This window comes from Psychrosphaera haliotis (assembly GCF_039523615.1).
GTDB classification, from domain to species: domain Bacteria; phylum Pseudomonadota; class Gammaproteobacteria; order Enterobacterales; family Alteromonadaceae; genus Psychrosphaera; species Psychrosphaera haliotis.
The window spans coordinates 1-115,343 of sequence record NZ_BAAAFQ010000006.1 but is presented as its reverse complement, the minus strand read 5'-3'; the positions used below and the strand labels follow the sequence as shown (position 1 = coordinate 115,343).

Annotated in this window: 97 protein-coding genes, 4 tRNA genes and 1 pseudogene (1 of these 102 running past the window's edge); 71 read left to right on the top strand and 31 right to left on the bottom strand. The window is 39.7% G+C overall.

Annotated features, from left to right (window positions below; all coding sequences use genetic code 11):
• The 12 genes from ABD009_RS08790 to ABD009_RS08735 all read left to right on the top strand — a co-directional run.
• Positions 1–106, top strand: the end of a protein-coding gene (locus ABD009_RS08790) for an HvfA family oxazolone/thioamide-modified RiPP metallophore (RefSeq protein WP_343824580.1). It extends 380 nt beyond the left edge of the window; the window shows 106 of its 486 coding nt (coding positions 381–486); the start codon falls outside the window, past its left edge; the stop codon is at positions 104–106.
• 98 nt (positions 107–204) lie between these two features.
• Positions 205–1,032, top strand: coding sequence for an HvfB family MNIO-type RiPP peptide maturase (locus ABD009_RS08785; protein WP_343824578.1), 828 nt, complete (start codon positions 205–207; stop codon positions 1,030–1,032).
• Positions 1,033–1,038: 6 nt separating this feature from the next.
• Positions 1,039–1,959, top strand: coding sequence for an HvfC/BufC N-terminal domain-containing protein (locus ABD009_RS08780; RefSeq protein ID WP_343824576.1), 921 nt, complete (start codon positions 1,039–1,041; stop codon positions 1,957–1,959).
• Positions 1,960–2,038: 79 nt separating this feature from the next.
• Positions 2,039–2,572 (top strand): adenine phosphoribosyltransferase, encoded by a 534-nt coding sequence (gene apt / locus ABD009_RS08775; RefSeq protein ID WP_343824574.1) that lies wholly within the window; start codon positions 2,039–2,041, stop codon positions 2,570–2,572.
• Positions 2,573–2,597: 25 nt separating this feature from the next.
• A complete protein-coding gene (gene dnaX, locus ABD009_RS08770; protein WP_343824572.1) occupies positions 2,598–4,919 on the top strand; it encodes a DNA polymerase III subunit gamma/tau in 2,322 nt (773 codons plus the stop codon).
• Positions 4,920–4,989: 70 nt separating this feature from the next.
• Positions 4,990–5,316 carry a YbaB/EbfC family nucleoid-associated protein gene (locus tag ABD009_RS08765; protein WP_155694319.1) on the top strand — a complete coding sequence of 109 codons (327 nt, stop codon included), beginning with the start codon at positions 4,990–4,992 and terminating at the stop codon, positions 5,314–5,316.
• Positions 5,317–5,574: 258 nt separating this feature from the next.
• Positions 5,575–6,831, top strand: a complete 1,257-nt coding sequence (locus tag ABD009_RS08760) for an exonuclease SbcCD subunit D (RefSeq protein WP_343824569.1) — start codon at positions 5,575–5,577, stop codon at positions 6,829–6,831.
• A gap of 2 nt (positions 6,832–6,833) precedes the next feature.
• A complete protein-coding gene (locus tag ABD009_RS08755; RefSeq protein WP_343824567.1) occupies positions 6,834–10,007 on the top strand; it encodes an AAA family ATPase in 3,174 nt (1,057 codons plus the stop codon).
• Between the two features lie 82 nt (positions 10,008–10,089).
• Positions 10,090–10,707: a recombination mediator RecR gene (gene recR / locus ABD009_RS08750; protein WP_330997675.1), complete on the top strand. Its 618-nt coding sequence runs from the start codon at positions 10,090–10,092 to the stop codon at positions 10,705–10,707.
• Positions 10,708–10,846: 139 nt separating this feature from the next.
• A complete protein-coding gene (gene htpG, locus ABD009_RS08745; protein ID WP_343824564.1) occupies positions 10,847–12,775 on the top strand; it encodes a molecular chaperone HtpG in 1,929 nt (642 codons plus the stop codon).
• Between the two features lie 232 nt (positions 12,776–13,007).
• On the top strand, positions 13,008–13,652 hold the full coding sequence (gene adk, locus ABD009_RS08740) for an adenylate kinase (RefSeq protein ID WP_155694312.1): 645 nt from the start codon (positions 13,008–13,010) through the stop codon (positions 13,650–13,652).
• Positions 13,653–13,833: 181 nt separating this feature from the next.
• Positions 13,834–14,220 (top strand): MAPEG family protein, encoded by a 387-nt coding sequence (locus ABD009_RS08735; protein ID WP_343824562.1) that lies wholly within the window; start codon positions 13,834–13,836, stop codon positions 14,218–14,220.
• Between the two features lie 96 nt (positions 14,221–14,316).
• On the opposite strand, the gene rpsT is transcribed toward ABD009_RS08735, so the two are convergent.
• Entirely contained in the window at positions 14,317–14,577 is a 261-nt protein-coding gene (gene rpsT / locus ABD009_RS08730; RefSeq protein ID WP_155694308.1) for a 30S ribosomal protein S20, read from the bottom strand.
• Positions 14,578–14,746: 169 nt separating this feature from the next.
• On the opposite strand from rpsT, the gene murJ reads away from it, so the two are divergent.
• The 12 genes from murJ (at position 14,747) to ABD009_RS08670 (ending at position 29,168) form a co-directional block, all read left to right on the top strand.
• Positions 14,747–16,297 (top strand): murein biosynthesis integral membrane protein MurJ, encoded by a 1,551-nt coding sequence (gene murJ, locus ABD009_RS08725; RefSeq protein WP_343824559.1) that lies wholly within the window; start codon positions 14,747–14,749, stop codon positions 16,295–16,297.
• A gap of 114 nt (positions 16,298–16,411) precedes the next feature.
• Positions 16,412–17,347, top strand: coding sequence for a bifunctional riboflavin kinase/FAD synthetase (gene ribF / locus ABD009_RS08720; protein ID WP_343824557.1), 936 nt, complete (start codon positions 16,412–16,414; stop codon positions 17,345–17,347).
• A gap of 2 nt (positions 17,348–17,349) precedes the next feature.
• Entirely contained in the window at positions 17,350–20,187 is a 2,838-nt protein-coding gene (gene ileS / locus ABD009_RS08715; protein WP_343824556.1) for an isoleucine--tRNA ligase, read from the top strand.
• Positions 20,187–20,699, top strand: coding sequence for a signal peptidase II (gene lspA / locus ABD009_RS08710; protein WP_343824555.1), 513 nt, complete (start codon positions 20,187–20,189; stop codon positions 20,697–20,699). Before ileS ends, lspA begins: the two co-directional genes overlap by 1 nt.
• The gene (gene fkpB, locus ABD009_RS08705; RefSeq protein ID WP_343824554.1) at positions 20,699–21,139 is read left to right on the top strand and encodes an FKBP-type peptidyl-prolyl cis-trans isomerase; all 441 of its coding nucleotides are present in this window, start codon (positions 20,699–20,701) and stop codon (positions 21,137–21,139) included. The genes lspA and fkpB overlap by 1 nt, the downstream gene beginning before the upstream one ends.
• 24 nt (positions 21,140–21,163) lie before the next feature.
• Positions 21,164–22,093 (top strand): 4-hydroxy-3-methylbut-2-enyl diphosphate reductase, encoded by a 930-nt coding sequence (gene ispH / locus ABD009_RS08700; RefSeq protein ID WP_343824553.1) that lies wholly within the window; start codon positions 21,164–21,166, stop codon positions 22,091–22,093.
• Positions 22,094–22,266: 173 nt separating this feature from the next.
• Positions 22,267–23,007 (top strand): type IV pilus modification protein PilV, encoded by a 741-nt coding sequence (gene pilV, locus ABD009_RS08695; RefSeq protein ID WP_343824552.1) that lies wholly within the window; start codon positions 22,267–22,269, stop codon positions 23,005–23,007.
• Positions 23,004–23,894, top strand: a complete 891-nt coding sequence (locus ABD009_RS08690) for a PilW family protein (protein WP_343824551.1) — start codon at positions 23,004–23,006, stop codon at positions 23,892–23,894. The genes pilV and ABD009_RS08690 overlap by 4 nt, the downstream gene beginning before the upstream one ends.
• A gap of 3 nt (positions 23,895–23,897) precedes the next feature.
• Positions 23,898–24,551 (top strand): pilus assembly PilX family protein, encoded by a 654-nt coding sequence (locus ABD009_RS08685; protein WP_155694294.1) that lies wholly within the window; start codon positions 23,898–23,900, stop codon positions 24,549–24,551.
• A 1-nt stretch (position 24,552) separates the two neighbouring features.
• A complete protein-coding gene (locus ABD009_RS08680; RefSeq protein WP_343824549.1) occupies positions 24,553–28,158 on the top strand; it encodes a PilC/PilY family type IV pilus protein in 3,606 nt (1,201 codons plus the stop codon).
• Positions 28,159–28,160: 2 nt separating this feature from the next.
• Positions 28,161–28,643, top strand: a complete 483-nt coding sequence (locus ABD009_RS08675; RefSeq protein ID WP_155694290.1) for a type IV pilin protein — start codon at positions 28,161–28,163, stop codon at positions 28,641–28,643.
• Between the two features lie 3 nt (positions 28,644–28,646).
• On the top strand, positions 28,647–29,168 hold the full coding sequence (locus ABD009_RS08670) for a GspH/FimT family pseudopilin (protein ID WP_155694288.1): 522 nt from the start codon (positions 28,647–28,649) through the stop codon (positions 29,166–29,168).
• Positions 29,169–29,199: 31 nt separating this feature from the next.
• On the opposite strand, the gene nadE is transcribed toward ABD009_RS08670, so the two are convergent.
• The gene (gene nadE, locus ABD009_RS08665; RefSeq protein ID WP_343824839.1) at positions 29,200–30,030 is read right to left on the bottom strand and encodes an ammonia-dependent NAD(+) synthetase; all 831 of its coding nucleotides are present in this window, start codon (positions 30,028–30,030) and stop codon (positions 29,200–29,202) included.
• Between the two features lie 92 nt (positions 30,031–30,122).
• On the opposite strand from nadE, the gene ABD009_RS08660 reads away from it, so the two are divergent.
• Positions 30,123–30,461, top strand: coding sequence for a P-II family nitrogen regulator (locus ABD009_RS08660; RefSeq protein WP_155694286.1), 339 nt, complete (start codon positions 30,123–30,125; stop codon positions 30,459–30,461).
• A 220-nt stretch (positions 30,462–30,681) separates the two neighbouring features.
• Here ABD009_RS08660 and ABD009_RS08655 read toward each other — a convergent pair whose 3' ends face one another.
• Positions 30,682–31,119: an Hsp20 family protein gene (locus tag ABD009_RS08655; protein ID WP_155694284.1), complete on the bottom strand. Its 438-nt coding sequence runs from the start codon at positions 31,117–31,119 to the stop codon at positions 30,682–30,684.
• A 204-nt stretch (positions 31,120–31,323) separates the two neighbouring features.
• Positions 31,324–31,986, bottom strand: coding sequence for a thiol peroxidase (gene tpx, locus ABD009_RS08650; protein ID WP_155694282.1), 663 nt, complete (start codon positions 31,984–31,986; stop codon positions 31,324–31,326).
• 137 nt (positions 31,987–32,123) lie between these two features.
• On the opposite strand from tpx, the gene ABD009_RS08645 reads away from it, so the two are divergent.
• On the top strand, positions 32,124–33,128 hold the full coding sequence (locus tag ABD009_RS08645; protein WP_343824542.1) for a response regulator: 1,005 nt from the start codon (positions 32,124–32,126) through the stop codon (positions 33,126–33,128).
• A 2-nt stretch (positions 33,129–33,130) separates the two neighbouring features.
• Positions 33,131–34,108, top strand: coding sequence for a sensor domain-containing diguanylate cyclase (locus ABD009_RS08640; RefSeq protein ID WP_343824540.1), 978 nt, complete (start codon positions 33,131–33,133; stop codon positions 34,106–34,108).
• Positions 34,109–34,222: 114 nt separating this feature from the next.
• Here the strand turns inward: ABD009_RS08640 and hisIE are convergent, their stop codons facing one another.
• Complete coding sequence (gene hisIE / locus ABD009_RS08635; RefSeq protein ID WP_343824538.1) at positions 34,223–34,846, bottom strand: bifunctional phosphoribosyl-AMP cyclohydrolase/phosphoribosyl-ATP diphosphatase HisIE; 624 nt, start codon at positions 34,844–34,846, stop codon at positions 34,223–34,225.
• A gap of 16 nt (positions 34,847–34,862) precedes the next feature.
• Entirely contained in the window at positions 34,863–36,581 is a 1,719-nt protein-coding gene (locus tag ABD009_RS08630; protein WP_343824536.1) for a proline--tRNA ligase, read from the bottom strand.
• Positions 36,582–36,704: 123 nt separating this feature from the next.
• On the opposite strand from ABD009_RS08630, the gene ABD009_RS08625 reads away from it, so the two are divergent.
• On the top strand, positions 36,705–37,526 hold the full coding sequence (locus ABD009_RS08625; protein ID WP_343824534.1) for a DUF2310 family Zn-ribbon-containing protein: 822 nt from the start codon (positions 36,705–36,707) through the stop codon (positions 37,524–37,526).
• Between the two features lie 37 nt (positions 37,527–37,563).
• Here ABD009_RS08625 and ABD009_RS08620 read toward each other — a convergent pair whose 3' ends face one another.
• Positions 37,564–38,916, bottom strand: a complete 1,353-nt coding sequence (locus ABD009_RS08620; RefSeq protein WP_343824532.1) for a Kelch repeat-containing protein — start codon at positions 38,914–38,916, stop codon at positions 37,564–37,566.
• A complete protein-coding gene (gene tsaA, locus ABD009_RS08615; protein WP_343824531.1) occupies positions 38,900–39,604 on the bottom strand; it encodes a tRNA (N6-threonylcarbamoyladenosine(37)-N6)-methyltransferase TrmO in 705 nt (234 codons plus the stop codon). The genes ABD009_RS08620 and tsaA overlap by 17 nt, the downstream gene beginning before the upstream one ends.
• A 184-nt stretch (positions 39,605–39,788) precedes the next feature.
• Here tsaA and ABD009_RS08610 point away from each other — a divergent pair, with 184 nt between their 5' ends.
• Entirely contained in the window at positions 39,789–41,825 is a 2,037-nt protein-coding gene (locus tag ABD009_RS08610; protein ID WP_343824530.1) for a methyl-accepting chemotaxis protein, read from the top strand.
• 60 nt (positions 41,826–41,885) lie between these two features.
• Here ABD009_RS08610 and ABD009_RS08605 read toward each other — a convergent pair whose 3' ends face one another.
• From ABD009_RS08605 to ABD009_RS08595, 3 genes are all read right to left on the bottom strand, one after another.
• The gene (locus tag ABD009_RS08605) at positions 41,886–42,608 is read right to left on the bottom strand and encodes a UDP-2,3-diacylglucosamine diphosphatase (RefSeq protein WP_343824528.1); all 723 of its coding nucleotides are present in this window, start codon (positions 42,606–42,608) and stop codon (positions 41,886–41,888) included.
• 35 nt (positions 42,609–42,643) lie between these two features.
• The gene (locus ABD009_RS08600; protein WP_343824526.1) at positions 42,644–43,135 is read right to left on the bottom strand and encodes a peptidylprolyl isomerase; all 492 of its coding nucleotides are present in this window, start codon (positions 43,133–43,135) and stop codon (positions 42,644–42,646) included.
• Between the two features lie 121 nt (positions 43,136–43,256).
• The gene (locus ABD009_RS08595; protein WP_343824524.1) at positions 43,257–43,919 is read right to left on the bottom strand and encodes an SDR family oxidoreductase; all 663 of its coding nucleotides are present in this window, start codon (positions 43,917–43,919) and stop codon (positions 43,257–43,259) included.
• Between the two features lie 191 nt (positions 43,920–44,110).
• Here ABD009_RS08595 and ylqF point away from each other — a divergent pair, with 191 nt between their 5' ends.
• Genes ylqF through ABD009_RS08580 form a run of 3 tightly spaced genes read left to right on the top strand, consistent with a single transcriptional unit; the run spans position 44,111 to position 45,816 of the window.
• The gene (ylqF, locus tag ABD009_RS08590; protein ID WP_343824522.1) at positions 44,111–45,040 is read left to right on the top strand and encodes a ribosome biogenesis GTPase YlqF; all 930 of its coding nucleotides are present in this window, start codon (positions 44,111–44,113) and stop codon (positions 45,038–45,040) included.
• 31 nt (positions 45,041–45,071) lie between these two features.
• Positions 45,072–45,479 carry an acyl-CoA thioesterase gene (locus ABD009_RS08585; RefSeq protein ID WP_155694256.1) on the top strand — a complete coding sequence of 136 codons (408 nt, stop codon included), beginning with the start codon at positions 45,072–45,074 and terminating at the stop codon, positions 45,477–45,479.
• A 31-nt stretch (positions 45,480–45,510) separates the two neighbouring features.
• Positions 45,511–45,816, top strand: a complete 306-nt coding sequence (locus tag ABD009_RS08580) for a 4a-hydroxytetrahydrobiopterin dehydratase (protein WP_155694254.1) — start codon at positions 45,511–45,513, stop codon at positions 45,814–45,816.
• Between the two features lie 90 nt (positions 45,817–45,906).
• Here ABD009_RS08580 and ABD009_RS08575 read toward each other — a convergent pair whose 3' ends face one another.
• From ABD009_RS08575 to cmoA, 11 genes are all read right to left on the bottom strand, one after another.
• Positions 45,907–46,614, bottom strand: a complete 708-nt coding sequence (locus tag ABD009_RS08575; RefSeq protein ID WP_155694252.1) for a DUF445 domain-containing protein — start codon at positions 46,612–46,614, stop codon at positions 45,907–45,909.
• 70 nt (positions 46,615–46,684) lie between these two features.
• Positions 46,685–47,107, bottom strand: a complete 423-nt coding sequence (locus ABD009_RS08570; RefSeq protein WP_155694250.1) for a YebG family protein — start codon at positions 47,105–47,107, stop codon at positions 46,685–46,687.
• 147 nt (positions 47,108–47,254) lie between these two features.
• A complete protein-coding gene (gene serA / locus ABD009_RS08565; RefSeq protein ID WP_343824518.1) occupies positions 47,255–48,484 on the bottom strand; it encodes a phosphoglycerate dehydrogenase in 1,230 nt (409 codons plus the stop codon).
• Between the two features lie 70 nt (positions 48,485–48,554).
• Positions 48,555–49,208 (bottom strand): ribose-5-phosphate isomerase RpiA, encoded by a 654-nt coding sequence (rpiA, locus tag ABD009_RS08560; protein WP_343824516.1) that lies wholly within the window; start codon positions 49,206–49,208, stop codon positions 48,555–48,557.
• A gap of 18 nt (positions 49,209–49,226) precedes the next feature.
• Positions 49,227–49,802, bottom strand: coding sequence for a 5-formyltetrahydrofolate cyclo-ligase (locus ABD009_RS08555; RefSeq protein ID WP_343824514.1), 576 nt, complete (start codon positions 49,800–49,802; stop codon positions 49,227–49,229).
• An 8-nt stretch (positions 49,803–49,810) separates the two neighbouring features.
• Positions 49,811–50,560 (bottom strand): DUF3108 domain-containing protein, encoded by a 750-nt coding sequence (locus ABD009_RS08550; RefSeq protein WP_196492394.1) that lies wholly within the window; start codon positions 50,558–50,560, stop codon positions 49,811–49,813.
• On the bottom strand, positions 50,550–51,203 hold the full coding sequence (gene purN, locus ABD009_RS08545) for a phosphoribosylglycinamide formyltransferase (protein WP_330997672.1): 654 nt from the start codon (positions 51,201–51,203) through the stop codon (positions 50,550–50,552). Before purN ends, ABD009_RS08550 begins: the two co-directional genes overlap by 11 nt.
• 3 nt (positions 51,204–51,206) lie before the next feature.
• On the bottom strand, positions 51,207–52,250 hold the full coding sequence (purM, locus tag ABD009_RS08540; RefSeq protein WP_230961265.1) for a phosphoribosylformylglycinamidine cyclo-ligase: 1,044 nt from the start codon (positions 52,248–52,250) through the stop codon (positions 51,207–51,209).
• A gap of 78 nt (positions 52,251–52,328) precedes the next feature.
• Positions 52,329–53,219 carry a LysR family transcriptional regulator gene (locus ABD009_RS08535; RefSeq protein ID WP_343824510.1) on the bottom strand — a complete coding sequence of 297 codons (891 nt, stop codon included), beginning with the start codon at positions 53,217–53,219 and terminating at the stop codon, positions 52,329–52,331.
• A gap of 9 nt (positions 53,220–53,228) precedes the next feature.
• Entirely contained in the window at positions 53,229–54,197 is a 969-nt protein-coding gene (gene cmoB, locus ABD009_RS08530; protein ID WP_343824508.1) for a tRNA 5-methoxyuridine(34)/uridine 5-oxyacetic acid(34) synthase CmoB, read from the bottom strand.
• Positions 54,198–54,226: 29 nt separating this feature from the next.
• The gene (cmoA, locus tag ABD009_RS08525) at positions 54,227–54,952 is read right to left on the bottom strand and encodes a carboxy-S-adenosyl-L-methionine synthase CmoA (protein WP_343824506.1); all 726 of its coding nucleotides are present in this window, start codon (positions 54,950–54,952) and stop codon (positions 54,227–54,229) included.
• A gap of 157 nt (positions 54,953–55,109) precedes the next feature.
• Here cmoA and ABD009_RS08520 point away from each other — a divergent pair, with 157 nt between their 5' ends.
• The 24 genes from ABD009_RS08520 (at position 55,110) to ABD009_RS08405 (ending at position 76,592) form a co-directional block, all read left to right on the top strand.
• A complete protein-coding gene (locus ABD009_RS08520) occupies positions 55,110–58,019 on the top strand; it encodes a diguanylate cyclase domain-containing protein (RefSeq protein WP_343824504.1) in 2,910 nt (969 codons plus the stop codon).
• 131 nt (positions 58,020–58,150) lie between these two features.
• Positions 58,151–59,926: an aspartate--tRNA ligase gene (gene aspS / locus ABD009_RS08515; RefSeq protein WP_343824502.1), complete on the top strand. Its 1,776-nt coding sequence runs from the start codon at positions 58,151–58,153 to the stop codon at positions 59,924–59,926.
• A 124-nt stretch (positions 59,927–60,050) separates the two neighbouring features.
• On the top strand, positions 60,051–60,575 hold the full coding sequence (gene ruvC, locus ABD009_RS08510) for a crossover junction endodeoxyribonuclease RuvC (RefSeq protein ID WP_343824500.1): 525 nt from the start codon (positions 60,051–60,053) through the stop codon (positions 60,573–60,575).
• A 47-nt stretch (positions 60,576–60,622) separates the two neighbouring features.
• Positions 60,623–61,231 carry a Holliday junction branch migration protein RuvA gene (ruvA, locus tag ABD009_RS08505; protein ID WP_155694228.1) on the top strand — a complete coding sequence of 203 codons (609 nt, stop codon included), beginning with the start codon at positions 60,623–60,625 and terminating at the stop codon, positions 61,229–61,231.
• 15 nt (positions 61,232–61,246) lie between these two features.
• A complete protein-coding gene (ruvB, locus tag ABD009_RS08500) occupies positions 61,247–62,254 on the top strand; it encodes a Holliday junction branch migration DNA helicase RuvB (protein WP_343824496.1) in 1,008 nt (335 codons plus the stop codon).
• A gap of 525 nt (positions 62,255–62,779) precedes the next feature.
• The gene (gene ybgC / locus ABD009_RS08495; protein ID WP_330997671.1) at positions 62,780–63,178 is read left to right on the top strand and encodes a tol-pal system-associated acyl-CoA thioesterase; all 399 of its coding nucleotides are present in this window, start codon (positions 62,780–62,782) and stop codon (positions 63,176–63,178) included.
• Entirely contained in the window at positions 63,168–63,857 is a 690-nt protein-coding gene (gene tolQ, locus ABD009_RS08490; RefSeq protein WP_330997670.1) for a protein TolQ, read from the top strand. Before ybgC ends, tolQ begins: the two co-directional genes overlap by 11 nt.
• Positions 63,858–63,861: 4 nt before the next feature.
• A complete protein-coding gene (gene tolR, locus ABD009_RS08485; protein ID WP_155694224.1) occupies positions 63,862–64,296 on the top strand; it encodes a protein TolR in 435 nt (144 codons plus the stop codon).
• Positions 64,293–65,309, top strand: coding sequence for a cell envelope integrity protein TolA (tolA, locus tag ABD009_RS08480; RefSeq protein WP_343824490.1), 1,017 nt, complete (start codon positions 64,293–64,295; stop codon positions 65,307–65,309). Before tolR ends, tolA begins: the two co-directional genes overlap by 4 nt.
• Positions 65,309–66,661, top strand: a complete 1,353-nt coding sequence (gene tolB, locus ABD009_RS08475) for a Tol-Pal system beta propeller repeat protein TolB (RefSeq protein WP_425543068.1) — start codon at positions 65,309–65,311, stop codon at positions 66,659–66,661. The genes tolA and tolB overlap by 1 nt, the downstream gene beginning before the upstream one ends.
• 61 nt (positions 66,662–66,722) lie before the next feature.
• The gene (gene pal, locus ABD009_RS08470; protein WP_155694216.1) at positions 66,723–67,280 is read left to right on the top strand and encodes a peptidoglycan-associated lipoprotein Pal; all 558 of its coding nucleotides are present in this window, start codon (positions 66,723–66,725) and stop codon (positions 67,278–67,280) included.
• 21 nt (positions 67,281–67,301) lie between these two features.
• On the top strand, positions 67,302–68,039 hold the full coding sequence (gene ybgF, locus ABD009_RS08465) for a tol-pal system protein YbgF (RefSeq protein ID WP_343824487.1): 738 nt from the start codon (positions 67,302–67,304) through the stop codon (positions 68,037–68,039).
• 156 nt (positions 68,040–68,195) lie between these two features.
• Positions 68,196–68,271: transfer RNA gene (locus ABD009_RS08460), tRNA-Lys, on the top strand.
• A gap of 20 nt (positions 68,272–68,291) precedes the next feature.
• A tRNA-Lys gene (locus ABD009_RS08455) sits at positions 68,292–68,367 on the top strand.
• Between the two features lie 41 nt (positions 68,368–68,408).
• A tRNA-Lys gene (locus tag ABD009_RS08450) sits at positions 68,409–68,484 on the top strand.
• Between the two features lie 252 nt (positions 68,485–68,736).
• Entirely contained in the window at positions 68,737–69,816 is a 1,080-nt protein-coding gene (gene nadA / locus ABD009_RS08445; protein WP_155694215.1) for a quinolinate synthase NadA, read from the top strand.
• A 209-nt stretch (positions 69,817–70,025) separates the two neighbouring features.
• The gene (locus tag ABD009_RS08440) at positions 70,026–70,496 is read left to right on the top strand and encodes a hotdog fold domain-containing protein (RefSeq protein WP_343824483.1); all 471 of its coding nucleotides are present in this window, start codon (positions 70,026–70,028) and stop codon (positions 70,494–70,496) included.
• A 129-nt stretch (positions 70,497–70,625) separates the two neighbouring features.
• Positions 70,626–70,715: transfer RNA gene (locus ABD009_RS08435), tRNA-Ser, on the top strand.
• Positions 70,716–71,048: 333 nt separating this feature from the next.
• On the top strand, positions 71,049–72,332 hold the full coding sequence (locus tag ABD009_RS08430; protein ID WP_343824481.1) for a hypothetical protein: 1,284 nt from the start codon (positions 71,049–71,051) through the stop codon (positions 72,330–72,332).
• 121 nt (positions 72,333–72,453) lie between these two features.
• Entirely contained in the window at positions 72,454–73,149 is a 696-nt protein-coding gene (locus ABD009_RS08425; protein ID WP_343824479.1) for a 3'-5' exonuclease, read from the top strand.
• A 30-nt stretch (positions 73,150–73,179) separates the two neighbouring features.
• Positions 73,180–74,643 carry a DUF2779 domain-containing protein gene (locus ABD009_RS08420; protein ID WP_343824477.1) on the top strand — a complete coding sequence of 488 codons (1,464 nt, stop codon included), beginning with the start codon at positions 73,180–73,182 and terminating at the stop codon, positions 74,641–74,643.
• A gap of 316 nt (positions 74,644–74,959) precedes the next feature.
• Positions 74,960–75,604 (top strand): hypothetical protein, encoded by a 645-nt coding sequence (locus ABD009_RS08415; protein ID WP_343824475.1) that lies wholly within the window; start codon positions 74,960–74,962, stop codon positions 75,602–75,604.
• Positions 75,597–76,073 carry a hypothetical protein gene (locus tag ABD009_RS08410; RefSeq protein ID WP_343824473.1) on the top strand — a complete coding sequence of 159 codons (477 nt, stop codon included), beginning with the start codon at positions 75,597–75,599 and terminating at the stop codon, positions 76,071–76,073. Before ABD009_RS08415 ends, ABD009_RS08410 begins: the two co-directional genes overlap by 8 nt.
• Before the next feature lie 276 nt (positions 76,074–76,349).
• Complete coding sequence (locus tag ABD009_RS08405; protein ID WP_343824471.1) at positions 76,350–76,592, top strand: hypothetical protein; 243 nt, start codon at positions 76,350–76,352, stop codon at positions 76,590–76,592.
• A 117-nt stretch (positions 76,593–76,709) separates the two neighbouring features.
• Here ABD009_RS08405 and ABD009_RS08400 read toward each other — a convergent pair whose 3' ends face one another.
• On the bottom strand, positions 76,710–77,693 hold the full coding sequence (locus ABD009_RS08400) for a helix-turn-helix transcriptional regulator (RefSeq protein ID WP_343824468.1): 984 nt from the start codon (positions 77,691–77,693) through the stop codon (positions 76,710–76,712).
• 10 nt (positions 77,694–77,703) lie between these two features.
• Positions 77,704–78,072, bottom strand: coding sequence for a hypothetical protein (locus tag ABD009_RS08395; RefSeq protein ID WP_343824466.1), 369 nt, complete (start codon positions 78,070–78,072; stop codon positions 77,704–77,706).
• A gap of 104 nt (positions 78,073–78,176) precedes the next feature.
• Between ABD009_RS08395 and ABD009_RS08390 the strand changes: the two genes are divergently transcribed.
• Both ABD009_RS08390 and ABD009_RS08385 read left to right on the top strand, forming a co-directional pair.
• Positions 78,177–78,530, top strand: a complete 354-nt coding sequence (locus ABD009_RS08390) for a hypothetical protein (RefSeq protein WP_343824464.1) — start codon at positions 78,177–78,179, stop codon at positions 78,528–78,530.
• 88 nt (positions 78,531–78,618) lie between these two features.
• Complete coding sequence (locus ABD009_RS08385; protein ID WP_343824462.1) at positions 78,619–79,050, top strand: hypothetical protein; 432 nt, start codon at positions 78,619–78,621, stop codon at positions 79,048–79,050.
• Between the two features lie 37 nt (positions 79,051–79,087).
• Here ABD009_RS08385 and ABD009_RS08380 read toward each other — a convergent pair whose 3' ends face one another.
• Complete coding sequence (locus ABD009_RS08380; protein ID WP_343824460.1) at positions 79,088–79,507, bottom strand: VF530 family protein; 420 nt, start codon at positions 79,505–79,507, stop codon at positions 79,088–79,090.
• A gap of 131 nt (positions 79,508–79,638) precedes the next feature.
• Between ABD009_RS08380 and ABD009_RS08375 the strand changes: the two genes are divergently transcribed.
• Positions 79,639–79,926: a MazG nucleotide pyrophosphohydrolase domain-containing protein gene (locus ABD009_RS08375; protein WP_343824458.1), complete on the top strand. Its 288-nt coding sequence runs from the start codon at positions 79,639–79,641 to the stop codon at positions 79,924–79,926.
• A 99-nt stretch (positions 79,927–80,025) separates the two neighbouring features.
• On the opposite strand, the gene ABD009_RS08370 is transcribed toward ABD009_RS08375, so the two are convergent.
• On the bottom strand, positions 80,026–81,978 hold the full coding sequence (locus ABD009_RS08370) for a BCCT family transporter (protein WP_343824835.1): 1,953 nt from the start codon (positions 81,976–81,978) through the stop codon (positions 80,026–80,028).
• 212 nt (positions 81,979–82,190) lie between these two features.
• Between ABD009_RS08370 and ABD009_RS08365 the strand changes: the two genes are divergently transcribed.
• Positions 82,191–84,845, top strand: a complete 2,655-nt coding sequence (locus ABD009_RS08365; RefSeq protein WP_343824455.1) for a TonB-dependent receptor — start codon at positions 82,191–82,193, stop codon at positions 84,843–84,845.
• A gap of 115 nt (positions 84,846–84,960) precedes the next feature.
• Positions 84,961–87,006, top strand: coding sequence for a sulfotransferase (locus ABD009_RS08360; RefSeq protein WP_343824453.1), 2,046 nt, complete (start codon positions 84,961–84,963; stop codon positions 87,004–87,006).
• 108 nt (positions 87,007–87,114) lie between these two features.
• On the opposite strand, the gene katG is transcribed toward ABD009_RS08360, so the two are convergent.
• Positions 87,115–89,346 carry a catalase/peroxidase HPI gene (gene katG / locus ABD009_RS08355; RefSeq protein ID WP_343824451.1) on the bottom strand — a complete coding sequence of 744 codons (2,232 nt, stop codon included), beginning with the start codon at positions 89,344–89,346 and terminating at the stop codon, positions 87,115–87,117.
• A gap of 174 nt (positions 89,347–89,520) precedes the next feature.
• On the opposite strand from katG, the gene ABD009_RS08350 reads away from it, so the two are divergent.
• From ABD009_RS08350 to ABD009_RS08330, 5 genes are all read left to right on the top strand, one after another.
• Entirely contained in the window at positions 89,521–89,931 is a 411-nt protein-coding gene (locus ABD009_RS08350) for a CBS domain-containing protein (protein WP_343824449.1), read from the top strand.
• A 74-nt stretch (positions 89,932–90,005) separates the two neighbouring features.
• Positions 90,006–90,185 (top strand): DUF6435 family protein, encoded by a 180-nt coding sequence (locus tag ABD009_RS08345; RefSeq protein WP_343824447.1) that lies wholly within the window; start codon positions 90,006–90,008, stop codon positions 90,183–90,185.
• A gap of 213 nt (positions 90,186–90,398) precedes the next feature.
• Positions 90,399–94,181: a hypothetical protein gene (locus ABD009_RS08340; RefSeq protein ID WP_343824445.1), complete on the top strand. Its 3,783-nt coding sequence runs from the start codon at positions 90,399–90,401 to the stop codon at positions 94,179–94,181.
• 235 nt (positions 94,182–94,416) lie between these two features.
• Positions 94,417–95,442, top strand: coding sequence for a hypothetical protein (locus ABD009_RS08335; RefSeq protein WP_343824443.1), 1,026 nt, complete (start codon positions 94,417–94,419; stop codon positions 95,440–95,442).
• Positions 95,443–95,551: 109 nt separating this feature from the next.
• On the top strand, positions 95,552–97,159 hold the full coding sequence (locus tag ABD009_RS08330; protein WP_343824441.1) for a long-chain fatty acid--CoA ligase: 1,608 nt from the start codon (positions 95,552–95,554) through the stop codon (positions 97,157–97,159).
• Positions 97,160–97,376: 217 nt separating this feature from the next.
• Here ABD009_RS08330 and ABD009_RS08325 read toward each other — a convergent pair whose 3' ends face one another.
• On the bottom strand, positions 97,377–98,762 hold the full coding sequence (locus ABD009_RS08325; RefSeq protein WP_343824439.1) for a M24 family metallopeptidase: 1,386 nt from the start codon (positions 98,760–98,762) through the stop codon (positions 97,377–97,379).
• Positions 98,763–98,900: 138 nt separating this feature from the next.
• On the opposite strand from ABD009_RS08325, the gene prsT reads away from it, so the two are divergent.
• Both prsT and ABD009_RS08315 read left to right on the top strand, forming a co-directional pair.
• Positions 98,901–101,699, top strand: coding sequence for an XrtA/PEP-CTERM system TPR-repeat protein PrsT (prsT, locus tag ABD009_RS08320; RefSeq protein ID WP_343824436.1), 2,799 nt, complete (start codon positions 98,901–98,903; stop codon positions 101,697–101,699).
• On the top strand, positions 101,696–102,625 hold the full coding sequence (locus tag ABD009_RS08315) for a glutaminase (protein ID WP_343824434.1): 930 nt from the start codon (positions 101,696–101,698) through the stop codon (positions 102,623–102,625). The genes prsT and ABD009_RS08315 overlap by 4 nt, the downstream gene beginning before the upstream one ends.
• A 281-nt stretch (positions 102,626–102,906) precedes the next feature.
• On the opposite strand, the pseudogene ssb reads toward ABD009_RS08315, so the two are convergent.
• Positions 102,907–103,290: pseudogene (gene ssb, locus ABD009_RS08310) on the bottom strand (single-stranded DNA-binding protein); the annotation flags it as partial.
• Positions 103,291–103,405: 115 nt separating this feature from the next.
• Positions 103,406–103,807 carry a rhodanese-like domain-containing protein gene (locus ABD009_RS08305; protein ID WP_343824431.1) on the bottom strand — a complete coding sequence of 134 codons (402 nt, stop codon included), beginning with the start codon at positions 103,805–103,807 and terminating at the stop codon, positions 103,406–103,408.
• 282 nt (positions 103,808–104,089) lie between these two features.
• Between ABD009_RS08305 and ABD009_RS08300 the strand changes: the two genes are divergently transcribed.
• Positions 104,090–106,405 carry a TonB-dependent receptor gene (locus tag ABD009_RS08300; RefSeq protein WP_343824429.1) on the top strand — a complete coding sequence of 772 codons (2,316 nt, stop codon included), beginning with the start codon at positions 104,090–104,092 and terminating at the stop codon, positions 106,403–106,405.
• A gap of 114 nt (positions 106,406–106,519) precedes the next feature.
• On the top strand, positions 106,520–107,200 hold the full coding sequence (locus ABD009_RS08295) for a Fe2+-dependent dioxygenase (protein WP_343824427.1): 681 nt from the start codon (positions 106,520–106,522) through the stop codon (positions 107,198–107,200).
• A gap of 90 nt (positions 107,201–107,290) precedes the next feature.
• Here the strand turns inward: ABD009_RS08295 and ABD009_RS08290 are convergent, their stop codons facing one another.
• Positions 107,291–111,397 (bottom strand): ExeM/NucH family extracellular endonuclease, encoded by a 4,107-nt coding sequence (locus ABD009_RS08290; protein WP_343824425.1) that lies wholly within the window; start codon positions 111,395–111,397, stop codon positions 107,291–107,293.
• A 450-nt stretch (positions 111,398–111,847) separates the two neighbouring features.
• Between ABD009_RS08290 and ABD009_RS08285 the strand changes: the two genes are divergently transcribed.
• On the top strand, positions 111,848–115,343 hold a 3,496-nt coding region (locus ABD009_RS08285), incomplete at its 3' end, for a VCBS domain-containing protein (protein ID WP_343824423.1).

Below are 115,343 nucleotides of genomic sequence, written 5' to 3'. Positions count from 1 at the left end.
TGAAGGTAAGTGCGGCGCCGACAAAATGAAAAATAAAATGAAAGACAAGGCAAATAAAGCTAAAGAAGGCAAATGTGGCGAAGGCAAGTGCGGTGGCACTAGGTAACCTCTTTGTGTCTTCCTTTTTGAGGTAGTCTTAGTAGACTAGAGTCATATTAATCAGCCAGCGTGTCTGGCTGTTTTTGTTTAAGTTAAGAGGTATTAATGATAAGTGGAGTAGGGCTTGGTTATCGTCGCGAGATGGTAGACTTGAAAGATGAGATATTAGCATCAAACGTTGATTATATTGAAGTCGCGCCCGAGAACTGGATGCGCATGAATGAGCGTTATCAAGCACCATTAAAGGAGCTGGTTCAACACACCCCACTTTCAACTCATGGTTTATCGCTATCTTTGGGTAGTCCAGATAAGCTCGACGTTGAGTTTGTTAAACAGGTTAAACGGTTTCTGAAGGACTTTAATGTAAGTTGTTATTCAGAACACTTAAGTTATTGTTCGTCAGGAGGCCATGTATACGACTTAATGCCGATCCCTTTCACACAGGAAGCTGTGCTTCATGTCGCTAACCGTATTAAAAAGGTACAGGATATTCTAGAGCAACGCATTGCTATAGAGAATGTATCTTACTACTTACAAACCATGAACGATTTAACAGAAGTTGAATTCACAAAAGCGGTTTTGGAAGAAGCTCAATGTGACCTGTTACTCGATGTAAATAATGTTTACGTCAACAGTATAAACCAAGGTTACAACGCCAAAGAATTTATCAGTGCTATGCCGACTGAGCGCATTGCTTATGGTCATATAGCTGGACATTACGATGAAGCAAAAGACTTAAAAGTTGATACACACGGCAGTCCTGTAATTGATGATGTTTGGGAACTGCTAGACTTTGCATATCAAGAACATGGGGTTTTCCCGACGTTATTGGAACGAGATTTTAACATTCCAGATATGTCTGAACTAAACGTGGAAATTGACAAAATTCATTCTTTCCAAAAAAGCTACACTAAAAAAAAGCAAGAAGGGTAGGTGTATATGGAAGACTTTAAAGCCTCCCAGCAAGCTCTAACTAACGCCATCGTTGATCCTTCAGTAACTAACGATATTGGCGTTGAGCAACGAAGATTAAATATTTATCAAGAGCTAATCTTTAACAACATTGAAGGTTTCTGTAGTAACGCATTCCCCGTTCTAAAAAGTATATTAGAACAATCAATATGGAAGAGTTACGTTAGACAGTTTTTAATATCTGGTGAAAAGTCGTCGCCTTATTTTGTTGATATTGCCGAGCAGTTTTTAGACTTTATTACTCAAACTCAAACTCAAACTCAAACTCAAACTCAAACTCAAACTCAAACTCAAACTCAAACTCAAACTCAAACTCAAACTCAAACTCAAACTCAAACTCAAACTCAAACTCAAACTCAAACTCAAACTCAGTTAGCGTTGTTGCCACAATATTTACTTGAACTAGCCCACTATGAGTGGGTAGAGCTTAATGTTTCAATACAAGAAAATGAAATTACTGACAACGACTGGCAAGTCGACTCTAACTTAATAGTCCCAAACTCTACGTGGGCTCTTGGATATCAATATCCTGTTCATACAATATCTAAGCAAATGTTGAAGAGTGTAGGGCATATAAACAACACATTACAAGCGACAGAAGTAGAGCCGTTAGATACCTTTCTGATTGTTTATCAAGATGTAGACGGAGACGTGGCTTTTATGACGACTAACGCAATTACCGCCCACCTAGTGAATTATATCGATGAATGCTCAGTCAATGCACAACAAAATGGAGCAGAGGGCAGCGCTGAGTCTTTAACTACTCTTAGTGCGTTAGAAAGGTACTTTCAGCAAGTACAACCCGACACCGACAGTAAAGTGATTACGAATTTCTTAACAACAGCCATCGGTGATTTTGTTCAAAGAGGCGTATTAGTAGTCGATTAGAAAAATAAATCAGTAAAGGTATTTTTCATATCAATGGGTTCTGGCATACTTAGTTTAAGTTAAGTCAAAGAGAGCCGAAATGTCGGATTTGATTAAAAATAGTATCAAAACTATTCCAGATTATCCTAAAGCTGGAATTCAATTTAGAGATGTCACATCTTTAATGCAAAACCCTGAAGCTTTTGCAGCAACTATCAATGCTTTCTACGAACAATACAAAGACGCGGCCATAACAGCCATCGTAGGAACAGAAGCTCGTGGTTTCATTTTTGGAGCACCTTTAGCTTATAAAATGAATGTTGCATTCATTCCGGTTCGTAAGCCTGGTAAGTTGCCAAGGGAAGTTATATCGCAGGATTATCAGTTAGAATACGGTGAAGATATCTTAGAGCTTCATACTGATGCCTTGTCAGCGAGCGACAAAGTTTTAATGGTTGATGATTTATTAGCAACTGGCGGTACAATTGAAGCGACAACAAAGTTAATTCGTAAATTGGGCGCAACAGTAAATGACGCTTGTTTTGTGGTAAATCTGCCGGATATTGGCGGTGAAAAACGTTTATCTGCATTAGATATAAACAGTTTCAGTCTTACTGAATTTGAAGGCGAATAATTTTGAACAAGGACGGTAAGTAAGCATGAGTTATCAGGTACTCGCACGAAAATGGCGTCCTACTAAGTTTTCTGAGCTTGTTGGTCAAGATCATGTTAAGTCAGCAATTATTAACGGCCTTACTCAGCAACGAACTCATCATGCTTATCTATTTACCGGTACTCGTGGAGTGGGAAAAACCACTATCGCGCGTATATTTGCAAAAAGCCTGAATTGTGAAACAGGGATCTCCGCAGAGCCTTGTGGTACTTGCCCTGTATGTCTTGATGTTGATGCAGGCCGATTTGTCGACTTAATAGAGATCGATGCTGCCTCTCGAACAAAAGTCGGTGATACACGAGAAATTCTTGATAACGTTCAATATGCCCCAACTCGTGGTCGTTATAAAATATACCTAATTGATGAAGTTCATATGCTGTCGCGTCACAGCTTTAATGCGTTGTTAAAAACATTGGAAGAGCCGCCAGAGCATGTGAAGTTTTTATTGGCAACAACGGATCCTCAGAAGTTACCTGTTACTATTTTGTCCCGTTGTTTACAGTTTAACTTGCAAGCTTTGTCAGTTCCTCAAATTAGCGCGCAGCTTAAACACATCCTCGATGCTGAAAGCATTCCATATCAAATTGAAGCGTTAGACTTACTCGCTAAATTTGCCAGAGGCAGCATGCGAGATGGTTTGAGTCTCACGGACCAAGCAATTGCTCAGTCAGGACAAAACGTCACCTTAGATATTGTTCAACACATGTTAGGAACAGTTGATCAATCCTGGAGCCAACAAATACTTCTGTCTATAGCGAAAAAGGATTCAGCTAAATTAGTTGAGCTTTTTGCAAAGTTGAGACAACAACAGCCTGACTTTTCTAAAATATTTGATGATCTTATTACCTTAACTCATCAAATCGCCATGTGTCAGTTATTGCCAGCGGCGGCACAATTAAGTGAATCAAACGAAACACTTATTAAAGCGTTAGCGTCGTCTACATCAGCGGAACAAACGCAAGTTAACTATCAGCTTCTAATTCAAAGTAAAAAAGAGCTGCCATATAGCACAGACCCAGGCTCCGCTCTTGAAATGGCGTGTCTACGCTTATTAGCTTTTACACCAACAACTGAACTAAATATCGAAAAAAAAAACGCTGAAGTCGAACTAAATGATATTGAAATTGTGGAATCTGCTTCTCATACTGTTGAAGCAGTTGAAGCAGTTGAAGCAGTTGAAGCAGTTGAAGCAGTTGAAGCAGTTGAAGCAGTTGAAGCAGTTGAAGCAGTTGAAGCAGTTGAAGCAGTTGAAGCAGTTGAAGCAGTTGAAGCAGTTGAAGCAGTTGAGCCCCTTCCTGATTATGGGAATGTCCTTTATGACGAAAGCGACGTCTCTGACCATTACCAAGGTTACGCTGAATCCACCGCAAACGACTTAGGCTCTTCACTGGAATCACAGTCACCGGAACAGCAATCAACAAATGAAACGTTAGCGAGTGAGTTTGGTGCTACTGAATATACTTCGAACGAGTCTGCATTAAACGGCACTGCATCCGGCGAGCCTGCATCAAATGACTCAGCAACGGCATTTACGCCAAATATAGACTTTCCAGATGATGCCGAACAAAATCCTGTTATGGCGATATTAGCCAGTCGTGGAATAAATTACTCAAGCAAAAGCTCAGCGTCATCGGATAACAACAATTCGCAGTCTGAATCAAAAGACGGGCAATTAGAAACTAGCCAATTAGGAAATAGCTCAGCGCAAGCAGCTAAGCCATCACCTAAGCCAGACATAAAGCTAGCGCCTAAAGCGCAGCTGGAGTCGAGGGCAGAATCGCAGTATAAACATCAAATTGAACCTCAAACTGAATCTCAATATGAGCCTCAAGCACAAGCAAATTTAGGTGGAGGGCATGCAAAACCCGTTGATACGCCTAATGTTGTTGAAGTTGAACTGCAAGATGTGGATAGTGAAGAAGTCCGTTATGCCCACGAAGTTGACCGCTGGGCTGCCATGATTGAGCAGTCTCATTTAATGGGACTTGGCCGACAGTTAGCGTTAAACAGTGAAGTTAAAATTGACGGTAGTCGTATTGAGCTTATTGTTCGACAAGAGTTTGCGCACCTCTTAAATGAAAATTCAGAGCAAGAACTCACAGCCGTGGTTGCACAACTGGCACCTGCTTCAGAGTTTATTATTAATAAGAGTGCAATTACCACAACAGCACCTGCGGATATTCAGCAAAATATAAATTTAAATAGACAACAACGAGCGGAAGATAGCATTCATCAAGACCCAGTTATAAATACACTGGTGAATGAGTTTGGCGCAAAATTAATCGAGAATTCAATTAAACCTTTATAACAAGACAGAAAGCCTTGTTTTAACCAAATTAGACCGCATAATTAGCGGATAGAATTGAGAGGAAAATATTATGTTTAAAGGCGGAATGGGCAACATCATGAAACAAGCCCAGCAAATGCAAGAAAAAATGCAGAAGATGCAGGAAGACTTAGCAAAAATGGAAGTTGTTGGTGAAGCAGGCGCAGGCCTTGTTAAAGTAACAATGCTAGGCAGTCATAACGTAAAACGCGTTGAGCTTGACGAATCTTTGATGGAAGACGACAAAGACATGATTGAAGACCTTCTAGCAGCTGCAGTTAATGACGCAGTTCGTCGTGTTGAAGAAATGAACAAAGAACAAATGGGCAAAGTAACTGGTGGTATGGGAATGCCTCCAGGCATGAAGATGCCGTTCTAAGTTTTAGCGTTACTCCAAGGTTAAGCATACAGATAATATGTGTTTTAAAATCTTGGGTAGAATCAAGAGCCGATTTTAGTATCGGCTTTTTTGTATCCAAATATGTATTTTTAAATGACGTGTTTTTTTATACAGTCATTGAATGCTGGCAAGCTTTATATATCCTATTGTTCTAAACAGCTAACTCATCTATAAAACTCATTTGCCTATCAAAATTAATATTCAAGGCATCTGCACCTGAGAACCCAAAAGGCGCTTATGAAATTTCTACATACATCTGACTGGCACATTGGTCGTCAATTTCACAATGTATCTTTGCTCGAAGATCAGCAACATGTGCTTAATCAGATTATTGATTACATAAAAGATGAAGCGGTTGATGCCGTTGTTATTGCCGGTGATATTTATGATCGCTCGTTGCCGCCAGCTTCTGCAGTAGAAGTATTAGATAACGTATTGTCTGTGATTTGTAGCGAGCTAAATGTGCCGGTGATTATGATCCCTGGGAATCATGACAGTGCAGAACGAGTTCGTTTTGGTGCAAAACAAATGAAGTCGTCTGGGTTGCACATTTTAGGCAGCTTAGAGGGTGTGGCTGAACCTGTTGTTATTAAAACCAGTGATGCCGAAGTGGCGTTTTACGGGATACCCTATTGTGAACCTCTTATGGTAAGAGATGTATTTAAATCGGACGTAAAAACTTATGACGAGGCCCACACTTTTTTAGTCAACGAGATCAAGCAAGTCACTCAACAAACAAACAACCAACACCAAGTGAATGTGCTGTTAAGTCATTGTTTTATAGATGGCGCTGAGGAGTCTGACTCGGAAAGACCATTGCAAATAGGCGGGGCAGACAGAGTAAGTTATCAGCCATGTGTCGACTTTGATTACGTTGCATTAGGACATTTGCATAGCCCACAATATAAAGGCGAACCGCATATACGCTATTCGGGTTCGATTATGAAATATAGCTTCTCAGAGCAGAACCAAAAAAAGGGCGTGACGTTAGTAGAGGTGAATGAAGGCGGACTGGTATCGCAAAAGCACTTACCACTGATCCCATTAAGAGACATGCGTATTATTGAGGGTGAGTTAGCGACCATTTTAGAAAACGGCAAAGTTGATCCAAACAGCGATGACTATTTACTTGTGCGCTTAACGGACAAACACGCCATTTTAGATCCAATGGGCAAGCTGCGAAGTGTGTACCCCAATGTCCTTCATCTTGAAAAAATAGGCATTCAAGAGTCAAGCAATACAAAACTAAAAAAAGAGTCACTTAAACGAGGCGAGCTTGAAATGTTTAAAGACTTTTATTCTCAAGTGGCCGGCGAGCCGATGTCTGACGAGCAACATGAACTTGTTGCAGACTTAGTGTCAGGTTTGGTTTCAGGTTCAGAGCCAGGTTTGGTTTCAGGTTCAGAGCCAGGTTTGGTTTCAGGGGCAGAGCCAGGTTTGGTTTCAGGAACAAAGCAACAGCCAACAGCTAAAAGCCAATCAGGGAAGGAATAAGCATGAAGCCACTTAAATTAACCGTTCAAGCATTTGGGCCATTTTCTGGTACTGAATTTGTCGATTTTGAAAAGCTAGGGTCAAACCCTTTGTTTTTGATTAATGGCGCCACTGGCGCAGGTAAAAGCTCAATACTAGATGCGATTTGTTTTGCTTTATACGGGCACACAACTGGCGCTGAGCGCTCTGCATCACAAATGCGTTGCGACTTTGCCGATATGAAATTGCTTACGGAAGTGACGTTAGATTTTAGCTTAAACGACAAACGCTACCGTATTACTCGAATTCCTATGCAGGAACGCGCAAAAAGCGTAGGTGCAGGCACAACTACTCAGCAATCAAAAGCCTCAATGTGGGAGCTAGATGGTTCTGCCGAAAATAGGCTGATGGTATCGACTAGCGTTAAAGACGCCGATAAAGAAGTGCAAAATTTAATTGGTCTTAATGTTGATCAATTTAGGCAAGTAATGGTTTTGCCTCAGGGTAAATTTAGAGAATTGTTATTAGCGGACTCAAAAGATAGAGAAAAAATATTTAGTCAGCTGTTTCAGACATCTGTATACAAAAAAATAGAAGAAGCACTAAAAGTGAAGGCTTCGGATATAACTAAAAAAGTAGACGAGCACAAAAACCAAATCAAAGGTATTTTGCAAAGTGCGGACTTAAATAGCGAAGATGAAATTACGAGTGAATTAAAACAATTAGCTCCGTCTTTGGAACAAGCTTTAAATTTAAAGCAAACTGCAGAAAGCCAAGTTAAAAATGCAGAAAAGTCATTAGAAAAGGCAAAGCAATTAGACGCTAAATTTATAGCGCAAGCTGCTAAAGAAAAAGAGTTATTGGCGCATAAAGCAAACGAATCGCTAAACGAGCAAACAAAAAAGACCATACAGCTAGCAAATGTGGCCCAAAAGTTAACACCTAAATTCGAAGCGCAACAAAATACAGAAATTAAACTGAAAACAATCAAAGCCTCATTAGACATTAGCTCTAAACAAAGAGATGAGGCAAAGACAAAACTAACAAATGCAGTGGCGCAGTTAACGGTTGCTGAACGTGATCACCAAAACGTTGCCTTGCTACAAAAACAAAACAATGATTTACAGCAGTATTTAAAACTAGCCAACGATTTAGTTGCGGCTAAAAATAACCTGAATGCCTCTGCGCTTAAAGCGAAAAAAAGTAAACAAAGCTTAACGTCTGCCTTAGCGAATATAACCACTGCAAAATCAAATATAGATAAAAAAGATTCACAGGTAATTTTACTATCCAGTGAAGTTGAGTCATTGCCACAGGAACAAGTTAAACTAGAAAAGCTTTTAAAGTCTGTTAAGGATAGGGAAACGTTAAAGAAACTGGTTACTGATTTAAACCAGTTAACGTCGAATACCTTAGTGCTTGAAGGCAAATTAAATGACAGCAACGTAAACCTGACCGCTTTAACTAAAAAAGCAAAAGAAGTTGAATATTCTTGGCATGCAAATCAAGCGGCTATATTGGCACAAGAGCTTAATGACGGCTCACCATGTCCAGTTTGTGGCAGTTTAGTGCATCCACAGCCTGCTAAAGCTGCAACCGAAGCGAGCGTAGAGGGTGAAGACGTTGCGATGGTTAGCAAAGAGGATGTTGATGCAGCAAGAGAGCAGGTTGTTTTGCAAACTCAGGCTCGAGACAAGATAAAAGCAGAGTTTGACGACGCTTTAAACAAACAAAAAGTGAAAGGCAGTCTAGTTGAAGAGCTTACGAAAGCGCTTACGACAGAGCAAAACATGGCTCACAGCTCAGTCATTGGTTCAGGCCAAAACTCAGCCAATGATTCAGACCAAAACTCAAACCTGGTATCAGCCAACTCAGATGTCCTGAGCGTAGAAACCGCTCAAGTTAAATATCAAGCTCAACTGAAGTACGTAAATACGCTGCTAGCCACTAAACAAAGCTTGGAAATGCTTAAGTTAGAATTACTTAACGACAAAGACTCATTAACTCAGCTAGAAACATCTATTGTTGAGCTTGAAACTCAAGCTAACCAAGACAATGAACAGCTTGTCATAGCAACGTCAACGGTACGCCAATTAGAAGAACAGTTGCCTGAAGAGCACCGCGACGCTCATAAAATTCAAGCTGAGATGGTAAACAGAGTTCAGACTATTTCTGCATTAGAGTCTGGATTAGCCGCTGCGCGAACAAACAAAGAAAGTGCACAAAGTCATTTTGATCAACTTGAAGCAAGTACTCAGGCCTTAATAAATCAGTTAACTGTACAACAACAAGAGTATGAAGTTGCTGTTAACGCGTGGCAAAACGCGATTCAGGCGAGTACTTTTGATGATGAAATTAGCTTTAAAAATGCTTGGCTTAGTGACACAGACTTATCGACATTGAGTCAGCAAGTAGAGCAATACAAAAGTCACTTAGACACATTAATGGGCGCAATGGCCCAATTAAATACAGAGCTTAAAGATGCAACAAAACCTGAACTTCAAAACTTAACTGAAGCCGTGACTGAGCTTAAGCAAGCTTTTCAGCAAAAAGATAATGAATGGCGAGCGCTAGAAGAACGTAACAATCAGTTATTGTCAGTACAGAAAAAGCTAAAGATTGCTCATCAAACCAATGAAGCGTTAGAAAAACAATATCGAGTTGTAGGTACACTTTATCGAATATCAAATGGATTAGACGGCGATAAAATCAGTTTGCAACGTTTTGTCTTGAGTGTATTGCTTGATGATGTACTTATTCAGGCATCGCAGCGGTTGTCATTAATGAGTAAAGGTCGTTATCAATTAATTCGTAAAGAAGAAAAAGCCAAGGGAAATAAAGCGTCAGGGTTAGAACTAGAAGTTGATGATGCCTACACAGGAAAGTCGCGTCCTGTGGCAACGCTTTCTGGTGGTGAATCATTTTTAGCTGCACTATCTTTAGCGCTAGGTTTGTCTGATGTGGTTCAATCCTATTCGGGTGGCATAAAGCTGGATACATTATTTATCGATGAAGGTTTTGGCAGCTTAGATCCAGAGTCTTTAGAGCTTGCTGTTCGAACGCTAATAGATCTTCAATCTTCGGGCCGAATGATAGGTATTATTTCCCATGTTTCTGAATTAAAAAGCCAAATGGGCCTTCGAGTAGATGTTAAATCTGGTCCAGCGGGCAGTGAAATATCGACAGTCGCGGTGTAAATAATTAAAACAGATTAGATTACTTTTATCTGTGCTTTTGGTATCGTACCGGAAATTACGTAATGCGTTAAAAGGTTAGTTTGTGCAAACATCTCTGCTTCAAAAAATGATAGAACAATTACAGTGTTTACCAGGTGTTGGTCCAAAGACCGCGCAGCGTATGGCTTATCATTTGTTGCAGCATAAACGACAGGCTGGTACTGAATTAGCAAATACGTTAGCAACGGGCTTAGCGGAAATCGGTCAATGTAAACAGTGCCGAAATTACACAGAGCTTGAGCTTTGCGATATTTGTACAAACTCACGCCGTACGCAAAATACATTACTGTGCATTGTTGAGTCGGTTTCTGACTTAGCCGCTGTTGAACAAAGTGGTCATTTTTCAGGACGTTATTTTGTTTTACACGGTTGCCTATCTCCAATCGATGGCGTTGGTCCACAAGAGCTTGGTTTATCACAACTTGAAGAAGTGCTTGCAAGTGACGGCTCTGATCCTTCTAAACCGCTGGTGGAAGAAGTTATTCTAGCTTTAAATCCAAGTGTAGAAGGTGAAGCAACGTCTCATTATATTGCTGACATCTGTAAATCCAACAATGTTGCAATTACTCGTATTGCGCATGGTATTCCGGTTGGTGGCGAACTTGAAATGGTTGATACTTCAACAATGAGCCATGCATTAATGGGCCGTAAACAGTTTTAGTTGTGACTCTTTCTTAAGCAATCACACATTTTTTTTACGGAATTAAAATTCTCCCCTTGAAAAGCGTTAAAAGCACACTTATTTACTTGTCATTAAACGATTAAATAATTAACGTAAATCATTAAAGGAGACCCTGACAATGGCAGAAGCAGCCACTCAAGGTAAACAAACTCACGGCTTTCAAACCGAAGTAAAACAACTACTACAACTTATGATCCATTCTTTGTACTCAAACAAAGAGATCTTTTTACGTGAATTAATTTCAAACGCAGCGGATGCCGCAGACAAATTGCGCTTTGAAGGACTATCAAATAATGACTTATATGAAAACGACGCAAACTTACGTGTTCGTGTAAGCTTTGACGCCGACAAAAATACCGTCACAATTGACGATAACGGTGTTGGTATGGACGCGGAAGACGCGGCTAATCATTTAGGTACAATTGCGAAGTCAGGCACAGCCGATTTCTTTAAAAACCTAACGGGCGACAAAGCTCAAGATTCTCAACTAATTGGTCAGTTTGGTGTTGGTTTCTACTCGGCATTTATCGTTGCAGATAAAGTCATTGTTCGTTCTCGTAAAGCGGGTGATAGCAAAGACAACGGCGTTGAGTGGACAAGTGAAGGCGAAGGCGAATACACAATTGAGACAATTGAAAAGTCGACTCGTGGTACAGAAATCACTTTATTCCTAAAAGAAGATGAAAAAGAATTTGCTGATGACTACAAGCTTCGTCAAGTAATCAAAAAATATTCTGACCATATCTCTACACCAGTAGAAATGTGGAAAGATGGCACTCCAGAGTCAGAAGGCGAAGACGGCGAAAAAATTGCTGCCACTGACGGTGAGTGGGAAGTTATCAACAAAGCCGATGCGCTTTGGACTTTAGACAAGTCTGAACTTGAAGACAAAGATTACCAAGAATTTTACAAGCACATTAGCCATGACTTTGAAGATCCATTAACGTGGGCGCACAATAAAGTTGAAGGTAGCAGTGAATATACGTCGTTATTATATATTCCTAAAAAAGCACCATTCGACATGTGGAATCGCGATAAGCAACGTGGTTTAAAACTATATGTACAGCGTGTTTTCATTATGGACGACGCTGAACAGTTTATGCCAACGTACCTTCGTTTTGTAAAAGGCTTAATTGACTCAAACGACTTACCTTTAAACGTATCTCGTGAAATTTTACAAGACAACAAAGTGACTCAAGCGTTACGTAAAGCATGTACATCACGTGTTATTAAAATGCTTGACCGTATGGGTAAAAACAAGAAAGAAGACTATCAAGTATTCTGGAACGAGTTTGGCCAAGTTCTAAAAGAAGGTCCAGCAGAAGACTTCGCTAACAAAGAAGCGATTGCTAAGTTATTAAGATTCACATCAACACATAATGATGACGCGACTCAATCTGTGTCTTTCCCTGACTATGTTGAGCGTATGAAAGAAGGTCAAGATAAGATTTATTACTTGGTAGCAGATTCATATGAAGCAGCGGCAAACAACCCAGCATTAGAGATCTTCCGTAAGAAAGGTATTGAAGTTGTGCTAATGGTTGACCGTATTGATGAGTGGTTGATGTCACACTTAACTGAATTCGACGGCAAGCAGCTTGTATCTGTTACTCGTGGTGATTTAGACCTAGGTGACTTAGAAGACGAAGAGTCTAAAAAAGCACAAGAAGAAGCGGACAAAGAGTTTGCATCGAGCATCGAACGTTTCCAAACAGCGCTTGACGGAAAAGTTAAAGAAGTGAAAGTATCTCACCGTTTAACTGATTCGCCAGCATGTATTGTTACAGGCAACAGCGACATGAGTCCGCAAATGATTGACCTAATGAAACAAATGGGTCAAGAAGTGCCAGACGTTAAGCCGGTATTTGAATTGAACATGGAACACGAGTTAGTTAAGCACGTAGATCAAGTTCAAGACGAAGCGCAATATAAGCAATGGGTAGAAGTATTGTTAGACCAAGCTACTCTAGCTGAGCGTGGCACCATTAAAGATCCTGGTGCGTTTGTGAAACGTTTAAACACACTAATGATGTCATTAACTAAGTAAAATAATAGTTAATGGTCAGCAATAGCTAGATTATTGTTTTAATTAAAATAGCTAAAATGAAAGGGTAAGCAATAGCTTGCCCTTTTTTATGTCTAAAATTTAGTCATGCAAAGTTAAATTAACAATTCTGTTAATGAATCCTTACCCTAGCGGCTTGTTATCACTGGGTTATTGTGCCAAGATTCTGAGTATAATTTTTTTACTTTCACTTGGATTTGCAGAGGATCATTTCATGCGGATTATTTTACTTGGCGCACCAGGTGCCGGAAAAGGTACACAAGCCCAATTTTTAATGAACAAATTTGGCATTCCACAAATCTCTACTGGTGACATGTTGCGTGCTGCTATTAAAGAAGGCACGCCATTAGGTTTAGAAGCTAAAAAAGTAATGGACGCAGGACAGCTAGTATCTGACGATCTTATTATTGGTTTAGTTAAAGAGCGTATCAAAAAGGCTGATTGCGAAAATGGCTTTTTGTTAGACGGCTTCCCTCGTACCATTCCTCAAGCTGATGCTATGAAAGAAAACGGTATTTCAGTGGATTATTGTTTAGAGTTTGATGTTCCTGATGAAGTTATCGTAGACAGAATGTCTGGACGACGAGTCCACCCAGCATCAGGTCGTGTATATCACGTTGTTTACAACCCACCTAAGGTTGAAGGCAAAGACAATGAGACTGGCGATGATTTAATGGTTCGTGATGATGACCAGCCTGAAACAGTTCGTAAACGTTTAGGTGTTTATCATGAGCAAACTCAGCCACTTGTTGCTTACTACAAAGCAGAAGCAGATGCAGGTAATACTAAGTTTGCTACTATTGATGGCACACAAGCTGTTGAAAGTGTAAGCGCTAAGCTTGCTGAAGTATTAGCGTAAAACTTAACGCTAATGACTAAGAAAAACGCCGCATATGTGGCGTTTTTTTGTTTTAGAAGAAAAACTGCTAAGTTGACTATCAATAGCAGTTCTATTTTTTGATATGTTTGATACTCATTAGTATTAAAATATCGGCTATAAATATCCTAATAAATATAAATAATAAAAAAAGGGAACAATAATGATAATTAAATACACAGCATTTTATGCCGGCATGTTAGCCGTTTTTTATGTTGCACTGTCGTTTCGCATTATAAAGTTACGACTGGTACACAAAGTTGGTATTGGTCATGGTGAATCTAATACATTACATCGCGCCATTAGAGTACACGCTAACTTTGCTGAGTACGTGCCATTGGCTTTATTGTTATTGGCCTTTTTAGAGCTTAACAAGGCGGAGATTTGGGTACTCAATATTTTAGGAACGGCATTACTGATTGGGCGCTTGTTTCATGCAATGGGTTTAGGTAAAAGCGCTGGTACATCAATTGCTCGTACTATTGGTGGGATATTGACTTACTTGATGATGTTAGCGGCTGCGTTGTTAAATATTCTAGCGGTTTATTAAGTTAGTGATATTTGCTAAAGCCTAAAGCAAAGCCAAATTTTAGATATAAAAAAACCGGAACAAGTTCCGGTTTTTTAAAAAGTATAATTACAAAAATTATAGCGCGTTAATTTGAGCGTTTAAACGACTCTTATGACGTGCTGCTTTGTTTTTGTGAATTAGACCTTTAGTTGCATAACGGTCAAGAACTGGTACAAGTGCAGTAAATGCTTCTTGTGCAGTTTCTTTTTGACCAGCTTCGATAGCTGTTACAACTTTTTTCATGAAAGTACGCATCATAGAACGACGGCTTGCATTGTGACGACGAGCCTTCTCAGAAGTTATAACGCGTTTCTTAGCAGACTTAATGTTAGCCAAGGCTGACTCCTAAACTTTTTAATTCAAATAACCGGTTTTTTAAGGCCGAGGAGTTTGCCTTTTTATACTGCTTTTGTCAAATCATTTTAAATGGAAAAGCTAATTTATAAATGATTAAAAGTCTGGCAAGCTATGCATGTTTTATTCTGCGGCGGTTAAAGGAAATATTTTGGCGTTATTAAAGTCGAGTCTGATCGTTTCGTTCATGACTCTTATATCAAGGGTATTGGGTTTAGTCAGGGATGTTGTCATTGCTACCTTTGTAGGTGCAGGGGTCAACGCTGATGTTTATTTATTTGCTAATCGCATTCCTAACTTTTTAAGGCGCTTGTTTGCCGAAGGCGCATTTGCGCAGGCTTTTGTCCCCGTTTTATCAGAAGTAAAAGAAAAACATGGAGACGATGCGGTTCGTGAGTTGGTCGCCAAAGTTTCTGGTACTTTAGGTGTCATTGTTCTGGGTTTGACTGCTTTTGCTATTGTTGCGTCTCCGCTTATTGTCATGGTTTTTGGTACTGGTTGGTTTATTGATTGGTGGCAAGGCGGCGAAGATGCCGCTAAGTTTGATATGGCCTCTGCATTATTAAAAATCACATTTCCTTATTTATTCTTTATTACCTTTGTTGCCTTATCGGGCGCGGTTTTAAATGTTTATAACAAATTTGCAGTTGCAGCATTTACACCAGTATTCCTAAATATTTCTATTATTGCGTGTGCCATTCTGTTTAAAGACACTTTTAGTGATACCGCTTATGCACTTGCTATCGGTGTTTTTGTTGGCGGGTTAGTTCAGTTTTTTTTCCAGTGGCCGTTTTTAGCTAAGGCCGGTTTACTAGTCAAACCCAAATGGGGCTGGAACGATGAACATGTAAAGCGCATTCGTCTGCTTATGTTACCGGCGATACTAGGTGTGTCGGTTCATCAATTAAATGCATTAGTTGATACGGTAATCGCTTCTTTTCTAATGACGGGCTCTATTAGTTGGTTGTATTACGCGGATCGATTAATTGAGTTTCCTTTAGGGCTTTTTGGAATCGGTATCGCCACGGTAATTTTGCCAAGCCTGTCAAAGCTTCATAGCACTAATAACCCAGCGAAGTTTCAAGAAACCATGGATTGGGCGTTAAAAATGGTGTTGTTAATGGCATTTCCAGCTTTAGCAGGCCTAATTGTTTTAGGCCCTTTAATTATTAAGATTTTGTATACACATGGTGAATTTACCGCAACGGATGGTCAGCAAGTTTATTTTGCGCTTATTGGTTATGCATCAGGATTAGTTAGTTATATGACCGTTAAAGTATTAGCCCCTGGTTACTTTGCAAGACAGGACACCAAAACACCGGTGCGGTTAGGTATTATCGCGATGTTATCCAATATAGTGTTCAACTTTATGTTAGCGCCATTTTATGGTTTTGTAGGCTTAGCGATTGCTACGGCTATGTCAGCGACGTTAAATGCCGGCATGTTATATTGGGGATTACATCAGCAAGGCGTCTACAGGCTTTCTAAGGCCACCATTGGTTGGATTGTGCGCCTAGTTGCCGCGACAACTGCTATGGTATTTATACTTGAATACATTAAACGCTCAGGTTGGTTTGCAACGGAGTCATTTTGGCAAGAATCAGTGATGTTATTTTTATTAATTGGCGTTGCTGTAGTGGTTTATTTTGTGTGTTTAATTTTATTTGGCACACGCAAACGGCATTTTAGACAAGGCGCTTAATTTAATCTCAATTTATATTACATAATTGTTGCTTTATCGAACGCTCTGGGTAGTAATTAGCCTAGCTTTGCCGTTATAATTCTTGGGTTTTTTTTAACAGTTTATGAAGGTCCGATGGAGTTAGTTCGAGGTTTAGTCAATTTATCCGAAAAACACAAAGATTGTGTTCTGACGATAGGTAATTTTGACGGTGTACACATGGGCCATCAACATGTGTTAAACAAGCTGAAAACTGAGTCTAAAAAGCATGGTGTTCCATCTGCCGTGATGATTTTTGAACCTCAACCGCAGGAAGTATTTTTAGGCGATAAAGCCGCTGCGCGAGTGTTGACCTTCAGAGACAAATTTAAAAAATTAGAGAAACTCGGTATTGACCGACTGATATGTGTTCGTTTTAACAAAGAGTTTGCAGGAATGGCAGCAGACGAATTTATTGAATCTTTGTTAGTAGACAAATTAGGTGTAAAGCATTTAATTGTTGGTGATGATTTTAAGTTTGGTGTGAAACGTAGTGGCGACTTTGCATTATTGCAAAAAGAGTCAGAAATTTGTGGCTTCAGTGTTGAAGATACAAAAACGTTTAATTACTCGGACCAAAGAGCGAGCAGCACGGCAATTCGAAAATATCTACAAGACGCTGACTTCAAAGCAGCCGAAGATTTATTAGGTGAACCATTTGTTATGCAGGGCCGAGTTATTCACGGTCAAAAAAACGGTCGTAAATTTGGTTTTCCTACAGCGAATATAGCTGTGAAAAGGAAAGTATTACCTATCAAAGGTGTGTTTGTTGTTGAAGTTGAATTGAACAATCAGACCTTTTATGGCGTTGCAAATATTGGCAATAAGCCAACGTTAAATGGCGTAAAGCCTGTGTTAGAAGTAAATATATTTAACTTTGACCAACAAGTGTATGGGCAAAGGTTATCGATCAAACCTCTGAGTAAAATCAGAGATGAACAAAAATTCGAGTCGATAGAACAACTCATTTCTCAAATTAAACTGGATGTAGCAACGGCTAAATCCAAACTAAGTCAATATGGAATCAAATAACCATGAGTGATTATAAACATACTCTTAATTTACCTGAAACTGCGTTCCCTATGCGCGGTAACTTGGCACAACGCGAGCCAAAAATGTTAGACGAATGGACCAACAAAGATTTGTACGGTCAAATTCGTGCAGCAAAAAAAGGTAAAAAGAGCTTCATTTTGCATGACGGCCCTCCTTATGCAAACGGTGATATTCACCTAGGTCACTCGGTTAACAAAATTTTAAAAGACATTATTGTAAAGTCTAAAACGTTATCTGATTTTAATTCGCCATACGTACCTGGTTGGGACTGTCACGGTCTTCCAATTGAGCTAATGGTTGAGAAAAAAGTTGGCAAGCCTGGTAAGAAGGTTGACGCTGCAACATTCCGTCAGAAGTGCCGTGAATATGCACAAAAGCAAATTGACGGTCAGCTAGCTAGCTTTGTTCGTTTAGGTGTTTTAGGCGATTGGAACAATCCATACAAAACAATGGATTTCAGTTCTGAAGCTAATATCATTCGTGCGTTAAGCAAAATCATTGATAATGATCATTTACAAAAAGGTGCTAAGCCTGTTCATTGGTGTACAGATTGTGGTTCAGCACTTGCTGAAGCAGAAGTTGAATACCAAGACAAAGTATCTCCTGCTATCGATGTTATGTTTACTGCGGTAGACAGTGACGGTGTTGCTGGCAAATTTTCAGAACTAGACGCTGGAAAAGGCAAGGGTGATGTTTCTTTTGTAATCTGGACAACAACTCCTTGGACTCTTCCTGCTAACCGTGCCATCTCTTTAGGCGCAGACGTTGAGTATTCTCTAATTCAAGTTAAGTCTGCTGAAGGTTTTGATAAGCCATTTAGATTAGTACTAGCAACTGATTTAGTTGCTGATTGTATGGCACGTTTTGATATTACTGAATTTGATGTTCTAGGACACTGTAAAGGTGCTGACTTAGAATTAATTCAAGCTAATCACCCGTTCTATGATTTCTCTATCCCAATGATCTTAGGTGATCACGTAACAACTGACGCTGGTACAGGTTGTGTACATACAGCTCCAGGACACGGTCAGGAAGATTTCACGGTTGGTTTACAGTACAACATTGAAGTAGCAAACCCAGTTGGACCAAACGGGGTTTACGTACCAGGTACTGAATTCTTTGAAGGTCAACACGTATTCAAAGCAAACGATAACGTTGTTGCGTTACTTCAAGAAAAAGGCAAGTTACTTAAACACGTTGCGTTTGAACACAGCTACCCTCATTGCTGGAGACACAAAACTCCAATCATTTTCCGTGCAACACCTCAGTGGTTTATCAGCATGGACAAAGCCGGTCTTCGTCAGCAATCTATTGAACAGATTAAAGACGTAGAATGGCTGCCTGAATGGGGTGAAGGCCGTATTAAAGGTATGGTTGAAGGTCGCCCAGACTGGTGTATTTCACGTCAACGTACTTGGGGCGTGCCAATTACTCTATTCATTCATAATGAAACAGATGAGTTACACCCAAATAGCATAGAGCTAATGGAACAAGTCGCTCAACGTGTTGAAAAAGAAGGTATTCAAGCTTGGTGGGATCTTGATTCGGCTGGGTTGCTTGGTGAAGAAGCAAGTCAATATCGCAAAGTAGAAGATACGCTAGACGTTTGGTTTGATTCAGGTGTGACGCATCACTTTGTTGTAGATGCTCGTGAAGAGTTTGATAAAGCCCCTGATTTATACCTAGAAGGCTCAGATCAACACCGTGGTTGGTTTATGTCGTCGTTAATGACAGGTACAGCGATGAATGGCAAAGCGCCATACAATCAAGTACTAACACATGGTTTTACCGTTGATAAAAACGGCCACAAAATGTCTAAATCATTGGGTAACATCATTGCACCTAAAGAAATTACAGGTGTATACGGTGCCGACATTCTTCGTTTATGGGTAGCCTCAACTGATTACACTGGCGAAATGACCGTTGATAAAGAAATCTTCAAACGTTCTGCCGATACTTATCGTCGTATTCGTAACACCTCTCGTTTCTTATTAGCTAACTTAAATGGCTTTAATCCAGAAACAGACTTAGTTGCTGAACAAGATATGGTGGCACTTGATCGCTGGATTGTAAGCAAGGCTGCTCGTTTACAAAACGAAATCGTAACGGCTTATGACAAGTACCAATTCCATAACGTAATGCAAAAGCTAATGAACTTCTGTTCAGTAGACTTAGGTAGCTTCTACTTAGATGTAATTAAAGACCGTCAATACACAGCTAAAGCAGACTCTACGGCTCGTCGTTCTTGTCAAACTGCGCTTTACTATATTGCCGAAGCAATGACGCGTTGGATGGCTCCGGTATTGTCATTTACTGCACAGGAAATTTGGCAAGAGCTTCCTGGTGAACGTGAAGAATTTGTATTCACAGGCGTTTGGTATGAAGGAATTGAGAAATTTGCTTCTGATGGCGAATTAGGTGACGACTACTGGTCTCAAGTATTAGCAGTTAAAGAGCAAGTAAACCGTGCTTTAGAAATTGCTAAAAAAGACAAACTAGTGGGCGCCTCTTTAGCGGCTGACGTTACACTTTATATAAGTGATGAGATTAAAGATGTACTGCTAACGTTAGAAGACGAACTTAGATTTGTTCTAATTACTTCAACAGTATCTATCGCACCGCTGGCAGAAAAAACAGACGATGCTTTTGATTCAGAAGTAGATGGTTTGTTTGTTAGCGTTGCTGCCAGTTCAGCTGAAAAGTGTGAGCGTTGTTGGCACCACGTTGAGTCAGTAGGCCAAAATGAAGAACATAAAGATTTATGTGGTCGCTGTATTGAAAACGTAGAAGGCGCTGGTGAAGCAAGGAAGTTTGCGTAATGTCGTTTAAGGATTTAAAAGCCAACGGATTGTGGTTTATCGCACTAGGTGTGCTGGTGGTGATCTTAGATCAAGCCAGCAAACTTTGGATTTTAGCCAACGTGCCACTTTATTACGACATTAATATCTTACCTGTATTCGATATTACTTATGTTAGAAATTATGGTGCCGCGTTCAGTTTCTTGAGCAATCAAGACGGTTGGCAGCGATGGTTTTTTACGGCGATAGCCTTTGGCATTAGTGCGTTACTTATTTATTGGATGGCAAAAACGCCATGGCGTGAACAGCGCCAATTATGGTCATACGGACTTATTTTAGGCGGCGCTATTGGTAATGTTACTGATCGTTTAGCCTATGGTTACGTAGTAGATTTCTTACATTTCTATTATGAAAATTGGCATTTCCCTGCATTTAACGTAGCGGATATGGCGATTAGTTGTGGTGCAGCGCTATTAATTTTAGACGCCATCTTAGAAGCCAAAAACGAAAAATTATCTAAAGGTATTAATTAGTGAGTACAAAAAGTATCCAAGCTGGAAGTGAAGTTGTTTTTCACTTTACTATTAAGTTATCAGACGACTCTGTTGCGGATAGTACAAAAGTAAGTAACAAACCAGCTAAACTTGTAATTGGCGACGGTAGTTTAACAAAAGGTTTTGAAGACTGTTTATTAGGTCTTGAAGCAGGAGCAGAAGCTTCTTTTACGTTACCGCCAGAACAAGCATTTGGACAGCCAAATCCAGATAATATTTATTATGTAGACCGAACTAAGTTTAGTGAAGTAACACCTGAAGTAGGCACTATTGTTGCCTTTACACAACCAGATGGTAATGACTTGCCTGGGTTAATTAGGGAAGTTGCTGGACAGTCTGTAACGGTAGATTTTAATCATCCGTTAGCAGGACAAACATTGACTTTTGAAGTTGAAATTCAAGAAGTAAATCACGCTTAAGTGAATAGATAGAGAGAAAATCTGATGGATATTTTATTAGCAAACCCACGAGGTTTTTGTGCCGGAGTTGACAGAGCTATCTCTATTGTAGAGCGTGCACTAGAAATCTTTCAGCCACCTATCTATGTTCGCCATGAAGTAGTTCATAACAAGTTTGTTGTTAATGGTCTTAAAGATCGCGGCGCAGTTTTTGTTGATGAACTAAATGAAGTGCCAGATGACAGCATTGTCATTTTCTCTGCTCACGGTGTTTCTCAAGCAGTACGTCAAGAAGCTAAAAACAGAGGCCTGAAGGTATTTGATGCTACTTGTCCGTTAGTGACTAAAGTGCATATGGAAGTAACACGAGCGTCAAGAAAAGGCATTGAATGCATTCTTATTGGACACCAAGGTCACCCTGAAGTCGAAGGTACTATGGGCCAATATAGTAGTGATGAGGGCGGGATTTACTTAGTTGAGTCGCCAGATGATGTTGCTACGCTTGATGTTAAAAATCCAGACGCACTTTATTACTGCAGCCAAACTACCTTGTCTGTTGATGACACGGCTGATGTTATTGATGCTTTGAGAGCTAAATTTCCTAAAATTGAAGGACCTCGTAAAGACGATATTTGTTATGCAACACAAAATCGCCAAGATGCAGTTCGTCAATTAGCCAGAAAAGTAGATTTAATGCTGGTGGTTGGTGCCGCTAATAGTTCTAACTCAAATAGACTTCGTGAACTTGCAGAAAAAGTAGGTACTAAAGCTTACCTTATAGATGATGCCAGTGACATTGAGCTAGACTGGTTAGCTGAGCAACCTGCAATTGGTGTGACAGCTGGCGCGTCAGCACCAGATGTATTAGTACAAGGCGTTATTAACCGACTTAAAGAGTTAGGTGCGAATAACGTCCACGAGAATCCTGGTAAAGAAGAAGATATTGTTTTTGCTGTGCCAGCTGAATTGAGATAGTAAAACTCTTAATTAAAAAGTACAGAATCTTCATTACAAGGACAGTAAATTTCGCTAAGTATGATTTTTCATTAATAATTTTATATAGTACGATGAAAAATCATACAGCTGGACACTTAAAAGGAACTAACTTAATCTGATAGAATGCGGTCGATTAAGCGGTAGGGCGGAAGATGAGCAAAATCAACGGATATAGCCAACAAAAATACCAGAAACCTGGTAACTCAATACATATAACACCAAAACCTTCCAAACAAACGGGTGTTGGGTTGATAGAAATATTGATCTCTCTATTTGTAATCTCTATTGGCCTATTAGGCTTAGTTGGCCTTCAATTCACCGTTTCTACGTCTAACCAAGACGCTTATGTTAAGTCTCAAGCAACTATTATCAATGAAAGCTTAGCGGATAGAATCCGCATAAACAGGCAGTACCAAAACCGAGGTGATAACACCTTGCCTCCAATTGATGGTACAGATAACGCGTATACAACATTAAACAATTATAATTTTAGAAACAATGGCGACTGCAGTAAAACCCAGTTTGAATGTTTTTGTGAAAATGTCCCACAAAATATCGTAAATTGCCGCGATGAGGGAGGAGCCGATGCGCAACTTTGTACACCAGTTCAAAGCGCTGTATTTGACGCATATGAAGTGAGTTGCATGGCTGCCGCTGTGATGGATGATATGGAAGTTGGCACAGTAGCATTAAATGCGATACCTGCAGCAAACGGAGATGTTGTCCCACCTAATACAACATTAACCGTTTATGTAGCGTGGCCTGCAACAATTTGGAAAAACTTAGACAAAGCCGTAAATGAGATGTGCTCTGACATACTTGATGAGCAAGGTATTGTTGGTGACTATGAATGCGTTTATATGGACGTCATTGTTGGAGATCTAATGTTATGAGTAGCCTAGCGCACTTTAATAGAAGAGCCTCAAAAAACAAATATCAAAAAGGCTTCACTCTGGTTGAGCTACTGGTATCTTTGACTTTAGGCCTAATTATTACTTCTGCATTAGTTCGGGTTTATCAAAGTAACAATAATCTTCAACGCTATAACTACGCTCTATCAAATATTCAACAAGACGGTCGTTATATCATTTCAACTCTAAGAACGAGTCTGATGGAAGTTGGGCGCTACAATGAGTTCTCAGCAGACTTAGATAGAAGCGTTGACGTAGAGATAGAAAAAGCCTTCATTAAAGATAATCCTGTGGTAATCGAGGGTGATTATGCAGTAGACGTAGCGGTTGGTTCAAAAGATGGTGCCGCTGCAGGTCCTGATACGTTAGTTGTAAACATAATGACGGTAGATAGTTGTACTGGCTCTAATTTTGACTTTGTTGAAGGGCAGGAATTCCACACGGTGGATGAGTATTACTTAGATGGGAATACCTTTAAGTGTCGAGGTCATGATGGTAGATACTTGCGTGGTGAAAAAGGAAATGGCTCGTCGAATCAAGCTGTATCATTGTTAGAGAATGTTTATGACTTTCAAGTTTTATACGGGATCAGTTTACCTATAGGGGCAATGGAAACCGGATCAGTGACCTCATGGGTAACAGCAGATCGTGTAAACGCCTTTGATAGACCTGACGGCAGTTCGTCCGTTGTGGCAATTAAGTTAGCACTTCTTATAAAAAATGATGATGATATTTTTGTTGAGAATCAGCGTAAATTAAAAGTGCTGGGAAACAATGCATTTAATCAGCCGGATGATGGTCTTTACCGTGTTTTTGAGACGGTTATTTTATTTCGAAATGCCTGGGCGCATTTAACAGTAGGTGGTTAATAGGTGAAATTAAAAATCAGTAAACAGAAAGGCATCGTCTTAATCATTGCACTTGTCATTTTAACCTCTATGACGGTGGTCGGCGTGAGTTCTATTTCATCAGGTGTAATGCAAACAAAAATGGCCAGCAATCAGAATACCGTTTCTTTGGCTTTTGATGCTGCTGAAGTAGCCGTCGAGGGGATTGTTCACGAAGGGAGCTCTGCAAACCTGCGTGCTGGAATTGTTATGGGCGGTGCAGGAGTGCCTGAAGTTGATGTGCTAACTGCGGCGAGAAACGCAGGGGCGATAACAAATAATAATCAAGTGGACATGGCGCAATTGCCAACGTGTGATCAAATAGCTAATGCACTGTGGTCACAAAGAAGAGTTAATGCCGCTGGCTTACAAGATAACGCAGTTCATAATGGCGGTGGAGCAATGATGAATGTGCCAGAAATAAATGCCTGGTCAAAGTCTGCGTTTGTAGGGCTGAAAAACATTACTGACCCAACGTCAGGGCTTGTATCAAGCATTGTAGATACAGACGGTGCAAGGAATAGAACGGTATTTGAAGTATTTATGTTAAAAGGCTGTGGACATGTTAACGGCACAGTAATAAATGCGGCTAATACAGTTGTTGTGTCTAGGCAATCTGTTGAGCTAGGAGAAAATTAATATGGACATTCAAATATTCAAAAAAATAAAGCTATTAAGTGCTTCTATTTTCTACTCAATGTTAATTGGATTTTCGGCATTTGGCGATGATATTGAGATTTATTATGGTATTTCAGACCAAAATAAAACCGTTAACCCAAACGTAATTTTTGTTTTTGATACCTCTGGCAGTATGGCTCGAACTGACGGTACCCAAACGAGTCGTATGTTCAAGTCTAGAGAAGCACTTAAGCAGGCAATTAATAATATTAGCGACGTCAATGTTTCGCTCATGCGCTTTTCGTCCAAGGGTGGACCTGTGTTAATGAAAGCCGAAGACATTGACAAAAGCTCTGATGAAAATGTGATCGTAAGAACAATTTTTGGCAATAACGACTTTGCAGTGACGGCTCAGAACCAAGATATTATCAGCCAATTCTCCGTGGCAGGGTTAACAGCACCAAATCAAAATAGACGACATGCCATGAGATTTGTTGATATGAAAATTCCTCAATACGCGATAATTGAGAGTGCTCATATTACGTACTTCTCGGCAAGAAACGAAAATATAAATAACTCTCTGACGTTCAAATATGTAGGCTCTACCGCTAATAACCCAGGTACATTTGAGAACGGTGAGGACTTCGAACATTTATTTTATAATAATTATGATGACGATGATGGTTTAGCACTGACAACACCGACAAAACCGACAGCAACCAGTTGTAATAATAACGGAGCGGTATGCTGGAATCAGCCTGAATGGGATGACTCACTATTGCCAGTAAATAGCATTGATATATCTGAAGTAGTACAAAAAATTGTAGACCAAAGCAATTGGAATGCAGGCGATCCAATGGTTATATTTGGTGAGGCTTCAATAGCAACCAATGATTTAGCGTACAGAGTGCGAAGTCACTCTGTGGCAGCAAATGACTCGACAAGAAGAATGTCGCCTCAACTGCGAGTCCGCTACAGCATGCCATTTTTATCTGCATTTCCAAATAATTACACGATAAGAGATAAATTTGTCAGTTTGTTAGAAGAGTTTGTGGCAGAGGGCGGAACTCCTGTTGTAGACACAATGTTTGAAGCCTTTCTTTACATTAACGGGAAAGGGGTAGACCTAGGCGCGACACGTGGGGGAACTAGTGGTTTAGTGTCACTTTTAACTCGCACAAGCCACCCAGATACTTATTCAGGCTCCACTAGAACTATACCCAATGGTTGCGACCCAGAAAAATTGACAGATAGGGATTGTCGCTTTATGTCCTTAGACTCGCCTGGTAGCGCAATTTATAATACGCCCGTTGACCCTGATATTGGGCAATGCCAAGCAAACTATATAGTATTGTTTAGTGATGGTGCGGCCAATGCCACTACGCAAGCATCTTCAATTTCAACGGCGATAGGCAGTAACTGTAATGGTGAAGCCTGTGCTGAAGCACTAGCCACTTACATGGCAACTAAACCGAGTGACAGAGGCGTTAATAATAACGACGCACAAATATTTACCTATACAGTAGGTTTTGAGTCGTCAGGCTTTAACAGTACTTACCTTGAAAATCTAGCTCAAGCCGGCTCAGGAACGTTTTACTCGGGTAATACAATCAATGAATTGGCTGACGCTTTTAGCTCTATTTTAATTGAAGCTAAAAAAGGCGCTAGTACCTTTGTTGCACCAGGTATTTCTGTAAACCAATTTAATCGATTAACGCATTCCAATGATATTTATTACGCGTTATTTGATCCTAAAAGCACAGAATACTGGCCAGGAAATCTAAAAAAATACAAGCTAATTGATAGTGTCGTTCTCGACAATTCAAGTTCAGCAGCAATTGCCAGTGATGGCTTTTTCAAAGACTCTGCGCATGACTGGTGGGCGACGTCCGCAAGCTTAAATGGTCCTTTTGTTGGTAGGGGCGGAGCTGCATCCCGTCAAGCTACTCCTAGAAAGGTCTACAGCAATATGGCTAATTCAACTTCGCCTTTTGTAGACGGTGATACTCGCTTAACTAAATCAAAATTAGCTATTACTGGCAAGCCAAACTCAAATGACCTTCGATTATCAATGGTTGACTGGATAAGGGGTTATGATGCCACTGACAGAGATGGTGACGGAGTAACAAATGAGCCTCGTCATCAAATGGCGGATCCATTGCACTCAGAACCGCTATTTTTCCAGTATGAAAATAAGTCTTCTGTTTTCATCGGTACCAATGAGGGTTATTTGCTTTCAATTGATGCTGATAGCGGCGAAGAAAACTGGGCATTCATACCAGAAGATCTGTTGCCTAATTTATATAACTATTACGAAGATGATAACGTTTTTAATTCAAGAACCTACGGTATGGATGGGGCGATCAATGCCTGGACAGAAGACGGTAAGAGTTACATTATCGTAGGACAACGTCGCGGCGGTCGAAATTATTATGTGCTAGATGTTACATCACGCACCCAGCCGGTATTCAAATATATGATTGAGGGTGGCGAAGGCGACTATGAAGATCTTGGTCAATCGTGGTCAAAACCAACTATCACTAAAATCAAAGTAAACGGAACTGAAAAGCGTGTGTTTGTCATTGGTGGTGGATACGATATAAACCAAGATAGCAATACATTTAGAGATCAAGATAATGTTGGTACATCAGTTTTTATTGTCGACGTATCGGACGGCTCTTTAGTCGCAGAGATTAAAGAGGGTGGCAATCATGATGTTAATGGAATGGATTATAGTATTCCTTCTCGAGTAGCGGTGATAGACAGAGATTTTGATGGCTTTATGGACCACATGTATTTTGCTGATATGGGTGGAAATTTATTCAGAGTTGATGTTTATAATGACGAGTCATTAAGCAATATGTTTAAGGGTGAAAAGATATATACCACCTCTTTAAACCTTTCTAGAAGCAAAAATAGACGTTTTTATTACGCACCAGATGTTGCAGAAATTGTCCATCAACAAGAGCATTATTATGCTGTTAGTATTGGCTCTGGTTATCGAGCTCATCCTTTAAATGAGGATATCGATGATTCTGTACTTATGATTAAAGACAAGGGTGTTTTCGCTCCTGATGAAGATGGCGAGTATACATTCCCAAATATTACTAATATCGCTCAGTTAAGCGCGAGTACGCCTTCTGTAGATGATATTTCTTCTTATGATGGATATGAATTTAACTTAACTCGTGGTGAAAAGGTAATTACGGGTGTAACCGTTATTAACAGTAAGCTTATTTTCACAACGTACGACCCTAGCACTGCAGGTTTAATAGAAAACAGCTGTTCTGCGGCACAGGGTGGCGGTCGTCTTTATATTATCGACTTACTAGATGGTAGTGCGATTCAAGATAATGATGGTGATGGTGACGTTGATTACGAAGATACATTTATAACATTAGATAAATCAGGTATTCCAGCTGAGCCAAGACTCATAATCACCGATCCTGAAGCTCCTACAATTTGTATAGGTACAGAGTGTGCTGATACCGTTATTTCTGACGATGATCAAAATGACGAGTTCAAACGATTTACTTCTTCAATTTCCGGCTTACGCAGTCGTTTAAATCAAGTATTTACTAACTCATGGTCAACTGACATTGAACCGACTACCAAGGGTGATAACTAAACATGTCTTGTAATAAAAATCGCGGGTTTACCCTTATTGAGATGTTAGTCACGCTGGCTATTATTGGTATTCTAGCTTCGGTTATATACCCAAGTTATACACGTTACGTTGTGAGCTCTTATAGGGCGCAAGCGCAAGCAGATATGTTAGAGTTTGCTACGGCAATGGAAAAGCACAAAGCAACAACTTTTAGCTATAAAGGGGCTGCTGGCAGCAAAAGTTCACCATCAGACACAGGAGAGCCGTGGGTATTTGTTGGACATTCGCCAGCGGATGGAGCGGCTGCTGACAGGAGGTACACCCTGACAATTGAAGCGGTAGCAAACAATGGGCGTTCTTATGAAATTAAAGCAACACCAAAGCATACAGGCTCAAGTGACCCAATGGCTGACGGTATGATGAGTATCTTTTCTGATGGGCGCAAAGCCTATGATGCCGACAAAGATGGTGCTTATGCCGCTGATGAATATTGTTGGAGCTGTTAGTAAATGAAGGCGAGTAATGTAAAAGGTTTTACGTTAATCGAAGCTTTAGTGACGTTAGCTTTATTTGCGATAATTACAACTTCTGTTGCACCTTCAGTAAGCAACTTCTTTACTCGCAATAAAGTGGCTGCAATTGTTAATAATCATAGTTCAGCGCTTCAGCTAGCTAGGCACACCGCCATATCACAGAATGTGTTTGTTGTTCTTTGCCCCACCAAAGACATGCAAACTTGTGACGCCGATTGGAATCAAACAAAAATGATTTTTGTAGATGAAAACGCTGATAATAGTTTGGATGCGAATGAAGAGATTATTGGCAGTGCGGATATGGTAAAAGGCTTTACGATTAAATCGACTCAAAACTTAATCAGGTTTGCGCCTGTTAGCACCGCTCAAACGGTAAATACAACAATTAGGATTTGCCCAACAGAAGACTCTAGTTTGCATTCAAGAGCACTCGTCCTATCAAATGTTGGCCGAGTCAGGATTGTTCGTGACCCGGCACAAATAGACTGCTCTGCCTAACGTGTTAAAACGTTAACAGAGCCTCTATCGACTAATCATATATTGTTGGTATTGCTTTACGCTTGTGCTGTGTTGAATTAAAGATAGCGACTAACTTACTTTCTACATCCTGATCAATTTCCTTACCCTCTAGAAAATCATCAATGTTGTCGTAGCTCAAACCTAACGCGTCTTCGTCTTTTTTACCTGGTGCTAATTCTTCCAAATCAGCAGTTGGTGCTTTTTCAACTAATACCTTTGGCGCACCTAAATAGGCAGCAAGGCTTCGTACTTGACGCTTACACAAACCAAATAATGGAATTAAGTCGCAAGCTCCATCGCCCCATTTAGTATAAAACCCCGTGATATTTTCAGCAGAATGATCGGTTCCTAAAACTAAACCACCCAACAAACCGGCGATTTCATATTGAGCAACCATTCGGGCTCTAGCTTTAACATTCCCTTTTACAAAATCTACTTTAGCTGTAGTTAAATCAGAGCGGAGGCTTTCTGGCAATACCGACATAACCTCGTTATGAATGCCATCAACGCCGTCCTTTACATTTACCGTTACAATTTCACTTGGTTTTATGAAATTTAAGGCAAGCTGTGCTTCATCTTCATCGGCTTGAATATCATAAGGCAGGCGAACGGCAATAAATTTATGAACTAAACCTGTTTCCTCAGTTAAAGATTCAACAGCTAACTGCGCTAAGCGCCCTAGAGTTGAAGAGTCAACGCCGCCACTAATACCGAGTACTAAGGTTTTTGATCCTGACGATTTTAATGTGCTTTTAATAAAATTGACTCGTCTTGCAACTTCAAAGGAAGGGTCAATATCAGGTAGTACCTTCATTTCTTCACGAATTTCATTGGCATTCATAGATTTAAAACTTCTCATGTTTGTCTGGTACTAGTATTCTATGATAATTGGAGATAAGCCACTAGTTGAAAACTTAAAATTGCGAGTAAGATATGAAAAAAGTCACAGCCATCATTAAACCTTTTAAATTAGATGATGTAAGAGAAGCTTTATCTGACCTTGGTGTAAATGGTATGACAGTGTCGGAAGTTAAAGGATTTGGCCGTCAAAAGGGTCACACTGAATTATATCGTGGTGCCGAATATATGGTGGATTTCCTGCCAAAAATGAAAATTGAGATAGTAGTGTCGGAAGATATGCTAGACCAAGTCGTTGATTCAATTTTAGAAACCGCGCAAACTGGTAAAATAGGCGATGGCAAAATATTTGTCGAACCAGTAGAAAGAGTTATTCGAATTAGAACCGGTGAAGAAAACGACGCCGCAATCTAAGACAGTGTAATTTCATACACTAGAATTTAAGACAGTTTAATTTTGATTGCTTAATTTAGATAGCTTGATTTAGATAGCTCGATTTAGATAGCTCGATTTAGATAGCTCGATTTAGATAGAAGCGCTTAGTAATGTCACTTAAATCGCTTTCAAAAAACAAAAAGCCCAGTTATAAACTGGGCTTTGCTATATTTAAACAATGCAATCTAGGGAGGAAATTCTACTGTTCAATTAGCTTGTTTTGGCCAATGCTGATTTTTCTTGGCTTTAATGCTTCTGGTACTTCACGCTCTAAGTTTACGTGCAGTAAACCATGTTCCATGGAGGCATCGATTACTTTAATATAATCGCCCAACTGAAATCTACGTTCAAAATTTCGCTCAGCAATGCCTTGATACAGGTAATTCTTATTTTCTTTTTCTTCGGCTTTTACACCTTTAACAATAAGACTATTGTTCTCAGATTCTATTTCTAATTCTGACTCAACAAATCCGGCAACAGCCATTGTAATTCTATACTTGTCGTCTGAAATAGACTCAATATTGTATGGAGGGTATCCGCTATTTTTGTCGCCACGATTAGCAGCATCTAATTTAGAAGCTAGTTGGTCAAACCCAATAAATGAACGGTATAGTGGTGATAGATCGATATTTCTCATGTGTCTTATCCTTTCTTATTAAGCAATAAGTAAATTAATGAAAACGACTTTTCAAAATGAACAAGTCGGTGAGCTTGGTGACCCAAATGGCGTCTATTTCAAGCTCACTACATATGTAAGGACAGACTAGTTTTTTTCAAGTAAATAAATTAAAAATAATAATAAGTAGTTGTTTTATAATTATTAAATAATTTAAATGTCGTTTTATAAATTGTCGCTCTTCTTAGCTTGCTCTTCTGTAACACCCGCGAGTGACTCTTCAGAGTCATCCATTTGCTGTTCAGAGATACTTCTTAAAGCTTCAAGCGCGGCATCGTAATTTGGTTGTTCAGATAATTCACTCACAACCTCTTTATAAACGATTTTGTCATCAGGACTAATAACAAAGATAGCTCTAGCTAACAGCCCCATGTCTTTAATCAACAAACCGTAATTCATGCCAAAGTCGCGCCACACAGAATCTGACAATGTCATTAACTTATCAATTTTCTCTGCTTGGCAAAATCGCTTTTGAGCAAAAGGTAAATCTGCGCTTATGGTTAACATCACCACGTCTTGCGGTAAGTTTTCGACCTCATCGTTAAAACGTTTTGTTTGGATACTACATACACCTGTATCTAAACTTGGTACAGTGCTAATTAATAAAGGCTTTCCTGCAAAATCAGCTTTAGTTTTGAGAGAGAACTTGTCATTCACTACTCTAAAGTCTGGGGCTGTATCGCCTAGTTCAATTTGGTTACCTAGCAAAGCAACAGATTTTCCATTTGCTTTTACTATGTCGTAATTAACAGGCAGGTTTTTTTGGATGTCATACGCTAAGCTTAATGTAGACATGAATAACAATGAAGTGACTAACACTTTCTTCATAAAAATTTACCAACTTAATGAGAAATAAAATAATTTACTAGATACTATTGTTAACTAACTGCTATAGTTTTTCTAGAAACATTTTATGATTATTTATCGGTACTTATAATTGTTAGACAACGGATAGAAATATAACTATGAAAACGTCGGTAGTCATATGTGACGACTCAAATCTAGCCAGGAAACAAATGGCACGTTCTTTACCAGATGATTGGGAAGTAGAAATTACTTTTGCAGTCAACGGTGAAGACGCAATGGACAAGCTAAGAAAGGGCATAGGTAATGTGCTTTTTCTAGATTTGAATATGCCTATACTAGATGGTTACGGTGTACTAGAAGCTATTAAAGCTGAAAGTTTACCTGTACTTACAATAGTTGTATCAGGCGACATTCAAGCCGAAGCTCACGAGCGGGTTAAGGCATTAGGTGCGCTGGATTTCATAAAGAAACCGATAGATAAAGAAAAGTTACAAGACCTGTTAACCAAATATGGCGTTAATAGCGAGTCTGACCTAACAAAACGTGGTGAGTCTCTTGATACCATGTTAGATGAAGAAATGAGGGACGTTCTTCAAGAAGTAACCAACGTTGCCATGGGCCAAGCTGGTAGTTTGTTAGCAGAAGTTCTTAAGGTTTTTGTCCGTTTACCTATCCCCAATGTAAATGTGCTGGAAGTGAGTGAACTGTCCATGGCTTTACAGTCAGTGGAGTCAAACTCTACCACCTCAGGTGTTTGCCAAGGTTTTATCAGTGGCGGAGTCGCGGGTGAAGCGCTTCTTATTTTAGGTGACTCAGGTTTCCAAGATATTGCTAAGTTAATGAACTACGAAGGTCAAATTAACGAGCGCATAGAACTTGAGCTGTTAATGGATATCGCTAATATTCTTATAGGTTCGGTTTTAAAAGGCTTGTCAGAGCAACTCGATTTAAACTTTAGCCAAGGGCATCCTGTTGTTCTAGGTCAACATTGCAATGTGTCCGAGCTTATTTATACCAATTCAACACATTGGAAAAAAACATTAACGGTAGAAATTAGTTATGGTTTAGAAGGGTTAGACGTTACTTGCGACTTGCTACTTCTGTTTACCGAAGACTCAATTCCTACTTTACGTAATAAACTCAACTTTTTATTTGACGATTAATCATGAGTGATCAAAGCCAAGCTGCACAAATCGAAGTATCAGAAATTCATTGGTTAATGGACATGTTCCAGTCGGTGGATGTTGGATTGGTCGTACTAGATGATCAATATCGCATTCAAGTATGGAACGGCTTTATGGAGAACCACAGCGGTCGTTCGCCATACGATGTTCGTAATCAGTCATTGTTCCAAACCTTTCCTGAGTTGGATGAAACTTGGCTAAGACAGAAGACGGATCCGGTTTTTGTATTAAAAAATCGAGCTTTTACTATTTGGGAACAAACACCACATATTTTTAAATTTAAAAATTATCGTCCTATTACCAGCGTTGCGCATTTTATGTATCAAAATGCCACGTTTATACCGTTAACAAATACAATGGGCGCAGTAACGCATATTTGTATCATCATTTATGATGTGACCGATGTTGCGGTATCAAAACTAGAACTCGAAGAAGTAAATACTGAACTCAAACGTTTAAGCCAAACCGACAGATTGACGAACTTGAACAACCGCGGTTTCTGGGAAGAATGTTTAAAAAAAGAGTTCCAGCGCCAACGACGTACTAAAAATACTAGCTCGTTATTAATATTCGACATTGATCACTTTAAACATGTAAATGACAATTATGGTCATGCGGCGGGTGATGAAGCAATACTGCATTTAGCTAAGTTGCTCAAACAAAACCTTCGTGAAACTGATATTGGCGGTCGATACGGTGGCGAAGAGTTTGCAGTAATATTGCCAGAGACAGACGCTCGCCACGCGGCTATTTTTGCAGAACGCGTTAGACGCTCAGTAGAAGCTGCATCAGTAATGTTTAATGAAGTTGAAATTAAATTTACTGTTAGTTTAGGTATTGCAGAGTTTCATCACGACTTTAACTCTCACCAGAAGTGGATAGAAGCGGCCGATAGCGCACTTTATGTCGCTAAAAGTAATGGCAGAAATCAGGTAAGAGCGTACCTGCACCAAGCATAACTTTATAATTGTAGTAAGCAAAAAAAAGGTCACGTTAAGTGACCTTTTTTGTTTATATGACCGTTACGTAAATAACCTATTGTTCATTTATTAACGGTCAGCACTTTGAAATAACTACTTCTGGTGACGTTTCTTCAATACATCAATAACGTCATTTAGAGACAAGTCACTCGCTTGCAGCAATACCAACAAGTGATATAACAAGTCAGCACTTTCGTTTTTCAATTCTTCTAAGTCTTTTACTGTTGCCGCTAGCGCTGTCTCAACACCTTCTTCACCAACTTTTTGCGCTATGCGTTTAATACCGCTAGCGTACAATGAAGCTGTATAAGAGGAGTCTGCACCCGCACCTTTACGACTTGCAATAACGCGCTCTAAGTCAGCAATAAAGCTAACCGATGATGCAGCGTCAGGCGTGCTCCAACAGCTCTCTGTGCCAGTGTGGCAGGTTGGGCCATTAGCATTAGCAAGAACAATAATACTGTCGAAATCACAATCTACATGAACGCTAACTAGCGATAATGTATTATTTGAGGTTTCACCTTTAGTCCAAAGGCGCTCTTTACTGCGACTATAAAAGGTAACTAGCTCTTTTTCGAAAGTTGCCTCTAATGCAGCTTGATTCATATAACCCTGCATCAGTATTTTACCGCTGGTGGCGTCTTGAACAATCGCTGGTACTAAGTTGTCCATTTTTTGCCAAGCAACCTTGGCGATATTTTCCATTGTAATTTTCATACTACTTACCTAAGTCTTATGCGTTGATTTGTTTAAGTACAAAATCAACCGCTTCGTCTACCATTAGCAACTCTTTGTCACCAGTATGACGATTTTTATATTCAATTTGATTGTTGTCTAAGTTACGTTCGCCAATAACAATTTGATGAGGGATACCCATTAGTTCCATGTCGTTAAACATAACACCAGGGCGCTCTTTACGATCATCAAATAATACTTCTACACCTGCAGCTTTTAGCTTTTCATAAACCGCTTCTGCAATTGGTGGAATGCGATGTGACTTGTGCATGTTCATAGGCACAATAGCAACGCTAAATGGTGCTAAAGCCGCTGGCCACTTAATGCCATACTTGTCATGGTTTTGCTCAATGGCAGCGGCAACAATACGAGTAATACCAATGCCGTAACAACCCATTTCTAATACTTGGTGTTTACCAGTTTCAGTTAACACACCAGCATTCATTGCTTTGGAGTACTTTGATCCTAATTGGAATATATGACCCACTTCAATACCACGTTTAATGGTTAGCGTTCCATTTCCACAAGGACTCTTATCGCCTTCAACAACGTTACGTAAATCAGCAACATCAGCTAACTCAACATCACGATTCCAGTTAACACCAAAGTAATGTTTGTCTTCTTGGTTTGCGCCTACTGCGAAGTCAGAGGTAACAGCAGCGGTTTTATCCGCAATTACTGGAATAGGACTGTTTACCGGACCTAAAGAGCCTGGACCTGCGCCCATAACGCTTAGGATTTGTTCTTCAGTAGCCATTGTTAACGGCTCAGCAACTTGCGGTAAGTTCTCAGCTTTAATTTCGTTTAACTCATGATCGCCACGAATAACCAAAGCAACAAACTCACTGTCCACTTCATCAGAAGCTTTTACAATGAGCGTTTTAAGGGTGTTTTCAATAGCAACGTCAAAACCTTCAACAAGTGCAGCGATGGTTTTTGTATTTGGCGTATCTACTAATGTCATTTCTTTAGTAGGAGCATCAGCAGACTCTTTGTCTACTAAAGCCTCGGCTTTTTCTATGTTAGCGGCATATTGGCTGCCCGTTGAAAACGCAATAGCGTCTTCACCTGATTCAGCTAAAACATGAAACTCATGTGACGCGTCACCGCCGATACTGCCGGTGTCAGCAAGAACCGGACGATAATCTAAACCTAAGCGCTCAAAGATATTACAATATGCTTTGTGCATACGGTCGTAAGTTTGTTGCAAACAATCTTGGCTCAGGTGAAATGAGTATGCATCTTTCATGATAAATTCACGAGAACGCATCACACCAAAACGAGGGCGAACTTCGTCACGGAATTTTGTTTGAATTTGGTATAGGTTTAGAGGCAGCTGTTTGTAGCTGTTAATTTCTTTGCGAACAAACTCAGTGATAACTTCTTCGTGAGTTGGACCCAGAGCAAAGTCTCTATTATGACGGTCTTTAATGCGAAGCAGTTCTGGACCATACTCTTGCCAGCGACCAGACTCTTCCCATAAATCAGCAGGCTGAACAACAGGCATAAGCATTTCAATTGCGCCAGCGCTTTCAAGCTCTTCACGTACTACTTGTTCTACTTTTCTAACCACTTTCAAGCCAGTTGGTAACCAAGTATACAATCCAGATGCTAACTTGCGGATCATGCCGGCGCGTAGCATCAACTGATGGCTGATAACTTCTGCGTCTGACGGCGTTTCTTTTAATGTTGCGATAATATAATCACTAGTGCGCATTGGATTTTGCTCTCGTATTAAATTTACTTATTTAGTTGCCACAAAAATGGGCTAGAATGGCCAAGGATTCTAGCAATCAAATGCATTTGATTAAATAAGAAATACAAAATAAAAGGTGAATTAATGGTTGTATGCGAGCTTAAGTTTATTTGTCAGCAAGATTTACCACTTGAGCAAGCTCAAATTGTGATTACGGAGTTGCTAGATGAGCTCAGATACAACGGTCAAATTATAGGACGTGAATTTGCTTTAACATTAAATAATGACGAATTTGTTTGTCATTTAGTTTGCCCAGAAACAGACTCAATGGACTCAAAGTATTACACGGTGGATATTGTTGAAATTTTACAAGAGCTCCAAGAAATAGGAATTGCCGGTCCATTTACCGAAGTTAAAGGACTAGAAAGCCAATCAGATTTTACCGATCAATGCTCAAAGCCAAAAGGCTACATTCTATATTCAACCTTTGTTCAGTCTTGCTCGCCTATCAGGTGCAGTGAACACTTTATGCCAATTCCATTATATAAATTACCAGAGATTGTTAGACGCCCTTTAATTAAGTGGCAAGAGAGCCAGGCAGCATGCGATCAGTTGCAAATGAATGAGATGACCGAGATAGAAGCCATGATGGTTGAACAGCTTTCTAATCCTCGAAGTCAACTTTTAACGCAAGGCCGTTCAATACTTGACGATATCCAAACGGTAACTGGACAGCCTGCGTATCAATATCTTTATCGTGTAGGCGGTGAAAGTTTAGAAAGTGAAAAAAACAGACGTTGCCCAAGTTGTGGTGGTGCTTGGGCGATAGATGAATCTTGGCAGGAAAAAAAACCTAGCTCGGAAAACAATTTGTGGTCGGAAAACAAAACGCCGCTATTTGGTTTGTTCGATTTTAAGTGTGATAACTGCCAAGTCTTGTCCAATATTAGTTGGGATTGGCAGTAGCCAAAAGGACTATTAAACTAGCTGTGTATTAGTTTTGCTAATTGTGTGACAGAACTCCGTTTGTAATGCCTGTTTTGTCACGCCCACCAATGGTTATTAGTGAATTATTCACTTTAATAATAGTTTTCAAATCGGCAATAGCATTACTGCTTTCTTTAATGCTCCAGCTTCGTTTATTGGCATGATAAACCCAGATTTCACTATTTGGTTCAACAAGTTTTCCGTTACTAGTCTCACCATTCACATCATATTGTTGCTCTGCTCCACCTACAAAAGTGATTGAGGCTTGGTCAACGTCGCTAAAAGCCGCCATTCTAAATTTACCTTTTTCACCTGGGTGAACCCAGTCTACCCAGCTTATTTTAGTTGGGTCAAAAGGACTAATCTCGCCTAAAATACAAGACTGCTTTATTTTCATAACGGCGGAACTTGCAACCTGAGCAACTCTCTCCATGCCATCGCATACTAAAATTTGATTATCAATGATGCCGCCAGCGTGGCCAAAGCGACCGTTGCCTAGTAAAGGACTCGCCTGAAACCATTCATTTTTTAAAGTATCAAATACTTGAACTAAATTGACGGCGCCGTCTTTATGCCAACCTGAAATAACGTAAATGTAGCGGTCTTGATAAGCGAGCATTAATGTATCGTCAACCGGTACAGGCATGTCAGCTAATTGTTGATATGTATCTGACGCAAAATCATAATTGTAAAAGTCAGTTATATTTTGTTTATTAGGGTTAAGTTTTGGCTGAGCAACGGTATTAGTGCTATAGCCGCCTAATATATAAACTTTATTTTCCAAAACAACAGAGCTGGCAGCAAAGCGACCTTTTTGTTTTTGTTCTGTAGGCACTGCTGTTATTTCTTGCCAAAACTCATTGCTACTTTTCTCTACTGGAGAGTGGCCGTCTATTAATTCGTTTTTAGTTAAATCATTCTTAGTTAAATCATTCTTAGTTAAATCCGTATTAGCTGAATCAGCACTGTGGCTATTTGAACTGTCTTTATCACGGGTTAATGAATTACTGCTTTTATTGCCTAGGATTGTCACTTCTGCAATTTGAATTCTGGTCTTGGGTGTTGCTTTTTCTATTTCTAATGTGGACTTATTTACTTTGAGTTTCCAAGCTTGACTAGAGACATCTAATTTATTGGCTAATTGCGTTAAGCCCATAAAGGTTAGTATGTTCAGGTACTCACCATCATCTATAACAGCGGTAGTATTGGCGCTCGTTGGAATAGGAAGATTAGGTAATATTAATTTGTTTGGCTTTGTTATCTGAGCTTTAGTATTTTCAACGGCAAAAAGGCTTAATGAAAACAATCCAAACAGCAGACCTAAAACAATGGTTCGAGCAGAAGATTGGCTATTAAATTGGTTCAACATTAAGTACCTCACACTTTTTATCTGTTACTTGCCACGTAATATTAAACTCTTCTAAAGTAATACCATACACTTTTGTATCCGGTTTATTTTGTTTATAAGACGGCCTTGGATCCTGCTTCAAAACATCACTTATCAATGTGATGAACTCTTCGCCAATATTTAAACATTCAAGTGAGTTATTAGCGGTCTCACTAAAAAAGACGTCAAGCTGAGCCTCTGGGGCGTCATTTGCCATTTCTGATGTGGCATTAATGACAGAGTCGGAATAGGGAATGTAAGGCTTTATATCAATAATAGGTGTGTTGTTAACCAGGTCAATCCCTTCCACTTCAATAACAACCTGATTATCTTTTTGTTTGACAGAGATAAGCTTGACCACGGACATACCAATGCCATTAGGCCTAAAAGTAGAGCGGGTAGCAAAAACGCCAACTTTCTCATTCCCGCCTAATCGAGGAGGGCGAACGCTAGGTTTCCAGCCTTTATCTAAATTTTGATCAAATAAGAACAGCAGCCAAATGTGAGAATGACTCTCGAGGCCTTTCACTGCCTGCATTGAATTAAAGTTAGTAGTTAAAGCGATGACCCCTTTTGCTTTGCATAAATTAGGCTGACGAGGTATGCCAAACTTTTCTTTAAACGGCGTCTTAATATGCGCTATGGGTTCAATCGTGTAATTACTGTTCAAGTGCACCCCTCATTACCTGTAAATACAACTAAAACTAACAAAAAGTCGGTTTAATGTGGTTAAATGTTAAAGAAATCGGTAATAACTCCGATAAAAAAGAAGCATTTTACACAATCATATTACTTAGACGTTTTGTAATATAACTTCTATATTCATAATAACAAAAAGAAAGAATACGAGTCTTATGTTTAAAATTTTATTTAGACCTGCCACATCGTTTATGAATCAATTGCGGTTTGGGCATAAGTTTACCCTGATCGTGATCCTGTTTTTTATTCCTCTTATTATTTTGGCAAACAAATATGTCAGTTTGGTTAAAGCAGAAATTGTTCATGGTGAAAGTGAACTTCAAGCCGTAGATTATATAAAGCAAATTGATACTCAGCAAAAAGAGTTAATCAAAGTTATCGCCAGTGACTTGCATTGGCGTTCGGGGCAAACAATTCCTCGGGATCAAACTCAAAGAATTCAAGAATATGTTGATCAACTTGATAAGTTACTTGTTGCTGACATGTTTAATGAAGATAGTTTTGACCAAGTTAAAGCTCAGGTAAAAGAAACAAAAAATACCATTCTTGAGAAGACGGGCACTATAGGTTCTGCAGTGTGGCGATCGCCTACGGATAAAATGACTCACTTGATGTCAATTTTGGACCAGTTTAATAATTTATATCCTTTAGTGGCAAACCTAAAAGGGCTGACTAACGATCCTGATATAGACACGGTTTTATTAACTCGTCTTATTATTGAAAAAAGGCAAAATGCCTTGAAGCAGTTATTGTCGGGTTATGGCATGGCAATGTATGCAATTGGTGAGCCTCAAGTTTCATCAGCAACCTTTGACAGCTTGAGTCTGGCGTCAGATGAACTCGCCGCGGAACTCTCGAAAATAGCGGAACTAAATAGTTTGGTTAGTGGTCAAGACGAGTTGCTTCGTTCATTAGTAGCTAAAGATACAGAAGCTATGACTGTCGTTCTTGACGATGCACTTATGTACCTCGAAGAGCAATTTTTGATTGCAGATGAAATTACCTTAACGAAGGGTGACTTTGAAAATCATTTAAACGCTGAATTGTCTAAGTTTTACAATAGTAAACAAGGTTTGTTTAGTGAGTTTGAATCAAGACTGAATGCTCGCGTAGATAACAATACTCAGGATTTCTATATTTTAGTGGCGCTTGTGGTTGTTGCTTTACTACTGGTTGTCTATCTGTTCGTGGGTATGAGTTTATCTATATCAAATACAACAAGAAGTTTAACTAGAGTAGCCACAAAGTTAGCTGAGGGTGATACTACCGTTTCAGCTAAAGTCCGCACTAAAGACGAATTAGCAGAAGCCATAACAGCCTTTAACAAAATGGCTAAAAATGTACATCAGCTAGTAGATGCAGTGCAAGAGGCGTCACACGGTGTTACTAATCAAGCCCAATCAGTTGAAGAGTTAGCACACCAGACAGGACAGGCAGTTGCTTCTCAGTTGGGTGATACAGAGTCAATCACTTCTTCCATTGAGTCTTTGATAGCAGCGGTTTCAGTGGTTTCAGAAAACAGTCAAACCGTTGTTCACTCGTTAAACAGTGCAACAGAACAAACGCAACAAGGCCGTTCAACGTTGGCTGATGCGCGACATGCTACAGATGAGCTTGGTCGAGAAATTAAACACTCAGTGCAAGTCATTAACCAGTTGTCACAACAAAGTGAAAGCATTAATGACGTATTAGCCGTTATCAAAGGCATTGCAGAGCAAACTAACTTACTAGCCTTAAATGCAGCGATAGAGGCGGCAAGAGCGGGTGAGCAGGGCAGAGGATTTGCAGTTGTTGCTGATGAAGTTCGTGGTTTAGCAAAACGTACGCAAGATTCAACGGAAGAAATTCAAAGTACAATTCACAGCTTGCAAAGCGGCGTTCAAAACGCAGTACAAGCAATGACTCGCTCAGATGAGCAGGCATTAAAAACCATTGAAGAGTCAGCAAAACTAGAGACTGCACTTGATCATATTAGCTTGTCGGTTAAGCAAATTAGTGAGCAAAACGTTGCAACGGAAGAAGCGACACAGACTCAGCAAGTTATCGCTAAAGAAATTGAACAAAGCTTGTCGTCTATTAGTGAGATATCTAAGGTGACAGATCAAAACGTGAAAGACTCAATAGCTGCAACAAATAGCTTAGGAAAGTTTGTCGCGAAATTGGAATCAATGCTAGAGAAGTTTAAGACTTAAATAATTAGTTAAAGATTAAAGTCGAGAATTGATAGGCCAGTGAATTGATAGGTCAGTGAATTAGTTGCTTAAAAATGGTAACTCAATGAGCTGGCCTTTTTCTTTTGTCAGTAATAGCGCTGAACCCTGTTCATACCAATCACCTACAACCATGCGTTTTTTGTTATTTTCTAGATTATGAATTTGTGGACGATGTGTGTGTCCATGAACTAACCACTCACAGCCGTATTCATTTACAACACGGTCTACTTCGCGTTGTGCAACATCCATTATTTCTAATGACTTATGTTTTTGGCTTTCTTTGCTTTTTGCGCGGATATCTTCCGCTAGTTTTTTGCGCTTTTTAAGAGGCATGAGCAAAATCAATTTTTGCCACCACCAGCTGCGACTGCGCTTTCTAAATGCTTGATAGTCTATGTCGTCTAAACATAACTGATCACCATGCATAAGTAGCACTGAGTGGCCGTAAAGCGTTGTTTTATAGTTTTCAGGAAGTATCGTCATACCACTTTGGAAAGCGAACTTTTTACCAACCAAAAAATCTCTATTACCATGACAAAAATATATTGGCGTAGATGTGCTGAAATGTTTTATAGCTTGGCTAATCGATAAATTAAAAGCACTCTTGTCATCGTCACCCACCCAAGTCTCAAAAAGATCTCCTAAAATGTACAAGGCATCATGTTGACCTGAGTTACTTTCCAAAAATGAAAAGAAACATTGAGTAATATCTGGACGAGACGGACATAAATGTAAATCCGCGATAACAAGAGTACTAGACATAATAATTTAGTTAGCTAAGCCGTTAAGCTACGCTATTAAGCAACCGTTGCTTTTTCAATGATGATGTCTTCACGAGGAACGTCTTGGTGCATACCGTAACGGCCTGTAGATACAGCAGAGATCTTATCAACCACGTCCATACCTTCAACAACTTTAGCAAAAACACAGTATCCCCAACCTTGAGAGCTTTCGCTTGTGAAGTTAAGGAAACCGTTGTCAGCACTGTTGATGAAAAACTGAGAAGACGCTGAATGCGGGTCCATCGTTCTTGCCATTGCTAATGTACCGCGGTCGTTTTTAACACCGTTGTTTGCTTCGTTTTGAATAGGAGCGTTGCCGTCTTTTTCTTCCATACCAGGTTCCATGCCGCCGCCTTGAACCATGAAGCCAGGAATAACACGGTGAAAAATAGTACCGTCATAAAAACCTGATTTAACATAATTTAAAAAGTTTTCTGTTGTCACTGGCGCTTCTTCAGTGAAAAGTTCGATTTTGATTTCGCCAAAATTAGTAGTTAAAACAACCATGTTGAATCCTATAGTGTAGTTAAATAAGAAGGCAGTGATTACACTGCCCATTTGCCGCGCATTGTATCGAATTTTTGACCTGAAGACCTTAAATTATTCATACCAGTCTTTAGGACAAGGTTTACCAAGGCAGTTGTTCGCCATTGCTGTGCCAAAACCCGCCAGTATTTTCTAAGTTGAGCTCATCAATACGCGCCAATAAACCTTCCGCAGCTTCTTCTGGTGTTATATGACCGCCAAAGTTAACCATACGAGTTTGCACATAACCAGGGTGTAATAGAGCAACGGCAATACCATCGTCTTTTAAATCTAATGATAGTGACTTACCAAAGGCGTTAAGTGCGGCTTTTGATGCCCTGTAGCCATAACGTCCGCCGGACTCATTATCGGCAATAGAACCCATTCGGCTGGTAATTAATGCTACTTTACTACCTTCAGACATGTTTGGTAGTAAGGCTTCAGTCACCATTAACGGTGCCAATGTGTTTATTTCAAACTGATCACGAATAGAGTCATAGTCAATTTCACCTAGCTTTTCATCTTGCAAAAGGCCAGCGTTGTTAATCAATAAGTCAATTTTTGTATCGCCGAGTATTTTTTTAACTTGCTTTAGGTGCTCTGGCTCAGTCACATCTATGCCACTAATAACCATACCTGCGATAGCTTCAAGTTCGTCCGAGTCTGAACGACAAACGCCAATAATCTCCCAACCCTGCTGAGATAGTTGGGTTGCCATTGCTAAACCAATTCCACGATTTGCACCAGTAATCACTGCTGTTTTCATAATATGTCCTTTAACAAGTTAAATTGAACTGCATAATTTTAAAATTACTGTTAATTGTGGGTGCTCTGTCCTTGTTTTTCAACGAGGTAACTCAAATTAAGGCAGTGAAAAAATAAGTCGTTTATACTAACTTCGCAAACGGGTAGAATATGCGCCCGATATTAAGACACAATTATTTAACGGAGTTGCTCGTGGCAATAAACTGGTTCCCTGGACACATGCATAAAGCTCGCAAAGAAATTGCAGAGATCATGCCTCAGGTAGACGTAATTATCGAAATTCTAGATGCCCGAATTCCGTTTTCGAGTGAAAACCCTTTAGTGCCTGCATTACGTGGCGACACACCGGTACTTAAAGTTCTCAATAAATCAGATTTAGCAGATCCTGCGCAAACTGAAATTTGGTTACAACACTTTAAAGCTCAGCGTGGCATCGATGCCATTGCAGTTACCCAACATGATCCGAAGTCTGTTAAAGACTTACTTAACGTTATCTCAGATATGGTGCCGCACAGAGTAAGTCAAGATAAGCTACTTAGAGCATTAATCTGCGGTATCCCTAATGTTGGCAAATCAACCACAATTAATATATTGGCTGATCGAATCATTGCTAAAACAGGTAATGAAGCCGGTGTCACTAAAGCTCAGCAACGTATACGTTTAGATAACAATATAGTTTTACATGATACTCCTGGGTTCTTGTGGCCAAAACTAGAGCCAGAAGATTGTGGTTACCGACTGGCTATTACTGGCGGTATAAAAGACACAGTGACGGAAAAAGAAGACATTGCTTATTACGCCGTTGAGTACTTGCTAGAACATTACCCAGAGTTGCTGGTGGAACGTTATCAATTAAAAGACTTACCAGATCAGCCTATCGACGTGATGGATGCGATTGCTCGCCAAAGGGCATGTATAAGAAAAGGTGGCATAGCCGACTTATACAAGGTGTCAGAAATAATACTGAATGAATACCGTTCAGGCACGCTTGGCCGTATTACTTTAGAAACAGTTGAACAAGCTGAAGAAGCAAAAGTCATTATTGCTGAGAAAGAAGCCGAACGAGCTGCTAAAGCGGAAGAAGAAGACGGTAAGAAAAAGAAACGCCGTCGCAGAAAGTAATTTGTAAATACAGGGTAGTAAAGGAAGCAACATGAACAAAACAAGTTTAATTAAAGTACGCGGGTTTCACTTAGACATTTATCAGCATGTGAATAATGCTCGTTACCTAGAGTTTTTAGAAGAAGCTCGTTGGCAGTATCTAGAAGACAGCGGCGACATTGAGTACTTTACTTCTCTAGGTTATGCCTGGGCTATTGTGAATATCAATATTAACTATCGCGCTAGTGCTTATATGGGCGACACATTAGAGCTAACGACTGCGTTGTCGAAGATCGGCAATAAAAGTGCAGTGTTCCATCAAGTGATCACCAAAGCAGGCACTGACAAAGTTGTAGTAGATGCAGACATTACGTTTGTTGTGATGGATCAAAAAACTGGTAAAGCAGTAGAAATCACAGGCGACCTTTTAGAAAGAATGAAGTTACATACTCAAGACTAAAATTATAATTATAGAGTGAAAGGGGATTTTTATGGCGGCTGTAAAATTAACAAATGAGCAGTTAGAGCAAGAATTAACAGATATCAATGCGCCATTAGAAGCTGAAAAGCAATGGCAAATTGTTGATGGCAAGCTACATAAAGAGTTTGTATTTAAAAACTTTATTCAAGCTTTTGGTTTTATGACTCAAGTCGCTATTCACGCTGAGAAGTTAATTCACCACCCTGAATGGTCAAACGTTTGGAACAAAGTGGTAATTGACTTAGTCACTCACGATGTAGACGGCATTAGTGATTTAGATATTAAAATGATCAAGCGCATGGAGAAGCTTGTTTAAGTTGATAGCTTTTTAAACAGTGAACAAATTGCAAAAAAGCCCGAGTATATGATGCCCTGGCTTTTTTTGAATACGGTAACTTTAATACGGCTACAGCCCAGCAAAAAAGGCCACTAAGCCTATAGCACCGCCAAATACACCACCCCAAACAACTAACCAGCCTAGGTGACTTTTAATCATCTCTTGAACTAAGTCTTTAACCATTTTAGGTGTCAGCTCGTTTAGGCGTTGTTGAACAATGTTATCTACTTTTGTTCTAATATCTTCAACATTCGCAGAGCTACTAAGCTGTGATTTTAACTTTTCAGAAAACTCATCAGACGCCGCTATTTCTGAAATAGACTGTTTAAGGTTTTCTTCAAATGGGGCTTTTAATGGTGCTAATGCGTCAGTGCCACCAAACATGCTTAACATGCCACCAAAAGAGCTTTGTTGGATAGTCTGAACTAGGGAATCAAAGGCCGATGACATATCTGTCTCTTTGATTAGAGGCTCTAAATCAAAATGGTGAGCGTCGCCTGTTGGTTCAGTTAGAAATTTGTCTAAATTTTCTTGAGTAAAAAACTGAGACATAATTAGGTGGTGAATAGCAGACTTAAATTCTACAAACTTTAATTGAACAATACCGGTCCCATATAAACCCGGTACCTTTTCAAATAGCATGTGAACGGCAATCCAGTTAGTTAATGCGCCAGATAACGCAAACAACGACATATAAAAAAGCCAATCAATATTGAGGCCAAACCCTGCAATACAGCCTAGTGCCGCAATAACATTAGTAACCAAACTCTTGTTCAAAATAATTCTCCTATAAAAGTGACGCGTCATTATATGACAAGTCACCGTTATATGGATAAATTAAATGACTTCAAGCGGCATCATCTTTTTCAATAACAAAATCGACCAAATTGTCCTCTGATTCGTCTGAGTGAGATTCGGACTGCAACTCACTCTTCAGCTTTTTTGAGTCACCAGCTTCATCAACTAAATCAGTTTGGTTTTCAGCATTAGCGCTTGCTTTAGGCTTTGGCTTTTTTGCTGCTGGTTTCTTTTTAGCTTGAAGGGCGATAAGCACCTCTTCACGTTGTTTAGCTAAGTAGATACTTAGTTCTTCGGCTTGTTGATCGTCAACTTTTACACCGCTTTGCTGCAATAGTTCAAACATGTCATCTGCCATGTCTAACATTTTGTCATATTCATCAGCAGCACGTTTGTCGGTAAAAGTCATGACGTCTTGTTCCTTATTGCTTTTGTCGGTTCGTATAACGACATACCTAGTTTCAACAGCCATTGCTATCTCCTGTAAATCTAGCCTATGGAAAATTAATAATCACTTACTGTTTAAATATACAGTAAAGATTCGATCTGTAAAGTATAAAAATAAAAAAAGCCAATAGACGTCTATTGGCTCGTTTAAATATCAAGGACAAATTTAAAATCAATGAAGCAATCTAGTCTTCACTGTGCCTTCAATAAGCTTTAATTCGTCAAATGCGGTATTACTGTCATCGGTTTCGACATCAATGACCACATAACCAATTTTTTCATCGGTTTGTAAATACTGTGCAGCAATGTTGATATTGTGTTTAGCAAAAGCTTCATTGATCTTAGTTAACACACCAGGTTGGTTTTTATGAATATGTAATATTCGGCTGCGACCCGTGTGCTCTGGAAGTGAAACCTCAGGTACATTTACTGCGCTCAGTGTTGAGCCGTTGTCTGAGTATTTTGCTAATTTTCCAGCCACTTCAATGCCAATGTTTTCTTGTGCTTCTTGAGTCGAACCACCCACATGAGGCGTAAGTATTACGTTATCTAAACCTCTTAACGGTGAGATAAACTCTTCATCATTGGATTTTGGCTCAACAGGGAAAACATCAATAGCCGCGCCGCCAATATGCTTGCTTTTTAATGCGTCGGTTAACGCATTTAAATCAACAACCGTTCCGCGAGAGGCATTTATTAATATTGCGCCTTGCTTCATTTTGCTAAGTTGTTTTTCACCCATCATATTTTGCGTTGATGCGGTTTCAGGTACATGCAAACTAATGACGTCAGAAGTACTAAGTAGCTTGTCTAAGCTGGCTACTTGGCTAGCGTTCCCTAAGGTTAGTTTATTTTCTATGTCAAAGAACTGAACGCGCATGCCAATGTTTTCAGCCATGATGCCTAATTGCGTACCAATATGACCATAACCAATGATACCTAGTGTTTTGCCTCGAGCTTCAAAAGAGCCAATAGCCGACTTTTGCCAAACGCCTCGATGAGCATTTGCGCTTTTTTCAGGTATGCCACGAATAAGAAGTAGTATTTCACCAAGCACTAACTCGGCCACTGAGCGAGTATTGGAAAAAGGGGCGTTAAATACCGCGATGCCTTTTTCTTTCGCCGCAACCAAGTCAACTTGATTGGTCCCAATGCAAAAGCAACCCACAGCAATGAGTTTTTTCGCATGCTTAAGTACGTTGGCATTTAAGTTTGTACGAGAACGAATACCAATGAAGTGAACATCTTTAATTTTTTCAATTAACTCGTTTTCAGGCAATGACGTTTTTAGTGTTTCAATATTGTCATATCCCTGCGCTTTTAACGTTTCGACAGAGCTAGGGTGAAGACCTTCTAACAACAAAATTTTGATTTTATGCTTGGCCAGCGAAATATTTTCCATTCTAGGAATCCAATTTTTAGAGGTTCAAATTACAGTTGATGCGCTTTAATTAGAATTAATACTCTATTTTTTAGCGTTTCTCAACCCCATTCTTCCCACCGATAACTACATGGTCTGCGCCTCGATGTGCGAACAGGCCGTTAGTGACCACACCAACGATGTTATTAAGTTGTTCTTCTAGTTTTCTAGGCTCAGCAATTTTCATATCAAAAACATCAAGAATGACGTTGCCGTTATCCGTAACAACACCTTCTCGGTAGACTGGGCTGCCACCTAGTTTTACTATTTCACGGGCAACATAGCTGCGGGCCATTGGAATAACTTCAACGGGTAATGGAAACTCACCTAAATGTCGAACCAACTTAGACTCATCAACAATACAGACGAACTTTTTAGCAACCGCTGCAACAATTTTTTCACGAGTTAAGGCTGCGCCACCACCTTTAATCATGGCATTATCAGCATTAATTTCATCAGCGCCATCAACATACAAATCAAAATCAGCAACGTTATTTAAATCAAACACTTCTATACCGTGTTGTTTTAAGCGCTCAGTTGACGCTTCAGAACTAGATACTGCACCAATAATGTTGTGTTTTATTGTTGCTAGCCCGTCAATAAAGTAATTAACGGTAGAGCCCGTACCAACTCCAACAACGGTATCTGCTTTTACATAATCTAAAGCAGCAAGCGCTGCGGCTTTTTTCATTTCATCTTGATTCATGGCGTTCTCGTTATTGTTTTATATTCTAATAATTCGGGTGGGTGTCACTATCATGTCAATGGGGATGTCCCATTGCTCACTATTTAAATGCTCAACTTCTTGGCAGTCATGGGCAAGCCCAATTAAGGTTGGCTTTCTCGATAGCTGGTTTATATTTGCTAATGTTCTGTCGTAATATCCGCCGCCCATTCCAAGTCTATTGCCATTAGTATCAAAGGCAACTAATGGCATAAAAATGATGTCGATATTGGATAAATGAGCGGTAGTCAGCGCATTCGGAGCTGGTTCAGTAATACCGTATTTGTTTGTTGTCCAATTGGTTTGTCTATTTACGTATTGGAAATTTAAGTAACCAGAACAAAAGGAGTGTAGTACTGGAAATAGTAGTGGCGTGCTTAATTCTCGCAAGTGCTCAATGAGCGGTGCTGTATTTACTTCACCGTCATTGGCTAAGTACAACGCGATAGATTGCTCTGACTGAATAAGCTTTAAAGCATTATTCTTTAAAAGTTCAGCAGCCTCAGTTTGTTGTTCCGCAGTCAACAGATTACGGCGTTTTCGAATAGAGGCTCGTAATTGTTGACGGCTTTCCATCTTTACCTCTACTCAACAACAGTAAAGCTTTTGATAACTAAGTCGTACTGCTCTACGCCTTTTTTCATTCGCCATAGTCTGGCCAGCGTAAAGTTTAACTCTGGAATAAACCAGGCGTGCTGCGCATAAAACTTCTTGTCTTCATATACGCGTGCCACTTTAATTGCCTTAAAGCGACCAAAACCAGTACTAATCAATTCTTCGCCGATAACTTCAAACATGTATTCACGCAGCTTGCCGCTATTAGAAACAACCGTATAGTTGAATGTTGACTTGTTGTTTATTAGATCAAGCTGAATTTGAGCATGTAAAGACATCTCATCTTGCCACCCTTGCTGCCACTCATCAGGGGCTGCGTCTTTTTTAGCTTTAGGGTTAACAATTAATGATTGGTCTGAGTTAAAGGAGATCTTAACTTCTTCGTCACTGCCTGTACCTGAGCGGTCGAACGTATACAAGTTAGGAGTGATGTTTTCCCCGTCACTAACGGTAAACACGCTAACTTCCTTTCGTTTGTCAGAAAAAATGAGCCATTTTAGCTCACTTTTCAAAGACAAAGAATATTGGTTGTCTGTAATCTTCTTTAGAGCTCTCTCACCTTGGCCTAGCTTATCGCCCTGACGATACATATCGTAAATGGCACTAAAAGGTTTAATGGCATCATTTGCTTTTTCGATTGTTGCAGAGGCTCCAAATGAGCCAATAGCAAAAACACTTAACAAAATAGAGAAGACAGCAGTACGACCTTTATTCATCATTTGCATAACCTTGTTCTGGTAAAAGAGAGTTGTCTAGATATACGCCATCTGATTGTAAACGCAATCTTTTTTCACACAACCACTTTACCACTAGTGGATATATTAAATGTTCTTGAACATGAACTCTATCCGCAAGGGAGTCTGCGTCATCGTCACCAAATACTGGTACTTTCGCTTGCAGAATCACTGGTCCACCATCAAGTTGTTCATTTACAAAATGAACACTACAACCATGCTCTTCATCACCTGCATCTAGTGCTCGTTGATGAGTGTTTAACCCTTGATATTTAGGCAGAAGAGAAGGGTGGATATTGATTAACTTCCCTTCAAACTGCTCTACAAAGTCAGCGGTTAAAATTCTCATGAAGCCTGCTAATACAACAACATCAGGGTTTAACGCCGCAATTGAAGATGCAAGAACTTGATCATACTGTTCTCTTGTTTCATAGTTTTTATGATCAATAACCTGAGCATGAATGTTATGTTCATTTGCTCGCTCTAAGCCAAATACATCAGGTCGATTAGAAATAACGCCAACCACGGAGCCTGGAATTCTTCCAGACTCAGTAGCATCGATAATGGCTTGTAGATTAGAACCATTGCCGGAAATTAATACGACAATTTTTGCGTTGTTAGCACTCACTTATTAAGCCTTAATAATTTCTACTTGCTCTTCAGATGCATCTGCATCTTTGATTTCACCAATATGCCATGCGTTTTCGCCAGCATCTTTTAAAATAGCTAAGCTGCGGTCAAGATCTTCAGCTGCAACCGCAATCACCATGCCTACGCCGCAGTTAAATGTGCGGTACATTTCATGGCGCTCAATATTGCCATTCTCTTGCAACCAGTTAAATACTTCTGGCCACTGCCATGACGCTTCGTTTACAACTGCTTTAGTTGCTTCAGGAAGTACTCGTGGAATGTTCTCCCAGAAACCACCGCCAGTAATATGTGATAAAGCATGGACATCAACTTGCTTTAATAGTTCCAATACAGGCTTAACGTAAATTTGAGTTGGAGCCATTAAGTGGTCAGCTAAAGGCTTGCCATGGAAGTCTGCGGTAAGATCCGCGCCTGAAACTTCAATCACTTTTCTCACTAATGAGTAGCCGTTTGAATGCGGGCCAGAAGAGCCAAGAGCTATAAGTTGATCGCCGTCTTTAACTTTTGTGCCGTCGATAACTTTAGACTTTTCAACAACACCAACACAAAAACCAGCCATGTCATAGTCGTCGCCTTCGTACATACCAGGCATTTCAGCAGTTTCACCACCGATTAATGAACAACCTGATAATTCACAACCATCAGCAATGCCACTAACTACATCAGCTGCAACGTCTACGTTAAGTTTACCGGTAGCATAATAGTCTAAGAAAAATAGTGGTTCTGCACCTTGAACAATAAGATCGTTAACGCACATAGCAACAAGATCAATACCAACGGTATCGTGCTTCTTTAGATCAATCGCTAATCTTAACTTTGTACCAACACCGTCAGTACCAGCAACTAAAAGCGGTTCTTTATAGCCCGTTGGAAGTTGGCATAGTGCGCCAAATCCACCTAGTCCGCCCATAACTTCTGGACGTCGAGTGCGTTTAACAGCACCTTTAATTCGTTCTACTAGGGCATTACCTGCATCTATGTCTACACCAGCGTCTTTGTAGCTTAAAGATTGATTGTTGCTCAATGTCATATCCTCAAAAGTGGGGTGGTTGTGGCTCGTGAATCAAATTTTAACGTAAATAGGTTCACTTGTAAGCCGTCATTATTTGTATTGCTTTAAAATTAAATTTTTCAGTAGCGTCGCACCAGGGCCTAACTGATTTGGCGTTGGTGTGACTAAATGTGTCATCACTGTTTTTTCACCAAGTGACGTTAGCTTTACCGGTACGATATTCCCATCTTGAACTTCTTGATGGGTTAAATGTTTGGGTATCCAACAAAATCCTGTACCACGTTTTAAAATGGCAATGGCTTGATAAAAGTTACTGACTGTCCATCGCTGTTCCGCTTTTAACCAACCCTGACTTTCTTCAGGGTGTTTACTAGAGTCGCTGATAACAATTTGAAGTTCGTGCGTCAGCTCTTCAATATCGACAGTGTCAAATTGAGCCAGTGGGTGATTTGCGCCGCAATATGCGACAAAGGTAACGGTTTCGAGCTTCTCGCCTGAATAACCCTTTGGAATAGTGCCACCGACAACAACAAGGTCGGCAGTATGCTCTAAAATTCGCTCTTTTGTGCCCGTAAGAACTTCGTCTGCAATTCGCACTCGAGTGCCTCTTGCTTGAGGGTAAAACTCTTCAAGTGCGGAATATAATTTTTCTTTTGGATGAATGGTTTCGCAGGCGATAGTAATTTCTGGTTCCCAGCCTGCCGTCATATTTTCAGCGAGCTGTTCTAGTTCTTCAACATTTTGGGTCAAGAGACGAGAGCGACGCAGCATCACTTCGCCTTCTTTAGTTAAATAAGCTTTTCGCCCTTTAACTTCTAGAAGTTGAACGCCGAGTGTGTGTTGCAGTTTAGATACTGCATGATTTAGGCTAGATTGGCTTTTACTTAATGCCTCGCCTGCTTGGGCATACCCTCCGAAGTCAACTACCGCTTGTAATATTCGCCATTGTTCGATAGTTGATTTAGGACGGTAAAGAGGCATTGGTTTTCCTTAAGCGTTCGCGACAAAAATAGCGCGAAGAGGAGCCGGATAACCCTCTATAGTTTTATTGGGGTCATTTGGATCTAGGAAATCTTCTAATGACTCGGTATCTATCCAGTCGGTTTTTCGTTGCTCATCTAACGTCGTTTGGTCAATGTTAACGAGGCGAATATTGCTAAAGCCTACTTTATTAAGCCAACCCTCTAACGCTTTTGCACTTGGAATAAACCAAACATTGCGCATTTTAGCGTAACGGTCATCAGGCACTAAAACTGTGTTCTCATCACCTTCAATAATTAAGGTTTCAAGTATGAGCTCACCACCCTTAACTAATTGCGCTTTAAGTTGCTGTAAAAAATCCATTGGTGATTTTCTGTGGTACAAAACGCCCATGGAAAATACCGTATCAAAAGACTTTAATGGTGGAAGGTCATCAATACCTAGCGGCAATAAGTTAACGCTAGGCTCTTGCATAAAGTGCTGTACAGCCATGAATTGAGCGAAAAATAACTGAGTAGGATCAATTCCTACAACAAATTTAGCATCGGCTCCTTTCATTCTCCATAAATGGTAGCCACTGCCACAACCAACATCTAAAACGTATCGGTCAGTTAAATCGGAAATATGAGGGGCTAGGCGATCCCATTTGAAATCTGAACGCCATTCAGTATCAACATCAATACCATGCAGGTGATAAGGACCTTTTCGCCATGGTTTTAACTGCATTAAATGATGAGTGGTTTTTTTATCAAAACCAGGAGGTAACGATTGAGTCGTTGAAACTGACACACTAGTGGATAAATTTAAAGTTTCAGGCTCAACTGGCGGAAGAAGATCAATGTTTTTCATCCATTGCTTATATTCGCCGTGGAGATTTGAACTATGCCAGTGGTTTAATTGCTTAGGAAGAGACTCTAACCAATGGGAGAGTTTATTCTGAGCAATTTGAGCGTAGAAATTATTAAAAATATCAGTCATGCGTGTTGTGATTCACTTTTAATTACACATCATTTTTTTATGGCGATGAAAGAACCAAAATTAAAACATTGATACCAACTTGAAACATGGCTAAAGCCAACATTTCCTAATCTTTCAATATGAGCCTGAAAAGAATCAATTTTCATTACGTTTTCAATTGCACTTCGTTTTTGACTAATCTCTAATTCGCTATAGCCATTTGCTCGTTTAAAATCGAGGTGCAAATCTGTCAATGCGTCATTTATCGTCTCATCATCAAAAACAAACTTTTCTGAGAGAATAAATACACCACCAGGTTTAAGGCCAGCGAAAATTTTATCTAGTAGAAATCGTCGTTTTTCAGGCGGGATGAATTGTAAGGTAAAATTCATCACAACAACAGATGCATTTTCAATTTCTATGTCATTTATATCCGCGCACTGAATTTCGGCGGGCACTGAAGATTTGAACGCATTTATATGGAGACGGCAACGTTCCACCATAGCTTCACTATTATCAACACCAATAATTTTACAATTAGCGGCATCCACAAATTTTCTCATTGCTATGGTCGCGGCTCCAAGGGAGCAACCTAGGTCATAGATATTCGAGTTTTCTTGCTGAAATTGTTTTGCTAACTTACCAATTGAGCTAACAATAGTTGAATAACCGGGAACGCTACGTTGAATCATGTCTGGAAAAACTTCGACAACGGAACGATCAAAGGTAAAGTCTTTTACTTCTGAATGAGGATTTGCATAAATGTTGTCGCGCATATTTAACTCAATGATTTTTATGATTAATGTTATTAATTTAGGGTGCGGCCTGTAACGGATTGACGAAAAAATAAACTTGGTTTGTTTGTAAAAATTTGTTACAACTATGCCGTTAATGGACCATTATAATAATAACTTAATAAGATTCCTATCACCAATGAAGTCGTTTTTAGTCAGGATGCTACGCTTTACTTGCTTGTTTGCCTGTTTTTTAACATTTGGCAACAGTGCTTTCGCATTTTCAAATGTAAACTCGTCAAATTCACCTAGTGCAAACGCAACAAATCAATATAAGTCACAAAAACAGCCACAATATGATGTGATTAGGCTAGCCGTAGACTCAAATTTAGTTCCTTATAGTTATGTAGACAAAGGCAAACCAACTGGTTTTGTGGTAGATATTTGGGAACTATGGGCACAAAAAAACAATCAAAAAATTGAGTTTGTGATATCTAACTGGGATGAAACCTTAGTCAATGTTGAAACAAATAAAGCGGATGTTCAAACCGCCTTAGCTTTAATAACAAGCCGTGTTGATCGCTTTGATTTTGGTCACGAAATATACTCCACACCTATCAAGGTATATGTACATAAAGACTTGCAGATGTTCTCCGGTATCGAAGAATTAAAACCATTTCGTATGGGAGTTGTTGGTGAAACCAACATCGGGCAATTAGTGTTGGAAAAAGATTCTAATATCTCACTAAAGTATTATAAAGACTGGGATGATTTACTTGATGGTATATACAAGGGTGAGATTAAAACATTTGCGTCTTATGACTTTTTTGCCTTTAGATATCCAGATTACCAACGCATTAACGATCTTTTTCCTGCATTTAAAAGCGTAAATATAGGTGAAATAAAGACTCAAATCGCCGTCAAAAAAGGAAATATTCGGTTATTAAATCGGCTCAACGCAGGGTTTGACAATATAACGCAGGAAGAACGCCAAGAGATCTATAACAAGTGGTTTGCCAAAAGAGAATCGGAAGGTGCCTTACTGCTAAGTTTATCCGTTGGCGCAAAACCGTTTATGGGTGTAAATGCAGATGGCACACCCGTTGGTTTATTTGTTGATATGTGGAAGTTATGGTCGAATAAAACGAAAACAAAAATAAAGTTTGTTCCGAACACTGCTAATTTATCAATGAAGTCGTTAAAAGAGGGAGCTACCAATGTTCATATCGGTTACCCTGAAAGTATGGCTACCAACTCTGGATTGCCACGAGCTAAACATCTCTATTCTACTTTCTCTCATTTATACGTTTACGATAAATACGATTTTGAAAAGTCGGTTGATCAATTAAATGGGGAAACCATCGGTCTTTACAAAGATTCACCATATCAGCAGCAATTTAAAGCTAGTTATCCAAATATTAATATTAAGTTTTTTGATAGTTTGGACGATGCTATAAATGCCGCTATTCAAGGTGAAATAGCCGGTTTTGTTGTAGCTAGCCAAATGGCAAACAAACGCCTTGAAGAAAATAGTATTTCCGATCGCTTTCACCAAATTAAAGATGTTGAATATGAGTCAAAAATATACTCCTTAGTATCAAATCAAGATAAATCACTTATTAGAAAGATAAATGATGGATTTGATCTGATATCAGAGCAAGAATTAGTTGAAATAGAAAACCGTTGGATAACTGAGATTCCAGATCGTTATTTTGGAACTAAAAAAAGCAAGTTCAATTTAACAACGGACGAAAAAGCTTGGTTAGTTGAAAACCCTAATATGACCGTCGCAATTGTTGAAGATTGGAAACCTTATGAGTTTGTTGACGATGACGGTGAGGTTTCAGGTATAAGTCGAGATATGTTTGACTTAGCGACCCGTTTAACGGGACAAACCTATGAATTTAAGATCTACCCGACCTGGGAAGAGTTATATCAAGACTTTAAAGATGAAAAGGTAGATATTGTTGCCAATATTACGGCGTCAGATGACCGCAGGGCCTTTGCACATTTTACTACTGCCTATTGGCGAACTCCTTGGTCAGTGATTACTCACAAGTCAGTTGATAACGTTGGAAGTATTAAAAAGTTTTATGGTAAGCGTCTTGCGATTATTCAAGGCTATCAAATAATTAAAGACATTCATGACAAATATCCTCAAATTATCATCCATGTTGTGAAGGATTTTGACGAAGCTCAAGAACTTTTAAAAGCAGGCCAGATTGATGGCATTTTAGACTTAATGTCAGTATCAGCTCAATACATACAAGATAACTCCTTACAACAGTTTAAAATTCATGTCTTTGATGATTTAGGTAGTGATAATGCTCACATAGGTGTTAAAAAATCACTAAGTGTGCAAGGCCGTATTATGGAAAAAGTAGTACAGGCCATGTCAAAGGAAGATATTGAAAATATCCTTAAACGTTGGCACAAAGTCGATGTTGTAGCAGGTATAAAATCAGAAGTGTACTGGCGAAATATCAGTATTTTTGTAGGTATAGCGTCAATTATTATTTTAGCGATTTTGATTTGGAATCGACGCTTAAAAAGTGAAATTTTACTAAGAGAAAAAGCGGAGCAAAAGCTTCGACATCTAGCCTCACATGATCCAATGACGGGCTTGCCTAACCGCTCCCTGCTTATTGATAGGCTGAAACAAGCGATGTCACATCACTCAAGGAATAACAAAAATATTGCTATCTTATTTTTGGATTTAGATGGTTTTAAAGAGGTTAATGACACCTTTGGACATGATGTTGGTGATGAACTGCTAATTCAAATAAGTGAGCGCTTGCTATCTCTCAGCCGAAACTCCGACACAGTTGCACGATTTGGCGGTGACGAGTTTGTTATGTTGGCAACTAATCTAAATGATAGTAATCAAGCTGCTAAAGTAGCCGAAAAAATTATTGCTGACTTAAGCGATCCATTTGTACTTTCACGGGCAACGGTTAATGTGGGCGTGTCTATTGGTATTGCCAAGTATCCTCAGAACGGCCACGATGCCACGGTTTTAATTAAAGCTGCCGATGACGCCATGTACGCAGTTAAGGCGAATGGTAAAAATAGTTATCAATTTGCCGACACCAGCTCTATATCTAGTTAATTTAAATAAAGGCAATTTCAATCGGTGACATTGCCTTTCAAATCCTTATAATAATCGCCAATTTCTATTCATATTAATATTGCTCTAATTCTACTAGAGCGATGTTTAATTCAGACTCCAATAGGTTATATATGCGTTCTCATTATTGTGGTCAACTTAACAAGAGTTTAGTTGATCAAGAAGTTACTTTATGTGGTTGGGTTAACAAGCGTCGTGACTTAGGCGGCCTAATATTTATTGATATGCGTGATCGTGAAGGTGTTGTTCAAGCCGTTATTGATCCAGACGAAACTGCAATTTTTGATGCCGCCAATAAACTAAGAAATGAATTCTGTATTTCTATTACTGGTATCGTTCGCGCTCGTCCTGATAGCCAAGTTAATAAAGACATGGCAACGGGTGAAGTTGAATTATACGTTAAAGACTTAACTATTCTAAATGCATCTGCACCACTTCCGCTTGACTTCAACCAAGAAAACTCTGAAGAAGCTCGTTTACGCTACCGTTATTTAGACCTACGTCGTCCTGTAATGAACCAACGTCTTCAGTTCCGTTCAAAGGTGACAAGTGCCGTTCGTCGTTTCTTAGATGACAATGCATTTTTAGATATCGAAACACCAATTCTAACTAAAGCGACACCAGAAGGTGCTCGTGATTACTTAGTACCAAGTCGTACGCACAAAGGTCAATTTTTTGCACTTCCTCAATCGCCACAGTTGTTTAAGCAATTGTTGATGGTTGCTGGTTTTGACCGTTACTACCAAATTGTTAAATGTTTTCGAGATGAAGATTTACGTGCTGACCGTCAGCCAGAATTTACTCAAATAGATATCGAAACTACGTTTATGTCTGGTAAAGATGTTATGTCTTTAACTGAAAAAATGGTTCGTTCAGTATTCAACGAGTTGTTATCTATAGATCTTGGCGAGTTCCCGTCGATGACTTATGCAGAAGCGATGCGTCGTTTTGGTTCAGATAAACCTGACCTTCGTAACCCATTAGAGTTAGTTGACGTAGCGGATATCCTAAAAGACGTAGACTTTAAAGTATTTAGCGGACCTGCGAACGATGAAAAAGGTCGCGTTGCTGTTATAAATGTACCAGGTGGTGCATCTATGACTCGTAAAAACATTGATGGTTATACTGAGTTTGTAGGAAAGTACGGCGCTAAAGGTATGGCGTGGATCAAAGTAAACGACGTAGCTGCTGGCCTTGAAGGTTTACAGTCGCCAATCGTTAAATTCCTAAATGCAGAAGTAGCAGCACAAATTCTTGAGCGTACAAACGCTAAAGATGGTGACATTTTATTATTCGGTTCTGATACTTACAACACAGTAACAGACGCGTTAGGTGCATTAAGACTTAAGCTAGGCGAAGACTTCGGTTTAGTTGAAGACAAGTGGGCGCCGTTATGGGTTGTTGACTTCCCAATGTTTGAAGAATTAGAAGGCGGTGCGCTTACACCACTGCATCACCCATTTACTGCACCAAGCAATATGACACCAGCAGAATTAGCTGCAAACCCAGTTAATGCGATTTCAGATGCTTATGATATGGTACTTAATGGTTGTGAGTTAGGCGGTGGTTCAGTTCGTATCCACAACCAAGACATGCAAGCCGAAGTATTTAAGTTATTAGGTATTAGTGATGAAGAAGCTAAAGAGAAGTTTGGCTTCTTATTGGACGCATTACAATATGGTGCTCCACCGCATGCAGGATTAGCATTTGGTTTAGACCGTATGGTTATGCTGATGGTTGGTGCTGACTCAATCAGAGACGTGATGGCATTCCCTAAAACGTCAACGGCTGCTTGTCCTCTTACTTCAGCACCAGGTTTTGCGAACGAAGAACAGTTGGCTGACTTAGGTATTCAAGTTGTGGCAAAAGAAGTGCCTGCAGCTGAGTAACTAATATAGTTAGCTTAAAGGTGTACTTACTTTATTAGGCTCCTCTAATAAGTAAGCAAACCATAAGTAAATTAAAGATTAGGCACTTCTTTGTAAGTGCCTATTTTTTTTAAAGGAAATATAAATGTCAGTGATCCTTGGTATTGACCCTGGCTCACGAATAACCGGTTACGGTATCGTGCAGCAACAAGGTGCTAAGTTTGCCTATTTAGGTAGCGGTTGTATCCGCACACCTGACGCCGATCTTTCTATTAAACTTAATACTATTTTTAATGGTCTTGCTGAAATCATTCAACAATATCAACCTACCACCTTTGCCATTGAACAAGTATTTTTAGCTCACAACCCAGATTCAGCATTAAAGCTCGGCCAAGCTCGAGGCGCTGCTATCGTTGCTGCAACACAAGCTGAACTGCCTGTGTTTGAATACTCAGCTCGACAAATCAAACAAGCTGTAGTGGGAACCGGAGCCGCTGATAAATCTCAAGTTCAGCATATGGTTCAACAAATCCTAAAGTTATCTGGCAAACCTCAAGCTGATGCTGCAGACGGCTTAGCCGTTGCTATTTGTCACGGTAATACAAACCAAAGTTTGATTAATATGGCCGGCGTTGCGAAAAAAACTGTCCGCGGGCGTTTACGCAGATAAAATAACTGGGTATATTTACAGTTATTATAAATTGAAGTGTAAATATTATGATTGGTCGACTTTTAGGAACTGTTGTTGATAAACAAGCCCCAGATTTACTTATTGATGTAAATGGTGTGGGTTACGAAGTACAACTTCCCCTTACAAGCTTTTATGAATTACCAGAAGTAGGTCAAACAGCAACCGTATTTACCCATTTTGTTGTTCGTGAAGATGCTCAGCTTTTATATGGTTTTAATTCAAAGCAAGAACGCGCACTGTTCAGACTGTTAATCAAAGCTAATGGCGTAGGTCCTAAACTAGCTTTAACCATTTTGTCAGGTTTAACAGCTGAACAGTTTGTTCAATGTGTTGAGCATGATGACGTAACAACGTTGGTAAAATTACCGGGTGTGGGTAAGAAGACAGCAGAACGATTATTAATTGAAATGCGAGACCGCATTAAAGAATTAAATATGGCGCCTAGTGCATTGCCAGCTAATGTTGCAGGTACAGCGTCGCCGCTCATAAAGTCAAATGGCATGGACGACGCAGTTTCAGCCTTAGTGTCTTTAGGTTATTCGCCACAACAAGCTCAAAAGTCTGTTAAAGCGGTGTATTCAGATGGCGACGATAGCGAAGTGGTTATTAGAAATGCACTTAAAAGCATGCTTTAAGAAAAAGGATAGGAAATGATAGAAGCAGATCGATTAGTAGGCGCTGAATCCTTTGGTGAAGACGAGGTTATTGACCGCGCTATTCGACCTAAAATGTTGTCTGATTATCAAGGTCAGCCAACAGTTAAAAATCAAATGGAAATCTTCATACAGGCCGCTAGAAACCGAAACGAAGCACTTGATCATTTACTAATATTTGGCCCCCCAGGACTAGGTAAAACAACATTGGCTAATATTGTTGCTAATGAAATGGACGTAAGTATAAAAACAACGTCAGGTCCTGTTTTAGAAAAAGCTGGAGACTTAGCTGCACTGCTTACTAACCTAGAAGAAAATGATGTACTGTTTATCGATGAAATCCACCGACTCAGTCCAGTTGTTGAAGAAATCCTTTATCCCGCAATGGAAGACTATCAGCTAGATATCATGATTGGTGAAGGTCCAGCTGCGCGCTCAATCAAATTAGACTTACCACCATTTACCTTAATAGGTGCAACAACAAGGGCGGGTGCATTAACGTCACCGTTACGAGATCGTTTTGGTATTGTTCAACGACTAGAGTTTTATAAAGTTGCAGATTTAGCACGAATTGTTGAACGCAGCGCCGAGTGTCTGAATATGGATATGTCGCCAGGTGCTGCCATTGAAGTTGCGCGTCGTTCGCGAGGAACACCTAGAATTGCAAATCGACTTCTACGACGTGTTCGTGATTTTGCCGACGTAAAAAGTGAAGGTGTTGTTAATGATGTAACGGCCAAACAGGCACTTGATATGATCAATGTTGATAGTGAAGGCTTTGACTACATGGACAAAAAGCTATTAACGACCATGATAGAAAAGTTTGACGGTGGTCCTGTAGGCTTAGACAACATTGCTGCTGCCATAGGTGAAGAGCGAGACACCATTGAAGATGTTATTGAGCCGTACTTAATACAGCAGGGTTTTTTACAACGTACCCCAAGAGGACGAATAGCGTCTCCCCGGGCATATACTCATTTGGGGTTTGATTTGCCAACTGACTAAAGTGTTGATGCAGAGCGAGTAAAAATTGTTAGATTTAAAGAAAAACGGGCTTAGGCTCGTTTTTTTGCTTATACATCGAGAAAAAGTGAACTTATCGTTATTTAAAGGTTCAATAAATTTTAGGCAAAAAAAATGCCCATTCAAAGTGAATGGGCGAAATAAGGAATAAATTCCAGGGAACATGAATAGGAGAAGAAAATGAATTCTTCGCTCTGAACAGGTTGTGTTCAGAAGATGCGCGCATTATAGGAGTTAGAGTAAATACTTCAAACAAGAATTTTTGATTTTAGGTATTAGAATTATTAATGCTGAATAGCTAGTTAAATTACAAAAAATTAGTGGGTTTGTTACAGGCTGGCGCTAAATGATAGGTTTTACAAAGGTTTGTTTGCGTTGGTTGTATTTTAAACAAATCAAATATTATTAATGGTTGAATAAAAAAATCGATTTATATTCATTAAAAATGCATATTATGCAGATGTAATTATAAAAATTAATTTTAATAAATATTAATTAAGGGTTCTCGTGTTTAATTTTTTAGTAAAAGTGTACTACGAAGATACGGATGCAGGTGGTATTGTCTACCATGCAAACTACTTAAAATACTGTGAACGGGCGAGAACTGAACTTTTACTTTCATTAGGTATTGAACAAGACGTCTATCTTAAGCAGAATATAGGCTTTGTAGTTTCCAGTATGGAAATTGGCTTTAAGTTACCTGCTCGTTTGCACCAAGCGCTAATGGTGAAAACTGAAATTGTGAAGTTAAAGCGGGCGTCGATTGAATTTAGACAAGTTATTTTAAATGAGCAACAAGACACGGTATTTGAAGCCTGTGTTATTGTTGCCTGTATTAATTCGGAAAAAGGTAAACCTCAGGTTATACCGCCGGAAATTTTAGGGGTGTTAAAAAGTGCAAGCTGAAATTAGTTTTTGGGGATTATTTTGGGAAGCTAGCTTTATAGTAAAGTTGGTCATGGTTACGCTTTTAGGTTTGTCTATTAGCTCTTGGACTATTATATTTCAGCGTCGTAAGGTATTAGTAGAAGCAGAAAAGCAAACTAAAAAGTTTGAAGATAGGTTTTGGTCTGGTGTTGATCTTAGCCGTCTATACAGTGAAATTACAGCACGCCAGTCAGTAGACGGGCTAGAGTCTTTATTTAAAGATGGCTTTAAAGAATTTGCTCGACTTAAAAAAAGCAGTATTGGTACAGCGCAAGTTTATCTAGAAGGCACGCATAGAGCCATGCGAGTTCGCCTTTCCAGAGAAGTTGAAGACCTTGAACGCCACCTAAGCTTTTTAGCATCGGTTGGTTCAATCAGTCCTTACATAGGTCTATTTGGAACGGTTTGGGGGATCATGAATGCATTCTTAGCATTAGGTGAAGTTCAACAAGCAACGTTAAGCATGGTTGCGCCAGGTATCGCTGAAGCTCTAATAGCAACGGCCATGGGTCTTTTCGCCGCTATTCCTTCAGTTCTTGCATATAACAGTTTTGCGCACCGTGTAGAAAAACTTGAAGTAAGTTATGTTAACTTCACTGAAGAGTTTGCAAACATACTGCACCGCCAAGTTACTGCTAACGTAAACACAACGGCTTAATAATATGAATGCTCCAGTACGTCGCCGGAGAAAGCCGGTCGCCGAAATAAACGTTGTTCCTTATATCGACGTTATGTTGGTGTTATTAATTATATTTATGGTTACTGCACCTTTAGTTACTCAAGGTGTGAAGGTTGACTTACCGCAAGCCAATGCAGAGCCTTTAGAAGATGATAGTAAGTCTCCTATTATTGCTTCAATAGATGCAGAGGGTCAGTATTTTGTATCCACTGGCGACAATGATGGCAAAGACAATGCTATGTCAGCTACCGATGTTGCTGTTGTGATTGCTGCCCAATTAAAAATTGATCCCCAAACACCCGTTGTTGTTAAGGCTGATAGAAACATACCGTACAACAATGTCATTGAGTTAATGGTGCTGTTACAACGAGCGGGTGCACCTTCCGTTGGTTTAATGACGGAGCCAGCTCAAAAATGATAAATCCTAGTTACACTCCATTTATTGCTAAATCCTTTGGACTGCATATTATTTTTGCGGTTGTTTTAGTATTGAGCTTTAACTTTTCGCCACCTGCAATCAAGCCGGAAAAAGCCCCTGAGATTTCCGCCATAGATGCGGTGGTTATAGACGCAGCTGCACTTGAACAACAAGTAAATAAAGTAAAACAGCAGCAGGCTGATAAAAAGGCGGCGGAAGAAAAGCGTGTTAAAGAGCTTGAAGATCGAGCGAATAAAGCCAAGCAAGATTTAAGCAAGTTAAACCGCGAGCAGAAGCAAAGCGAAAAAGAAGCTAAAGAAGCAAAGCGCAAAGCCGCAGTTGAAAAGAAAAAGGCTGAAGCTGAAAAGCAAAAAGCATTAGCTGAAAAGAAAAAAGCGTTAGCTGAGAAGAAAAAGGCTGAGGAAGCGAAAAAAGAACGTATTAAACGTGAAGCCGAAGCTAAAAAGGCGAAAGACGAAGCGACTAAAGCAAAACAAAGAAAAGAAGCTGAACAAAAAGCGGCAGCGAAAGCTGAAGCTGAAAGAAAGCAACGTGAGAAAGAAGCTGCAGAAGCGGCTGAAAAAGCACGTAAAGCAAAAGAGGCTGAAGAAAAAGCAAAAGCTGAAAAGCTAAAGCGTGAACAAGAAGCTCGAGAAAAAGCACTGCAGGAAAGTATGATGCAAGAGCAGTTGGCTCGAGAGCAAAGTGTACGACAAAAAGCACGTCAGAAAGTGGTAATGTCTGAAGTACAAAAGTACAAGGCGTTGATATCGTCAAAAATTCAGCAGAATCTTCTTACTGATGAAAGCATGAAAGGTACATCTTGTCGCTTAAATATAAGATTGGCATTTAGTGGCCTAGTTACAAAAGTAACCATTCTAGAAGGTCAAAATAACACATGTAAAGCAGCAGAAAGAGCCGTGTTAAAAGCTGAAACCTTGCCAGTGTCTAAAGAAGAAGACGTGTACCAACAATTAAAAGATATTAATCTAACCGTGGAGCCTGAACGTTAATGATTCAAAAAATAACTATAGCGCTGATGTTTGTCAGTTTATTGATTAGCCAAGCCGCTAAAGCTTCGTTGGAGATTGTAATAACGGAAGGTATTGATAGTGCCAGGCCGGTTGCCATTGTTCCTTTTAAATATGAAGGCACAGCTGAGCTACCATTGAGAATTTCTGAAATTATTGCCGCAGATTTAATGCGCAGTGGTAAGTTTAAAACCATCGCAATAGATGAAATGCCTCAAATGCCAACAAAAGACGATGAAGTTGACTATGGGTCGTGGGCTTCATTAGATGTAGAGGCAGTATTAGTTGGTACTATTCAAGATCATTCACCTGGCCGATTTTTGGTAAGCTTTGAATTAATTGATGTACTGCGAGGCCAAATTACTGGTGGTACAGTTCAAGCTTTGGTTAACGGTAAGTTGGTAGAAACCAAAGATCATATATTGGATAACAGGCAAGTAACTATCGCGGCTAAACAGTTTCGCCGTTATGCACATAGGATTAGTGATTTAGCCTATGAAAAATTAACAGGCGAACGAGGTGCCTTCTTAACTAAAATTGCCTACGTAACGGTAAACCACGGTGATGACTTTGTTTATAAGTTAATAGTGGCGGATTATGACGGTGCAAACGAACAGATATTACTTCGTTCTAAAGAACCATTGATGTCGCCTTCATGGTCGCCAGATGCAAGTAAACTGGCTTACGTTACGTTTGAAAACAATCGTTCTCAAATTTATGTTCAAGATATTTATACGGGTACTCGTCAGTTAGTTACATCTTATGAAGGAATTAATGGCGCGCCGCAATGGAGCCCAGATGGGAATAAGTTGGCACTAACCTTATCTAAAGACGGAAACCCAGAACTGTATGTTTTAGAACTTACTAATAAAACCTTAACTCGTTTAACAAGACACAGAGCAATTGATACAGAGCCAAGTTGGTCACCAGATGGTAAATATATTGTTTTCAGCTCAGAACGGGGTGGTAATGCACAACTTTATAGCGTAAATTTAGACAGTAAGCGTATAAAGCGATTAACTTTTGACGGTGAAATGAACCTCGGTGGCTCAATAACCCCAGACAATAATCACCTAGTTATGGTTAATCGTACGCAAGGAAATTATCATATTGCAAAAAAAGAGTTAGTGTCAGGGAATTTTCAAATACTGACTAAAACGCGTCTAGACGAAAGTCCAAGTATCGCGCCGAATGGCTCAATGATAATTTACAGTACTATGCACGGCAACGGTCAAGTGTTAGCTTTGGTTTCAATTGACGGTCGTTTTAAGGCTCGTTTACCGGCTGCTAGTGGGCAAGTAAAAAGTCCAGCATGGTCACCATATTTAAAATAATAAACGTTTGGAATAAAACGTTAGTACTAACAACGATTTGTGAATAAAAAGGAAACAAAGAATGCAATTTAGCAAAATTACTAAAGGTCTTTTGATCGCTATCCCAGCTCTTGTTTTAACAGCTTGTGGTTCAAGCTCAGTTGTTAACGATGAAAGCAAAGCGGCGACAAACTCTTCTTCTGAGTCTGTTCAAGCGAGCGGCATGGGCCAAAACGCATCTGCAGTTGAAGTTGCAACAGTAGAAAAAGCACCAACTGTTGAAGAAATGCAACAAGCTAAATTTGAAGCATTACGTCAAGAGCAAACAGTATACTTTGACTTTGATGATTCTAAAGTTGATGCAAAATACTTAGAGCTTTTACAAGCACACGCTGATTACCTAATCAAAAACCCTAACCAAACAGTTATGGTTGAAGGTCACTGTGACGAGCGTGGTACTCCTGAGTACAACATCGCACTTGGTGAACGTCGTGCAAAGGCTGTAGCAACATACCTACAAAACCTAGGTGTAATGCAAAGCCAAATCTCAACGGTATCTTACGGTGAAGAAAAACCTCTTGATTTGTCTCGTACTCAAGATGGCTTCGCTAAAAACCGTCGTTCAGTTTTAGTTTACTAATAAAAAGAGAAGCGACAGTCTATGAGATTAACTCTATTGGCCGTGCTTCTTGCTAGTGGTGCATCTATTGCAGATGCACCCGTTACTGACTTAAGTAATAGTGGTCAGTTATCTGAGCAAGTTTCTCAGCTTAAACGCCTTATACAGGCTAGAGGCGCCGCTCAAGTTAATCTGCAACAGCAGATTAATGATTTACAAGATGAAGTGAGTGAGTTGCGTGGGGTTACCGAAACGCATACTTATAAACTAGAACAGATTGTAGATCGTCAACGTGAGCTCTACCTTGAAATTGAACGTCGCTTAAGCAATGTTCAACAAATGGCACCACAACCAGTGGAGCCAGCAGTAGAAATCCAAAAAAATGAACAATACGGCGGCACGTTAAGTGAAAACGAAGCGTACGATCAAGCTGTAAATCTAATTTTGAAAGAGCGTCGTTACGACGATGCGATTCCAGCGTTCGAAACCTTCATTGATAAATTTCCAAAATCTATCTATATTCCAAATGCGCATTACTGGTTAGGTCAGCTATTATTTAATAAAGCGATGTATCCTGAAGCACAAATGCATTTTGATAAGGTGATTAGTCTTTACCCTGATTCTAATAAACGCAGCGATGCTTTATTAAAACAAGGAACGGTTTTGCAAAAACTTGGCGATAATGCCGGTGCTAAAAAACTTTTCCAACAGGTTGTTGACGAATACCCAGAATCTAATTCTGCAAACTTAGCTAAGTCTAGACTGCTTACAAAGGGCTAGAAAAGTATGTTTTTTGACGCTTTTGTCCAATAATTAGACGAAAGCGCTTAAAATTAAATTATTTTGAAAATATACTTGCACTGAATAATTAAATAAGTATTATATGCGCCCGCAGCAACGGAATGACTAGTCACTCTGAAGCTGTGCAAAAATTGTGGGTCATTAGCTCAGTTGGTAGAGCAGTTGACTTTTAATCAATTGGTCGATGGTTCGAATCCATCATGACCCACCACTTTTTTTGTCCTGTTTGATGGGTCATTAGCTCAGTTGGTAGAGCAGTTGACTTTTAATCAATTGGTCGATGGTTCGAATCCATCATGACCCACCATCAGACAGAAAAGTAAGAAGTAAGACGTACATCCCTAGAGTGGGTCATTAGCTCAGTTGGTAGAGCAGTTGACTTTTAATCAATTGGTCGATGGTTCGAATCCATCATGACCCACCACTTCTAGGATATCTAAGCAGACTAATCTGAGTCTGTTGTTACAAGTCCAAAGCCTTCGTTTTAAAAAAAATTCATTTTTCTTTTTATTCTATTTATTAACCTAATTTTCTAATCACTTTTCAATCTATATTTGGAATTTAAACGTAAAGCTTTCCAACCATGCTTGCTCGTTACTATTACCTGACTATTCCGTGACATTTCTATTACAGCAAGTATAATATCCGAATCATTTTTAGTAGTTATTTTAAGCTTATGAACTCCACAGAATCAGCAGCACAAAACGTTATTCCTTCTACGCCAACAGATTACCCTTTTCCGCCAAAACCGGCTGTGCTTAGCGCACAAGAGCAAGCTGAGTACAAAGAGCGTATTAAAGCGTTATTAAAGCAAAAAAATGCCGTACTAGTTGCTCACTATTACACAGATCCTGAAATTCAGGCTTTAGCAGAAGAAACGGGCGGCTGCGTAGCCGACTCGTTAGAAATGGCTCGATTTGGTAATCAGCACCCGGCGGAAACGTTGATTGTTGCTGGTGTTAAATTCATGGGTGAAACAGCAAAAATTCTTACGCCTGAAAAAACGGTACTAATGCCAACACTTGAAGCGACCTGCTCACTAGACTTAGGTTGCCCAGCAGAGCAGTTCAGCGCCTTTTGTGATCAACACCCTGACCATACTGTTGTTGTCTATGCCAATACGTCTGCAGCGGTTAAAGCAAGAGCTGATTGGGTTGTAACATCAAGCATTGCATTAGAAGTGATTGAGCACGTAGAAGCGGAAGGCAAACCAATTATTTGGGGGCCAGACCGTCACCTAGGTGGTTACATATCAAAACAGACTGGCGTAGACATGTTGCTTTGGAATGGTGAATGTATTGTTCACGATGAATTTAGCTCTAAAGCGTTAAAAGATTTAAAAAACGTGTATCCAGAAGCTGCGGTGTTAGTTCACCCTGAGTCTCCAGCATCGGTTGTAGACTTAGCCGACGCAGTTGGCTCTACATCACAATTGATCAATGCTGCTAATGAAATGGAAAACGATACCTTCATCGTGGCAACGGATCGCGGTATTTTTTATAAGATGCAGCAACTAAACCCAGATAAGACCTTCATTGAAGCTCCAACGGCTGGAAACGGCGCTACATGTAAAAGTTGTGCTCACTGTCCTTGGATGGCAATGAACGGCTTAAAAGCCATTGAAGAGGCTTTAACAGACTCTTCTGGCCATGAAGTGTTTGTTGATGAGTCGTTAGCGGCGGAAGCGATGAAACCTCTGACTAAAATGCTTAACTTTGCTGCAAAAAATAAAGTAGCGCTAAAAGGTAATGCTTAAGCCTTATTCTTGAAGTGTTAAACAAAGGCCGGCTTCTTGTCGGTTTTTTTGTGCCTGTTAAAACAATATTCAAACGATTAACTAGACTCAATGTTTTGGCTTAGGTTTTAGGTGAAGTTAGTAACATAAATTGCTAACATGCATAAAAATTTCAACTGGTAAGATGAGTTGACTAGGGTAATAGAGCCTAGTGAATGGAGAATAAAAAGATGTCAAAACCAAACAAAACCATGGGCATTTACAAAAAGTTATTAAACTGGCCTTTTGGTAAACAAATATTTTCAAAACTAATTTGTAGAATGGCACCGTATTTTGGCACCGTTAAGCCTTTTGTCTCTGACTTAAAAGAACACGAATGTACGGTATTGATCAAAAAAGGTCACCGCGTTCATAACCACATTAAAACAGTACACGTTATCGCTATTTGTAATGGCCTAGAAATGGCGATGGGCGTGATGGCAGAAGCTTCAATCCCTAAACACTTACGTTGGATTCCAAAAGGAATGAGCGTGAACTACACAGCTAAAGCCGGCAGCGACATTAAATGTGTTGCAAAAGTAGATGCAGAAGCATGGAAACCAGGCGACATGCCAGTAGAAGTTAAAGCATACGATACCAACGGCGTTGTAGTAGTTGAAGGTCATATCAACTTGTGGATCTCTGAAAAGCCACAAAAATAAAAAATAATAGGCTGATAAATAGACAGTCAAAAGCATATAGCTTTGTATATGCTTGCCTAATTCTTTGAAAATGAATAGACTAGCCGGGCTTTGAAAAAAGCCAGATTGTAAATGAGACAATCAACCTGCGGAGAGGTGGCTGAGTGGCTGAAGGCGCACGCCTGGAAAGTGTGTTTAGGGTAAAACCTAACGAGGGTTCGAATCCCTCTCTCTCCGCCATAAATTAAAAAAGACCCAGTACTTGTACTGGGTTTTTTAATTTCTAGCCCAAGGAAGTTTCAGAACCCGAGTAGAGGTTCGACTAAATTGTATGGAGCAATTTAGAACGCCTTTAGGCGGCCCGAAGGGTAAAAGGCAGGAGCCTTTTATAATCCCTCTCTCCGCCATCTTTTGTGTATTACACTCTTCTAGGTAACGCTTCCTTTCGTAGACATCACTGAACTTTTTAAGTTCCTCATCTAGTTAAGAATGCCTAGTAAATTGGAGTTGCTTAATTGCGACACATTTCGTCGTAGCTGGCTGGTTTACTTCTCCTAGTTTTTAGGAGGAGTAATGAAGGCTTTTATACCTGGGCAAGCGTTCAAAAATAAAAAATATTATGTGTTCGATAAGCATGGTGTCACTGTGATGAAGCCGTGGCCTTATATGTTGGCGTATCGAAAAACCAAAACCCGTGCATGGAAAGCCATTCGCCCGAAGTTTCGGTTCGGTAAATTCCAAATTCCAAATGAAACTAATACAACAGATTGTTACCGCTGCTACTTAAATGAATTAGATGGACAGAAAATTGAACATGAATGTAAACCAGACCCGCTCATTAGTTATTTAGATACGATACCGAAAGAGATTTTAGAGTTGATAAAAGAGGTAGGGGACAGGCAGTGGCATCTTCTAGCGCTTTTCGCTCGATGCGGAACTGAAGCGATCGAGTTGTATAAGTCCACACCCTCATTAGCATGGATGTTGGCGTCGTCTTGGGCGTTTAAAGATAGGCCTGTGAAAAACCACTTTCGTTCGATTCGTCGGCTGTTAAAGCCAGGTAAGTCGCAACTAAATATTCTAGATTGGTTAGATTTTCCAAGCTATAAACACGTTATCAAGCTGTTAAGAAAAGTGGATATGTCGAATATTGATGTGACTTTCTTTCTTCATTTAAAAACTATCATTGCTAATCAAGTCTCTTTACAAACATTGCGTCATGTTAAGCGCATTGATTACAGTTTAGTTAGGCTATTAGCCGCTCAACCTTATAACTATTCGTATGGTTTCCTGACTCGTTATCAAGTGCTTAGCCGAAATGAGCATTACCAAATAAAAGGTGTCATCAATAATATTGCAGAGAGAGGGCCAATTGAAAAGGCTTTTGATTTAAAGTCATTGAACTTAATTATGGATATGATTGAAGACGAATCTAGCGCGAAAAATACAAAGCCAAAGTGCTTGGGGAGAGTATTGCCAATTCCAGACTATAAACTTCCTGAATCATTCCCTGAAATAGAATATATTGATACTGAAGAGGTTTTGTTTGAAACGTCCAAAAACATGCACAACTGTCTAAGTGACTTTGCTGAAAGTGTCTATTCAAACGAAGTTAATTTTTATCGAATAAATTACGTAAATACGGCTGTATTTTCAATAGTTCCAGGCTCAAACACTCCGTGCTTAGTAACGACAGGCCAAATAGTTATAGACTCGAAAAACAGCAAGCATTGGGTCGTTAACGAAATAAAAGAGACGTGCAACAAAGAGCCTTCTGGTGATGTAATAAAAATTATAGAGAAATGGCTTGATGCAATTAACCGGGTAAACCCTGAGATGAGTTTTGGCATGGTTTAGGTTGATACGGAGTTTTTACTATCAACGCCCTAAAGAAGACCAAGTTGGCGGTAATATAGGTAGCAAGTTATTGAATTATATCTTTAACACAGTGATACTGTTTTAAATAAAAGGAATATTTATGTACGTACTCGGAATAGATTTAGAAACAACCGGACTTTCGTTTGAAGAAGATGAAATCATAGAAATTGGTGCAGTCGTTTGGGATATCGATTCAAACAAGCCAGCTGCAATGCTTAATCATTTGGTCGTGCAACCAGACAAACTTCCTTTAAGTAAAACCATCGTCAACATAACAGGTATCACCGATACCGACTTAACTGAGTTTGGACTTGAAGAAAAATATGCGCTGATGGAGTTTTTAAAGTTGGCTGAAAAGTGCCAGTACATAGTCGCCCATAATGGCAATCACTTTGATAAACCATTTATCGAAAAAGCACTTTCAAGATATTCAATGAATATCAATTTACCCTGGATTGATACTATGTTTGATGTGCCGTTTAAGTCTCGCACAAAAAAGCTAACCTACCTTGCGGCCGAGCATAATTTTTTAAATCCTTTTGCTCATAGAGCGCTCTTTGATGTACTCACTATGCTAAAAGTCTGCAGCGATTATGACTGGCAAGAGATCATTGAACGCGCGCAATCTCCACAAGTTAAAGTGATAGCCAAAGTCTCTAAAGAAGATAGGCAACTAGCAAAAGACCAAGGGTTTCGCTGGGACTCTAAAAATTACGTGTGGTTTAAAGAAATGAAAGAGTGTGACTTGAATAAAAGCAGTTGGGAATTTTCATTTGATGTTGAGCGAAATGGTTAATGAGCACAAGAAATTGTTGAGGCATCGCTAATGTTAAGCAAATCGCAAATCATGCGTGGCTTACAATGTGAGAAGTCATTGTGGTTAAAATCGCATAAGCCAGAAGAGCGTCAACTACCTAACAAGGTGGAAGGACGATTTGAACAGGGCACTTCAATTGGTGAGCTCGCTCAACAACTCTTTCCTGGTGGAGCGTTAGTTGAATTTCATCGCAATAAATTGGAATCGATGTGCTCGCAGACCCAATCGCTAATTGAGCAAGGTGAACACACAATTTATGAGGCGACATTTAAAGGAAATGGAATTTTTGCGAGTGTCGATATCTTACATAAAGACGCTAGAGGCTGGCACATATACGAAGTTAAAGGCTCAACTAAAGTCAAAGGCGTTTATATTCAAGATGCTACTTGTCAGTATTTGACAGTCAAAAAACGCTTAGATATTGCAAGTATTAATATCATTTACGTTAACAACAAGTATATTCGGGCAGGTGATTTAGATATCAAACAACTCTTTTGTATTAAGGACATCACCGTGGACGTGCAAGAATCAGAGCAAAATTTGATCCCTCAAATTGCCCAATTGCAAGATACAAAAAATCAACCAGAAGAGCCTTCTATTGATATCGGTTTGCATTGTTCAAATCCATACCCTTGTGACTTCTCAAAATACTGTCGACGCCACTTACCTAAACCGAATGTATTTAATCTTTATCGTTTAAAAAAAGAGAAAAAATACCAGTATTATCAAAATGGCCTAATCACATATCAACAGGCAAAAGAAAACATAAGACTAAATAAGACGCAAAAACTACAAGTTAATACTTATTTGGATAAAAGTACGCACTTAGAGATTAAGAAAATTCAAGCGTTCGTATGCAGCGTTGAGTTTCCAATCAGTTATTTTGACTTTGAAACTTTTAATGAAGCTATCCCAAGATTTGATGGACAGCGTCCTTACCAACAAATGCCGTTTCAATATTCATTGCATATTCAAGAGCAATCCGGTGCAATAAGTCACAAAGAGTTTTTAGCCGACGAACATTATGATCCTCGAAAAGCGATAGCTGAAGCGATGCTAGCTGATTTGCCAAAAACAGGCTCAATAATGGCATTTAATCAGTCTTTCGAAATTAGTCGCATTAAAGAGTTGGCGCAATATTTACCAGAGCACAAAGACGCTTTGTTGGCGCTCATTCCTCGTTTTGTTGACTTAATAGAGCCCTTCAGGAAATTAGGTTTTTATCATCCTGATTTTCATGGTTCATTTTCTATCAAAGCGATTTTACCAGCTATGTTCCCAAACGATCCCGACTTAGATTATAAAAGTTTAGAAATTCAAAATGGTGGTATGGCGATGGACACATTTGCGAACTTACCAAGACTAAAAAAACCGAGGCAACGAGAACAAATCAGGAAAGCCTTGTTAGAGTATTGCAAGTTGGATACGTGGGCGATGGTGAAGATTTTCGACAAATTGCGTCGAATAAAATGAGGTAGATATTATTAACACTTTTAAACTAACAATAAAACCCGCCAGCAAAGTAAAAGGAAGCGCTTTTGATTTTTGTAAAAAAAATGACCTAGTTGGTATTGGTTGGTCACGTGCATATGAAAAATCGCAGCCTAATAATATTAAGGGCGCGGAAGTTTTATTAAAAAGTAAATTTAAAAAAGTACCAACGCAGGTTAAATATTTTTTAGAGAAGCCAAAGCTTGGTGACCATTTTTGGTTACAGAAAGGAGGGGATTACTATCTTTGTAAAGTTAAAAGTGATCCCTTACTCATTAATGAGATTGATAACCAAGTTGTGTCAAAGTTATTGGAATTAGATCTTGGTCACTTCTACAAAGTTAAATGGGTTAGAGTGCCTCGGGATTTTATATTAGGTTCTGTACTAAGAGGAACTATTGCAAGGAGAACAGTACAAGCAATAAAGCTTACGGCTATAGAATATAAATACAATGAATGGCTTTTTAATAAAGTTTTCAATAAAGAACCACTGGAACGGCTAATCGATATCGCAGCAATAGAGGCCAGTGATTTGAAATTTAATATCAATGACTTTTTTAGCATAATAGGGGATTTAGAATTAGAGGATTTAGTTGCGAGTTACATCCAAGTTACCCGAAACGCAGTGTTATTAAAGTCATCAACTTTTAAGGCGAACCCAAAGTTTGAATTCCATTTAAATACAAAAGGTAAAACATTATTAGTCTCTGTAAAGTCAGGAAAAGGCGAAACTTTAAAGATTGGAAGTTTTGTAAGTGACGTAAGGTCTACAACAGAAGTTGTTCTATTTTCTACCGCGAACACTCCCTATAGTGGTGATGATATTAACGGCGTGACAACGTTACAAAAAAATGAATTATATCAGTGGGCATGTCAAAATTTATGGGCGTTGCCAAAACCTTTTGTACTTAAATTATTACACTATGGAGAGATTAATGAGTGAATTAGATAAAGTCGAGTCTATGACAAATCGTATTGAACAATTGTATACAGAAATAGAAAATGAGATGGTTAAATATGACGACTTTGATTTTCCAGAAGGAAGCCTAATTACTAAATTGAACGAAGAGCGAAAGTCATTAACAATAGAACGAGCGTTGCTTTGGCGCAAATTAAAGTCTAATGGCGAAATGCTTTATACAAATCAAGAAATAATCATGGATAAACTTAATGAATCCTTCCCAAATGTCAAGAGTGGTGAGCGAGTAGAGCTTTTTGGTGAATCCTATATCAAAAGATTTCAACCAGTTGAGCTAAATAAAACAGGAAAGAAGGTAAAAAAATACTGGCCATATTGGTTAAGACTTAATGAACGTAGAAAGATTGATGAAAGTTGGAAAACGAATATTCACCAGATGTGGCCAGATATGTTTTTAATAAAGGCTGACAGAAACAAGGCTTCAAAGTATTAATCACGCTCGTTCGACTACGAGCCAGAAAAAGTCAGCTACGAGCGACCAACGAACATTGAAGTATTTTATTTTGATACTGTCTTAATACTCAGAATCAACGAGATTCCCTTATATTTAGGAAAATGAATAATTTGCATATTTTTGTCCTTAGAACACTTTACACACTTTTAATTATTGGCCTAGCTAGCAAATGGTTAGATAGTTTGATAAAAATGTTGTAATCAGAAACGTGAGCAATAACGCACTATTAAATTGTTAAGTGCTATAAGGAAACATATGGCGACTAAAGAAGATTTACCAGGCTGGGTGGAGGCCGCGCTAAAACACCACGGTGGCAGAGCTCGGCTAATAGACGTTGCAAAGTATATCTGGAAACATTACGAATCAGACCTTAGGGCTTCCGGCGATCTGTTTTATAAATGGCAATACGATATGCGTTGGGCTGCTAATCAATTGCGCCGTACAGGAATTATGGAATCAACAGATGTTTCTCCAACCGGGGTATGGGAACTTGCGTAACGATACGCAAGCATCGAGTAATGCACTTAACAAATTGCAGCAGTGCGCACCTTCGGTGTCTGACGCTAGTAACTCGCGCCGCCGTACAAAGCGTTACCAATGTCCGAAATTGGCAAGTTACTGATTCAGCGCCACGCCTTCCAGAGCTTTTTTCATCACGCGTTCTTTTAACACTGCGGGGCCGATAATTTTTATATTTTGAAGTTGACTCAATAGCCAGTTTTCTAACTCAACGGTATGCATCACCGACATAGTGGCTTTGCTCCAAGTTTCATCGAGTTCTTCAATGACTTGTGTTTCATCAAACACACTCTCGTCGAGCAGTTGTTTTACATAGCCTTTGGCGTGAAATTCAACGTCTATTTTTTGTTTCGATAGCGTCACTGCAGTCGCTTGATCATCAACATACTTGCTCATGTTGATACTGTCAGAAAAAGTCTCATTGGATAATTCTGAATCATTAATGCGATGGACGAGTATGTTCCTGACATTTTTGAAACCTTCGTATATACAAGCCAATACCAGTTTTTTATCTCTAATCACGACGCCTAGTGGCTTTATTTTGTAGATTTTAGGCTTGTTCGCATATTTGATGTGCAAAACACGTTTTTGCATTAATGCGGTATAGACATTGTCGATTGTCGTTTGATTGATTTCATTGGGTGTCGGTGTAAATGAGGGTGGCATTGTTTGCACTAAACTTGGCCAATTCTGTGTATCGGGATCGCGCTTGAGAACATCGTCGGATTTCTTGAACAATGCATTCAACTTTTCAAAGCTCGTGCTTGGCAGAAACAATTTTAAGTGCTGCTGAACCAGCTTTAAAGACAATGCTTCTTCTGCGCTCAACGCAGGAATAAATTGGAAGCTTGAATCAAATGCAAAGGACCATTTATATCCATCAGGCGAATCGCCAAAGGTTAATCCCACTACTTCGGTTAAAGCCATTAAATCTCGTTCAACTGTACGTTTTGACACGCCTGCGCTAATGGTATTTAAGTGCGCGCAAACATCTTTTGAATGAATAAATCTAGGATAAACAGGCACCACTTTTAACATTTCTAAAATGCGGTGAAGCGTGGAAATTGTTTTTGCTGGCATGTTGTATCCTTTAATAACCTGTATCACTAAATACGCGATAATGAGGGTCGGCTTTCCATAAAACTCGGCAATCTTCGAGCTCAAAATGTGCTTTTATTTTTTGCTTATATGTCGAAGTGAACAAGGACTTGTCCATATAGACAATAGCACGGCGATTCGGTTGAGAAAAAACGACGCGGCCACGTGGATACTCCTGATATTCACTTGCACGCAGCTCTTTATATTCGGGTAAATATAATTGGTGCGATTCCCATTCGGTGATGTGTTGAAAAGGGCTGTCGATGAGTCCCATTGAGTCAACGGCAAGCGCTGAGCTTGCTATGGATCTTGCAATAAGGTTCTGCTGGTAAAACCAAAAAATACCGACTTTGATAATCAACTTCCTATTCTGATGAATCTATTAATGCAATTAGATTACGTTTTCTTGCGACATATTGTGTCGCCAGCCTGATTAAAATACATGAAAAAAAGGAGGCTGTGAAGATGATTAATATGACAGGTGCAAGGTTTAGCCGAGGTAATGAAAACGAAACGTCTGAGTTTGCAATAGTTCGTATTCGGCAATTGCTTAAACAATTTGATTCGGTGGTTACTGATCAAAGCTTTACCATGGAATACAGTAGAGAAGTAAGTCTATGCCTGGATAACGCGACAGAAAGTAATTCAAACTCTATTTTAAACTGTTGTAGCAACAAACTGGTTACATGTGCTCAAAGCAAAACCAAGCGCGATTTAACGCTCAATTACGACTATAGCCAGTGGGATATTTCAGACGAGCAGTATTCTAAGTTTAAGTCATCAGGCTTCTTTGACTTGATACTCTCTCTGGCCCAATAAAAGACTAGCGGCCACCCACATATTTATTGCTCAATAAAAACCAGCTAGTTAAACTAACTAAACATACTTTCAAAAAAATCGAAATATAATGTTGAATCAATTTGAGTTGATACCAGACGGCGAGTATCCAAGTTTAGGTCCAGTATTTGATGTGGTAGTTGATGGCGAATCTTTGTTGTCAAAAGTCACGGAGTTTGAACTGCGTTACAGTGATTCTATTAATGGTAGTTATGTCCCAGGCCTCAATACTGTAGGCTTAAATCGGTCAATGTTAGAAACGCCGGGCAGGATTTTTCCGTTAGTATGTGGCTGCGGTGAATGGCAATGTTGGGTACTAAGCGTGGAAGTAAGTTTTTGTGAAGACTTTGTATACTGGAACCAATGGAGCAACCCAAACCGAGACGATAAATCAAAAAAAGCCGATGGTTTGTATTGGAGTTACAAAGAGTTTCCTGCGTTAGTGTTTGATAAAAAGGATTATCTTAGAAAAGTACAAGCGGCTATTGAACTGCTTACATAAATTGATACAAGCAGTTCAAATCAAGGTTCGTAAGCTTCTAAACGCCCCAAGGGTTAAAGTCAGTTGAACGTTTCTGACGAATCGCTCTGGCCGCATTTTTCTTTTGTTTGTTATATTCTACACGCTCTGCGTCTTCTAAGCTCAACTCACGAGGCTCTCTCGGCTTATCTGTCAACGGTACGATTCTATCACGAGGTGGCTTGTCGTACTCTGAATCATCAGGCTTTGGTAAGTTTTTAAGTTTATATAAATAAAACGCCTCTAACTTTTCTCGCGCCCATTCAGTCTTCTTTAAGAACTTTATGCTCGATTCAATCGTTGGTCTGTTTTTAAAACACGCAAGTTTGAGGTAAGCAAAAAGAATTTCAAACCCGTAATGTTCTACTAACTCTGTAACGACCTGCTCAAGGCTGGTTCCATGTAATGGATTATTTTGATAAATTTCTTCTGTGCTCATTATGATGTACCTGTAACTCTTTGAACTAAAACGATGTGTGCAATCAAACCAGCTTGAGCACACCTTAATGCGGCTTATTATAACATAGCAAAGCTCGTTAAAAACGATCCAACTTTTTATAAGGCAATAAAATGAACATTAATGACATGGCAAAACGCAATTATGATTGGGTCGAGAAAATGGGCTGGCACAATAACAAGTCGGTTTTAGAAGCCTTAGCGTTAATATCTTCAGAAGTTGGAGAGGCCGTTAATGAATGCAGAGGCGAAAAACCAACCGCTGCGTTTGGTGAAGAGCTGGCGGATATAGTACTCAGAGTAATGGACTTAGCTCATTGGCAGGGTGTTGATTTAGAAAAAGAGCTGTTAGCTAAAATGGATAAAAATGATCAACGAGGTTCAAGAGGGCGATTAAAATAATCGTGAATTTTACGTTAAGCTAATCGGAACCATAACCGTGTAATTATTTAAATAAGACACGATTATGGCCCGGCTCAGAGAAGTGTTTCGCGTGGTTATTTAACGAAGCAAATGTAAAAAGTGAAGATGCTTGTGGTACTGGTCAATAATATTATTGATCACAGCCGCTTGTGACCAACCCATAATATCGTAATCTTGCCCACCTTCTACTAAGTGAACTTCTGCTCGATAATACGTTTGTTCGTCATCATCATCGTCACTTACAAAATCAGGTTGAGAATACTTTCTAGCCACTACCTGATAAATGAAACGTTGTTCATCACCATGTTCAACAATCAAGCTTAAGCCTTTTTCGTCAGAAATAGTGACTTCAATGTGTTTCTCTTTTAACTCTTTTTCCACCATTAAAAAGGCTGGAGCAACGGTGTCTTTAATAAACTTGTTAACATTCAGCTTATTTGGAAAGGCGACAATGTTACTTAATCTTGCTTGCCAGTCATCGGTATGTTCACTGCTTGAGCGTGGCATTTCGGTTACTAAGTAACTTTCTTGCTTAAATGCCTCTACTCGCAAGGCTTTAATTAAGCCTAATATAGCTAATAACAATACAACAGCAAAAGGTAAAGCACTTGCTATGGTCATGGTTTGAAGGGCGCTTAAGCCACCAACCAGTAACAAAATAGCGGCCACAATGCCTATACCAATTGCCCAATATACACGTTGCCATAATGGAGTGTCGTTTTTGCCGTGAGAACAAAGCATATCAACAACCATGGCACCTGAGTCACAAGACGTAACAAAGAAGATAATGATCATCAAAACGCTAAAAAAGGATAAAACTTGTGTTAGCGGGAAGTTATCTAAAAATACAAAAAGTGCGACGGAGGAGTCTTTACTGATCATTTCACCGAGCTCAACAACACCTTGGTTGTAGACGAGATCAATGGCACTGTTACCAAAAATCGTCATCCAGAATAATGTGAATACCGTTGGAATTAACATAACGCCTAATATGAATTCACGAATAGTACGACCACGTGAAATTCGGGCGATAAACAATCCCACAAATGGTGCCCATGCTAACCACCAACCCCAATAAAAAATTGTCCAACCACCAATCCAGTTGGTTTTCTTATATGCAAAGAGGTTAAAGGTATTGTGGATAATGTCAGAAAGATAAGCGCCAACATTCTGTAAATAGGCTTTAAGTAAAAAGACTGTTGGGCCTAACAAAAAGATAAGCAGCAATAAAGTAATAGCTAAAATCATATTAGCTTCAGAGAGTCGCCTTATGCCTTTATCTAATCCTGTAGCAACAGAAATTACCGCTAAGGCAGTAATAAAACACATGATCAATATTTGGTTAGTGGTTGAAACGTTAATGCCAAATAAATAACCAAAACCTGAGTTTACTTGAGAGGCACCTAAACCAAGCGATGTAGCAACACCAAAGACTGTACCTACGACTGCAAAAATATCCACCGCATGCCCTGGCCATTTATAAATTTTGTCACCTATTAATGGATAAAGAGCAGACCTTAAGGTTAAAGGTAAGTTATGTCGGTAACTGAAGTAAGCCAATACTAACGCAACCACGGCATAAATAGCCCAAGCATGAAAACCCCAATGGAAGAAGGTCATTTTCATTGCTTCTTTAACGGCTTCAATTGAGCCTTTGTCTGCTGTAGGCGGCGCTAAATAATGCATAAGTGGCTCGGCAACACCAAAAAACATTAAGCCAATGCCCATGCCCGCGGCAAACAACATAGATAGCCAAGTTTTTAAAGAGTAGTCCGGAGTTGCATGATCAGGACCTAAGCGAATATCCCCATATTTAGATAAGCCTAAAAAAGAGACAAAAAAGAAAATAAAGGCAACGGTTAAAACATAAAACCAACTGCCGTTATCTACAATTGAAGATTGCATAACGGAGAACAAAGATTGCGCTTGGTCAGGTAATAACGCGGTAAATAAGAGTAACGCTATGATTATTGACGATGCACCAAAAAATACATTTTTATTCAAGTGACTCTGAGACGACTGACTCAAGATGTTCCCCTTCCATTAATTTGTATAGATAGTATATTAATCATATAGATATCTGCAATCACTCACCTCTACTAATATCTCTTTAAATAAAATTGTTATATTTATTAAGACTTTGAAAAGAATGAAAAGTTAGCCTATAGTCATATAACTTAGTACACATCTAATTTGAACACTAAAAATAATTACATACTGATCCAAACTCAAGGGATACTAAAATGAAACTAACAAAACTGCATTGTGCTGTATTAACAGCGTTTGCTACCTCAGGATACGCAAGTGCTGAGGAAATTGAACCGCAAGACAAAGCAAAGATAGAAGTCATTAATGTCACCGCAACTAAACGAACCGAGTCGATACAAGACGTTCCTGTCACTGTTACCGCAATTTCTGGAGAAAGTTTAGAAAAACTGGGAGTGGCGAGTTTTGATGAGTATGTAGAGTTTTTGCCAAACGTTGTATTCCAAGGCACAGGCCCTGGGCAAAATGAAATTTATATCCGTGGTGCTGCAACAACACAAACCAGCATTGCCGTTTCTTCAGTTCAAGCATTACAACCTTCCGTTGCATTTTATTTAGATGAACAGCCAGTTTCAATGCAAGGTCGTAACTTAGACATTTATGCCACCGACGTTGAGCGTGTAGAAGTATTGCCAGGTCCACAAGGTACATTGTTTGGAGCAAGTTCACAGTCAGGTACGGTGCGCCTTATTACTAAAAAACCAAGTCATGATGGTTTTGAAGCTGGTTTTGATACTAGTTTTAGAAGCACAAAAGGCGGCGATATTAGTAACTCGGTAGAGGCTTATTTTAATATGTCTTTGCGTGATGACTTAGCTGTGAGAGTGGTTGCTTTTAACGACTTTCAAGGCGGCTGGATTGATAACATTCTAAATGTACCTGGTGAGGGGGGGTATATAGGTAGTGCGGAAGTTATTAGCCGTATTTCAAATGATGCTTTAACCAACCCAGGAAGTGTTCCAGTTATTTCGCCTAAAAACGATACGCTGGTTGAAGACAACACTAATACAGCAAATTATGCAGGCACCAGAATTGGACTTTCATACCTTATTAATGACGACTGGGACCTGTTAGTTCAGCATACTCAGCAGTCATTGGATACGGAAGGGGTATTTGCCTACGATCCTAATCTTGAAGGTGAGTCATCAACAAATAGGTTTGTACCAGAGAACAATAATGATGACTTTGGTTTAACCACTTGGACTTTAGAAGGTCGACTAGAGCACTTAGATTTAGTGTATACAGGCGGCTATTTAGATAGAGAAATTAACTCAACAATCGATTATACCGGTTACACCAATGGTGGCTCTTTTGCAGCTTATTACGCTTGTAATTATGCCGGTGCACCAGAAACTCAAATCTGTGTAGACCCAACTAAGTTTTACAAAGAAGAAACTGAAACTTCACGTGTTACCCACGAATTACGCTTTAATACCACAGGTGACAATGATTGGCGCGTAACGGCTGGTGTATTTTACGACTCACAGGAAGTATCAACGGTTGGCCTATTTCAATTAGGTAATACAGACCTACCTTATTTCACTGACCTACAGAAAGAGTTAAAAGGTACAGATGGCATAAATAGCGACGGCGGCCCATTCTCATCTGAAATTAGCTTCGTCAATGATATTACTCATACCATTGATCAGATTGCATTTTTTGGACAGTTTGAATACGACATTTCTGATACAGTGACGGCAAGTTTTGGTGCTCGTTGGTACGAGATTGAAGATAAGTTTAAAGGCGCCACATCTACGGTTGACGTAAGTGGTCGACTACAAGCTTACGGTGATGGAAGTGACGCAGCCTTAACTGAATTTTTTGGTGCAGCTGAAGCTGAAGCAATCCAAGCGGCAATTGCAAATGGCCAGCTCGATACGAGCCTGTTAGATAGTGACGGGACGCTGACGGTAGATGACACCATTATAAAGGCGTCGGTAGATTGGAAAGTGAATAAAGACGTACTCTTGTTTGCTTCTTACTCAGAAGGTTTTAGACCACCGGTTACCAACCGTGTTGGTGGTGGTTTAGCTAAAAATCAGCAAGGCGCCTTTGACGGTTTCCGCATTCCTGTTTATTCCACAACCGACAGCTTAGACAACTTTGAAGTTGGTTTTAAATCAACATTACTAGATCAAAACCTAAGGTTAAATGCAACGGCATATTACTCAGACATTTCGGATCTGCAAACATCTCGATTTGACCCAACTAATATTAGCTTCTTAGTATTTACTGACAATGTTGGTGACGCTGAAATTAGAGGTATTGATGGTGACTTCAGTTATGTCGCTACTGACAATTTAATATTATCAGGCGCCTTTAGTTTAATTGACAGTGAATTAACTTCTGTAAACCCAGAGCTTGATGGCATTGCTCCACCGGTTGGTAGCCAATTGCCCTACTCAGCTGAACTTTCTGGTAACTTGCAAGCTCAGTACTACTTTGAACTTGATGGCGACTTAACGGGCTTTGTAAACGGCTCTGTTAGCTATACAGGTGATAGATACACAGGCATGACAATGGATGCATATGTATTAGAAGATGCAACAAACCTTGTTTATGGTACCGGTTCAGGTTTAGATATTAAACGCGAAGCTGAATTGTTCACAGGTGTGAATTACACAGATAGCAATGGCAATGCTTTTGCTGGTGGTCGTTATGTTCAAGACAGCTACGTATTAGCCAATATAGCCATAGGTGTGACTAATGATACCTGGAAAGCTGAGTTTTTTATTAATAACATAACGGACGAAAGTGCGATATTGTATGTTGATACTCAGCAGTTTACGCCAAAAGTTGTTACGAATCGCCCAATGACCGTTGGGTTTAGGTTCTCGTACGACTTCTATTGATAAATTAAGATTGTCATTTGTGGCATAAAAAAGCCGCTAGAGATTATTCTTTAGCGGTTTTTTTTCGGTTAACAAATTGTTTTATGAAGAATAAAAGTGTTGAAAGGGAAGTGTCTTGAATATAAAAAGCAAAACATCAGAGAGTGCCATTAGTATTTCCGATGCCAGTTTTGAAGAGCAAACAAGAGCAATTCAAAAGTTGATTCAAACCGCTGATTTTAACCAGGCTATTGCAGTTTCTGATTCCTATTTAGAGCAAGTTAAAAGTGCGGCTCACAAAGTTGAAATACTGTATTTAAAAGCGGTTGCTTGCCGTTACAAGAAGGATAACGATCATGCTCACAAGACTCTGCAACAGTTAATAAAACTTGCTGATAATCATCCGCGCAGTTATCAAGAGCAAGGTTATCTATACCTCGCTGAGCAAAAAGCAGATCTTGCCAAGCTTAGCTTTGAAAATGCGGTAAAGTTAAACCCTAGTTTAGTGGCGAGCTGGCAGGAGTTAATTGAGCTATATCGTAAATCTAATGATGCAGAATATGTGCAACATGCTGCAAATCAATTAGCAAAACTCAAGTCTTTGCCACCTGCGTTGCTCGCTGTTACAGAGTTTATGAATGATGGTAAATTAATTAAAGCAGAACAAATTTGTCGCCAGTTTTTACAGAATAACAAACGAAATGTTGACGGTATGTGTTTGTTAGCGGAAATAGGCATTGAGCTAAAAATATATGATGACGCAGAGTTTTTACTGACTACAGCATTAGAGCTTGAACCCGAACATATTCATGCACGGTCATTATTTTTGAATTTAAGTTTAAAGCTTGGTAAGTACAAAAAAGCGCAAGAGTTAGTCCTGAAACTGCTAGCTCAACAACCTGAAAATATTAGTTTTATGGTGGCCAAGGCGAATGTTTTAGCAGGGTTAGGTCAAGTTAATGACGCAATAGAGTTATTTGATAATGTAATTACCATGGGACATAAAAACCCTGAGTTTTATTTACAGCATGGTCATGCGTTAAAAGCGAGCGGCAATATTACGGCTGCTATTGAGGCCTATCAAAATGCTTATAAAGTAAACCCTAAATTTGGTGATGCATATTGGAGTTTAGCTAATACTAAAACTTACCGCTTTAGCGACACTGAAGTTACCCAAATGGAGAAGCACGTTGGGTTAACTGACCAGCCTTTGCAAGATAAAATTCAAATGTTATTTGCGTTAGGTAAAGCCAAAGAAGATAACAAAGAGTTTGCTGAAGCATTTGAAGCATATAAATCTGGCAACGCACTTCAAAAGCAATATAGTGGTTTTAAAATAGAAAATGTAGAACGACAAATAGACCATCAAATTAAGTATTGTGACTCGGCACTGTTTGAGAACCGAAGACAAGTTGGAAATCCCTGCAAAGATCCCATTTTTATTGTTGGCTTACCAAGAGCTGGCTCAACGTTATTAGAGCAAATTTTAGCCTCCCACAGCCAAGTGGATGGCACCATGGAGTTGCATCAAATTTTAGGCTTAGCGTCAAAGCTGCGTGGCCGGGCTAAAGTGGATAATAGCGCACAGCAACAAGAATTAGATGAAAACGTATATCCAAGAAATTTGCATAAGTTAGAAGACACTTACTTTCAGCGTTTTGGAGAGCAGTTTATAGAAGAAACAAAAGTGTACCGTGAAAGTGCACCTTTATTTATTGATAAAATGCCAAATAACTTTTTACACCTTGGTTTGATTAAACTCATATTACCGAACGCCAAAATTATAGATGCGAGACGTTCGCCAATGGCTTGTTGTTTTAGTGGCTTTAAACAGTTATTTGCCGAAGGGCAAGAGTTTAGTTACGACTTAGAAGATATAGGCCGTTATTACAATGGCTACTTAAAGTTGATGGATCATTGGAAAGCGGTTTTGCCTGATTTTATTTTAACGGTGAATCATGAAGATGTTGTTGATGACTTAGAGAAAGAAGTAAGGCGTTTATTAGACTTTTGTGGATTAGAATTTGAGCCCGCTTGTTTAGAGTTTCATAAAACGAAACGAAATATAAAAACACCGAGTTCAGAGCAAGTAAGACAGCCAATTTATAAAAGTGCGACAGAGCAATGGCGTTACTTTGAACCTTACCTTTCAGATTTAAAACGTGTTTTAGATATTGATTAGATAATAAAAAGCCACTCTAAAAAGTATTAGCGTGGCTTTGGTAAAATCAACCTTCAATAAACGTCGAGTTGTAAGTTAATAACGTTTATTAAAGTTATCGATTTTAAGTTATTTTAGGTCAAACCTGTCTGCATCCATTACCTTGACCCAAGCGCTAACAAAGTCTTTGATAAATTTATTATTAGCGTCGTTGGTGGCATAAACTTCAGATATTGCTCTTAGCTGAGAGTTTGAGCCAAAAACTAAGTCGACACGGCTCGCTACCCACTTAGGCTTGCCAGTTGCTAACTCAATACCAACAAACTCTGTTTTTGAGTTGCTAGCATGCGCATCTTTTGGTTCCCACTTTGTATTCATATCTAAAACATTGCGGAAAAACGCATTATTTAACGTACCAACGCTATCGGTAAGTACTCCTTTGTTAGAGTCATCAGCGGTAATGCCAAGCGCTCTTAAGCCACCGACTAATACCGTCATTTCTGGCGCTGTTAGCGTTAGCAGTTGCGCTCTATCAAGTAACATTTCTTCCGCAGCAACAGTAAAGTTAGCTTTTGAATAATTTCTAAAGCCATCTGCAACAGGTTCTAATACATCAAAAGACTCTGTGTCGGTTTGCTCATCGCTCGCATCAACACGACCTGGTGAAAACGGCACGTCCACATCTACACCAGACAGTTTAGCTGCCTGCTCAATGGCTGCGCTGCCACCAAGAACAATTAAATCTGCAATAGACACTTGTTTACCATTGCTTGATTGCTCTTGATTAAAGTTTGCCTGAACATTACTCAACACCGACAGTACTTGCTGCAATTGTTCAGGTTTATTCACTGGCCAATCTTTTTGTGGTGCGAATCTAATTCTCGCGCCATTTGCTCCACCACGCTTGTCAGAATCTCGGTAAGTAGATGCTGAAGACCATGCCGTATAAATTAACTCTTGAGGTGTTAGTCCAGAATTTAGCAAAGCGTGTTTTAATGAATCAATATCATCGCTTGTAAGTGATTTACCGGTGCTTTGTGGTAATGGGTCTTGCCAAATTAAATCTTCACTTGGCACTTCTTTACCTAAATAACGAGACTTAGGTCCCATATCTCGGTGCGTTAATTTAAACCAAGCTCTTGCAAATGCATCGGCAAATTCAGCCGGATTCTTGTGAAAATGCTCTGAAATTTTTCTGTACTCAGGATCCATTTTCATAGCCATGTCAGCGGTTGTCATCATGATGCCAACTTTTTTATCAGGGTTGCCTGCGTCAGGTGCATGATGCGCTTTATCAAGGCCTTTAGGAGTCCATTGATGTGCGCCCGCTGGACTTTTAGTCAGTTCCCATTCGTAACCAAATAAAACATCAAAATAACTGTTGTCCCAAGTCGTTGGTGTAGGTGTCCAAGCACCTTCAATACCACTTGTGATAGCGTCGGTACCTTTACCGCTGCCGTAGTTGTTTTTCCAACCTAAACCCATTTGCTCAATTGATGCTGCCTCTGGCTCAGCTTCTAAATTAGAGTCCGAAGCGGCACCATGACATTTACCAAAAGTATGACCACCGGCTGTTAAGGCAACGGTTTCGTAATCATTCATCGCCATACGGCCAAATGTTTCTCTGATATCTTTACCTGAAGCAATAGGGTCTGGAATACCATCTGGACCTTCAGGGTTTACGTAAATTAAGCCCATTTGAACCGCAGCTAAAGGCGCTTCTAGCTCTCTGTCCATTAGATCTTTTTTGTCGTAACGACCATTATCTAGCCAAGTTTTTTCTGTACCCCAATAGATATCTTCTTCTGGTTCCCAAATGTCTTCTCGACCACCACCAAAACCAAAAGTATCTAAACCCATTGTTTCAAGAGCAACGTTACCCGTTAAGATAAACAAATCGGCCCATGAAATGTTTTGGCCATATTTTTCTTTAATAGGCCAAAGGAGGCGGCGAGCTTTGTCTAGGTTAGCGTTGTCTGGCCAACTATTAAGCGGTGCAAATCGTTGGTTACCGGTTGATGAACCACCTCGGCCGTCACCTTCTCTGTAGGTACCTGCAGCATGCCATGCCATACGGATCATAAATGGGCCGTAATGACCGTAATCTGCTGGCCACCACTCTTTTGAGTCTACTAATAAATCTGCGATGTCTTTTTTGACTGCGTCTAAATCTAGGGATTTAAAAGCTTCTGCGTAATTAAAGTTAGCGTCGATTGGATTGGATTTTTCGGAGTTTTGATGAAGGATTTTTAAGTTAAGCTGGTTAGGCCACCAGTCTATATTTTTAGTCGAATTACCGCCTACTTTAGTATTCGCACCATGCATAAATGGGCATTGACCTTTAGTGTCATTGTTGCTCATTTTAATCTCCTATTTTTCGCGTTCATTGATTTTATGAATTAAGCTTGTGAGTAAACTATAGACATCATTTCTGATTTTTTAAATTAACTATTTATGAAGATAGTCTTCTATAAAATAGAACCACCAAGGTATTGAAATTAAAAAGTTAAATAAATTAGGACGAGAGGTAAATGAATGATAATTGAAGATATAATGACAAAGCCTGTTGTAACGGTAGGCTTGGACGATTCTTTGTCGTTGGCCAATGAAATATTTAATCAAACACAGTTTCACCATTTGTTAGTGGTAGAAGAGCAAAAGCTACTAGGGGTTTTATCAGATCGAGATGTTTTAAAGGCACTTAGTCCTAATATAGGAACCGCATCAGAAAAAATGCAGGATCTTGCTACATTAAACAAGCGGGTTCATCAAATTATGAGCCGAGAGCCAATTTGCTTAAAACCCACAGATAGAGTCAAACGTGTTGTAGAGATTTTCGACGAAAATAAAATTTCGTGTATACCCATAGTAAATGACAATTGGACTCCCGTTGGAATAGTCACCTGGCGAGACATAATAAAAGCAATTAGAAGCAAATATAAATAGTTTCGGGAAACGTAAATCCAATGTTTTGTTAGCAACGTATGTCTGGTAAATAAAAATTAATATAGGAGAGTTACATGGGGTTATTTGGAAAGTTATTTGATCCGGTAAAACGTAAGCGAAAGTTGTACGACAAAAAACTGGAAGAGGGCATGTTAGCGCAACGAAAAGGAGATATTCGACTTTATGCTCAACTTTCTGAAGAGGCTGAAAAAATGTGGGCTGAAATAGAAGCGTTAGAGAAAGAGAAAGGGTAGTTTACAGGGACAAGGCTGTAAAATTAAACTACGAAAGCGCCATGTTAGGGTAAAATTTTTCTAAAACACTTTGTTTCTTTTTCAAACAGTTTAAAAAAGTTGTTTTTGAATGATGACTGGATAACAATGTTTAAATTATGCGCAGCTCTAAACAACTAATGTGGACGTATTTTGCGTTCGCAAACAACTATCCTAATTAACAAGGACCGTTTTATGAAATTTAAAAAGATTCTTTTGGCACTTTCAATATCAATGCTAACGGCATGTGGCGGCGGTAGTGGAGGCACTGACTCTGGTGGCAATACTGGTGGTGGCGAAGGCGGAAATACTGGCGGCAGCACAGGTGGAAATACTGGTGGTGGCACAGGTGGCAATACTGGAGGTGGCACAACTACGGTTGTAGAAACGGCCGTTTCTGGTAAAGCGATAAAAGGCACAATGAGTAATGGGGTTATCAAGGTCTTTAAATATGTAGATAATGCCCCTGTTGAACTCACTTCTGAAGAGTTGAAAGACACATCGGTTTCTACTGATGCCAGTGGTAATTATACGTTTACGGTTTTAGATTATACCGGACCAATTAAAATAGAAGTGGGTGTTTCTGCTGATCCAACATCTCCTACTTTTATGCTGTGTGATGCGCCATCAGGTTGTGGCACAGTGGCGTTTGGCGATGAGGTAAATTTAACGACAACCGCCCCTGACTTTGCATTATCTTCAGTTTCTTCAGTAGATTCTGGCACACCAGCAAAACTCAATGTTTCGCCATTAACTCATATTGCCACGTCTATGCTTGAGGCATCTCAAGAAGACGTTAGTCTTGAGTCTATCCAGCAGAACTTTTCTAAAGTGGCAAATACATTTGGTGTGCAGGGCAATCTCTCTGAGCTTGAGCCGACTTCAATGAACAATGGCGCAGAGGTTGCTGCTGAAGATAACGCGGCCGAGCTACGTTACGGATTAATTAACGCAGGCATCGCCGAGTCACTTTTTTCTAACGGAGATCTAACAGCGAGCTTTAATTCAGCAACGGCAGATATTGTTGCTAATAATGGTGACTTACTAGTTGTTCCAGATGGTGAAGGCGATTTTGAATTCAGTATAACAGAGATATTAGACGCAGCCGCAAATACGGCGTCAATGGTCGCTGCCAATATTGCTGCTGATAGCTCAATTGAAAATAGTTCAGTAATTATTGACACGTTAAATCAAACTCAAAACACATTAGAAAATGAGTCTGAAAATAAAGAACTGTTAGTTGATGAAGACGGTAGAACAAACTCAGAATCGGAAGAAGTTACTACTGGCGATGCTGTAGACAAAGCGAAAGCGATGGTTGCAGACGTTCGTGTATTTGCTAATTTATTCGATAAAGACCACGCCTCAAATGCTGGCATTAGAGCGCAAGGTGAAGATCTTATTGCGTTGATTGAAGATGCTAACACTATGGTAGAGATTGAAGGTGACAATTTCACGTTGTTATCGACCATTTCAGAATTAGTAGCTGATTTGAGCATGCGTGACTTGGGTAACCAAACAACATTCAACTTAGCTGAAGAGCTTGGCGCACAGTCTGGTGTTACTGGCACATTGGTGATGGATGAAGGTAATTACACATTTGTTGTTGATGCATCCAAAGGTGATTCAGAAGCACTAGCGTTAAACCTAGTATTAGCTTTGAATGAAGCTGGAGATCAAATCCAATTATCTTTGATGGGTATAATGGAAACCGCTGGCGCTTCGCTTGGTATCAAAGACACCAGTAAAGTATTCCTTAACCTGGAAACAGCTGTTACTCAAGAAGAGTTAGAAAGTGGTGATGCAGATACTGACATTATTGGTGGAGGTTTTGAGCTTTCAATAGCAATTGAACAAAAAGCCAGTAGCACAATTACTAACCCTATTTCGTTTGAAGGTAAGTTAGCTGCTGAGTTGGTGATGGTTGATGTACCTAGTTTAAGAAATGAGTATTTTGACGAGCCTAATTACGTTGATGTCCAAGAGTTTTATATACCTACTACAGAGCAACAAGCTGTACCTAAGTCTGTTGTTTTCTCTGGAGCATTTGCTTCTGCGGAAGGAGAGAGTTTCACGGCAACATTGGCGTTAGACGTCAATGAGCTTGATACCTTTGCACCAGATGGAATTAAAAACGGAGTTGGCGCTTTATTAGAAGAACCGGGAATTTATGTATCGGTATCTGATGATGAGAACACAGTGACTTGGACTGGTAACGACACGTATTTCTTGACCCCAAGATCAAAAACAAGAACTTATGAAAACCTTTCTGACTCAGATCTTACTCACAATCGCGTAACTGGATACTACACAGAAGGGGATTGGATAAGAGAAGATATTACTGAATACTCTCACGTTCAAACAGAAACAGAGCAAGGCTTAATACTGAATGAACATCGTTATCTTGCTGCTTATGCGGGAAGTGCGTCAAATGATTACATTAGTATTTTGTATCAAATAGCCAAAGAATTAGATACTGATAATGATGGAGCGGTAGATCGACATCAAACAGTGACAAAACGCTTATCGTTAAACCAACCTCTTGGGGTTGACTTTGAAGTGGCTAATTTAATCGATGAAAACGATAATATTTTAGTATATCAGGGTAATGTAAGCGAAAGCACCGACTCAGTAACGGGTGAGTTTTTAGGTTCATTTGAGAGCTATGTTGATAACAATATTGCTAACAGAAACAAAGATATAAATAGCGCACTTGATGCCTTTAACCTTGCTTTTGGAATAACCCCAGATCAACCTGTTTATGACATGTGGGAAACCAATGTAGGTATTATTCTTTCCGATGAATCAGATTTAAAATCCCTTGAAGGTGGTTTAGATAACTTTGGTGTTCGTGCCTATATTGTGCAGCCAATTCTTAAAGATGCCATGACACTAGATGTGAGCAGCGACAATAGTGAATTTGTAATCAGTGTTGAAGGCGGTCAAGAGCTAACTGTATCAACAACAGAGGATTCAGACACAGGAACATTCACCTATGACTCTACCTTTAACAGTGATAGTTACGCTAAGAATATCTCTCTATTTTCCGTTAAAAGTGACACCGACGGAGAAGAGCGTTATGGCTACTACTTAACTGTAAAAGAAGTTTACTCTGACGGTTATGAGTGGAACGCGGCAACTCGATACGAAGTTTACTCTGAAGATACAGACCAAAATGGCGAAATTGATGAGTTTGAATGGTACGTTACAATTTACTGGGGACAGTCTTTCAATGAAAATTATGAGCTAGTTGATTATGACGGAACGATAGTGACCAATGGATACGTTTCTTCATTGTTTGCGATAAACATGCAGTTTAAGTCTGATTATGGTGTTTCATTCTATAACTTTTTAGGCGAATCTAACGCTGCTAGTTCTGTGCTAATGCGCTTGCATGAAAATAGATATATCTCTAATAACAACTACTTAAATCCATTCAAATCGAGTCAAATTGATGGTGTTGGATACATATCTCGTTTTGAATTAATGTCAGAGGAAGTTGGGACCAACATCTTTGAGCCTGGAAATACAACGAGTTATGACGTTTATGTTGTAGAGCCAGACAACACTGAAATACTGGAAAGTGAAGATAATTACTTAGATTTAGCCGCTTCATTGTCAGTTGGCTTGGTGCTTCAAGACTATGAAGTAAACTTGATGTTGTCAGGCGAAAGAACTGAGTTTGAAGATGGTAAGTTTGCACTAGACCTATCATACAAAACTCCAGATTCAGAATTACAGCGTACATTTAATGTCAAAGTTGAATCAATGTTTAGTGATTCATTTTTAATGACTAATGCTGAAGGTGTCATTTTGCGAATGACAGGTAATGAAGATGGCGGTACTGAAGGTGAAGACGTTGTTATTGGTACTATTACCGTTGGTGCAAATGCAACTTTAGCGGCAGAAATAATTGTTCGTGATTCAAACATACTGATCCGCTATAACGATGAAGATGGCACGATAGAGTCTTTATAATACTTCGTTAATTAATAGTAATTAAACGCAATTTTAAAGCGCCATTTAGACTTTCTAGATGGCGTTTTTTAGTGTTTACTAGTGTCCGAAACTAAAACTAAAACTAAAATATAAAGTGCACATCACCATAATGATAAAAAAGACGTTTCACTTCTTATACTTAAAAAGATTACTTTGCCTTATTTTGATCAGTGTAACTTGCGTTTCAAACGCGGTAGAAAAAGACGATAGTGTAATGGACAAGCAGCAAACAGGCGTGAGTATTAAAACTTATGCTGCAAGCTTTAACGCAACGAACATTCAACCTATTAAGGCCGTGATAGATGGTAATTGGGAGCAGGTAGTTAGCGATAATTCGGACTTTGGTATTTCCCAAAGTAAGGTTGGTTTAGCGATAGGTTATTCAAACTGGATGATTTTATTTGAAACTAGAAATGACCACTTCTTATCTACAAACCCTTCTTCTGCGTTACTTTATCATTACTCAAAAACTGACTTTCCAGCCAATATTTCAGAATATGACTTAAATATCCATTATCAAAAGTTACAAGCGAAAGGCATAAAAGTTGGCTATGAGTGGCAGTTATTTAATAGGTTATCAATGACGAATGTCATCGGTTTTTGGCAGCCCAAAACACACCGAAATAGTCTTTTGACGGGAGATGTGGAATCAACGCCAGAGGTTACGGGGTCAGCTCATTTGTTAGAGTGGTATTCCTACAAAAACCTACTAAAAAGACCAATAGATAAAACATGGAGTGATGGCAAAGGACAGAGTTGGGACGTGAACTTTCATTGGCAACCCGTCAATAACCTAACACTAGATTTTGGAGTTTTGGACTTGGTATCGGAATTTAAATTTGATCATATTGGTTATAGTGCCGGTACGCTTCAAAGCTCTACGACTTATCGAGATGAAAATAACATTCTTAGGTTTAATCCAGCCTATTCAGGTGTAGAGACTGAAAAATCGTATATGTGGAAGATGCCGAAAACTATTTATCTAAATGCTTCGTACAAAATTAATGATATTGAATACTATCTTGCTCATGAAAAAAGGTTTCTCAATAAAAGCGCCATAATTGGTGCAGGAATAAAAGCGGGAAGTGGACAAGTTAGAGCCGGTTATGACCTCTCAAATAAATCGCTTCAACTTAAATATCAAAATAGTTGGATTGAGGCAGGTCTAGTTACCGACAAGTTGGAAATAGATAAATCAAAAGTACTTTCGTTTACACTAGCAGCGTCAATGGTGTTTTAATATTCGGCAAATTTCCGGTATGGTAAGCTAAAGCTGAATTTAGGCAGGTGACAAGTTAGTTTAATACGCGTAAGTTATTGTTAACGGATTAAAATAATAAGGAGCCCGTATGTTAGCTGGCGCTATGATGAATGCAGATCTTACCATTAATTCAATCATGTCTTACGCTAAAAAAGTGTATGGTAATGTAGAAATTGTCTCAGTAACACACGATCACGACCGATTTAGATACACTTACAAAGATGCCTTCAAACGTGTTGATAAGCTTGCTAATGCACTCAGTAAAATGGGGCTAAAACGCAGCGACCGGGTTGCTACGATAGCATGGAATGACCACCGTCATTTTGAACTCTATTACGCAATCTCCTGTTCAGGCTTTGTTTGTCACACCATAAACCCAAGGCTCTACTCAGAGCAGCTAGAATATATACTCCATCATGCTGAAGATAAGGTGATTTTTGTTGATAAAACGTTATTGCCCGCCCTTGAGGCAGTGAAACACGCCTTGCCGGATTTAAAGGCCATTGTTGTATTATGTGATGAGCAGGACTTACCTGCATCTGACTTAGATCTTATTGCTTACGAAACACTTATTTCTGATGAGCCTGACAGCTTTGAATACCCAGAGCTAGATGACCAAGCAGCAAGCTCGCTTTGTTATACGTCAGGCACCACAGGGAATCCAAAAGGTGTGCTTTATAGCCACCGTTCAACGGTATTACATAGTTTTAGTATCTCGATGCCTAACAGCATGTCGATTGGCAACAATGAAGTTATCATGCCTATTGTGCCTATGTTCCATGTAAATGCATGGGGATTACCGTACGCGTGTCCAATGTCCGGAGCTAAATTAGTATTTCCAGGCAACAAGATGGCGGATGGCAAAACATTAACCGATTTGATTAATACTGAAAACGTCACTATGTCTGCAGGCGTTCCAACTGTTTGGTTAGCTTTATTAAATTACTTAAAACAGTCAAATGAAACGATTACGTCTGTTAAGCGATTTATTGTTGGCGGTGCGGCTTGTCCACTTGGTTTAATGAAAGGTTTTGCAGAGTATGGCGTAGAAATGCAACATGCTTGGGGCATGACTGAGTTAAGTCCTCTAGGCACAATAAACGTAATGAAACCTGAGTTGTTAAAGCTGGATGAGCAACAATTGGATCAAATACGCGTAAAACAAGGCTTGCCTGTGTATGGCGTTGAAATGAAAATTGTTGATGATGAAGACAATGAGTTGCCGTGGGACGGCGAAGCATCTGGTAACTTAAAGGTGAAAGGTGCGTGGGTTTGCAGTAGTTATTTTAACCAAACTGAATCCGATGCGCACGATCGCGATGGCTGGTTTTCAACAGGCGACGTAGTAACGTTCGATGAGCATAGCTACATGACGGTCACTGACCGCTCTAAAGATGTTATCAAGTCTGGTGGCGAGTGGATTAGCTCTATAGAGTTAGAAAACATTGCAAGTGATCATCCTAGTATTTTAGAAGCAGCGGTTATTGGCATTCCTGATCCTAAATGGACAGAGCGTCCTGCTATATTTGCAGTGAAGATGGAGAATGCTGAAATAACTGAGCAAGAACTTATTGCTAGTTTTGAAGGTAAAACGGCGAAATGGTGTATTCCAGAGCAAGTTACGTTTGTTAATGAGCTTCCGCATACTGCTACAGGGAAGCTAGATAAGAAGGAACTGCGTAAACTTTACCTTTAGTTTCTGTACTTAACAGCGTTGCAACTAAATATAGTCAATGTCCTTGTTTTACTTCAGCTAACCTAACTTAAAAGCATGGCTAAACTGAGTAAAACAAGGTTTTCATTTTATTCAGGGCTTTTCATTCAAAGTTAAGTGAATATTGCCTTGATAGAATTATTGAAATCAAAAATCAAAAATCAAAAATCAAAAATCAAAAATACATTTAATCACTTAATCATTTAATCAAATGAAACTTGGTTTGACGGCCGTCTAGGTATTTGACCTTCTTACCATCAAAAAATGCTTCTTCTTCTAACATGATCCTAATTTCTTTATTCCACTGCGAAATAAACGTAGCAGCATTTAATTCAATAGAATAAGCGGTATTTTCATAAAGAGGATAATCACCTCTAACCGGCACGCCACCTTGAGCATCCCACATACCAATTGTTGGTCCTGCAGCATGTCCATGGTATCCAATTGGATGTGTATAAATGGCGGGTTTTAAGCCTTCAGCAATTGATTTCTCTCTTGCTGCTTTTAATATCTCGTTACCCGTTCTGCCTAGTGCAAATTCACCGGTAAATATATCTTGAACTCGATTGCCATTTTTAAGAGCTTGCTTTAAATAGTCAGGAGCATCTGTTTCACCGGCCTTTAATACATAAGCATGTTGTTGCTGATCAGTATTTAGTCTCAAATACGTGACGCCAAAATCAACATGAAGTAGGTCGCCACGTTGAATAATTTGCCCAGCAGGGCGATCGCTAAAAGCCTTTAGCTGGTCAAAGCTTTCATTGTCACTGCGTTGAATTGAAACGGTTGGATGAAACCAATTAGTTAAACCCAGGCGTCTGCTCTCATTTCTTAGCCACCAGACAACGTCGTCTGTTGAGGTTATGCCAGGTTTAACCACGCTATTTGAGAACGCTTTAGCAATGATGTTATGACCTATCTTTATCAATGCTGGGTAATATTGCATTTCTTTTGCGGTACGAGTTTCTAACCAGGCAACGGCTAAGTTTTCTGCGCTGGTTACTTTAGACTTTAAGTTGCTTGGTAAGGCATCTACAAATTCAGATTTATCTGTGACAGTCAGGCCGTCGGCTAAAGCAAAATGAATGCTTTGGTTTATTCCAATCGCCTTAGGGTTTTTGCTTTGAATTAGGTCAACTAATCCTTGCCATTGATCAGGTGTTTTTTCTTTGTCCCAAGATTTTTCAAATAGGTTACTAACGCCGTATCGCGCTACTGCATAACGTTCAACACTTTTACCGTTGTCAAACAGCACCAAGATAGTTCGGCGCCTGGCGTTTATCCATGTGGCAGGTAGCATGGTTTTAAGAACCGGGTCCTCGTTATATTCCCTGGAAATTAAAACCCACATGTCAATGCCAGAGCGGCGCATTAAACTTGGCAATGTATTTTCCAATTTATCTAATAGCAAAGCGTCAATAATGGCTGCTCGTTTTTGCATTTTAAATATTTTAGGGCTGGGGTTTGAATCTTTAGTTTTTTCACCTTGTAGTGGAGATGCATTTACAGCAGATGCATTGAATAAAAATAAAAAAGTGAAAGTACATTTTAGTAACCATGCACTGCTTTTAGTTTTTTGTAGCATAACTCGATTCCTTGGTTTGTTTAAAAACTGTCCTTAACCTAGCGGAATTAATAGCAATAATAAATACTTTTCTATTGAGGAATATGGCCTGAGAGATTAACCTGTGGCAAGGAATGTTTTAAATACTGGATGACTATTGTGAATAAAAAAATAATTAACTTGGCAGCAAGCGCAATTGTAGCAACCGCATTGGTTGGTTGTGGTGATAAAACGAGTGCGGAATATGTAGATTCTGCAAATAAATCACTGGAAAACAAAGATTATAAAACCGCTATAATCGAGCTAAAAAATGCCATTAAACAAGAGCCAAATGAAGCAAGCGCGCGCTTTTTGTTAGGAAAAGTTTACCTGGATTTAAAACAATACTCATTCGCTGAAAAAGAGCTAGAGCGTGCATTAGACTATGGTTACGCTGCCAATGAAGTTATTCCATTATTATCGAAGGTTTATCAAAAAAACGGCACAAATAAGTCACTTTTTAAACTAACTAGCAAAGCAAAAGGTTTAAAACCAAAAGATTTAGCTGAACTCAAATTTTATCAAATCCAAGCCTATGTTAAGGCGGGTAATGACGCGAAAGCAAACGCCATGATAGATGAACTTAAAGGCATATCAGGTGGCGGCCCATATAGTAAGTTGGCATTTGTTTATGATCTTATTTTAAAAAGTGAATTTGATGGAGCCATTGGCCAATTAAATGAAATTCTCGAACGATATAAAAATCAACAAGATGCTTTAAAAATTAAAGCAAACTTGCAACTGCGTTTACAAAAGCCAGAAGCCGCTGCTCAAACCTATGAAGAGTATGTTGCTGCCTATCCTGATGAGCCTGAAGTTAAGTACGTACTTGCACAGTTATACAGTGATCTTGGTCAGCCAAATAAAGCTGAAGTAATAGTAGACGATCTTTTAGCTACGTATCCAAAACAGCCAATATTGCTGCAAATAAAGTCAACAGCATTAATGCAAGACAAAAACTACAAAGACGCATTGGATTACGCAGAACGGTCCTTAACCATCAACCCAGAAGACTCTTCGACTCGATTAGTTGCAGGTGTTAGTAGCTACATGACGCAAGACTTCGAAAAAAGCGAGTCGCACCTAACACTAGTCGCGAGTTTACTAAAAGCGGATCATCCAGCACTAAGAATGTTAGCCGATGCACAAATTCGACTTGGTCGCTCATTGGACGCCAATGAAACCGTAAAAATGTTTGATAATATTAACGAAGATGATGCGGGACTGCTAGCTGGTTTAGGACAAGCTCTATTAAAAGATGGTGAAATTAATAAAGCAAAAGACGTTTTAAACAAACAGCCTGACGAGCTTGAGTCTGCGGCAGCAAGAGCCGGTGTTGCAACATTAAAGTTATCGTTAAATGACGTTTCAGGTATTGTAGATTTAGAGCAAGCGCTAGCGGAAATGGGGCAAGATAATGCCACAGAAACCCCGGTAAATAAGGAACAGTTAGAAGTTACTTTAGTGCAAGCCTATATATCCACTAGTCAATATGACAAAGCACTAGAGATTGCCAAAAAGTGGAAACAAAGCCAAGAGAGCGAAGTTAAAGGCTGGATGTTGGAAGCCAAAATAAACGCTATTCAAGGTGATTTTGATAGCTCAAGGTCAGCATTGGAATCAGGACTTAAAGTTGAACCTGAAAATAGCATCATAAAATTTCAGTTAATAGAACTATTGCCGCTTAAGACTGATTTACAAAAACAAAATATGTTGGCTGAACTAGACAAGTTACTAGTGACTTCACCTACGTTTTTACCAGCGATTACTAAACACTATTTGTTGTCTAGGGTATTAAAGCAGCCACAAACAATGACGGCGCATTTAGAAAAGCTAATAGAAAACAATCCGAACAATAGTATTTTCCATGTAACGCTAGGGCGATTACAGGTAGCTGAACAAGACTTTTCTGGCTCGGTTAAATCATTTGAAAATGCTAAACGCTTAAATAACAAACCAGCGCCGTACTGGGAATTACTTGCAAATAGCTACATTAAAACTGCGAGTTTTGACAAAACTAAGGCGTTATACCAAGAGTGGTACCAAGCACAACCTAATGATCCTAAAGCAATCATCGGCATGATTAAGCTTTATGATGGTTCAGGAGAATTTAAAAAAGCGATTGAGTTAGCGCAAAGTTATGAAAACCAAATAGGTGGAAACAATCTTGAGATTCGAGGTTTGCACGCTTACCTTTTAGCAAGAACTGGCCAGTTTAAACTAGCACAAGCTAAAGTTGATAAGTTGCCAGAGCAAGTTAAGTCGTTACCGTTACTTAAAACCACCATAGGTATTTTGCAACTAGCAGAAAATGATTTAGGCAATGCGGTATTAAACTTAACCGATGCGTATAAAGCAAATCCGTCGTCTATGAATGCGAACTGGATGATAAATGCAATTGCCCGTTATCAAGGCATTGATGCGGCGTTAAGTGCAACAAAGACACATATAGAGAAGTTTCCGAAGGATGAGTTAAACACACTTCGTTATGCACAACTGCAAACGTCAAGAAATGAAAATGAAGCAATAGAGCACTATAAAAAGGTCATCGCGTTAAATGACCTAAACTTTGTTGCCCATAATAATTTAGCTTATCTATACTCTGAGGCAAAAAATTACTCTCAAGCACTAAAACACGCAGAAAAAGCCAAAGAGATGAAACCGAATGACGGCCGCGTACTAGATACATTAGGTACAATAGAATTAAAACTTGGTAACGCTGAAGCTGCACTTAAACACTTAACTGCCGCAATAGCAGATAAAAACACTCATAATACCGACAATGTATTTGTCAATTATGTTGAAGCACTTTATGCGAACAAAGAGTTTAAATTAGCAGAGAGAAAAATATCTCAATACACGTTTAAGAGTGACAAGACGTCAACACAACTAGAGCAATTAAAAGCTAAGTATTTATGATCAAAGACTTGTCAGATTTAAAGCTAAAAATAGCTCAAATATTAGACGCCAACCAGGCGTCTTATGAATTAGGTAAAGTCGCGGACTATATACCTGCTTTAGCTGAAGTACCCAGCAACCTTGCAGGAGTAGCTGTAGCTACAATCGATGGCGATGTTGTTTCAGCCGGAAACGGAAATATTCCGTTTTCAATTCAGAGTATCTCGAAGGTATTCGGCTTAGTGCTAGCGATGAATCGACTAGGTGATGAATTATGGACAAGGGTTCATATGGAGCCGTCTGGGCAGCCTTTTAACTCAATTATTCAACTTGAATGGGAAAAGGGCATACCTAGAAACCCCGTTATAAATGCTGGCGCGTTACTAGTTTCAGATGTTTTGGCTAGTCATTATTCTGCGAGTAAATTGTCTTTCGTAAACTTTTTACGTCAGTTAGCTGGAGACGAGTCTATTCAGATTGACTCAAGCGTCTATGAGTCAGAAATGCAACATGGTAGTCGAAATGCTGCGTTAGCGTACTTAATGAAAAGTTTTGGCAATATAGAGTCGCCTATACCTGATGTACTAAGCCATTATTTTACTCAATGCTCAGTGGCAATGAGTTGTGAACAACTAGCAAAAAGCTTGTTATTTTTGGCGAATAAAGGAATTAATCCTACCAATAATCAAACGATTTGCTCTCGAAAAGATACACATCGGGTTAATGCTATTTTATCAACCAGTGGCATGTATGACCAATCGGGAGAGTTCGCTTTTTCTGTTGGTTTGCCAGCTAAAAGCGGTGTTGGTGGCGGTATTGTGGCGATCGTTCCAAATTATGGTGTTATTTGCGCTTGGAGCCCACCATTAAACAGCTTCGGTAATTCAGTTGTTGGCATGAAAGTCGTTGCTAACATTGCCGAAGAACTTGGTCTGTCCATCTATTAAACATGTAAAAACTGCATACATGTGTTTTTGTCCAGTTATTGAACTTCATTGTTATATCATTAAATTAGCGTCCTAGGAACGACGAGGAACAAGGATGTTCACCTAATTCTGTTAGCATCATACGAGCCAGGACGGCTTCAAATTAAAGCTCTAAAAGGGTAAATTAAACTTCTGAAAGAGCACATTAAAGTTCTAAAAGATCAAACTAAAGTAGCAAACTAGAAGGGTATTGAATCCTCCATTTCTAAAGCTTCTTTAGCTGGTGGTTTTACAGCAGGAGTTGCAGCTTGGTTTTGATTTGTGGAATTTGGTAAAGTGGGCTTACCACCTAACATTTGCAGTTGACCCATCATATCCACAACCACATCGGTGGAGTACTTGTCTTGGCCAGTTTGATCTGTCCACTTTTTAGTTTGTAACTTACCTTCGATATAAACTTGGGAGCCTTTGGTCAGATATTGCTCGGCAATTTCAGCGACTTTTCCAAACAGAACCACTCGATGCCACTCGGTTTTGGTTTTTAATTCACCGGTTGCTTTATCTTTCCAACTCTCATTTGTTGCTACACTAATAGTAGCCACACAATTTGTATTTGGTAGATGCTTTACATCAGGATCGTTACCCAATGTACCGATTAAAATTACTTTGTTAATGCCTCTAGCCATGATCATTCCTTGTTGTTTTGGTTGTTATATAACCATACAAGTGGATCACGGATAAAGGCAATTTTATTAATTAAAACTGTCCCTTAGCTAATTAAAGAACGAGCTAATTAACGAACTAGCTAGGCTGCACAACCTCTAGGCCTTGCTCTTTCCAGTCTTTCATACCACCGGCTACCGATGTAACTTTGCTGAAACCTAATCGCTGTAATGACTCTGCTGATAATGCTGAGCGCCCACCAGATTGGCAAATTAAATAAAGCTCTTTTTCGGCAAGTGCTTTCAGCGCAGTTTCTGTATCACACTCATAACCAACGGCAGGGTGAGTGTGAATTTTCATTTCCAATACACCTCTAGGGAAATTTACCGAAGATGGAACATGACCTGCAGCAAATTCTCCTGGCTCTCTTACATCAATAACGATGACTTCTTCTTTGTGAAGCAGTTCATTTAGCTGTGAAGTGGATATTTCATTAATTGTCTTTCTTACTTCAGCGACTAACTCTTGTGATGTTTTCATACATAATCCTAATAACTAAAATGATAGAAATTTAAACGTCTCTATATGGGTGTCCAATAAAACTGTAGCACCTAAAAAGAAAGGGGCTAACAATTTATGTATTAGTAACTGCTTATATATGTATTGAAACACATAAATCAACCGCAATCGTTATTAGATTTATACTAAGTTGAAAAAATTAACAAATTTAATCTAAATACGAACTATTATCATTTACATTTGTCATTCATTGATCTATTCTTGCCGCCGTTAAGTTAAATCAACCGCTTATGGAATGAAAAAGTGAAGAAAAAAACATATCTTTCAGAACAAATGAATTTAGGCGCTCAAACATTAGCAGCCTCTTTGGTTTTAGGTTCAACAGCAATTTATGCAGCACCTGTTGAAGAAACTTGTGACGTTAAAAAAGACAAGCAATGTGAATCTGCAGAAGCAATTGAACGTATTGAAGTACACGGTGTAAGAAACTCTATTTATCATGTTGATAAGTCAGGTGACTTACGTCGAGTTAATGATCTAGTTGATACTCCTCAAGTAATCAACATTTTAACTCAAGACCAAATTCAAGAATCAGGTAAGACTGATCTGAAAGATATCCTATCTGCACAATCAGGTGTTACGTTAGGTACTGGTGAAAACGGTAATGCCTTTGGTGACCGTTATATCATTCGTGGCCACGAAGCTCGCAGTGACGTTTTTGTTGATGGTTTACGTGATCCAGGTATGACAACTCGTGAAAGTTTTGCAACAGAACGTGTTGAAATTACTAAAGGTCCAAGTTCGACTTTTGCTGGTCGTGGTTCTTCAGGTGGCGCAGTAAACAGTGTAACTAAAAAGGCTTCAACGTCTTACAACTTCGGTCGTGTAGATGCAAGCTTTGGTACTGATGACTATTACCGCTTAACTGCGGACTATAATGCATCAATTAATGACAATGCGGCAGTACGAATAAACTTATTGTCAGCAGAAGATACTAAGCCAGGCCGTGACGGTATTGAGCGTTCTCGTGAAGGTGCTCAATTATCAGGTGTTTACCAAGCAAATGATAAATTAAACTTTATTGCTGACTTTTATTACTTAAGTGCCGATGACCGCCCTGACTTAGGTAGTTATTTTGACCAAACTACGCGTAAACCTGTTTCAGATATTCCAGTTTATGCTCAAGACGAAGATTTCCAAGAGTCAGAAGTGTCAACATTTACGCTTCGCACTGAATATGAAATTAACGAAGACCTAATGTTCTATAACTCTACGCGTTTTGGTAAAACAGAAAACGGTTATATTACTACTGGTGCACGCGGCACAAATCGTGATGCAAGTGATACAACAGCTCCAGGCGCAGCGTCAATAAACTTAAGCACACACCAAGGTTGGCAAGAAGTTGAGTACTTTGCGACTCAATTTAACCTAATTTCAAACATTACGGCGTTAGGCAAAAAGCACAAACTAGTATACGGCCTAGAGTTTACAGACGAAAAAGTAGACAACGGTTTTTATAACTACGAAGCGATGGGTGACTCTAATTGTCGTGTTGGCGGAAGAAGAGGTGTTTCCGATTCTTACTGTTTATTAGATGCAAACGGTTCAGTTGTTCAAAATGCATCAAACCTGATGCAACGTGCTTATACACAAGGCGATTCGGATGCAATATTCGAAATTAACACTGTATCTGCTTACGTAATGGATACCATTGAATTGACTGAGGAAACTCAATTATTCCTAGGTTTACGTCAAGACAGCTTTGATTACAGCAATGCGACAAGCGGCCGTTCAGGTGACATTTTATACGAATATGAAGACGACATGTATAACGGTCACATTGGTCTACTACATAGCATTACTGAAGATGGAAATGTTTACATTAACTTCAGCACTGCAACCAATATTAACGGTGGTGAATCTGACCTAGGTGCTAACTGTGGTTACGGTGGTATTTGTGGTGACCCAGATCAAGCACAAAATGCTGATCCTGAAATTGTAGAAAATATTGAAATTGGTACAAAGTGGCAACTATTTGACCATAAATTTATGGCAACGGCTGCACTATTCCAAATGACGAAAAAAGACGTGATGGAAAGTGTTGGTGATAGCTACTCTACATTGGGCACACTAAATACTGGTAAAAACCGTGTTAAAGGTGTTGAATTTGGTCTAGTTGGTGACATTAACGAACAGCTAAGCATGCAGTTCTCTGCAACGTCTATGAAGTCTGAAGTACTAGAGTCTTATAATGAAGACAATGTTGGATTAGCGCTAAGTAACTTTGCTGATAAGAGTTTATATCTTCAGTTACGTTACCAGCCAACTGAAACATTCTCGTTTGGTGGTGACTACTCATACCAGAGCGAAATGTTTGGTGGCCAACCAGATACTGCAGCAGGTTACGACTCAACAAACGATCGTTACTCCATTGTTGTTCCTAGCTACCAAGTTGTTAACTTATTTGCTAACTACAATGCCACTGAAGATGTAACTTTGCGTCTTAACATTGGTAACGTTTTAGATAAAGAGTATTGGACTGCAGCATACCGCTCTGGTGCATTTATGTACTTAGGCGATGCTCGTTCTGTTCGTTTCACAATGAACTACCAGTTCTAAAATTCGCTACAAACATTACTACTAAAAATGCTTACTTGTTATTGGGAGATAACAGGTAGGCATTTTTTCGTTTATATTACATAAAATAACAAAGTTTTTAATATTGAGGTTTATATGGTTGTTATTGATCAGCTTCTTACTAGCGATGAAGTTAAAATTGTACGTGAGGCACTTTTAAAGGCCGAGTGGGAAAATGGTGATAAAACCGCTATGGGTATGGCTTCATCTGTCAAAAAGAACAATCAAGCGAACCCTAACGATCCCATAATAAAAGACTTAGCTAACGAGTTATTGGGTCGAATTGGCTCAGCGCCTAAAGTGGTGTCGGCGGCATTGCCTCAAAAAATATTTCCTCCGTGTTTTAATCGCTATTCAGAATCTGAGGAATACGGTTATCACGTTGATGCGGCCATAATGCGTTTGCCTAATAGCAACGATGTATTACGTAGTGACGTATCCATGACTTTATTTTTAAGTGAGCCAGATGAATACGAAGGCGGTGAACTTATTATTCAAACAGAGTTTGGCGAGCAACAGGTTAAGCTGCCAGCAGGTTATGTTGTGGTATACCCGTCGAGCAGTTTGCATAAAGTGACGGCCGTAACTAAAGGGCAACGTATTGCAGTTATTACCTGGATGCAAAGCATGGTCGGTGACGTAACAACTCGGCAATCTTTGTTTAAGTTAGATCAAACCATTCAAGATCTAATCAAAGAGGGCAATACGAGCCGCGAGCACTTAGATCAGCTCCATAACGTATACCACAATCTCATACGTCAGTTTTCACAGGTATAAAAAAAGCCGCTAGAAACAGAGCTTCTAACGGCCTTACAATTAATTAAAGCTTAATTAATTAAAGTTCAGTTATTTCTTAACTTAGTTTAATCATTGCGCTGCATTAGCTGGCATAGTTGTTTCAATGGTCATGGTCGTATCATAATAGTTACGGCCCTTCACACTGATATACCAATTCCCAGATTTCGGTATTTCAATTTCACAAACTTCATTATTTCCGGCACTGTTGGAGCGACAGTCGAAGTGACGTTTGTTGGCTTTTTTACCTTCACGTAAGTATAAATCTGCGTTTCCGTAACCACCGGACAAAGAAACTTTTAATAAAGTGGTTTCTTCAGGAACATTAACTCTAAATACGTTTTGCGGTTGATACCAGAACCACCAGAACCAGCGCTTAAACTTGTCGATATCATCAATAACTTTAGTTTTTGTGATAAAGGCAGATTCAGTATTAAGCTCTATAACAACAGGGTCATGGTCAGAAGCTCGGAACGCATCAGTATCGTAGAATGTTACTAATTGATCTTCGCTCTTATATTCAACGTTGTAGTCTAAAACTTTAGGCTCGTCCGTATTGATGTGCCATTCAGCAATATCAACCACTTTGGCAGTTAATGACTCACTTGCTAAAGCGTGGTCAATGGTGCCAGATTCACCTTGGTAAGTATAAGAATACGTACCTGCACCCTTTAAAGATTCAATTAAGTTTGTGTAACCTGCGTTAACAATTGTCGTAATTGGATCTTCTTTTGTATATGCGTTTAAGTCACCAATAATTAGCTTGTCTTCGTCTTCAACGCCAGTAGGGTTCGTTGCTAACCAAGCTGTTACTGCTTCGGCAGCTTGAACACGACGCAAGTTGTAACAACCTTGGCCATCGCCTTTATCTTCATTTTCAACGCCACCGCTGCTTGAGCAGCCTTTTGAGCGGAAGTGGTTGATAGCAACAGTAAGTGCATCACCAGTTTCAATGCTTTCAAAAGATTGAGCTAAAGGAGGGCGATTATGATATTCAAATGGGAAGCCTGTTAGCGTTGCTGCTGTACCAACTTCAGTTACAGCTAAATCATTATAAATTAATGCTACTTTGATTTGGTCAGTACCTAATTGGTCAATGCCAGGATTAACAAAAGCATAGTGCTTGTTAGCTGGTGCAATCGCATTTAAGCCATTTACAATATCTTGAATAGCACTGGTTTCGCTGTAGTCATCGTTTTCAACTTCAAGAAGACCAATGATATCTGCATCCATTGTCGTAATCGCGTTTAATACTTTATCGCGTTGACGGTCAAATTCTTCAGCAGAGTCTGCACCACGGCTAGTTGGGAACCCTTCACCTAAACCATCACCATTAAAGTAATTTAAAACGTTAAAGCTAGCAATTCTTAGGTTGCCAGACTCTAGTGTAGGTTCAGCTTCACGAAGATTTTCATGGATAAAAGTAGGCTCAACAGTTGGTAATACTCTAAAGCTGCCAAAGCTGTAGTCGATTACGCCTTCAAGTGCGTTTACTTTATCACCTGAACGTAACGTATTATCAGCTGATAAACCGCCAGCAGGATACTTAACAACTTCAGGGTTAGAACCATTTACGGCGTCATCCAATAGTATTTTGTTTAGTTTGTTTTGAGCGGTTAAGTTAGCAACTTCATCTGTACCAGGCTGGTATAAATTAGTAGGTACAAATAAGCGTTCACTAGACAAAGTCACTTCGCCATAACGGCCAAGATTGTAGTTGTCTGTTACCGTCAGGTCTTGTTCAAAACGAACGTACATACCTTCAAGCGACTCTTGTTGTTCAGCACTATCAAATGGTAATGAAACCGTTACTGGAACAATAATGTCAGTACCGCACTCTAACGCAGCTTTATCAGCTCGCAGTGTTGTTTTACCATAGCTTTCTACAACGCTACCTAATACACGTACTATTGAACCAACAGCAGGCATTTCGCCATCTACTTCATAAGAAACAAAAATGCCTTCAGAAGTTAATGAGTTGTCATCTTGGTCAGCCAATTGTTCTTGAACAAAAAAGCCACCAACAGCAGGAATAGAAGCGGTTACCACACCTTCAATAACTCGAGTTTCGTTTAGTAGCGGAGATTCAAAGTCAGGACCTTGTATAGCATGGATAAACGTTGCTTCGTCGGCACACTGACCTAATAAATCAGGCTCTGGCTCAACTTCACCTTCGTTTGAGTAGCTAGCAATTGGGAATGGCGTATTGGCTGTTGCATTGTCTGAGCTACCATCCAATGCATTTTTACCACTGAAGAACCAGTTCGTTACGTCAAAACTTCCTTCATTGGCTGTTGAACCGTTTACTCGATAAGCCCAACCGTCCATGTATTCCCATGGTTGGCCTGTTCCGTCAGTATTTATGTCACCAAACACATCTATTACTTGGCCATCACAAAATAGCTCTACCGCGTCATCACCATTTATTGCTAATGCGCCTGACGTGAAGTCTGGAGCAAAACCAAAAAACGTTGTGAAACCCGTTGATTCAGATGCAATATAAATGAAGCTGCCTGCTGATGCCGACGTGCCAGCTGGGAAAGTGAACTCTTCACCATCAGTGCCACCGCCGTTATTAGCAGAGCCAACACCACATTGACCTAAGTCAGCAATGTCAGAGCCTACATATATTTCAATGGCTTTTGGAATGCCACCAGATAATGAACCATCAACTGCACCGGTAATAAATAGTGAAACTGATTGAGTGAAAGTTTGTACTGGAATTGCTGTATCTGCAGTGGCATTGCTGGTGGCACCGTCAAGTGCATTTTTACCACTAAATACCCATTCGTCAGCATTATAAACGCCGCCATTTACCGTTGAGTTTGCTTTACGAGCAGCCCAACCGTCCATGTATTCCCATGGTTGACCTGTGCCATCAGTATTGATGTCACCTAATACGTCAACAACCTCGCCATTACAAAATAGCTCTAACGCGTCGTCACCATTTACGTTAGCTGCGCCGGCTGTGTAATCAGGAGCAAAACCCATAAATGCTTCAAACTGCGAAGCTTCAGAAGCAAGGTAAATAAACTCACCTTTTGTTGCACTATCCGCAGGGAAAGTAAACTCTTGACCGTCAGAGCCACCACCATTATTAGCAGAGCCAAAACCACAAACACTTAAGTCTGCGATGTCTTGAGTTACAAATATCTCAACACCTTTTGGTAATCCACCTGATAGAGGACCATCATACGCCGCTGAAATAATCAGGGGAGCAGAAGTTGGTGTTGTTGGTGTCTCTGGGTCTGTTGGTTCCTCAGGATCCGTTGGCTCTTCAGGATCAACCGGGTCAATTGGATCCGTCGGCTCAGTTGGTTCATCCGCACAAGCCGCTTTAGGGAATACCGACTCAACCCACTCTGGGTGATCAATAAACGGGTTACGGTTACCTTGATACTCGTATATAACGTTGTTACGGTTTGCCTCAAAAGCATCAACTGGATCTGCTTCATGCCATTCTAATAAACGACAAAGCTTTCCTAACAATGGCTCACCAGTAGAGGTGATTTGATTAACAACCGTTAAGTCTGGTGTTGAATCAAAGCCTTCATATCGAGTATCCATGTACAACACCATTCTTGCTACGTCACCTTTTACCGCATCACGAGGTTCAAAAGAGTTTGAATCGTAACGGTTTGATGGTGCTTCAGGAAGAGGGTTGTCACTATTGTCAAAGTCGAGGTTGCTGCGGGAGGAATTGATAGAGATGTCAGAAGGGCGGAGGTGGTGAATGTCAGAGTAGGCTTCTAAAGAGGAGGAAGGAAAGCCGTGGCTCTTGGCCCAAACATGTTCTCTATTCCAATTGTCGGGATTGGTACTTTGCGAACCGCTGCCGTTTGATAATTTTGGAATGGATATGCCTTTATAAAGCAACATTACATTATCCGGGTTAGATGGGTCTTCGTCAGTTTTGGTTAATGCGCTCCATACTTCAGAGTAGGTAAGCCGCTTATGATTGGCGCTAATGGCGGAAGAAAGCAAAGATTTGATTTGTTGCTGACTTTGGCCGCTATTAATAGCGTTAATAACGTCGCTGTAATAGTCGCTGTCTATGTAGGTTGCTGAGTCAGCTACCTTATCCAGATCTGGACAGTTAAAGCACGGGGAATTTATATCGCTAGCTTGCGTATTGGCTGAGACCAAGCAAGCGAACACCGTTAAACTAAGGTATTTCATCTTATTATTTTCCTGATTTTTAGAGGAATTATTGTTTTGTAGCGCTTAATTTTACGGCACTTATATTACCGTTTTTTTAAAGGTACAGGTAAATAAAGTAACAACTTTTTCTAAAAAAATAACGAAATGTATAGAACTTTCATTGATGTAATTTGTTTTCGGAAAAACATAGTCTAAAAAGACTTTTTGAGGGCTTATAAAAGTAAGCTTAAAACCAAATTGTTATTGAAATTCGTGAGTACTGCTAACTTGTTGTTTGTTATCAAGTTCAATTAACTTCCTTATCAAATATTTTAAATATACAAGTCGAAATCTCACAATAACTATGTCTTCCTCTTACGTGTTGTCTAGGGAATTTCCTGAGCAAATAGGGTATTAACCTCATGGGTAAAGGGGGGGTAACACAACTAAGCTTATTCTTAGAGTGGTTTGTCTTTTTCAGAGGTCTGTATGGCACAAGATTTAAATATTCCAGTAGCGGGTCAAGTTTTAGAAATAAATGGACAGGTCTTTTTGAAAGACGCAGAAGGAAATTTAACATTATTAGAAATGCCAATGTCTTTGCCAGCTGGATCAACAGTAGAGTTGGATGACAATGCTTTTATTCGAATATTAACGGAAGATAATAAAGAAATTATTTTTGATGGCGATAATCCTGAAGGTATCGAATACTCAAATAGTTTTGATGAAACAACAACCCAAGAGATTGCTGATATCACAGCTGCTATTGAGAATGATGATGAGGTTTTGGAACTTGAAGCCACTGCTGCAGGGCAAGGTGGACAGGGCGGCTCTCAAGGAGCAACGATAGTTGACAATAGTGACCAAGAAACAATTGCAACAAGCGGTTTTGATACTGAATTACAAACAAATAATATATTTACGCCCCCAACACCAACAAATGAAGCGATTAGCGGATCGCCTGAAACTGCCGAAAATGATTCTGCTTCAGCGTTACCCAATAGCTTTGCAGTAAATGATGATCTTGTTGATGATGCGCCTATAAATGAAGGTGATGTAAACGAAGAAAACGATGGACAAGTTCCTGGCAATGAAAACGAAAACGAAAACGAAAACACGCCACCAACTATTGGTGCTAGTAGTGCCGCTCTAACCGAAAATTCTACGCCGTCAGTAGCCGGTCAAATTACCTTTAGTGACGTTGATAACCCTGACCTTGCTATGGTGGCGGAAACTCAAGCTGGCACTTACGGCTCACTCACGATTGATGAATCGGGCAATTGGGTTTATACCGCAGGCAGCAACATCGATACGCTAGCAGAGGGTGAATCTCAAACCGAAACGTTTATAGTGACATTAAGTGATGGTTCCACCACGACGGTAGAGATCAATCTGACCGGCACGGACGATGCGCCAGAGATCAGCAACAGTGCAGCTGCTCTAACTGAAGATGCTGTGCCGTCAGTAGCCGGTCAAATTACCTTTAGTGATGTTGATAACCCTGGCCTTGCTATGGTGGCGGAAACTCAAGCTGGCACTTACGGCTCACTAACGATTGATGAATCGGGCAATTGGGTTTATACCGCAGGCAATAACATCGATACGCTGGCCGATGGTGAATCTCAAACCGAAACATTTATAGTGACATTAAGTGACGGCTCAACTACAACAGTAGAGATCAACCTGACTGGTACGGACGATGCGCCGGTTATAGGGTCAGCAGTAGTTAATGTATCTGAAGATGACAGTAGTGCGAGCGGTCAACTGTCGGCATCGGACGTAGATAATCCTGCTCTGGCGTTTGTCGCTGAAGTTCAAAATGGCACTTATGGCGATTTGAGTATTGACACTTCAGGAAACTGGGTGTTTACGCCAAATACTGAAGCGCAGGACTTAGCAGACGGTGAAACTCAAACCGAGACGTTCACCATCACCCTGAACGATGGAAGTACCACATCTATTACAGTAAATATACTAGGGGCAGATGAGGCGCCCGTTATTTCGGTCGGTACTGCAATTATTATAGAGGACTCCTCTACTTCTGTGTCCGGCACATTGACAGCATCAGATGCAGATAACCCTGGATTATTATTTGTCGACGAAACAATTGCTGGTACCTATGGAGAGGTAATTATTGATGAAAATGGCAACTGGACGTTTACTGCTGGGAATAAGTTAGAAGAGCTTTCCGACGGAGAGAATATAACAGAAACTTACACTGTGACTTTGAATGACGGTAGTACGACTACGATAGAAATTAGTCTTACAGGTACCGATGACGCGCCAGTCATTAGCAGCAGTACAGCGGCACTAACCGAAGACGCTGCGCCGTCCGTAGCCGGCCAAATTACCTTCAGTGATGTTGATAACCCTGGCCTTGCTATGGTGGCGGAAACTCAAGCTGGCACTTACGGCTCACTAACGATTGATGAGTCGGGTAATTGGGTTTATACCGCAGGTAGCAACATCGATACGCTTGCCGATGGTGAATCTCAAACTGAAACATTCACAGTAACTTTAAATGATGGCTCAACTACGACGGTAGAGATCAATCTGACCGGCACGGACGATGCGCCGGTTATAGGGTCAGCCGTGGTTAATGTTTCTGAAGATGACAGTAGTGCGAGCGGTCAACTGTCGGCATCGGATGTAGATAATCCTGCTCTGGCGTTTGTGGCTGAAGTTCAAAATGGGACTTATGGCGATTTGAGTATTGATGCCTCAGGAAACTGGGTATTTACGCCAAATACTGCAGCACAAGGCTTAGCAGACGGTGAAACTCAAACAGAAACGTTCACCATTACCTTGAACGATGGAAGTACTACATCCATTACAGTAAATGTACTAGGGGCAGATGAGGCGCCCGTTATTTCAGTAGGCTCAGGTGCTGTGACTGAAGATGTAACGCCGACCGCATCTGGCACATTAACAGCGACAGACACGGATAATGCTGGACTATTATTTGTTGCAGGCACCATAAATGGTGCCTACGGTGAAATTGTTATAGATGCAAACGGTAATTGGACCTTTACTACCGGGCCCGGAGCACAGAGTTTAGCCGACGGAGAGAATGTAACCGAAATTTACACTGTGATCTTGAATGACGGTAGTACGACTACGATAGAAATTAGTCTTACAGGTACCGATGACGCGCCAGTCATTAGCAGCAGTACAGCGGCACTAACTGAAGATGCTGCGCCGTCAGTAGCAGGCCAAATTACCTTCAGTGATGTTGATAACCCTGGCCTTGCTATGGTGGCGGAAACTCAAGCTGGCACCTACGGCTCACTAACGATTGATGAATCGGGCAATTGGGTTTATACCGCAGGCAATAACATCGATACGCTGGCCGATGGTGAATCTCAAACCGAAACATTTATAGTGACATTAAGTGACGGCTCAACTACAACAGTAGAGATCAACCTGACTGGTACGGACGATGCGCCGGTTATAGGGTCAGCAGTAGTTAATGTATCTGAAGATGACAGTAGTGCGAGCGGTCAACTGTCGGCATCGGACGTAGATAACCCTGCTCTGGCGTTTGTGGCTGAAGTTCAAAATGGCACTTATGGCGACTTAAGTATTGATGCCTCAGGAAACTGGGTGTTCACGCCAAATGCCGCAGCACAAGGTTTAGCAGACGGTGAAACTCAAACAGAAACGTTCACCATTACCTTGAACGATGGAAGTACTACATCCATTACAGTCAATGTGCTAGGCGCAGATGAAGCGCCTGTAATTTCAGTAGGTTCAGGGGCTGTAATTGAAGATGTAACACCAACCATTTCGGGCAGTTTAACAGCAACAGACGCGGACAATGCTGGACTATTATTTGTCGCGGGCACCATTAATGGTACATACGGTGACTTAACGGTGGATGCCAACGGCGTATGGAGTTACTCCTTAAATGCCAATGCGGAAGTATTAGCGCAAGGTGAAACGGGCACCGATGTCATTACCATTACCTTGAATGACGGCAGCACCA

Excerpts from the sequence above, each read along its gene's own strand:
- ABD009_RS08290 (WP_343824425.1), bottom strand. The coding sequence starts at position 111,397 with ATGAAATACCTTAGTTTAACGGTGTTCGCTTGCTTGGTCTCAGCCAAT.
- nadA (WP_155694215.1), top strand. The coding sequence starts at position 68,737 with ATGAACTCCACAGAATCAGCAGCACAAAACGTTATTCCTTCTACGCCA.
- ABD009_RS08630 (WP_343824536.1), bottom strand. The coding sequence starts at position 36,581 with ATGCGCACTAGTGATTATATTATCGCAACATTAAAAGAAACGCCGTCA.
- ABD009_RS08430 (WP_343824481.1), top strand. The coding sequence starts at position 71,049 with ATGAAGGCTTTTATACCTGGGCAAGCGTTCAAAAATAAAAAATATTAT.
- serA (WP_343824518.1), bottom strand. The coding sequence starts at position 48,484 with ATGGAAAATATTTCGCTGGCCAAGCATAAAATCAAAATTTTGTTGTTA.
- ABD009_RS08690 (WP_343824551.1), top strand. The coding sequence starts at position 23,004 with ATGAGTAGCCTAGCGCACTTTAATAGAAGAGCCTCAAAAAACAAATAT.
- ABD009_RS08780 (WP_343824576.1), top strand. The coding sequence starts at position 1,039 with ATGGAAGACTTTAAAGCCTCCCAGCAAGCTCTAACTAACGCCATCGTT.
- ABD009_RS08620 (WP_343824532.1), bottom strand. The coding sequence starts at position 38,916 with ATGTTGAACCAATTTAATAGCCAATCTTCTGCTCGAACCATTGTTTTA.
- htpG (WP_343824564.1), top strand. The coding sequence starts at position 10,847 with ATGGCAGAAGCAGCCACTCAAGGTAAACAAACTCACGGCTTTCAAACC.
- cmoB (WP_343824508.1), bottom strand. The coding sequence starts at position 54,197 with ATGACTGATATTTTTAATAATTTCTACGCTCAAATTGCTCAGAATAAA.
- tolA (WP_343824490.1), top strand. The coding sequence starts at position 64,293 with ATGATAAATCCTAGTTACACTCCATTTATTGCTAAATCCTTTGGACTG.
- ABD009_RS08350 (WP_343824449.1), top strand. The coding sequence starts at position 89,521 with ATGATAATTGAAGATATAATGACAAAGCCTGTTGTAACGGTAGGCTTG.
- ABD009_RS08535 (WP_343824510.1), bottom strand. The coding sequence starts at position 53,219 with ATGCCTCTTTACCGTCCTAAATCAACTATCGAACAATGGCGAATATTA.
- ABD009_RS08550 (WP_196492394.1), bottom strand. The coding sequence starts at position 50,560 with ATGATGAATAAAGGTCGTACTGCTGTCTTCTCTATTTTGTTAAGTGTT.
- tpx (WP_155694282.1), bottom strand. The coding sequence starts at position 31,986 with ATGAAGAAAGTGTTAGTCACTTCATTGTTATTCATGTCTACATTAAGC.
- ABD009_RS08765 (WP_155694319.1), top strand. The coding sequence starts at position 4,990 with ATGTTTAAAGGCGGAATGGGCAACATCATGAAACAAGCCCAGCAAATG.
- ABD009_RS08325 (WP_343824439.1), bottom strand. The coding sequence starts at position 98,762 with ATGCTACAAAAAACTAAAAGCAGTGCATGGTTACTAAAATGTACTTTC.
- rpiA (WP_343824516.1), bottom strand. The coding sequence starts at position 49,208 with ATGAATCAAGATGAAATGAAAAAAGCCGCAGCGCTTGCTGCTTTAGAT.
- ABD009_RS08330 (WP_343824441.1), top strand. The coding sequence starts at position 95,552 with ATGTTAGCTGGCGCTATGATGAATGCAGATCTTACCATTAATTCAATC.
- ruvB (WP_343824496.1), top strand. The coding sequence starts at position 61,247 with ATGATAGAAGCAGATCGATTAGTAGGCGCTGAATCCTTTGGTGAAGAC.
- ABD009_RS08675 (WP_155694290.1), top strand. The coding sequence starts at position 28,161 with ATGTCTTGTAATAAAAATCGCGGGTTTACCCTTATTGAGATGTTAGTC.
- ABD009_RS08760 (WP_343824569.1), top strand. The coding sequence starts at position 5,575 with ATGAAATTTCTACATACATCTGACTGGCACATTGGTCGTCAATTTCAC.
- ABD009_RS08645 (WP_343824542.1), top strand. The coding sequence starts at position 32,124 with ATGAAAACGTCGGTAGTCATATGTGACGACTCAAATCTAGCCAGGAAA.
- ileS (WP_343824556.1), top strand. The coding sequence starts at position 17,350 with ATGAGTGATTATAAACATACTCTTAATTTACCTGAAACTGCGTTCCCT.
- ybgF (WP_343824487.1), top strand. The coding sequence starts at position 67,302 with ATGAGATTAACTCTATTGGCCGTGCTTCTTGCTAGTGGTGCATCTATT.
- ABD009_RS08570 (WP_155694250.1), bottom strand. The coding sequence starts at position 47,107 with ATGGCTGTTGAAACTAGGTATGTCGTTATACGAACCGACAAAAGCAAT.
- ABD009_RS08440 (WP_343824483.1), top strand. The coding sequence starts at position 70,026 with ATGTCAAAACCAAACAAAACCATGGGCATTTACAAAAAGTTATTAAAC.
- ABD009_RS08555 (WP_343824514.1), bottom strand. The coding sequence starts at position 49,802 with ATGGAAAGCCGTCAACAATTACGAGCCTCTATTCGAAAACGCCGTAAT.
- nadE (WP_343824839.1), bottom strand. The coding sequence starts at position 30,030 with ATGAATGCCAATGAAATTCGTGAAGAAATGAAGGTACTACCTGATATT.
- cmoA (WP_343824506.1), bottom strand. The coding sequence starts at position 54,952 with ATGCGCGACAACATTTATGCAAATCCTCATTCAGAAGTAAAAGACTTT.
- pilV (WP_343824552.1), top strand. The coding sequence starts at position 22,267 with ATGAGCAAAATCAACGGATATAGCCAACAAAAATACCAGAAACCTGGT.
- ABD009_RS08345 (WP_343824447.1), top strand. The coding sequence starts at position 90,006 with ATGGGGTTATTTGGAAAGTTATTTGATCCGGTAAAACGTAAGCGAAAG.
- ABD009_RS08405 (WP_343824471.1), top strand. The coding sequence starts at position 76,350 with ATGGCGACTAAAGAAGATTTACCAGGCTGGGTGGAGGCCGCGCTAAAA.
- ABD009_RS08655 (WP_155694284.1), bottom strand. The coding sequence starts at position 31,119 with ATGAGAAATATCGATCTATCACCACTATACCGTTCATTTATTGGGTTT.
- ABD009_RS08335 (WP_343824443.1), top strand. The coding sequence starts at position 94,417 with ATGGACAAGCAGCAAACAGGCGTGAGTATTAAAACTTATGCTGCAAGC.
- ABD009_RS08520 (WP_343824504.1), top strand. The coding sequence starts at position 55,110 with ATGAAGTCGTTTTTAGTCAGGATGCTACGCTTTACTTGCTTGTTTGCC.
- ABD009_RS08670 (WP_155694288.1), top strand. The coding sequence starts at position 28,647 with ATGAAGGCGAGTAATGTAAAAGGTTTTACGTTAATCGAAGCTTTAGTG.
- ABD009_RS08365 (WP_343824455.1), top strand. The coding sequence starts at position 82,191 with ATGAAACTAACAAAACTGCATTGTGCTGTATTAACAGCGTTTGCTACC.
- apt (WP_343824574.1), top strand. The coding sequence starts at position 2,039 with ATGTCGGATTTGATTAAAAATAGTATCAAAACTATTCCAGATTATCCT.
- ribF (WP_343824557.1), top strand. The coding sequence starts at position 16,412 with ATGGAGTTAGTTCGAGGTTTAGTCAATTTATCCGAAAAACACAAAGAT.
- ABD009_RS08425 (WP_343824479.1), top strand. The coding sequence starts at position 72,454 with ATGTACGTACTCGGAATAGATTTAGAAACAACCGGACTTTCGTTTGAA.
- ABD009_RS08585 (WP_155694256.1), top strand. The coding sequence starts at position 45,072 with ATGAACAAAACAAGTTTAATTAAAGTACGCGGGTTTCACTTAGACATT.
- ruvC (WP_343824500.1), top strand. The coding sequence starts at position 60,051 with ATGTCAGTGATCCTTGGTATTGACCCTGGCTCACGAATAACCGGTTAC.
- ABD009_RS08315 (WP_343824434.1), top strand. The coding sequence starts at position 101,696 with ATGATCAAAGACTTGTCAGATTTAAAGCTAAAAATAGCTCAAATATTA.
- ABD009_RS08680 (WP_343824549.1), top strand. The coding sequence starts at position 24,553 with ATGGACATTCAAATATTCAAAAAAATAAAGCTATTAAGTGCTTCTATT.
- katG (WP_343824451.1), bottom strand. The coding sequence starts at position 89,346 with ATGAGCAACAATGACACTAAAGGTCAATGCCCATTTATGCATGGTGCG.
- ABD009_RS08785 (WP_343824578.1), top strand. The coding sequence starts at position 205 with ATGATAAGTGGAGTAGGGCTTGGTTATCGTCGCGAGATGGTAGACTTG.
- ABD009_RS08595 (WP_343824524.1), bottom strand. The coding sequence starts at position 43,919 with ATGAAAACAGCAGTGATTACTGGTGCAAATCGTGGAATTGGTTTAGCA.
- aspS (WP_343824502.1), top strand. The coding sequence starts at position 58,151 with ATGCGTTCTCATTATTGTGGTCAACTTAACAAGAGTTTAGTTGATCAA.
- ABD009_RS08390 (WP_343824464.1), top strand. The coding sequence starts at position 78,177 with ATGATTAATATGACAGGTGCAAGGTTTAGCCGAGGTAATGAAAACGAA.
- ABD009_RS08605 (WP_343824528.1), bottom strand. The coding sequence starts at position 42,608 with ATGTCTAGTACTCTTGTTATCGCGGATTTACATTTATGTCCGTCTCGT.
- ABD009_RS08610 (WP_343824530.1), top strand. The coding sequence starts at position 39,789 with ATGTTTAAAATTTTATTTAGACCTGCCACATCGTTTATGAATCAATTG.
- ABD009_RS08295 (WP_343824427.1), top strand. The coding sequence starts at position 106,520 with ATGGTTGTTATTGATCAGCTTCTTACTAGCGATGAAGTTAAAATTGTA.
- ABD009_RS08340 (WP_343824445.1), top strand. The coding sequence starts at position 90,399 with ATGAAATTTAAAAAGATTCTTTTGGCACTTTCAATATCAATGCTAACG.
- ABD009_RS08385 (WP_343824462.1), top strand. The coding sequence starts at position 78,619 with ATGTTGAATCAATTTGAGTTGATACCAGACGGCGAGTATCCAAGTTTA.
- ABD009_RS08400 (WP_343824468.1), bottom strand. The coding sequence starts at position 77,693 with ATGCCAGCAAAAACAATTTCCACGCTTCACCGCATTTTAGAAATGTTA.
- adk (WP_155694312.1), top strand. The coding sequence starts at position 13,008 with ATGCGGATTATTTTACTTGGCGCACCAGGTGCCGGAAAAGGTACACAA.
- ABD009_RS08735 (WP_343824562.1), top strand. The coding sequence starts at position 13,834 with ATGATAATTAAATACACAGCATTTTATGCCGGCATGTTAGCCGTTTTT.
- tolB (WP_425543068.1), top strand. The coding sequence starts at position 65,309 with ATGATTCAAAAAATAACTATAGCGCTGATGTTTGTCAGTTTATTGATT.
- ABD009_RS08305 (WP_343824431.1), bottom strand. The coding sequence starts at position 103,807 with ATGAAAACATCACAAGAGTTAGTCGCTGAAGTAAGAAAGACAATTAAT.
- ABD009_RS08600 (WP_343824526.1), bottom strand. The coding sequence starts at position 43,135 with ATGGTTGTTTTAACTACTAATTTTGGCGAAATCAAAATCGAACTTTTC.
- ABD009_RS08580 (WP_155694254.1), top strand. The coding sequence starts at position 45,511 with ATGGCGGCTGTAAAATTAACAAATGAGCAGTTAGAGCAAGAATTAACA.
- ABD009_RS08420 (WP_343824477.1), top strand. The coding sequence starts at position 73,180 with ATGTTAAGCAAATCGCAAATCATGCGTGGCTTACAATGTGAGAAGTCA.
- dnaX (WP_343824572.1), top strand. The coding sequence starts at position 2,598 with ATGAGTTATCAGGTACTCGCACGAAAATGGCGTCCTACTAAGTTTTCT.
- pal (WP_155694216.1), top strand. The coding sequence starts at position 66,723 with ATGCAATTTAGCAAAATTACTAAAGGTCTTTTGATCGCTATCCCAGCT.
- ABD009_RS08625 (WP_343824534.1), top strand. The coding sequence starts at position 36,705 with ATGGTTGTATGCGAGCTTAAGTTTATTTGTCAGCAAGATTTACCACTT.
- ABD009_RS08660 (WP_155694286.1), top strand. The coding sequence starts at position 30,123 with ATGAAAAAAGTCACAGCCATCATTAAACCTTTTAAATTAGATGATGTA.
- ruvA (WP_155694228.1), top strand. The coding sequence starts at position 60,623 with ATGATTGGTCGACTTTTAGGAACTGTTGTTGATAAACAAGCCCCAGAT.
- ABD009_RS08755 (WP_343824567.1), top strand. The coding sequence starts at position 6,834 with ATGAAGCCACTTAAATTAACCGTTCAAGCATTTGGGCCATTTTCTGGT.
- ABD009_RS08380 (WP_343824460.1), bottom strand. The coding sequence starts at position 79,507 with ATGAGCACAGAAGAAATTTATCAAAATAATCCATTACATGGAACCAGC.
- lspA (WP_343824555.1), top strand. The coding sequence starts at position 20,187 with ATGTCGTTTAAGGATTTAAAAGCCAACGGATTGTGGTTTATCGCACTA.
- hisIE (WP_343824538.1), bottom strand. The coding sequence starts at position 34,846 with ATGAAAATTACAATGGAAAATATCGCCAAGGTTGCTTGGCAAAAAATG.
- ispH (WP_343824553.1), top strand. The coding sequence starts at position 21,164 with ATGGATATTTTATTAGCAAACCCACGAGGTTTTTGTGCCGGAGTTGAC.
- ABD009_RS08640 (WP_343824540.1), top strand. The coding sequence starts at position 33,131 with ATGAGTGATCAAAGCCAAGCTGCACAAATCGAAGTATCAGAAATTCAT.
- tolR (WP_155694224.1), top strand. The coding sequence starts at position 63,862 with ATGAATGCTCCAGTACGTCGCCGGAGAAAGCCGGTCGCCGAAATAAAC.
- ABD009_RS08410 (WP_343824473.1), top strand. The coding sequence starts at position 75,597 with ATGAGTGAATTAGATAAAGTCGAGTCTATGACAAATCGTATTGAACAA.
- ABD009_RS08375 (WP_343824458.1), top strand. The coding sequence starts at position 79,639 with ATGAACATTAATGACATGGCAAAACGCAATTATGATTGGGTCGAGAAA.